Source organism: Neomoorella stamsii (assembly GCF_002995805.1).
GTDB classification, from domain to species: domain Bacteria; phylum Bacillota; class DSM-521; order Neomoorellales; family Neomoorellaceae; genus Neomoorella; species Neomoorella stamsii.
Window position 1 is genome coordinate 1 of the sequence record NZ_PVXL01000026.1, and the last position, 87,536, is coordinate 87,536.

Consider the following 87,536-nt stretch of genomic DNA (forward strand, 5'->3'; position numbering starts at 1 on the left):
TCCACAACAACTACGTCTACTGATGATGAAGATGAAGGCTTAGTCTGCCTTCTTGGACTTCATCATAAAAATGAAAATCTAAGAGAGCAAGAGATTTAACGAGCTAGAAGCAAATTATTGAGATAGGAGGCGCAAGATGGATATGGTGCTGGCTCTGAGTTGGCAACACCTCAGCCTGTCGGTGATGGGAGTAGCGATGGCCGCGGCAGGCGGCATTCCGTTGGGAATACTGTTGATCCGATACCGGTGGTTGGCCAAACCTGTAATGGCAGCCACCGAAGTGATCCAAACTATTCCCAGCCTGGCCATGTTGGCTCTGTTGATGATGCTGTTCGGGCTGGGGGATACTACCCTCGTTGTATCGTTATTCCTTTATTCCCTCCTGCCCATCGTCCGCAATACCTATACCGGGCTATTAGGGGTAGAACCCGGCCTGCTGGAGGCAGGTAAAGGCATGGGGATGACCAGGAGCCAATTAATATGGCGGGTGCAGGTACCGATTGCCCTACCGGTGATCCTGGCCGGCCTGCGTGTGGCTCTTGTCACGGCCATTGGCATTGCAACCATCGGCGTGCTCATTGGGGCAGGCGGCTTGGGGACGCTAATCTGGCGCGGGATTCAAACGAGGAACAACACTATGGTACTGATGGGGGCCGTACCTGCGGCGCTGCTGGCTATTTTGACCGACGCCGGTCTGGCCCTGCTGGAACAAATATTGGTCCCGCGGGGGCTCAAAAAAAAGGCTGTCTCAGCATTATAAATTTAAAGAAAGGATGGGATATCTTGCATCAGAAATCCAAACGAGTGGGGAAGCTGATCGCGCTAGCTACAGGCATCGCTATGTTGCTATTTGTAGCTGCCGGCTGCGGTGGAACCAGGGCTAAAGGCACAGTGGTTGTAGGGTCCAAGGACTTTACCGAAAACATTCTCCTTGGCGAGATAATGGCCCAGCTCATAGAAGCCCATACGGACCTGAAGGTGGAACGCAAATTGAACTTGGGCGGTACCTTGGTTAACTTTAACGCCCTTAAAAAAGGCGATCTGGATCTTTACGCTGACTACACCGGCACCGGCCTGGTGGCAATCTTGAAAAAGGAAGTTATTAATGACCCCCAGAAGGCCTACGATACCGTCCAAAAGGAATATAACGAGCAGTTCAAGCTGAAGTGGCTGAAACCCTTTGGCTTTAATAACACCTACGCCCTTGCGGTACCGGAGGAGATTGCTCAACAGCGTAACTTACAAAAAATTTCCGACCTGAAAAGCGTGGCCGGTGAGATGGTATTTGGGGCCGAGCAGGAATTTTTTAACCGCCCAGACGGCTATGACGGCTTAATTGCCACTTACGGGCTAAATTTCAAAAGCACCAAGCAGATGGAAACCGGCTTAAAATACGAAGCCATTCACAACAAGATGGTAGATGTAATCGATGCCTTCTCCACCGACGGCCAGTTGATTACCTATAAGCTAAAGATCCTGGAAGATGATAAACACTTCTTCCCGCCCTACTTTGCTGCACCGTTGGTACGTATGGACACCCTCGAGAAGTATCCCCAGCTAGAAGAAGTCCTGAACAAGCTGGCGGGCCAGCTCAATGATGATGAGATGCGTCAGCTGAATTATCAGGTCGACGAGGAAAAAAAGGAAGTAGCCCAGGTAGCAAGAGATTTCCTGCTGAAAAAAGGCCTGATCGAGTAACATGCGGTATAAAGCTTACAAAGAGTTTATCTGTACCATGAACGGGATACTATAGTCGAACTATTAAGGACCCACCAGTGCGACGGAGCCCGCCGGTCTTCTACCGGCGGGCAAAATATTTTCTTATGGTATTGATAACCGGGCGCTTGGGGAACTGGTAGCCATGCCTGCCCGCAATCCGAACACCATCGCCGCGCCTACCAGGAGATGGAGCGGCCGGGCCTGGCGCCGGGCAGCATGGCTAACTTCAAAAAGGGCATGCTAAACGTAAAAAACCTGCAGGTGAATTATACCATGGATATCCCTTTGGCTATTCCTTTCCTGGGCGGTTTAACCTTTACCCTGGCCCTGGCGGCAGGGATGGTCCGGCCCTGGCGGGGGTTATTACTCCTTTGGGCTGTAGGGGTAATTTTTGGCGCCACCGGCCTGGTCCCGGGGTTGTCGGCCCCTTATGTCGCCCTGGCTACGGTCGGGGGAGCCGTTACTCTGATGGCAGCCGAAGAAATTGCCCGGCGCTGGTACCGGGGGCATAAAGAAGCAGTCCTAGCCGGGAAACAGTTGTTAACAGGGAGTCTAGCGGCCCTGCTCCTGGCCGGGATTTTTCTAGGTCCCCTGTGGGGAATGATTCTGGCCGGGGGCACCGGCGGCCTGGGAGCGGCTTATTTAGCGCGCCGGCATTTACTACACGAATTAGCTGCGGGATTGTTTTTACTCTGCTTACGGCTGGGAGCTTTATTTTTAACGGCCGTGCTGCTGGGCGGGCGCCTGCTTGGACTTTTTTAGGGCGGGTAGCTTGCGGAAGACAAACTAACGTTGTACAATGAGTAAAAGGCCTGGTGTCAGGGCCGGTACCGGCGCAGCAAAAGGACGTAGCAGCAAATTTGAGGTAGAACGTCAGTACTGGCAGGGGACTTCATCGCTCCCGGATGAAGTCCAATTTTTTACTTTTATAAGGATGCAGGAGGCCTTAAGAATGGATATACGGACCAGAGCCGCCAGGGTATCTGTCTTTTCCAACATAATTCTGGTGCTGGGTAAACTGGGGATCGGTTACTGGATGCACTCGGTCAGTGTCATGTCGGAAGCCATCCACTCCGGCCTGGACCTGGTGGCGGCAGCCATAGCTTATTTTTCCGTCCGGGAAGCCAGCAAGCCGGCTGATGCCGAGCACCGCTACGGCCATGGCAAAATTGAAAATATTTCGGGTACCATTGAAGCCCTGCTGATTTTCCTGGCAGCCCTCTGGATTATCTATGAAGCTATCAAAAGGCTTATCAGCGGCAGCCATGCCATTAACGAACCTCTGACCGGCGTGGCCGTCATGGGCGGGGCCGCCCTGGTCAACTACCTGGTTTCCCGTTATCTCTTCCGGGTAGCGAAAGATACGGACTCCATCGCCCTGGAGGCTGACGCCTGGCACCTGCGTACCGATGTTTATACTTCCGCCGGGGTAATGCTGGGCCTGGTAGCCCTTTATTTTACCGGTTTCCAATGGCTGGATCCCCTGGTGGCCCTGGTGGTGGCCGTCATGATCATCAAGGCGGCCTACCATTTAACCCGGGAGGCCATGCTGCCCCTGATGGATGTCAGCCTGCCGGCTGAAGAAGAACAGGTAATTAAAGAAATCATCGCTCGGCATGCCGATGAATATGTTGAATTTCATAAATTACGCACCCGCAAGGCTGGCCGGGACCGCCAGGTAGACCTGCACCTGGTGGTACCGCGTTACAAGCATATCGATTATGTCCATGACCTCTGTGAGCATATTGGCGATGAGATAAGAGCAGCTCTGCCTTACACCGATGTTTTAATCCATGCCGAACCCTGCTCTTCAGCGGTGGATTGCCGGGTGTGTACCACCTGCCCGGAGAAGGAAAATCGTTCCTCGAAGGCGAATTGAAATAGATGCGAACATCGTCTATTTTTCGGGGGTGGACCGTGATGCAGATTTTTTCCCTCCTGGCCATTTTTTTTGCCCTACTGGTGGCTATCTTTGCCGTCCAGAATGCAGGCCCGGTAGAAATTAATTTTTTAGCCTGGCAATTTAGTAATATTTCCCTGGTCCTGGTTATCCTGGGGTCAGCAGCCTTCGGTGCCCTGGTGGTATTTTTGCTGGGCGCCGTCAGGCAGGTACGCCAGGCCCGGGAAATAAGAGAATTAAAAAGCCAGCATAAAAGACTGCAGGAAACCATAGCCCGCCTCGAGCAAGTGGCAGCGGGAACGGGGGCAGGCCGGCAAGAAAGGGAGCAGGAAGCTTGACAGGAACCCAGTGGGCCATACCTCCAGTTAACCTGCCGGAGAGGCTGGCCCTGGCCCGGGAGTTACATATCTCACCTGTGACGGCGCAAATTCTTCTCAACCGGGGCATAACTACGGCGGCAGCGGCCAGGGCCTTTTTCCAGCCGGATCCGGCCAATCTTATCCCGCCGGAGAAAATTCCCGGCCTGCCGGCAGCCCGGGAACGCCTGGTCCAGGCCATAGAAAAACGGGAAAAAATCATGGTCCATGGGGACTATGATGTCGACGGCCTGGCAGCCACGGCCATTATGCTGGAAACCCTGGCGCGCCTGGGGGTTGAGGCTGAAGTTTATATTCCCGACCGCCTGGAGGAGGGTTACGGTTTAAAAAAGAAGGCCCTCATTAAAGCGTTAGAGTTAGATTACCGCCTGGTGGTAACGGTGGACTGCGGCATTACTTCCCTGGAGGAGGCTATCTTTGCCCGGCAGCAAGGGCTGGACCTGATTATTACCGACCACCACCGGCCCGGGGCGGAATTGCCGCAGGCCAGGGCCGTAGTTAACCCCCTGCTGGCACCGGACCTGCCTCCCCTCTGCGGCGCCGGGGTAGCCTTTAAACTGGCCCAGTCCCTCGCGAATTACTTTGGACTCGCGCCGCAAGGGGAAGTGGCCGCCGGCTGGGCCCTGGACCTGGTAGCCCTGGCAACCATCGCCGACGCCGTACCCCTCCTGGGAGAAAACCGCCTCCTGGTCCAGCTGGGTTTAAAAGCCCTGGCCGGAGGCGCGCGGCCCGGCCTGAAGGCCCTGGGAGAGGTGGCAGGCCTGCCGGCCAGGGAGTGGACGGCCAGGGAAGTGGCCTTCGGCCTTGTTCCCCGCTTGAATGCCTGCGGCCGCCTGGGAAGTGCCTTGCCGGCCCTGGAAATTTTACTTACTTCTTCTCCCCAGCGAGCCCTGGAGCTGGCCCAGCACCTGCAGAGGGAAAACCAGGCCCGCAGGCTCCTGGAGGAGAGCATTGCCGTCGAGGCCGAAACCATGGCCGCGCAAGCTTACGCGGCAGGCGACCAGGGCCTGGTCCTGGCGGCTGAGGGCTGGCACCCGGGGGTAACCGGCATTGTTGCTGCCCGCCTGGTGGAAAAATTCAACTGCCCGGTTGTTTTAATCGCCCTGGCGGGGGATAGAGGGCGGGGTTCGGGGCGCAGCCTCCCGGGTATCAATCTCCATGAAATCCTCACCAGGTGCCGTTCTCACCTCCTGGCCTTTGGCGGCCATGCCCAGGCAGCGGGACTGGAGATCGCTGCTAAAGAAATCCCGGCCTTCCAGGCCGTTTTTAATGAAGCTGTAAGGTCACTAATGACTGAGGTTCAACTGGCTCCTGCAATAGCACCTGAGGCGGAAGTCCTTTTCAGCCAGCTGGACTGGGAGCTACTGGCGGAGCTGGAGGGCCTGGCTCCATATGGCGAGGGCAATCCCCGTCCCCTCCTGGTCTACAGCAACGCCCGTTTAAAGGCGGCCCGCCAGGTGGGCAGCAATGGTGCCCATTTAAAGTTGACGGTAGGCGGGGAAGGCAGGCAACTGGAGGCTATCGGCTTTAACCTGCAATTACCGCCGGGCCTGTCTCCCGGTGACCTGGTGGACCTGGCCTTTTACCTGGAGCGGGACAACTACCAGGGACGGGAGGAGCTCCAGCTCGCGCTGGCAGCCCTCCGGCCGGCAGGCAGGATACCGGCACTGCCGGTTGTAAGCAAGGAACTGGTGGCGGCAACCAGCCAGGCAGGGGCCAATCCCACCTGGTGCCGGCAATTGCAGGCAGTCTTAAACGGCAACCGGCCTGTCGCGGGGCTTTTATTCGCCACCAGCCTGGCTATTCGCCAGTGCTATTACGGTTTAAAGCGATGTTTAAAGAATCCAGTATCCTTACGCCCCCTGGGCCCCTGGCTAGGACAGGCGGGTTTTAACAGTATTTTAAGCCAGGGAAGAGGGATCATCACCTGTCACCCCTTCTGGCCGGCAGAAGCAGGGGCCGGGGAAGATTCCTTCCTGGTATCTGCCCTGGTCACCGGGGAACAGGCGGCAGGGTACCTGTTACGTCCTGCCGGCAGCCCGGCAATCTGGCAGGTATTCCCGGAACTGTTGCCCCTCTTAACAGAGCTGCTGGCCAGGGGACAAAACGTCCTCCTATATGAAAGGGACGCTGCGCAGATGCTGCAACTGGCAGCCCGGTTGCAGCAGGAGCTGCCCGGGGTGCGGCTGGCCGTAGATACTTTTCTTGATGCCCGGCACCTCTGGCTGGCCCGGGAAACGGCTTTGAGCGGCCGCCTGCCGCTGCTGGTAGCCAGCCGGGAGATGCCGGCATGGTTTTACCCCGCCGATGCTGTAATCTTTAATTACCCTCCCGGCAGCCAGGAGGAAATAGAGCTGGCCCTGCCGGCGGCTGAACAGGTGCCGGAAGTATATATCAACCTCCGGGAAGGGGACAGGCAGCCGGAAAACCTGCGCCGGGAACTGGTAGTATTTTACCGCCAGCTGCAAAAAGGGACTAACAACGGCAGCAGGCTTTACATAATTAATAATAAAGGTTATCATCAACGATGGTACCTGGCGATTTTTGAAGAACTTGGTCTCATCCGGGTCGAAAGCCGGGGGCGGGAGCTGGCCATTCATCTCCAGGAGGTAGCTGCCAGGTGCAATTTAATGGCTTCCCGGCGTTACCGCCAGCTTTTGGCGGAAACGGAAATGGCCCGGCAATTTTACCGGCAAATTGCAGGCGGGAGGTGATGCCCTGTGGACCTGAAGGAACTGGAGCAACAGGTTAAAAGCTACCAGCCGGGAGCGGACCTGAAACTCCTGGATGACGCCTATCAGTTTGCTGCTGCCGCCCACCAGGGACAGAAACGGCGCTCGGGGGAAGATTATATTACTCACCCCTTAAATGTGGCTGCTATCCTGGCGGAATTGCAGCTGGACGTGGTGACCATAGCAGCGGCCCTCCTCCATGATGTGGTGGAAGATACGCCCATCAGCCTGGATACTATCAGGGAAATTTTTGGCGATGAAGTGGCCCTTCTGGTCGACGGCGTCACCAAGCTCAGCCGCCTGGAATACAAGACCAAGGAAGAACAGCAGGCGGAGACTTTACGCAAGATGCTTCTGGCCATGGCCCAGGATATCCGGGTCATCCTGATCAAACTGGCCGACCGCCTGCATAACATGCGCACCTTGAAGCACCACCCGCCGGAAAAGCAGCAGGAGATAGCCCGGGAGACCCTGGAAATCTTCGCGCCCCTGGCCCACCGCCTGGGTATTTTCCGCCTGAAGTGGGAGCTTGAGGACCAGTCCCTGCGCTATCTCGAACCCGAACGCTATTATGAGCTGGTCAACAGCATTAACATGAAGCGCCGGGAACGGGAAGAATATATCCAGCAAGTGGTTAAGATCCTGGGGGAGAAATTAGCCGAAAGTGGGATTAAAGCCGACATCCAGGGGCGGCCCAAGCATTTTTACAGCATTTATAATAAAATGGTCAAGCAGGGCAAGGAGTTAAGCGAGATATATGACCTCATCGCCGTGCGAGTGATTGTTGATACCGTAAAGGATTGTTATGCCGTCCTGGGGCTGGTCCACGCCCTGTGGAAGCCTATTCCAGGGCGCTTTAAGGATTACATCGCCATGCCCAAACCCAATATGTACCAGTCCCTGCATACCACCGTTATCGGCCCTAACGGTGATCCCTTTGAGATCCAGATCCGTACCTGGGAAATGCATCGCACGGCCGAATACGGCATTGCCGCCCACTGGCGCTATAAAGAAGACGGCGGTAACTCGGACCCGGACTTTGAGCAAAAATTGACCTGGCTGCGGCAGCTCCTGGACTGGCAGCGAGAGATGCGCGATCCCCGGGAGTTCATGGAATCGCTGAAGATCGATCTCTTTTCCGATCGCGTCTATGTCTTTACCCCCAAGGGGGATGTAGTGGAACTGCCGGCCGGTTCGGTGCCCATAGACTTCGCCTACCGGGTGCATACCGATGTGGGTCACCGCTGTACCGGGGCCCGGGTTAACGGCCGCATTGTACCCCTTGATTATAAGTTAAAAACAGGGGATATTGTTGAAGTTTTAACCACCAAGGGCAGCCGCCCCAGCCGGGACTGGCTGCACATCGTCAAGACTTCCCAGGCCAAAAACCGCATCCGCCAGTGGTTTAGAAAGGAAGAGCGGGAGAAAAACCTGGCCAGGGGCCGGGAACTGCTGGAAAAGGAATGCCAGAAGCAGGGCTTTGACCCGGAAGAGATTCTAAAACCCGCTTTGCTCCAGGAAGCGGCCCGGAAATTCAATGTAGCCACTAGCGAAGACCTGTATGTAATGGTGGGTGATGGTGTCCTTACTCCCTATCAAGTACTCGGCCGCCTGAAGGGAGAAGAAGAAGTACCGCCACCTGCCGAGGCTGCTAAAACAACAGTTAAGCCCTGGAGCGGCTACGGCAAACCTTCCCATGGCATCCGGGTCAAGGGGATGGATAACCTGGATATCCGCCTGGCCCACTGCTGCAATCCCCTGCCCGGGGATGTCATCCTGGGTTATATAACCCGGGGGAGGGGGGTCAGCGTCCACCGGGCCGACTGCCCCAATATCAACCACCACCGGGAAACGGAAAGGGAGCGGATTATTGAGGTGGCCTGGGACGGTACCGCTGACGCCACCTACCAGGTGCATATTGAGGCCCTGGCCCTGGACCGGCCCAATCTGGCCATGGATATTATGGCCGCAGTGGCGGATACCAAAACCATTATTAACTCTGTCCACGCCCGGGCCACCAGGAATGACCAGGCCCTGGTGGATTTAAAGATTGAAATCAGGAGCCTGGAGCACCTGAACTATATTATGGATAAAATCCGCCGTATCCGTGATGTGATGGAGGTCAAAAGGGTGGTTCCCAGTTAGTGACCACGGGCTTTGTTTTCGTGGATTTTTGTGTTAAACTGGAAGGCAGGTGACAGGTATAAGAGCGGTCGTGCAAAGGGTCAAAAGGGCCCGGGTGACGGTCGAAGGGCAGGAAGTGGGCGCCATTGGCCCAGGACTCCTGGTTTTCCTCGGCGTAGGTCAGGGGGATGATGGCGATGACGTCGCCTACCTGGCCGACAAGGTAGCCAACTTACGGATTTTTGCTGATAATGAAGGTAAAATGAACTTATCGGTCCGGGATGTAGGCGGCGAGGTCCTGGCCGTTTCCCAGTTTACCCTCTATGGCGACTGCCGCAAAGGGCGGCGGCCCAGTTTTACTGCCGCGGCGCCACCGGAATTAGCCAGGGAGCTGTACCGGCAATTTGTTGCCGCCCTGGCAGCGTATGGGATCAGGGTGGCGACGGGCCAGTTCCAGGCCGACATGCTGGTAGCCCTGGAAAACGACGGCCCGGTGACCATGCTCCTGGATAGCGAGAGGTTATTTTAGTTTGTCTTTGAACAGGTATCACAAAGGTTATTAGGGAGAAGGTGGGCTAATGTTTCTCAAAACCCTGGTTGTGGGTCCCATTGGCACCAACTGCTACCTGGTGGGTTGTCAGGAAACTAAAGAAGGGGCCGTCATTGATCCCGGTGCCGAAGGAGAGCGGATTCTAGCAGCAGCCCGGGAAGCGGGTTTAAAAATCCGCTATATCATCAATACCCACGGCCATATCGACCATATAGGGGCCAACGGGACTATAAAGAACGCCACTGGCGCCGCCATCCTCATCCACAGGGACGATGCCCCCTTCCTTACGGAGCCCGGGCGCAATCTATCCGCGCTAATGGGCACCAGGGTAAGCAGCCCCGGGGCCGACCGCCTCTTGCAGGAGGGCGACACCATCACCATTGGCCGGACCATTACCCTGACGGTTATCCATACCCCCGGCCATACCCCGGGCGGGATTTGTTTGCAGGGCGAGGGTTTAATCTTTACCGGCGATACCCTCTTCGCCGGTTCCATTGGCCGTACCGATTTTCCCGGCGGTTCTTTTAATCAGTTGCTTAATTCCATTAAAGAAAAGCTCTTTGTCCTGGATGATGAGCTGGAAATTTATCCCGGCCACGGCCCGGCCTCTACCATTGGTACCGAGCGGGCCGATAATCCCTTTTTTACTTAATGGAGGCCTGAGATGCTAACCAATCGACCACGGGGTACGGAAGACATCCTCCCTGAGGAGGTAGGCCGCTGGTACTTACTGGAGGCGACCGCCAGGAAAGTCAGCCGGCTGTACGGCTACCGGGAAATCCGTACGCCTGTTTTTGAGCATACCGAGCTTTTTAACCGCGGCGTCGGGGATAACACCGATATTGTGGAGAAGGAAATGTATACCTTTACCGATCGAGGCGGGCGCAGCGTGACTTTGCGGCCGGAAGGGACGGCCCCGGTAGTGCGGGCCTTTCTGGAGCACCACCTGGAGGCCGGGGGACTGCCGGTAAAGCTTTTTTACCTGGGTCCCATGTTCCGTTACGGCCGCCCCCAGGCCGGCCGGTTGCGCCAGTTCCACCAGTTTGGGGTGGAAGCCTTTGGCTCCCGTGACCCGGCCCTGGATGCCGAGGTTATCGCCCTGGCCATGGATTTTTATAACCGCCTGGCGCTGAAGGACCTGGAACTGCATTTAAACAGCGTCGGCTGCCCGGCCTGCCGGCCCCGGCACCGGGAGAAACTGCAGGATTACCTGCGGCCGCGCTTACAGGAGCTGTGCCCCACCTGCCAGGGCCGTTTTGAGCGCAACCCTTTACGCATCTTTGACTGCAAGAGCCCGGTGTGCCAGGAGATAGTCGCCGGGGCGCCGACGATAGCCGCTTCCCTCTGCCCGGACTGCGGTGAGCATTTCGAGCGCGTCCAGGAGTACCTGCAAGAACTGGGGATTGACTTTATCCTGGACGAGCACCTGGTGCGCGGCCTGGATTACTACACTAACACGGCCTTTGAAATAATGGTCAAAGGCATCGGTGCCCAGAGTTCCATTGGCGGCGGCGGCCGCTATGACGGCCTGGTGGAGGCCCTGGGGGGTAAACCGGTGCCGGGCATTGGCTTTGGCCTGGGCCTGGAACGGGTCTTACTCGCCCTGGAAGCCCAGGGCCGGGATTTAAGGCCGGATGGAGGGATAGATGTCCTGGCAGTCACGGCCGGCGCCGGGGTAGAAAGGGCGGCTGTCCGCCTGCTCGCCAATTTAAGGAAGGCTGGATTAAAGGCCGATAAAGACTACCTGGGCCGCAGCCTCAAAGCCCAGATGAAGTATGCTAACCGCTACCCGGCCAAACTGGCCGTAATCCTCGGGGAGGAAGAACTCTCCCGGGGGCAGGTCCTGGTCCGCCGCCTGGATACCGGGACCCAGGAAGAAGTACCTTTAGAGGCAGCAGTGGAGTATTGCCGCCGGGTGAAGGGAACCTGTGGTGGCTAAGTTGATGTGGGAAGTTAGGGTAAGAGTCCCGTATGGGGACAGTGGCCCGTGGCTTTTGTATGGCGAGAGCGACCTGGCTCTGGCGGCAGAGCGGCCGAAGTTGCGGCGAAGAGCGAGGGCGGCCGGGAACGGGAGGACCGAGGCCGGATTCTCAAGGCAAGGATGCCGAATAGGCGGGGAGCCCGATCTTTCCGCCTCACGGCTGAGCCTTAGGACGCTCCGTGAGGGCCAGGGAGCGAGCGAAAACAAAGCCAGGTGAAATACCGGCATTTTAGAGGAGAGTGGATATTAGTGATCGAGTCTATGGCCGGGCTGCACCGCAGCCATGGCTGCGGGGAGCTCAGGGCAGAAGATACAGGCAAAGAAGTAACCCTCATGGGCTGGGTGCACCGCCGCCGCGACCACGGCGGCCTCATCTTTATCGACTTGCGCGACCGTTCCGGCCTGGTACAGGTTGTCTGCGACCCGGAGGCAGGACCGGCCTTTAAGAAAGCCGAAGAGGTACGCAATGAATATGTGGTGGCGGTGACGGGCAGGGTGCGGCCGCGGCCGGAAGGCACAGCCAATCCCAAACTCGCTACCGGCACCATTGAAGTCGAGGCCCGGGAACTGCGCATTCTTAACCGGGCTAAAACGCCGCCCTTTTACATTGAGGATAACATTGTTGTCGACGAAGCCTTACGCCTGCGTTACCGCTACCTGGACCTGCGCCGCCCGGAAATGCAGGGCATTATGTACCTGCGTTACCGGACGACCCGGGCCATCCGCGATTTCCTGGACAGCCGGGGCTTCTGGGAAATTGAAACACCCATGCTGACCCGCAGCACCCCGGAAGGGGCGCGGGATTTCCTGGTGCCCAGCCGGCTGCGGCCGGGGGAATTCTTTGCCCTGCCCCAGTCACCCCAGCTCTTTAAACAGATTCTCATGGTGGCCGGTATAGAGCGTTATTTCCAGATCGTCCGCTGTTTCCGGGATGAAGACTTAAGGGCCGACCGCCAGCCGGAGTTTACCCAGCTGGATATGGAGATGTCCTTTATCCAGCGGGAAGATATTTTAAACCTAGTGGAAGAATTAATGGCCCATGTTTTCCGGGAAACCCTGGGGATTGAACTTACCCTTCCCCTGCCGCGGCTGACCTATCAAGAAGCCATGGCCCGCTTTGGCTCTGACAAGCCTGATCTCCGCTTCGGCCTGGAGATTACCGATGTATCCGACCTGGTTAGAGGGTGCGGCTTTAAAGTTTTTGCCGACGCGGCAGCCCGGGGCGGGGTGATACGGGGCCTGTGCGTTCCCGGTGGGGCCAGTTTCTCCCGCCGGGAACTGGATGAATTGACGCGAGCTGCGGCCGTCTTTGGTGCCAAAGGGCTGGCCTGGATGGCCGTTACTGCCGAGGGTATCCGTTCTCCCATTGCCAAGTTCTTTACGGGTCAAGAACTCCAGGACCTGGTGGCCCGCATGGGGGGCAAGGAAGGAGATCTTCTCCTGTTTGTTGCCGATAGCGAGACGGTTGCGGCTACCGCCCTGGGATCCTTACGCCTGGAACTGGGCCAGCGGTTGCACCTCTATGAGCCGGAGCAACTGGCCTTTACCTGGGTAACGGATTTCCCCTTACTGGAATACAGCCCGGAAGAAAAGCGTTATGTGGCCGTGCACCACCCCTTTACCATGCCCATGGAAGAGGACTGGCCCCTGCTGGATACTGAACCTTTAAAAGTGCGCGCCCTGGCTTACGACCTGGTTTTAAACGGCGTCGAGCTGGGCGGGGGCAGCATCCGGATTCACCGCCGCGATATTCAGGAAAAAATGTTTAGCCTCTTAGGCTTTTGCCCGGAGGAGGCCCGGGAGAAATTTGGCTTCCTGCTGGAGGCCTTTGAATACGGCACTCCGCCCCACGGTGGCATTGCTTTTGGCCTGGACCGGATGATCATGCTCATGGCCCGGCGGGATACCATCCGCGACTGCATCGCCTTCCCCAAGACCCAGAGCGGGACCTGCCTGATGACGGCGGCACCTTCGACAGTCGCACCGGAGCAGCTCCTGGAGCTGCACCTGAAGACTACCGCCCGTCCGGCGGGTAAACTAAGCAGTGCTGGCAAAGCATAGTACTTGCAAATCCTTTAAGTTTGTGTTAACATCATACATGCAACAGGAGGAGTAAAGAATTTTACCCTGCGATGTTCGTGTTGCACCGTGGAGTTTTGAGCCAACACCTATACAAAGGGAGCCCAACCTCTGGGCGTGGCTTGCAGGCCCCCATGGAGGGGAAGCAAAAAGCGTCCAGGGAGGCACCCACCTGCGGAGAGCGGGTTCATTAAACACACGGTGAGCACGGCATTTGTGGGGTTTTATTTTTTGGTGGGCAAGGTGGAGAGTTTCTGGTCCCGCACGGAAATGCTCATTGGGCCCGAAGGGCGGGCCCGCCTGGCGGCAGCCAGGGTAGCGGTAATTGGTACCGGCGGAGTCGGCTCCTTTGCTGTGGAGGCCCTGGCCCGCGCGGGTATAGGTTACCTGGAACTGGTAGACCCGGATGTAGTTCGACCCAGCAACATCAACCGCCAGGTACCTGCTCTGCATTCAACCCTGGGCCAGCCCAAGGTAGAAGTCCTGGCTCGGCGCTGCTGGGAGATCAACCCGGAGGCAGTAATAGTTACCCGGCAGGAAGTCTACAGTCCGGGAAAAGGCCCGCAATTTGTCCGGCGCGACCTGGATTACCTGGTGGATGCCATTGACAGTGTGGGAGCGAAGATAGACCTCCTGGCTACGGCCCTGCAGGCGGGAGTACCTGTGGTCAGCAGTATGGGAGCGGGCAATCGCCTGGACCCCACCCGTTTAAGGGTGGCCGACATCAGCGCTACCAGGGGGTGTCCCCTGGCCCGGGCCGTCCGGCGGGGACTAAAAGCCCGGGGCATCACTACGGGCCTGACAGTAGTCTACTCGGAAGAACCGCCCCTGCCGGCCCGGCCCAACCCGGAACTAGCGCCAGGCGAGAGACAACCCCCCGGCAGTATGGTTTTTGTCCCAGCCGTGGCCGGCCTGCTCCTGGCCAGCCTGGTGGTAAGGAACATCCTGAACCAGACCGATTGCTAGTTGCCGTTGCTGCAATTATGCTGTATACTGGATAAGGGTATCCCCGGGGAAGGAGGTTTAGCGAAGTGAGTAGGAGGCCTGGCGAGGAGAGTTCCTATGCACCCCAGCGGGATGATTTACTGCTCCGCCTGCGGAAGATCGAGGGTCAGGTCAAGGGTATCCACCGCATGATTGAAGAGGACAAGTATTGTGTCGATATTCTCATTCAAATTGCCGCCGCGCGGGCAGCCTTGAAAAAGGTCGGCACTATGATTTTTGAAGCCCATGTCCGTGGCTGTGTCCGGACGGCTATAGTCAATCAGGAAGATGGAGAAATAATTGATGAGCTTATTGATGTTTTAAACCGCTTCACCAGCTAAAGGGAAAAAGCGAAGGGAGAGGATAGGTTTGGCAGCGAACAATATCGTTACCCTCACGGATGCCAATTTTAAAGAAGAAGTGCTCTCCGCGAAGCCCCCGGTCCTGGTTGACTTCTGGGCCGCCTGGTGTGGCCCCTGCCGGATGATTGCTCCCCTTGTGGAGCAACTGGCCGGGGAATACGAAGGTAAAATCAAGGTGGCCAAGCTCAACGTGGACGAGTATCCCTCGATAGCGTCTGATTATGGCATTATGAGTATTCCCACCCTTTTACTGTTTAAAAACGGCGAAGTTGTCTCCCGGCTAGTAGGGTACCAGACTAAAGACAAACTGGTCCAGGTGCTGGAGAAGAATTTATAAACTAGCCCATTATTTCCGCCGCCTGGTGCGCTGCTGCCAGGCGGTTTTCATTTGCCCTTCCCGGCCGTAGTCGCTGGGGTGGTAAAAAACTTTCCCCTGGAGGTTGTCAGGCAGGTACTGCTGTTCCACCCAGCCGCCGGGGTAGTCGTGGGGGTATTTATACCCCTTCCCGTGGCCGAAGGCAGCCGCGCCCCGGTAGTTGGCATCCCGCAGGTGGATTGGTACCGGGCAGGCGGTTTCTTTTTCCACTGCCGCCAGAGCGGCGTCGATGGCTTTGATAACCGAGTTGCTCTTGGGGGCCAGGGCAATATAGAGGGTGGCTTCGGCCAGGATAATGCGGCCCTCTGGCAGGCCCACCCGTTCCACAGCCTGGGCGGCGGCGCTGGCCACTACCAGGGCCTGGGGATCAGCCAGGCCCACATCTTCGGCGGCATGGATAAGGAGCCGGCGGGCCAGGAAGGCCGGGTCTTCGCCGGCGTAGATCATCCGGGCCAGCCAGTAGAGGGCAGCGTCGGGATCGGAGCCGCGCATGCTTTTTATCCAGGCCGAAACGCAGTCGTAATGCTGGTCGCCGTCCCGGTCGTAAAGGACGGCCCGCTGCTGGATGGCCTCTTCGGCGACTTTCAGGGTGAGGATACGCCGGCCCTTTTCGTCCGGTGGGGTGGTGAGGACGGCAAACTCCAGGGCGTTTAAAGCTACCCGGGCATCACCGTTGGCCACCCGGGCCAGGTGCTCCAGGGCCTCCGGCTCGACTGCGACGCTAAACTTACCCAGGCCCCGCTCGGGGTCCGCCAGGGCGCGGCGGAGGAGGGCCAGGATGGCTTCACTGGACAGGGCCTCCAGGCGGAAGATCCGGGAACGGGAACGAATGGCGGCATTGACGGTGAACATGGGGTTTTCCACCGTGGCACCGATGAGGGTGAGTAACCCTTCCTCAACGCAGGGGAGGAGGGCGTCCTGGATATTTTTGGCCCAGCGGTGAATCTCGTCTACAAAGATAACCGTCTTTTGCTGGTAGTATTTTTCCCGCTCCCGGGCGGCGGCAATTACCCGGCGAATATCGTTAACGCCGTCCAAAACGGCATTTAAAGCCTCAAAGTGGGCCCTGGTCATGCGGGCGATAATCCGGGCCAGGGTCGTTTTGCCGCTCCCCGGCGGCCCCCAGAGGATAATGGAGGTCAGGCTGTCATTCTCTATGGCCCGGCGCAGCAGGGTACCGGGCCCAACGATCTTTTCCTGGCCGATAAATTCATCTAGAGTACGCGGCCGCATCCTTACTGCCAGGGGCGCTCGCGCCTCCCGGCTTTCCTCGCTGGCTTGCTCGAACAGGTCCATCAATTACACCTCAAACAGGGGTAGGGTTCTTTGCTTCCATTGTAACACGCAAAAAGGAATTGGAAAATAGAACACCAGATCTGGCCTTTGCTGGTATTGAGCTCCCAACTTATGATGTCCACCCTGGCCGACCTACGACATGCCAATCCTTTGATAGTCAAGCAACTCTGTTGCAGCCTGGTGGAAACAAAATATTGACATATGACCACATAGGGGTATAATTATTACGAGGTGAAAAACATTGGCTACAGAAGCTTGCGAAACCTGCAACCCGTCAACCTGCAATTCTACGACCTGCGAGGCCAAAAAGCCGGGCCACATCCCGCCCCATGAACTGAGCAACATCAAGCACGTTATCGGCATCATGAGCGGCAAGGGCGGCGTCGGCAAGTCTTCGGTAACGGCTTTGCTGGCGGTGGCCCTGCAACAGGCCGGTTACCAGGTGGGCATCCTGGATGCCGACATTACCGGTCCCAGCATCCCTAGGATGTTCGGCGTCCGCCGGCAGCCGGAGGGCACCGGTCACGGCATGATTCCGCCCCAAAGTCCCGGGGGTACCCGGATCATGTCCCTTAACCTTTTGCTGCCCCATGAAGATGACCCGGTCATCTGGCGCGGTCCCCTGATCGGCGGGGCCGTCAAGCAATTCTGGACCGATGTGATCTGGGGCGACCTGGATTACCTGCTGGTAGACCTGCCGCCGGGGACCGGGGACGCCCCCCTGACGGTGCTCCAGTCTTTACCCCTGGACGGCCTGGTAATTGTCAGTTCACCCCAGGAACTGGCCCAGATGGTGGTCCGCAAAGCTGTTAAGATGGCGGCCATGATGAACGTTAAAATCCTGGGCCTGGTGGAAAATATGAGCTATGCTCTCTGCCCGGACTGCGGCAAGGAAATTTATCTCTTTGGTCCCAGCCGCGCCGAAGCAGCGGCAGCAGAAGCCGGTATCCCCCTGCTGGGCACCCTGCCCCTGGATCCGGACCTGACGGCCCTGTGCGACCACGGCAAGGTGGAAGATTACCGCGGGCCCTTGCTGGAACGGGCCAGGGAGTTTGTCAGGAAGATAGCCGGGTAGGATTGACTTTCCTGCCACGGTAAATGGTTTTAAAGCCAGGGCCGCCCTTTACCGGACCCCCTGGAAGGACTTCTTATGGCTTTTCTGGCCCCGGGAAAGATCCCGGGGCCAATCATACTTTTATTTAACGTATAACCCTTACCACCTCTTCCAGGGAACGGCGCGGCCGCGGTGCTGGCGTCTGGTCGGGGTAACCCACCGGTATGATGGCTACCGGCCGCAGGTTGGGTGGTAAAGAAAGGACGCGGCTTACCTCAGCTTCACTGAAAGCCCCTACCCAGCAGGTCCCCAGGCCGTAGCCGGTGGCGGCCAGCATGAGGTTAGTGACGGCAGCAGCCGTGTCTTGCAGGCAATAAAGATTGCGGCCCCGTTCACCGTAAGCGGTGGCAGCCCTTTCCGGGTCGGCGCATACCACAATGACGACCGGCGCCCAGGCAACGAACTTCTGGCCCAGGGCTGCCCGGGCCAGGGCCTCTTTTAGATCATCCTTATAGATGCAATAGAAAAACCACGGCTCCACGTTACCGGCCGAAGGCGCGGCGCAGGCTGCTTCCAGCAGGCGGCCGATGGTAGCTTCGGGAATGGGGTCGGGCTTGAAACGGCGGATGCTCCGCCGTTCTTTAATGGCAGCAATTACATCTTTAGTCAAGGTCCAGGCCTCCTCTGGGCTGTATTTCCAGCAAGAATAAAAGTAGCATACCTTGCCAGGAAATGCAAGTCTTGGGCAGGAAGATGCAATTCCTGCTATAAGCTTTCCGGGGTATTATTACTGCAACAGGCCAGCTGATAAAATGGGGGCTGAATAAAGATTACCTTGTATTTCGCTAAATAATATTGACGGCGAATAACAAAGACCGTATTATAGTAATTGGAATTATAAAGGGGAGAGTGAGAACCATACATGAACAGGCGTGAATTTCTAAAACGCACCGCTGTTGCCGGTATTGCCGGCGGGATAGCCCTCACCGGATTGAACAAGCTTGAAACCGCCTGGGCAGCTACAACACCGGTAGGTACGCTGATTGATTTGACCAGATGTGATGGCTGCGCTGATAAAAAATTGCCTGCCTGTGTGGTAGCCTGCCGGGAAACTAACCGCGACCGTTTTCCTCAACCGCGACCCGAAGACATCCGGCCTTACTGGCCCCAGAAAAAATTTGAAGACTGGTCCCAAAAGCAGGATGTAACCAACCGCCTGACCCCTTATAACTGGACTTTCGTCCAAAAAGTTGAAGTAGAACACCAAGGTAAAAAGGCAACTGTGTTTATCCCCAGGCGGTGTATGCATTGCGATAATCCCCCCTGTGCCAACCTGTGCCCTTTCAGCGCCCAGGAAAAAACGCCCGAAGGGCCAGTGCTGATAGATCCCAATATCTGCTTTGGCGGGGCCAAGTGCCGTGAAGTCTGCCCCTGGCATATTCCCCAGCGCCAGGCGGGCGTAGGTTTATACTTAAAAGTAGCCCCCAAGTTCGCGGGCGGGGGAGTAATGTATAAATGCGATCTCTGTTACAGCAGGATTACCAGGGGAGCCCTGCCGGCCTGCGTAGAGGCTTGTCCCCGGGGGGCCATAGCCTTTGGGCCTAAGGAAGAAATGCGTAAAAAAGCCCGCGCCAGGGCAGCCGCCATTAACGGCTATATATATGGGGAAAAAGAAAATGGCGGTACTTCTACCTTTTATGTTTCGGCAGTACCCTTTACAGTCCTGCACCGGGCTTTAATGGAGCAAAAACAGAGCCCCGGCTTACCTGTGGAAGTAGAAAACTATCTTGAAACTGCCAATGGGCTGGCCCAGGGGTTGCTGCTGGCGCCGGTAGCCGGTGTCCTGGCAGCTGGCCTGGCAGTATATAAAGGCATGAAAGGTGATGGGAATAATGAATAAAAGCGGGCGCATTAAAAGGCATAGCCTCGCGGTACGGTTCGTGCACTGGTCAGTAGCCATTTCTACCTTTCTCCTGATCTTCAGCGGCCTGGGGCAATTACCCCTTTACCAGCGCTATATGGTTGATAAGATTCCGGGCTTAACCTGGTCCTCTAATTTCCACATTACCCTTACCCTGCATTATGTGGCGGCTATCTGGCTGGTATTTGCGGCTGCTTTTCATATTGTTTATCACAGCTTGCGCCGCGAGTTTACTATCCTGCCCCGTCGCGGCGATGTCAGAGAGTCTTTAATCGTTATCAAAGCCATGCTGGGGTTTGGTGAAGAACCTCCTGCTGATAAGTACCTGGCTGAGCAACGTGTGGCCTATGCTTTTATTGCCTTTAACCTGCTCTTGCTTATTGTTACCGGATTCATTAAAGCGATTAAAAATTTCCCGGGCATAACTTTTTCTGATACTCTTCTTGACTGGGCTACCAACCTGCATAACCTGGGAATGGTAATGATTATAGTCGGCATTATTGCCCATCTGGCGGCCTTTATCTTTAAAGCTAACCAGCCCCTTTTGCCCGGTATGTTTACCGGATACGTGGATGAGGAGTATGTCCGTAAGAGGCATTCTTTATGGTATGAAAAATTACAAAAGAAGTTAAGCAGTTAAACATTAAATACCTTTGGCGAGTAGTTAATACCGCCCTGGCCCCGGAAGTAACCTCCGGGGCTATTTTTTATGCGGCCTGCTATGGTAAAATGAGGAAGGAATCTAAAATCAGTATATTTTCTTTCCACCCGGGATAATTTAAAAAAGCAGAGTAAAAAAGTCAACTTTAGCATTGACAATACCCGAGTTAGTTGCTAAGATATTATTACCGAGGAAACCAGTAGGGATTGGAGGTGGTGGGGTGAAACTCTCAACGCGGGGTGAATATGGCCTGCGGGCCATGTTTGACCTGGCCCAGCATTACGGCGAAGGCCCCATCCCCATTAAAAGTGTGGCCGAAAGGCAGGATATATCCGAGCACTACCTGGAACAGCTCATTGCCGTTTTGCGCAAGGCCGGCCTGGTAAAAAGCGTCCGTGGCGCCCAGGGAGGATATATCCTCAGCCGCGACCCGGAAGAAATTACCGTAGGAGATATTATCCGCGTCCTGGAAGGCCCCATTGCCCCGGTAGATTGCTTGAATGCCGGCGAAGGCGAGGGTTGCGAGCGGGCGGAAACCTGTGTCACCAGGGACATCTGGGAAAAGGTGCGGGACAGCATCAGCGACGTCCTGGACAGCTTTACCCTGGCCGACATGGTAGCCAAAGCCAGTAAAATGCAGCAGAATGACAAATACTACATGTATTATATCTGAGGAAAGAAAAGGGTGGAATTAATGCGCAGGGTATATCTTGATCACAGTGCCACCACACCAGTCCGGCCCGAAGTACTGGAAGCCATGCTACCCTTTCTCAAGGACGAGGCCTTTGGCAATCCCTCCACCATTTACAGTTACGGCCGGGAGGCGAAAAAGGCCCTGGACGAGGCCCGGGAAAAGGTAGCCAGCCTTATTGGCGCCCGGCCGGAGGAGATTTTCTTTACCAGCGGTGGTACTGAGGCCGATAACCTGGCCCTTATCGGTACGGCTGCGGCCAATGAGAAAAAGGGCCGCCATATTATAACCTCCAGTATCGAGCACCATGCCGTCCTGCATACGGCTCAGTATTTGATGCGCCATGGCTTTAAAATAACCTTCCTGCCGGTAACACCGGAAGGCCTGGTGCGGGTAGAGGATGTCGAAGAGGCTATTACCGATGAAACCATCCTCATCAGCGTCATGCACGTCAACAATGAAGTGGGTACCATCCAGCCCATTAAAGAGATAGGACACCTGGCCCGGGAGCGGGGAATTATCTTCCATACCGACGCCGTCCAGAGCGTGGGCAAAATCCCCGTTAATGTCGATGAACTGAATGTTGACCTGCTCTCGGCTTCCAGCCATAAGATTTACGGTCCCAAGGGCGTTGGTTGTCTTTATATCCGTAAAGGCACCAGAATTAACCCCATCCTCCACGGTGGGGCCCAGGAGCGCAAACGCCGGCCGGGTACGGAAAACATGCCGGGTATTGTCGGCTTTGGCCGGGCGGCGGAACTGGCCGGCCAGGAATTGGATAGCGAAATGGAGCGCCTGAAGGGCCTGCGGGATAAGCTGATTGACGGTATTCTGAACCGGATTGAGGATGTGCAGTTAAACGGCGACAGGGAAAAACGGGTGGCTACCAATGCCAACTTCAGCTTCCGCTATGTGGAAGGCGAATCCCTGCTTCTGAGCCTGGACATGAAGGGCATCTGCGCTTCCAGCGGTTCGGCCTGTACTTCCGGTTCCCTGGACCCGTCCCATGTCCTCCTGGCCATGGGGATTCCCCACGAAGTGGCCCACGGCTCGGTACGCATGACCCTGGGCCGTGACAATACGGAAGCAGATATTGACTACGTCCTGGAAGTAATGCCGGAGATAGTGGCCCGGCTGCGTTCCATGTCGCCTTTATATAATCAACGGTGAAGAAACATCTCATCTGCGAAGGAGTGAGCAGGGTGTATTCGGAAAAGGTCATGGACCATTTTACCAATCCCCGTAATGTGGGCGAGATTGAAAATCCCAGCGGTGTCGGTGAAGTGGGTAACCCCGTTTGCGGCGATATCATGCGCCTGTACATCCAGGTAGAAGACGGTATTATCAAGGATGTCAAGTTCAAAACCTTTGGCTGTGGTGCCGCCATTGCCACCAGCAGCATGGTGACGGAAATGGTCAAAGGTAAAACCATAGAAGAAGCCTTGCAAATAAGCAATAAGGCGGTGGCCGAGGCCCTGGACGGCCTGCCGGCCCAGAAGATGCACTGTTCCAATCTGGCTGCCGACGCCCTGCATAAAGCTATCGAAGATTACCAGAATAAGAGTAAGAAAGCATCCTGAGATTCTTTTCACGATGATGAGCTAATGTGACCTTCTGACTTCTAAATTCAGGGGGTGGCCAAAGCGGCCCGCAAGGAAAAAGTTATGGTAGCCATGAGCGGCGGCGTGGACAGTTCTACGGCCGCCGCTTTATTGAAGGAAGCCGGCTATGAAGTAATCGGCGTCACCCTGGACCAGTGGCCTGAGGGTACGCCGCCACCAGCGGGGGAAACCGGCTGTTGCAGTCTTGCTGCCGTCGACGATGCCCGCCGGGTGGCCGGCATCCTGGATATACCTTATTATGTCTTAAATTTTCGCGAGCTTTTTAAACGGGAAGTCATTGATTATTTTATCGCCTCTTACTTAAAAGGGGAAACTCCCAATCCCTGCATAGCTTGCAACCGCAAGGTAAGGTTTGATGCCCTTTTAAAAAAGGCCAGGGCCTTAGGTATGGATTATCTGGCCACCGGCCATTATGCCCGGCGTCTTTACGATGCCGGGCGGGACCGGTATCTTTTGGCCAGAGGACGGGATGCCGACAAGGACCAGAGCTATGTCCTTTATTCCTTCACCCAGGAACAGCTGGCCCATATCTTATTACCCCTGGGAGAGTATACTAAAACTGAAGTGCGCCAAATTGCTAAAAGCTATGGCCTGCCGGTAGCCGAAAAAGCCGAGTCCCAGGATATTTGTTTTATCACTGAGGGTGATTACCGCGCTTACCTCCGCAGCAAGGTAGCGCAGGCTATAAAACCCGGCCCTATCCTGGATGTCAAGGGCCGGGTGTTGGGCCAGCACCGGGGATTACCTTATTATACCATCGGCCAGCGTAAAGGTTTGGGCCTGGCCCTGGGTAAGCCATATTTTGTGGTAGCCCTGGATCCAGAACGCAATGCTGTTATTGTCGGTAGCAAAAAAGACCTGGAGCGACGTGTTCTCTATGCCCGGGACAACAACTACATCCTCTGGGGGGAACTGCCGTCCCACGCCCGGGTAACGGCTAAAATACGTTACCGGGCCCCGGAGGCGGCGGCCACCTGGTACCCCCTGGAAGACGGCCGGGCCAGGCTGGAGTTTGACGAGCCCCAGCGGGCCATCACCCCGGGCCAGGCGGTCGTCTACTACCAGGGTGACCTGGTGGTAGGCGGCGGGACCATCGAGCCTACCCAAGTTCCTGATTTCCGATGAATAGGAGAAATGCTAAGCGCATGCCGTTAACCTTCCCTGGTTATACTAGAGGAAGGTTATCTTTTTTGGCGGAGGTTTGGCTATGCCCAAGGGGAGGGAACTGGTTGGTTTACCGGTCATCAGCCAGGACCAGGGGGAAGAATTGGGCCGGGTCCAGGACCTCCTCTATGACGATAAAACCGGCATTTTAAAGGCCCTGGTCCTGGCCGACGGCAACTGGCTGCGGCAGCCCCGGGTGGTATCCTTTGAGGAATTGCGGGCCCGGGGACCAAAAACCTTTACTGTTGCCGGTGCAGAGGCCATCGGCCATGAACTGCCGGCAGGGTTCAGGCGCTGGCAGGATATTAAAGGCCTGCGCCTTTTAAGCCGGGACGGCCAGGAAGTGGGCCTGGTAGAGGACCTGGTAGTTGATCTTCCTTCCGGCCAGGTGAAGGCCCTGGAGATATCTACGGGCCTGGTCAACGACCTCCTGGAGGGGCGCCAGGAAATTCCCCTCACCGGGGAGGTTAAGTGGGGTACGGATGCAGTAATCATGGATTAAGATCATTTTTTACCTATAGGGAGTGAGTTAAATGTTAAACTGCCCCCATTGCGGGAGTAAGTCCATCGGTAAAATCGGGACCGATCAATATTACTGCTGGGATTGTTTCGTAGAATTTAACGATCACCGGGAAATCTTTAATGTCGCTGAGGACGGGACTTTAATAGCTCTGGAAGGGTAGGGGAGCAAGGTGGGCTTGAGCTTCTGGCGTGGTTTTATCGCTGGCAGTATCATGGGTGCCATAATCGGCAGTACCTTAAACTGGCCCCGGGAAACACCCCCATTCCAACAGAAACCAGTACCCCCTGCTCCGCTAGAGGAGCAGTTGCCGGCGCGATCCAGGGGAGTTGTCCACCGCCGTCCCCAGGGTAGACCTTAGGTTGGGAAAAGCATGACGGTCAAGCGGACTTTAAAAATGTGGCGCCTGGCCGGGGCCGGGCTTTTCCTGGCCGCGGCCTTGTTTTTTCTTTACCTTGTGCGCGAGATTTTGACACCTTTCCTCCTGGCGGCCTTCCTGGCCTACCTTTTAAAGCCGGCCATGGTAAAGCTGGAGAAGAAGGGTTTAAGGCGACCCCTGGCCATTTTACTCCTCTACCTGCTTATCCTGGCCCTTTCCCTGCCGTTATTTTTCTTTATTTTACCCCAGCTAATCCGGGAATTAAATGAATTTCTTACCCAGTTACCGGCCTTTACGGCCGAGGTGGAGGGGCTGGTCCAGGGTTTCTACCAGCGGTACCATCAGGTAGCCATACCTGCCGGCTTGCGCCGGCTTTTAGATGAATCTATCACCAATATCAGCGCCACATTCCAGCAGAGCGCCCGTCAGGCCCTCCAGGCCTTGCTCGATCTCCTGGCCGGGGCTGCCAGTTTCCTCCTGGCGCCAATTTTAGCCTATTACCTCTTGCGCGATAGTGAACAAATCGGCCGGGCGGCCAGCCACCTGCTACCCATCCAGGTGAAAGAAGATGCCTTAGGCCTGTGGCTGGAGATTGACCGGGTTTTGACCAGTTTCATCCGCGGCCACCTACTGGTTTCCCTGATTGTAGGTTTCCTAACCGGCCTGGGCCTGGCCCTGGTTGGTTCCCGGTATGCAGTCATCTTAGGCGTAGTAGTGGGCCTGGCCGATTTAATTCCCTATTTTGGACCGGTAATCGGTGCTGTTCCCGTCCTGGCCCTGACCTTGCTAGAATCGAAAAAAACGGCCCTCTACGCCCTGGCAGTCATGGTCATTGTCCAGCAGATAGAAAGTAGTTTACTGGCTCCCCGTATTTTAAGTGAAAGTGTCGGCCTGCACCCCCTGGTAATTATCTTTGCCCTCCTGGCCGGCGGCGAACTCTGGGGGGTGACCGGCCTGCTCCTGGCCGTACCCCTGACGGCTATTGGCTGCATTGTGGTGAAATTTATCTGGGCGCGCCTGGTTAGCAGTTAATTTGACAGTTAAATTTTTACTAACCGGCAGGAATTTTGCTTTCAACGTGGAAATAAATTAACTATAAATTAAAAATGGCGGCCCAATTAAAGTCAAGTTAAGCAGCACTAAGAGGGGGAAAACCAGATGCACGAGGAAACTATTAAAAAGATTAAGGCTGAAGTAGAGAGGCACCGGGAGGACATAATCCAGTTTTTGCGGGATATAGTGGCCATCCCCAGCCCCAACGGGGACATCAAAGCGGTGGCCGAGCGCATTGGCCAGGAAATGAAAAAGCTGGGTTTTGACGATGTCTTCCTGGACAGCATGGGCAATATCGTCGGCCGTATCGGTAACGGCCCCAGGGTACTCCTGTATGACAGTCATATTGATACAGTCGACATTGCCGATTCCGGCCAGTGGCAGTGGGACCCCTATAAAGGCAAGATAGAGAACGACATCTTCTACGGCCTGGGAGCCGGGGATGAGAAGAATTCTACCCCGGGGATGGTGTACGGCCTCAAAATTATGAAGGATCTGGGCCTCACCCGTGACTTCACCCTTTATTATTTCGGCAACATCGAAGAGATCTGCGACGGCGTGGCCCCCAACTCCCTGGTGGTCACGGACGAGATCAAGCCCGACTTTGTTGTCATCGGCGAGCCGACGAAAATGAATATCTACCGCGGCCATCGCGGCCGGGTGGAGCTGAAGGTTACCACCAAGGGCCGGACCTGCCACGCCAGCGCCCCGGAGCGCGGGGTCAATGCTGTTTATAAGATGGCAGAAATTATCAAGGGTATCAGCCAGATGGGGGACGAATTTATTGATGACCCCTTCCTGGGGAAAGGCTCTATTGCCGTCACTGACATTCACTGCAAGACGCCTTCCATCAATGCCCTGCCCGATGAGTGCTTTATCTACATCGACCGCCGCCTGACCTTTGGGGAAACCCAGGAAATGGCCGTGGAGCAGGTGCGCAAAGTGGCCGCGCCCCACGGCGGTATGGTGGAAGTGCTGGAATTTGATGAACCCAGCTACACCGGCTTTGTCTTTAAAGTAGATAAATACTTCCCGGCCTGGGCCTTACCGGAGGATCACCTCCTGGTGCAGGCCGGCCTCAAAACCTATGAGCAGCTTTTTGGCCGGCCCACAGGCGTAGGCAAGTTGGTTTTCAGCACCAACGGCACCTACTGGATGGGTAAAGCCGGTATCCCGGCCATCGGCTTCGGCCCTGGAGATGAGGTATATGCCCATACCGTCCTGGACCAGGTTCCCATCGAAGACGTCGTCCGTTCCACCGAGTTCTACGCCTTCTTCCCTACCGTTTTATGGGAGATGCTGGCCAGATAAATAAAGAGCATGGCCCCTCAATTGGGAGGGGCCTAAGTTTTTTTAACCCTGCTTATTTTAACCCGCCACTTATAGACCGTCCCGCCAGACGGCAACCTGCTTTTGCCCTTGGGGCCTAAGGCAAAAGCAGGGATTATTTTACACCCGTCATGCTCCTGGCGAGTCTATTAGTATGTATGTTAGAATAATTCTACTGGTATGTTGGAGTGGCAACTACTTTTCCTCGGAAGATTAAGATTAAAAAGGGAGAGGTAAGTAGTGAAACGTTGTATTCTTTGTTTACAGGAGCTACCGCTATTTCAGGGATTGGACAGGACCGAATTTACCAGCGTGTGTTTGAGCGCCACGAAAAAACGGCTGGCTAAGAACACTTTTTTATTTCACCAGGGAGACAATGCCGGTACCTTATTTCTGGTGAAAACAGGCAAGCTAAAGCTGGTCCGGGTTACCGACGGGGGGAAAGAGATAATCCTGGATATTATTGGCCCCGGCGAAGTACTGGGCGAAACAGCATTGTTCCAGGAGCAGGAGTACCTCTTTAGCGCTATAACCTTGGAAGAAACGGGATTATGCTGTTTCAACAGGCATCAATTTGAAGCCCTGATTCAGAAAAACTCGGGTCTGGCCGTAAAAATTATCAGTTATTTGGGTCAAAAGCTTTATAAAACCCTGGAGCACGTCGCCGAAACCTCAGGTACCTCTACCAAAGAAAAACTGTTACGTTTATTAATACGCCTGGCGGCCGAATACGGCCGGAAGGTTCCCAACGGAACGCTCATCGAACTGGAAATAACCCAGCAGGAGTTGGCCGACATGGTGGGCGCTTCTCGGGTGATGACAGTTCAGGTACTGCAACAATTAACAGAAGCAGGCATTATCGATCGCCAGGGTAAACACTATGTAATAAAAAGCGATCCCTGTATTGACAGGTTCTTTGCTTAGCAGTTATCCATGAATATGCAATCGCCCGGTGGCTATGTTAAAAAATTGACAGATCTTTTTATACAGGGGTGGTAGGATAATTGACAAATCACCAAAAGGAGGTTTTTTAAAATGAGTTGCAGCAGTTGCGCAACGGGAATATTGACGCCGGAAATTAAAGAGGTGATTTCCCAGTCGGCTTTTATCCCTATCACTACTCTGTCAGCCAACGGTCAACCCCATCTCATAGTCGTAGGCAAAGTTAAGGAGGTGCGGGGAGACGACACCCTGGTTTTCGGGGTTTATAAAATGGAAAAAACCCGCCAGAATCTGGCTGCAACCGGGGTCATGCAGGTGGCCGTTGTTGCCGGTAAAAAAGGGTACCGTTTAAGCGGTAAAGCCCGGTCCGAGGGTAATGAGGTACTCCTGACCGTGGAAAGCGTTGACGTCTTACTATGATCGCAGGCGCAGGTAACGTATCCGGTAAGTTAGTAGTGATCTGAATAAGCAAGGACAGGAGAGCAGCTGAGAAAATGATGTTTATGTATACGCTTAATTCTAGAGTCAGGGAGTGGTGGCAGGAGGTCAATTTAAATTGTCTGGGGCCCTTCCACCAGACTTCTATCTAAATAAATTGCTTCTAGCGTGTAAACGATGCTGATTTATAGGATTACCTGAAAAGGCATCAGGAAGCAGAAGCCTGCATTGATAGGTACGGTAATTCGGCGTCCCTTGCAAGCCCAGGCATAGAGTAAAGTACATGGGAGAACCATTCACCAATTATTTGAAGGGTGATTATTAAGTTATTACAATTTAAACTGTAAGTTAAGCTCATTCAAAATTAAATGTACCAAGGAAAAGGGATAGACCTGCGATATTCTGTCGACAGGTCTATCCCTCTTTTTATTACCTGAAATAGGTAAAGTGCCTGAACTTGAAAAGATTATTGATACTGTATCAGCTTCTGAATTAAATTGGTGATATGATTTAAACCCACCGGGCGAATTTCAATTGGTACGCCCGTGTAATCAAAAAACTCAAGTAATTTTTCCTCGTCGACTGAACTTATACCGTTATCCAGGAATAAAATTCTTTCGTACCTGCCAAAATTGAGATGTGCTTCGGTTTTATCCCATCCCAGGTTTTCCTCGAAAATTTCTTTCCAGTGCTGCAACCAACCCGGGGTCAGGTAAAAAGTCCTGGCTTCCTGGCTGAACTGTTCTCTTCGTTCCTGTCCAAGTAAAATGCCGATACAGTCGGGTTCCTCTGGCTGGCGGAAATTGTATTTCCGCTGCCAGGTTTTCATCTCAGGGTGACATTGGCTGCCATAAATTAAAACAAGATTTTTGCCGCAGCAATCTTCCAAAGCGGGCACAAGCTTCTGCTCTAACTTCCTGTTGTCGACATGGAGTCCGGGAGTTAAACAGGAAAGTTCGGCTTTTAAATATAGGTCGTTTAAAACCTTCTTGAGTTCTCCGGCCAGAACGCTGCAACAGATAAATTTAAGGTCTGCCGTTGTTGCGCCTCCTCAAGCTTTAATTTTTTTAGGATAGCTTGATTATATAGCAGCAAAACATCGGAGTATGTAAAATAATTTACCCGATCTCAATTGGACTGAAATGAAATATACTTTTCTCTAGCAAAATGCTGCTAAAAGGGTAAAATAGAGGCTGAGGTGATGTTTTATGGAAAGTATGGAATTACCCTTGTTTGAACGGGCCGATTTCTGGGAAGAGGCCTGGCAGGAGGAGCGCCGGCAGTCCCTCTACGGCCGGCGCCGGCCGGATCGCGATGGTACCGGCTACTGGAACCGGCGCGCCAGTCATTTTGCCCACCAGACCGGTGGGGAAGAGGGGAAGCAGAGGGTGGCCCAGGTCCTCCACTGGCTGGGCCACCACGGCGGTTTGGACCGGGACCTGGAGATCCTGGATATCGGCTGCGGTACGGGTAACTATGCCCTGCCCCTGGCCCGCCGGGCGCGGCGGGTGGTGGCCCTGGACCCGGCAGAGGAGATGCTGACCATTTTAAAGGAGCGGGCCGGAGAAGAGGGCATAACCAATATTGAGCCGGTCCAGATGACCTGGGAGGAGGTGGACCTAGATAAACAGGGTTGGCGGGGAAGCTTTGACCTGGTCCTGGCCCTCATGAGCCCGGGGATTAAGGATGCGGCCACTTTAAGAAAAATGATTGCCGCTTCCCGGGGGGCCTGTTTCCTGGCTGGTCACGTGCGCCAGGAAATCAGTGGCCGTAAGGAGTTGTGGCAGCAGCTCATTGGCGGGGAAATGCCGGGGATAGCGGCGGATGTCCTCTATATTTTCCATCTCCTCTATGCCTGGGGATATAATCCTTCCCTAGAGCTGGAGCAACGGGTAAGCACCAGGGAACTGGAGCCTGACCAGGCCATTGAGGAAATGGAGATTTTCCTTTATCCCCACCTGGAACTGACGCCAGCAGTACGCCGGGCCATTGTCGATTATGTCCAGGGGCACCTGGTGAACGGCCGCTACCTTTCCCGCCGGGAAATGACGGCCGGGTACCTTTTCTGGAGCGTGAACCTTCATTGACAACCTTCGCCGCTTCAGGTATAATGTAGAAAAATTTAGCCGGGAGAACCTCGTTCACCGCCCCGGGGCGGGGGCGAGGTTTAGTTTTGACGAGGAGTTGACGTTTTTTGACGGGGAATGAGCTCCGGGAGAGATTCTTAAACTTTTTTGCCGGCAAGGGTCATACCATCGTCCCCAGTTCCTCCCTGGTACCGGCCAACGACCCGACCCTGCTCTTTACCAATGCCGGCATGGTGCAGTTTAAAGATGTCTTCCTGGGCCTGGACCGGCGCCCTTTCAAACGGGCGACGACGGCCCAGAAGTGTGTTCGCGCCGGGGGCAAACATAACGATCTGGATACCGTCGGGCGTACCGCCCGTCACCATACCTTTTTTGAAATGCTGGGCAATTTCTCTTTCGGCGATTACTTCAAGGGCGAGGCTATTGCCTATGCGTGGGAGTTTTTAACCAGGGTCCTGGAATTGCCGCCAGAACGCCTCTGGATTACCGTCTACCAGGATGACGATGAGGCCTACCGACTGTGGCAGGAAGTAGCTGGCGTGCCGGCGGAACGGATTATACGCATGGGAGAAAAAGACAACTTCTGGGCCATGGGCGATACCGGACCCTGCGGTCCCTGCAGCGAGATTATCTACGACCGCGGGCCAGAGCATGCCTGCCGCTCCAACCCCTGCGCCCTGGGGGCCTGCGACTGTGACCGCTGGCTGGAGATCTGGAACCTTGTTTTTATGCAGTATGAACGGGATGCCGACGGTAATTTAACGCCTTTACCCCGGCCCAGTATTGACACCGGCATGGGGCTGGAACGGGTGGCCTCGGTTTTACAAGGTGTGGACAGCAATTTTGACACTGACCTCTTGCAGCCGTTAATTAAAGCCATGGAAGAAATCAGCGGCCAGGGCTACGACCGGGGGGAAGCCGGTTTCCCCTTCCGGGTCATTGCCGATCATGTCCGGGCCTGTACCTTCCTCATTGCCGACGGTGTTTTACCGGGGAATGAGGGCCGCAGCTATGTCCTGCGCCGAATTTTACGCCGGGCGGCCCGATTTGGCAAGGCCCTGGGGGTGGAGGAGCCCTTCCTGTACCGCCTGGTGGCTACGGTGGTCAATATTATGGGGCAGGCCTACCCGGAAGTAGCAGAGCAGCAGGAGTATATCGCGCGGGTAATACGCCAGGAAGAAGAGCGTTTCCATGAAACTTTAAATGATGGCATGCGGGTCTTAAGCGGCATCATGGAGCGCGCCGGGCGGGAAGGCCGGCAAACCATCACCGGCCAGGAAGCCTTTACTTTATATGACACCTATGGTTTCCCCCTTGATTTGACGGAAGAAATTGCTGGCGAGCAGGGCTTAAAGGTCGACAGGGCCGGCTTTGAAGATGCCATGGCAGCCCAGCGGGAACGGGCACGGGCGGCCCGGGAAGATGTTAAGGCCTATGAATTTGCCCTGGCCTTTGCCGGCAATCTGGGGGACATCGGCGGCACGGAGTTCACTGGCTACGGGCGGCTGGAAGACACAGGTAAAGTCCTAGCTCTGGTCCGGGAAGGCGAGCGAGTTCCTTCCCTGGCCGGGGGGGAAACCGGCTATGCCGTCTTGGAACGGACACCATGCTACCCGGAGGGTGGCGGCCAGGTGGGGGACCAGGGTAGTTTGGCCTGGCCCGGCGGTGCGGCCAGGGTGCAGGATACCCGGCGCCTGCCCGACGGGAAGATTGTCCACCAGGTGACTGTAACGGCAGGTAATTTGACTGCCGGGCAGGAAGTAAAAATTATGGTTGACAGGGAGCGCCGCCTGGCCGCGGCCAGGAATCACACGGCGACCCACCTGTTGCACCGGGCTTTAAAGAACGTCCTGGGTGAACATGCCAGCCAGGCCGGTTCCCTGGTAACGCCGGAAAGGCTGCGCTTTGACTTTACCCACTTTGCTCCCCTAACGGAAGAAGAACTCAGGGCTATTGAAAAAGAGGTCAACCAAAAAGTTTTAGCTAACTTACCGGTAACGACCCTGGAGACTTCCCTCCAGGAAGCCAGGGCCATGGGGGCCACGGCCCTTTTTGGCGAGAAATATGGCGAACGGGTGCGGGTAGTAAAGATTGATGCCTATAGCCTGGAACTTTGCGGCGGTACCCACCTGCGTTCCACCAGTGAGGTTGGTCTTTTCCGGCTGACGGGCGAGAGTAGCATTGGTGCCGGCGTGCGCCGGGTAGAAGCGGTAACGGGAGCGGCCGCCCTGGACCTGGTTAGCCAGGAATACCAGGAACTGGCCACCGTCGCCGGTTTGCTCAAAGTACCGCCCTTCCAGGTAGCCGGGCGGGTGCAGCAACTCCTGGATAAAGGCAAGGAAATGGAGCGGGAAATCACCCGGTTACGTAACCAGCTGGCTGGTTATACAGTAAGAGAGTTGCTGGGCCATGTACGGGAAGTAGACGGGGTACCGGTATTGCAGGCCCGGGTTGATATAGCCGATGCTGAAGCCTTACGGGAGCTAGCCGATAAAGTACGGGATAAGCTGGGTTCAGGCGTGGTGGTACTGGGTTCCCAGCATGACGGTCGCGTTAATTTTGTCGCCATGGTGAGCAAAGACCTGGTAAAGCGGGGCGTCCATGCCGGGAACTTATTGCGCGAAGTGGCCCGGATTGCTGCCGGCGGCGGTGGCGGTCGGGCGGATATGGCCCAGGCCGGCGGCAAGGATCCCAGCAAGCTGGACCAGGCGCTGGCCTACAGCCTTAAGGTAGTGGCCCAACAGGTTCGTTAAGAGAGAACCGGGAAACCGCAAGGAGTGTGAAGGTAATGTCCGGGGACATGCAGGAAACAATGATGTTTAAAGTGGATAAAGAGGAGAAGGTTAAGGTCCGGGATGTGCTGGTAGAAGTGCAGGCAGCTTTAAAGGAAAAGGGGTACGATCCCATAAACCAGTTAATCGGCTACCTCCTCTCAGGGGACCCGGCTTACATTACCAGCCATAAGGGGGCCCGCAATTTGATTCGTCGGGTGGAGCGCGACGAAATTATCGCTGAGTTACTGAAGAGTTATTTAACTTAAATGGGAGGCTGATACCCATGGCCCTGTCTGATGTGGAGTTGACGGTCAACCTCTATACAGAAGGCGATAAGTTTTTTGACCTCCTGAAGGCCGCAGTACGTGACTGGCAGGGGGGCTGGGGGCATGAACGAGAACGGGCGGCCTATGCCCTGGAGCTTTACCAGCGCAGCCTCCAAACCATGCGCGCCCACCTGGAGGAAGCCCGGGTGAAGGCCGAAGGAGGTTTCTTTACTGACCAGGATCAACGGATTTTGAACCGTACCGAAGAAAAGCTGGCTTACTGGGAGAAGAAGCTAGCCGAAATCAAGAAATAGATAATCAGGAAGTTAGCGCCATGTTCTATACCACCCTGGGAGCCAGCGGGATCAGGGTATCCCGCCTGTGCTTTGGCTCCTTGACCATAGGCCCGCTCCAGGCGGGCCTGAGTATTGCTACCGGGGCCAGCCTCATTCGCCGCGCCCTGGAACTGGGCGTCAACTTTATCGACACAGCTCAGTGTTACGCCAATTATCCTTATATCAAGGCCGCCCTGCAGGGCTGGCAGGAACCGGTGGTCGTGGCCACCAAGTCCTACGACTACACGGCAGCAGGTATGGCCCGGAGCTTAGAAGAGGCCCGGCGGGAGTTGGACCGGGATGTTATTGATATCTTTTTACTCCACGAGCAGGAAACGGCTCTGACCCTGGCCGGCCACCGGCTGGCCCTGGAGTACCTCCTGGAAGCCAAAGAACGCGGTCTGGTGCGGGCCGTGGGTATCTCTTCCCATGCTGTAGCAGCGGTACGGGCGGCAGCCATGATGCCGGAGATCGACATTATCCATCCCCTGTACAACCAGGCGGGGCTGGGGATACTGGACGGCAGCAGGGAGGAGATGCTGGCTGCCATTACCCTGGCCCATACTAACGGCAAGGGGATCTATGCCATGAAGGCCCTGGGTGGCGGCCACCTGGTATCTAGCGCGCGGCAGGCCCTGGAGTTTGTCCTGGCCACCCCGGTCATTGATGCCGTAGCCGTGGGCATGCAGTCCCTGGCCGAGGTAGAGGTAAATGTCGCCTGGTTTAGCGGCCGGGAACCGGCGGCGGAATTGCTGGCGGAGGTCCAGGGGCGGAAGCGCCGGCTCCTGGTGGAAGACTGGTGCCGGGGTTGCGGGTCCTGCGTCAAGCGCTGTCCCCAGGGAGCCCTGGAACTGGCAGGCGGGCGGGCGGTAGTTGATCCGGATAAGTGCATCCTCTGCGGTTATTGCGCCGGCGCCTGCCGCGATTTTTGCCTTAAGGTGATTTGAATTGCGCATTATGGGACTGGATGTCGGCAGTAAAACCATTGGCGTGGCCGTTAGCGACCCTCTAGGCTGGACGGCCCAGGGCGTGACCACCATTCGCCGGAAAAGTAAGGCTGCCGATGTGGACGCCCTGAAGCAATTAGTTGCCAGGTACGGCGTTGAAGAGGTGGTGGTCGGGCTCCCCCGCAATATGAACGGTACCTTCGGGCCCCGTGCTGAAGAAGCCCGCGCCTTTGCCGCCAGGCTAGAGGCGGAACTGGGGCTGCCGGTGCACCTTTATGACGAGCGCCTCACTACCGTAGCGGCTGATAAAATCCTCCTGGAGGCCGATCTTTCCCGCCGCCGCCGGCGGGCCGTTGTCGACCAGGTAGCGGCAAGTATAATTTTGCAGGGGTACCTTGACCGGCGGGGGCAAAATGGGGTATGATAGGCCTATCCTGGAAAAAGGAGTGAGGACATGGCCGACCAGGAAAACACCATCGTCCTGACAGATGATGAAGGGCAGGAGCATGAGTTTGTTGTCGTGGATATCCTCAATGTCGAAGATGACGAGTATGCCATCCTGTTACCAGTGGCAAACGGCGATACCGGCGCAGGTGAAGCCATTGTTTTAAAGATCGGCCTGGATGACGATGGCAACGAGGTCCTCTATGAGATTGAGGATGAAGACGAATGGCAAAGGGTGGCCCAGGCCTGGGAAGACGCCCTCGGTGAAGAAGAGGAAGAAGAGGAAGAGTGAAGACGAAAAAGCCCGCCAGGTAAACTGGCGGGCTTTGCCTTAAATTTACTTTGTATCTCCAGTTCGGAGGGGGCATATTATGTTTTAAAAGAGTTGTGCGGGAAGTGGGCCCATGGTCAGGTGGAAACTGGCAGTATTTTTAATTTTTATGCTGGGAGTGGCCGGCCTGGCCGTAATGGGAATTTATTTTTCCGGCCGCATTTTCCCGGGAGTAACCATTGCCGGCTGGCCGGTCGGAGGGCTGCCGCCGGCTGCTGCCAGGTTAAAGATAATGGAACTGGCTACGAAAATCCTGGACCGGGAAATCAAATTGCGCCTGGGTGACAGATTAATGACAACCACTCCCCGGGCCCTGGGTATGAAAATTGATATTGAGGCTACCCTGTCCCGGGCCTGGGCCCTGGGCCGGGCCGGGAATTTGCAGCAACGCCTGTCTGTTTTCGCATCTCAAAGGCGCCGGCTAGATCTGGTCTATCAGTGGGAACAAGACCGCCTCCAGGCAGAATTAAAACACCTGGGCGATGATATCTTGAAAGAGCCAGTGGATGCTCGCCTGGAAATAGATAATAACGGTAAACCGTACTTAATCCCCGCGCAGGCCGGCTGGCAGGTGGATACTGAGACCTTGCTGGCCCGCCTGGCAGATTCATCCCAGGGGCAGGTAATCGACATCCCCTTGAACCGCCTTGAACCCCGTTTGACTTCCGCCGCCCTGGCAGCCCGGAAAATTGAAAAACCAGCCGGGAGCTTTACCACCTTTTTTAATCCGGCTGATACCGACCGTACCCACAACATCCGGCTGGCGACCCGCACCCTGGATGGCACCTGGTTATCGCCGGGGGGCGAGTTCTCCTTTAACCAGGTGGTAGGGCCGCGGACCATAGAGCGTGGCTACCGGGAAGCAATGGTTATCGAAGATCGTAACTTTGTACCCGGTATTGGCGGCGGTGTTTGCCAGGTGTCATCAACCCTCTATAATGCCGCCCTGGCTGCCGGATTAACTATTCTCGAGCGCCAGCCCCATGGCCTGGCCATAGATTATGTACCGCCGGGCCGGGATGCTACCGTAGCCTATGGCCTGATTGATCTTAAAATCCGCAATGATACTCCCTTCTGGTACTGGTTAAAGGCCTGGGTGGATAGTGATAAGCTGGCAATGACCTTTTATGCCGCCGGGGAAGCCCCCGCCGCTGAGGTGGTGAGCCAGGTAATTGAAAAGATCCCCCCGCCGGAAGAAGTGGAAGTGGTACCCCACTGGCCTCCCGAAAAAGAGGAAGTTAAACAGGAGGGAAAACCTGGTTTCCGGACCAGAGTCATCAGGATTATCCACCGGCAGGGGAAAGAAGGACGGCAAGAGGTTGTCTCCCAGGATTTATACCCACCTCTACCCCGGGTCGTCCGCCGGGGGCAACCTGCGGAAAAGGTTGTACCTTTCCCCGCACCCTGATATAATGAAAAAAAATAATCTGGGAGAGAAAACATGGGATTATGGGGGAAGAGCTGGAAACAAGCTATAATCTAGCTTCCGGGCGGCCCTGGCACCGCCGGTTAATATTGTTCCTGGCAATAATTATTCTGACCCTGGGCGGGAGCGGGTATTTTTTCCTGACCCTGCTGGCCCCGGCGAAGCCCGGTGCCCCGGCCGTAGAGGTAAACATTGCGCCGGGATCAAGTTCGGCCGTCATCGCCAGTAATCTTACCAGCCAGGGGATAATCAAGAGCCCCCTGGCCTTCCGACTGGTGACCATGGTTACAGGCCTGGACAGGCAACTAAAGCCTGGCCGCTATTTAATCTCCCCCAGCCTTTCCCTGCCGGAGATCATCCGCCTGCTAGCTGCGGGCAAGGTCCAGGAGATTGAATTTACCATTCCCGAAGGCTATACTGTGCGCCAAATAGCCGCCCTGCTCCAGCAGAAGGGCGTGATCCAGGAGGAGGATTTCCTGCAGGCGGCAGCCCGGGATTACCCCTTTGATTTTTTGCAGGGCCTGCCTTCCGGTCCGGAACACGTCCAGGGTTTTTTGTTTCCCGACACTTACCGGGTGGCCAGGGGGACGCCGGCGGAGGAGATTATCCTGATGATGCTCAAGCGCTTCGACCAGGTTTACCAGGAAATCAGCCGGGAGAAAGAGCCGGGCCTAGAGTTAAATACCCGCCAAATCGTTACCCTGGCTTCCATAGTCGAACGGGAAGCAAAGATTGATGCAGAGCGGCCCCTGATTGCCGGCGTCTTTGTCAACCGCCTGAAAAAGGGCATGCGCCTGGAATCCTGCGCCACGGTGGAATATTTATTGCCCGCGCCCAAGCCCGTTTTATCCTACCAGGACCTGCAGATTGATTCCCCATATAATACTTACCGGGTCAACGGCCTGCCACCTGGTCCCATTGCCAGTCCGGGCCGGGCCTCGCTCCTCGCGGCCTTAAAGCCGGCTGCAACTGACTACCTCTATTTTGTCGCTAAACCCGACGGTTCCCATTATTTTAGCCGTACCCTGGCCGAACACAACCGGGCGCTGGCCCGCTACCAGGCCGGGAATGGTAATTAAATTTAACGAATGATTTTTCCTTTAGTTTTTGTTATAATTAAAACCAGAATAACTAAAAGCGAGGGAGAGCATTAATGCCATTTCGGATTAAAATACCCCGTTCAACTATTGACCGCTTACCTCTTTATTACCGTTGCCTCAATTTAATAGAAGAACACGGGATAGAAGAAATTTCCTCTCAGGTCCTCGGGGTCAGGGTAGGGGTCGACCCTTCGGTAATCCGGAAAGACCTGGCCTGGTTCGGTGAGCTGGGTAAACGCGGTGTGGGTTATAATGTAACTTACCTTAAAGAGGCCATTGGCCGTATCCTGGGCCTGGACAAGGAGTGGCCCTTTATCCTGGTGGGGGCCGGTAAACTGGGTATGGCCCTGGCTGAGCACAACCGGAAATATGGCCGGCATTTTCACCTGGTGGGCGTCTTTGACCGGGACCCGGAAAAATTCGGACTCATGGTTGGGGGGCAACAAGTAAGCCCCATGGAGGAAATGCCCGCTTTTGTGAAAGAGAAAGATATTAAAATCGCCATGCTGGCCGTGCCGGCGGAAGAAGCGCAGAAGGTGGCCCATGAACTGGTTAAATGCGGCATTAAAGGTATCTTGAGCTACGCACCCATTACCTTAAGCGTGCCGGAAGATGTCCTGGTCTATAACGCCGATTACAACCTCGACCTCCAGCGCCTGGCCTATTACCTCAGTAACGACGGTAATATCTCCTGGGGGGAATAGCAGCGGCCGTTCGCTATTGTTGAGGCACCCGGATTTCGTGGGTGCCGTTTTTTATTTTTACCTAAAAATTTCTTCCTGGCAGCAGGAAAATGCTTAATGATGACGAAATATATTTAGTGGTAGCTAACATTATGGGAATGTTAGCACAAGGATAATTAACATAATAAAACTGTTGTGAGTGTTAGGTTAAGCATATTACCCAGGAGCACATAAATATATTTTATTAACGTGATAACGTTATTCTTTTCTCTCTTTAAATGATGCTCTGCTAACATGGGAAGAGGGGGTGAAAGCGAGGACAAAGTGAACGTGAGAATGAGCGCCAGAAAGGGAGGTGATACAGTTAAGGAGCTAAGGGAAAGCAAGGGGAGGATTATTGCTAACAAATTAAAGTAAACAATTTTTTAGGGGGGAACAAAATGGCCCAGGAAGCCAAAGGAGCCCGCTCTCCACTGCTTAAGAGTGAAGACTGGTGGGCATTATGGATCGGATTATTTATCTTTTTCCTCGGTTTTCTGAAGATAACCGGTGCCGACCTTATCGGCTGGGTAGTAAAAACCAATATGTGGCTGGATCTTTCCAAGGCCCTCTCGCCGGTGTCGGATGTCTACAAGGGCCTTCCCGGTATTGTTTCGCTAATTCTTACGTATATTTTCCTGACGGTGATCCTGAGTATTGGCGTAGCTTCCATGGGTGGCAATGTCCGCCGTTTCATCAGCGGGTTTACCATTATCTTCTTCATTACGTATATCTGCTGGATGATCGGTAACTATGCTTATATTGCGGCTACACCGGACCAGCTGGCGAAATTAAAGCTTCCCTGGTCATTACGTATGACTGGTGAATCGGGCTTTATTATTGCTTTGATCGTAGGTTTAATTATTGGTAATTTTTTCCCGGGACTTACCCGTTATCTTCAAGAAGCAACAAAACCCGAGTGGTTTGTGAAGACAGCTATAGTTATCCTCGGTGGCCAGATTGGCCTTAATGCCCTCCATTCTACCGGTTTAACTGCCCAGGTAGTTTTCCGGGGACTCTGCGCCATTATCGAAGCCTATTTGATCTACTGGCCCCTGGTCTACTTTATTGCCCGCAAGTACTTTAAATTCACCCCCGAATGGGCCGCACCCCTGGCCTCGGGTATTTCCATCTGCGGTGTTTCCGCGGCCATTGCCACCGGTGGCGCCATCAAGGCCCGCCCGGTAATCCCCATTATTGTTTCATCCCTGGTCGTTATCTTTGCCGTCGTTGAACTGATTATTCTGCCCTTTGCCGCCCAAGCCTGGCTCTACAAGGAGCCCATGGTGGCCGGTGCCTGGATGGGACTGGCCGTCAAGACCGACGGCGCCGCGGCTGCGAGTGGTGCTATGGTCGATGCCCTGATCAGGAGCAAAGCCATCAGTGCCCTGGGTGTAAAGTGGCAGGAAGGCTGGATGCTCATGGCAACCACGACCGTCAAGGTTTTCATTGACATCTTTATTGCCATCTGGGCCTTTATCCTGGCCATTATCTGGTCCTGGAAGATCGACCGGCGGGAAGGTGAAAAAGCAAACGCCGGGGAAATCTGGCTGCGGTTCCCGAAATTCGTTCTCGGTTACGCCGCCCTGTTTATTCTCGTCCTCCTCATTGGTACCAGTGTAGGCAAAGATACGTTGAAGCTGTTAAACGCGGGTATCGGGCAGGCAGGTGCCTTCCGCGGCATCTTCTTTGCCCTGACCTTCTTCACCATCGGCTTAATGTCCAATTTTAAAAAGCTCTGGGAAGAAGGTATGGGCAAATTGACCGTGGTCTATGTGGTCTGCCTGTTCGGCTTCATTATCTGGATCGGCCTGATTATTTCCTGGCTCTTCTTCCACGGTATAACTCCACCGACGGTAGCCTGAAAAGGAGGTAACTAAAAATGGCCGAACAAGAACGCCTGCCGCAAGAGGAAGAATGGTTTGATTTAATGCCTGCCGAAAAAAAGCTAATCAGCATTAGCCTGGGACTGGGGATTGTCCTGTTGGTGGTGCTCCTGCTGGTAACTCATACAATTTAGTTAAAGAGCTTATTCTCCTCTATAAGCTCAAGGTTCCGGATTGCCGGGGCCTTGAGCTCTTTTTATAAATACCAAAAAAAATTTTGCCGGCAGCAGGAAAACTGCCCTCGATAGCGAAATAAAAAGAATGATAACTAACGGGATTTTATAAATATCATAGTCGCACTTGCGTGAACGTAAACATGCAGGGTAAGACAAGCTTTTGAGGAGGGCAGTTTATGAATTTCTGGCAATCATTCATCGGTGGCATTTTGCCGTATGTATCTATCGCCATCCTGGTTTTGGGGCTGGGTTATAAAGTAGCATACTGGTATAATGCGCCGGCAAACCTGCACTGGGAACTTTTTCCCTACCCGCGTACCCTGGGAGGCCAGCTGGGCGAACTCGTGACAGAGGTTTTCACTCTCCGCAGCCTTTTTCACCATAACCGTAAATTATGGTTTCCGTCCCTGGTTATGCATTGGGGTATTTACTTAGTCGTCTTCTGGCTGTTTTTCTTGCTGTTGGGGGCACCCTTCGCCATTTATCTGGGTGTAGCCGGCGGTGTTTTAGCCCTGACAGGTTCCTGCCTGTTGCTTTTGTTCCGCTTATTTGCTGCCGAACTACGCCAGATTTCGGCGCCGGTGGAATATTTGAACCTGCTCTTTATCTTTCTGGTGGCCCTTGCTGCCCTCGCCAGTGGGGCTCTAAGTGATTTTGCTTTCAGGAGTTATTTTATCAGTTTGTTAACCTTGAAACCCCACTTACCACTGCCGGGAAGCTACCTGATCTTTCTGTTGTTGTTGTGGCTTTTTATGATCTACATCCCTTTTACCCGTATGGCACACTTTGCCGTCAAGTATTTTACCTATCATAAGGTTAAGTGGGGTGAAATGGAATAATGCGTAAAGTTTTTGACGACTACCGGGTACTTTCCGATGAAACTCTAAAACCAGACGAGCCACGGGTAGAGAAATTCCTGCTGGCCATGAAGAAATCCCTCCAGCAAAGGGATAACTGGACCTTTTGGTTACCCTATACTTTATCCCTGGATACCTGCATGAAGTGTGGTACCTGCGCTGAGGTCTGCCCGGTTTACCTGGCCAGTGGGAAGAAAGATATCTACCATCCAGTTTACCGTTCCGATATGTTGCGTAAAGTCTACAAGCGCTACTTCACCTTGCCCGGGAGAATCTTTCCGGGCCTGGTAGGGGCGGAGGACCTGACGGAAGAGAAACTCAACGCCATGGCAGAGAACATTTACCGCTGCACCATCTGCCGGCGCTGCGCCTACGTCTGCCCGGTAGCCATCGATAACGGCGTCATTGCCCGGGAGGCCAGGAAGATTTTCGATGCTATTGATATTGCCCCTGACGAACTCAAGAAAAACGGTACCCAGAAACAAGCAAAATTCGGTAACGCTACCGGCACGCCAGCCAACGCCTTTTTTGATATGATTGAATTTCTCGAGGAAGAGATTGAGGATACAAAGGGTTATAAAGTTAAAATACCGGTTGATAAAGAGGGCGCCGAATACCTGCTCATGCATAATGCCGGTGACTACCTGGCCTTTGCCGAGACGGTCATGGGTGCGGCTGAGGTCATGGATGCCGCGGGCGTTGACTGGACCTTAAATTCCCCAGCGACCGGCATCAACGATGCCGTTAATTACGGCGTATTCTATAGCGATGTCGAATTTACTACCATTATTAAGGCCCATGTTGAAACAGCCAGGAAACTGGGGATTAAGACCCTGGTGGTGGGCGAGTGCGGCCATGCCTTTGAAGCGCTAAAGTATTTAATGTTAAGGCTCATTCCCCCCGAGGAGAGACCCTTTGAGGTGAAGAGCATCCTGGAGCTGGAAGATGAATGGATCCGGGAAGGACGGATTAAGGTTGACCCGGAAAAGAACCCGGAACCCGTTACCTACCACGATTCCTGTAAACTGGGCCGCCTGGGCGGTATGTATGAAGAGCCCCGTCGCATCCTCAAGGCATGCTGCCTTGATTTTCGTGAACTGACGCCCAACCGGGAAATGAGTATCTGCTGCGGCGGCGGTAGCGGTTTTGCTATCATGGAAAAGGGCGATTTCCGTAAATTCCGTATGGAGACCTACGGCAAGCTCAAAGCCGAGCAGCTGAAAGCCTCCGGGGCCAGTATCATCGCCCTGGCCTGTTCCAACTGCAAGGGCCAGTTTCGCGAGATCATCAATTACTATCAACTGCCGGTACGCTTCGCCGGCGTTAGCGAATTGGTAGCCAACGCCCTGGTGCGTTAAAAGCTGCTGCCACGTATTAGAAAGTAAGAACAAGGAATGTTTAACAATCATGGTGTTATTAGCCTGTAGCCTAAATACAAAGGTACAGGTATAATAAAATCTAGCAGGAGGTGTTGGCCATGCCAGCAATTAATGTTGGTGGCATCGAAATTGAAGTTGATGAGGACGGTTTCATCGCCGACCCCAGCAAGTGGAATGAGGCCGTAGCCAAAGCCCTGGCCGAAACCGAAGGGGTAACCGAACTGACCGAGGATCACTGGAAGGTAGTTAACTACCTGCGCCAGTATTACCAGCAGTTCGGTATTGCCCCCATGATCCGCAAACTCTGCAAGGAGACAGGCTATAGCCTGAAGCAGATCTACGATCTCTTTCCCAGCGGCCCGGCCAAAGGGGCCTGCAAGATCGCCGGTTTGCCCAAGCCAACCGGTTGCGTGTAAAGTAAAATATAAAAGGAGGCCAGCGCGCCAGTGCTGGCCTTTAAATCAATTCGGGGGAGGATGGCAGAAGGTGCTGCCACCAGATGATAAAAAAAGAGAAATTACTGCCCGGGCCAGGCAGAGGGGCATTATCTTAAACGAAGACCACTGGAAATTAATAGCCATTAGCTATGAGTACTATGACCAGCACCGGACCATCTGTACCTTGCGTAACCTGATTAAACTGAGCGGCCTGGAAAAAAAGCAGATTTATAAACTTTTCCCGGGTAATCCCATTGGCGAAATCAGCCAGATTACTGGCCTGCCCATGCCAAAGGAGTGTTAAGTTTTGCCCGGAGACAGCAAGGAGTTCCCCCTTTGCCACGAGCTTATGAAAGGACGTTCCCCCAGCCATGTCCGGGAATTAAGCAATAGTCGTTATCCCCTGGCCATGTATGAACAGGGCCTGGCCACAGGGGAAACTGCTTACGGCCATGGGGGGTATATTAGTATACCGGAATTACCTTCCGGCGTAGCGGTACGCAACAGCTGCCGGCCAGAGATAATTGAGGAATCGGCCTACTTGCGCATCCTGCCCCCGGCAGGGGGGTGGCTATCGGCAGTAACCCTGGAAAAATTGGCTTCTTGTGCCGAAACCTATGGTAAAGGCCTCATCCACCTCACCAGTGGTGGTACCATTGAAATCTATACTACAAGGGAGCAAATGGTCCCCATGGTCAGGGAATTAAACGCCGCGGGCCTGGATATCGGTTCTACCGGCAATGACCTGCGCTGCTTAACAGCCTGCTGCGGCCCGGCCAGGTGTGATATGGCCCTGATCGATGCCCCGGCCCTGGCTACCTACCTGGGACAGCGCTTTATTGATGAACAGCAATATCCCGGTTACCCTCAGAAGGTGAAAAGTGGGGTTGCCGGTTGCCCCAATGATTGCATCAGGGCCATGATGCAAAAGGACCACTCCTTTATTGGCGTTTACCGTGATTTGCCGCAAATAAATAATGAAGTCCTGGCTGCCTGGCAGGAGGCCGGCGGTGACCTGGCCGGGCTGATTGCGGCCTGCCCGGCCGGAGCTTTAACCTGGACAGGTACCACCCTGGCCATAGCGTCGAACAAATGCTGGCACTGTATGGCCTGCATCAACCTCTGCCCGGCCATCCGTCCCGGACGGGAGCGGGGCGTGGCCTGGGTGGCAGGGGGTAAGTATGGCCACCGCGGCCCCCAGGGTCCTATGGTGGGTTATGTCCTGGTGCCCTTTATCCCCGTCAAGGATGATGATTATACGGCCATCGGCGATCTCTTTGGTGCCTTTCTGGAACTCTGGGCCGATAATGCCAGGAAGAAAGAACGGGTGGGGGACTTTATCGCCCGGGTGGGTCCCCTCTGGGTGCTCAAGGAACTGGGCCTGAAGGTCGAGCCCCAGATCCTTTTAAGTCCCAAAAGAAATGGATTTTAAAGGAGGTGGCCGGGGTGAGCGCACCTGACCTGCCGGCCGGCATTATGCCCGACTACCGCCGGGAAATACCTGCTGAGTTGCTGGCCCGCCAGGGCAGCTGGGTATGGCATGAAATGGTACAACCTGGCGTCCTTCGCCACCTGGCAGCGGATGGCAGCGAACTTTTAACGGTACGCATCCTGTTGCCCCCCAACGGGCTCTTGAGCGCCAGCACCTTACGGGATCTCGCTCGCTGGATCCGGGAGTATGCTTTAACCGGCCGCCGGACGAGCCGCCAGGGTTTCGAATTTGTCGGTGTCAGGCCCGAAAAACTGGAAAAATTTCTAGCCGAATTGCAAGCCGCCGGTTTCCCGGCCGGTGGTACAGGCAAGTCCCTGCACCAGATAAAATGCTGCACCTCCTTTATCCACTGCCAGAATGCCGCTGTTGATGCACCCAGTATTGCCCAGGCGATAACTGATTACTTTTACCGGGACTTTTTACAACAAGAACTGCCGGCTCCTTTAAAGATTTCTATCGGTGGTTGTCCCAACCAGTGCGGCGGCGGTGTGGAAGCCGATATTGGTATTTTGGGTCTATATGAATCCGTACCAGAGGTGGACGAGGCCCGCTTCCTGGCCGCCAATATCGACATTGGCCTCCTGGTATCCTGGTGTCCCACGGGAGCCATCCGGCCCCGGCAAACTGAGAAGGGAACTATGGTAACCATTGATGTCGATCGTTGCGTGCGTTGCACTTCCTGCGTCCAGGTGGCCCCTGAAGGTATTAGCCTGAAGAAAAAGAGCTACGTGGCCATTGCCGTAGGCGGTCATGGCGGCAATAGCTGCAAGGGGCCCGAAATGGCGGCCATCGTCTTTCCCCGGGTACCGGCCCGGCCCCTGGACTATAGCGCCATCATTGACCGCATTGAGGTCATTATCAACTACTGGAGCAGGGCAGGAAAACCGGGTGAAAGGCTGGCCGGGTTTATCGAACGTACTGGCTGGAGCGTTTTTTTAGAAACCATCGGTGCCGGCCCGGTGGAGGAACTGGTGGATAAACGGCCGCCCCAAACAAACATTCGCCACGACCTGCATTTTCGCTATTAGGGGGAGGTGGAGGGAAGCGTGCGCCTGGTAATTGCCGCGCCCCACGGGCGCTCTGGTAAAACAACCATTACCCTGGGCTTAATTGTTGCCTTGCGGCAAAGGGGCCTGGTAATCCAGCCCTTTAAGAAAGGGCCGGATTTCATCGACCCCAGCTGGTTGACCCTGGCCGCTGGCCGTCCCTGCCGCAACCTGGATTTATATTTTCTCCCACCGGAAAAATTGGAGCAACATTTCAGCGTTAGCTGCCGGGGTGCTGACCTGGGGCTAATAGAAGGGGCCATGGGGCTCTTTGACGGCCTGGACCTGGAAGGGAGCAACAGCACGGCGGCCATTGCCTATACCCTTAAATGCCCGGTGGTTTTAGTTATTGATGCCGTCCGCATGACCAGGAGCGCGGCAGCCATGGTCCAGGGCTTTCAAAATTTTGATCCCCGGGTAAGGATAGCCGGCGTCATTTTAAACCAGGTGGCCCGTCCCCGGCATGAAGATATGTTGCGGCGCTCCATTGAACACTATACCGGTTTACCAGTCCTGGGAGCCCTGCCTAAAAAGAGGGATTTTGTTATTCCCGACCGTCACCTGGGCCTGATCCCGGCTGCAGAAAACGAAAGCATCCATGCCGCCATGGTAGCCACCGGGGCAGCTATAGCAGCGAACGTTGACTTGGACGCCATGCTGGCCATTGCCAGCCAGGTTCCGGCTCTGCCTCCCGGGCCGGATTGGCAGCAACCGCCTTTACCAGAGGTACGCCTGGGTATCTTTCAAGATCGCGCTTTTACCTTTTATTACCCGGAAAACCTGGAGGCCCTGAAGCAGGCCGGCGCACAAGTGATTACCATAGATAGCCTGCAGGATGAAAAGCTACCGGCCATCGACGGCCTTTATATAGGGGGCGGGTTTCCCGAAGTTTTTGCCGGACAGCTGGAGGCCAATGTATCTCTCCGCCAGGCAGTCAAAGGGGCTGTAGCTGAAGGCATGCCCGTTTATGCCGAGTGCGGTGGGCTGATGTACCTGGCCAGGCGCCTTAATTATCAGGGACGCTGGTATGAGATGAGCGGCGCTTTGCCCTTAGATGTCACCATGTCCTCCCGGCCCCAGGGCCATGGCTATACAACCATGCTAGTAGAAGGGGAGAGCCCCTTTTTAGCCCGGGGCAGCATCATTAAAGGCCATGAGTTTCATCATTCCCGGGTAATTAATTTGGACCGCCAGGCCGTGCGTTTTCTTTACCGGGTCCAGCGGGGCTTTGGTATCGACGGCCGGGTGGACGGCATCCTTTATAACAGGGTCCTGGCCGGGTACAATCATCTCTATGCTCCCACCCATCCCGAATGGGCCGCGAACCTGGTGGGCCTGGCAGCCGGTAAAAGAAAAATAAAAACGGCAATATTGTAAGGTAAATAAGGAGGAGCTTTGCTATGGGGATAGGAGAAAGGTTAAAGAAGTTACGGGAAGAGCGGGGCATATCCCTGGATGAACTGGCCGACCGCCTGGATATTGCCCCGGACTGTATGGCCGAGGTAGAAAAGGGTATCAGGCGCCTTTCGACAGCTACCCTGGCGGAGGTGGCCGGTATTTTAAATGTAGATATTAGTTACTTTACAGAGGAAAATGGTAACAAGGACCAAAATACTGTGGGAGCCAGGCTGCGGCGCTTGCGGGAACAAAAGGGGATAACCTTGAGCGAATTGAGCCGCCGTTCCGGCGTCTCCCTGGCCCATATCAGCGAGATCGAGCGCTCACGGTCGACGGCCTCGTTAAAAACTCTCGAGAAACTGGCTGCCGTCCTGGAGGTGTCCCCCAGTTCCCTCCTGCGTTCCAGCCAGGAGGATACCCTGGGCAATAAATTAAAACGCTTGCGGGAAAAGATGGGCCTTACTCAGAAGGAGCTGGCCCAGCAGGTAGGTATTTCCCACAGCCTTATCGGCCAGATCGAAACGGACCGCATCCAGCCCTCCCTGGCAACATTAAGCAGCCTGGCCGAAGCCCTGGGGGTATCAACCTGCTACTTCCTCATGGAGGAAGAGGAGGAAGATTTATACCTGGATTATCGCCTGGCGGCCGACATCCGGGAGGCCCTGCGACGCCCGGTTCTTCAGCAAATTGTTCGCGCCCTGGCCGATTGGGGGGAAATGGAGATTAGGAGGTTGCTGGATTTCTTGCATTCATTGAATGAAAACCGGCGCCCTTTAAGTGCAGGTGCCGAAGACCAGTATCAAGAAATACGGAGTTTTGTGAGCCATGCTAAAGAGGAAGAGCGCAACCTGGTACTGAACTTAATCAGGTTACTGCAAGGTAATTCACGGGAGGAAGAAGTTTAGTGACAGGTAAAGTACTTGATTGCCGGGGTATGAACTGTACCGGGCCGTTAATGGCCACGGCAAAACAAATACAAAAACTTAAACCCGGAGACTTGCTGGAAGTATGGGTTGATGACCTGGCCTCGGAATTTGATTTACCGGCCTGGTGCCAGCAGGCCGGACATACCCTTGTCAGTAAAGAGATAAGGGACGATTATTACTCCTACCTGATCCGGAAGAAAGGTTCCAGCGTATAGGTGTATACTTTGCTTTCCCTGTATCCTTGAATACTATCACGATACTACCCGCTCAGAAGGCGCCCTTAAGGGCCTTTTTATTATGCCTTTTTGTCATACATGGCATGGCTAAAAGCTGGTAAAATAAGAGGAGAAAGGGGGGCAGAAATAATGGCACAATTTGATAACGCTTGCGGGTTTAGCCCTAAGATAGAAAATCCAAAGTTAACCTGGCTTTCCTGCAGTTCCGGGTGAGCGGCCAAGATGGGTCCGGGGACCCTAAATCAAGTACTGCAGTACCTGCCGGTGATGCAGGATCCCAACCTCCTGGTGGGTATGAATAGCGTCGACGACGCCGGGGTTTATCGCTTAACGGACGACCTGGCCCTTATCCAGACCATTGACTTTTTTACGCCCATTGTCGACGACCCTTACCTCTACGGCCAGATTGCCGCGGCCAATGCCCTGAGTGACGTCTATGCCATGGGCGGTAAACCCTTGACAGCCATGAATATCGTGGCCTTCCCCAGCAAGAAGGTAGATGTTGCCGTCCTGGGGGAGATCCTGCGGGGGGGGGCCGACAAGGTGCTGGAGGCCGGGGCCGTCCTGGTAGGCGGCCATAGCATAGACGATGAGGAACCCAAGTATGGCCTGGCGGTAACTGGCATTGTCCACCCGGACAGGATAGTTACCAACTGTGGTGCCCGGCCGGGGGACAAACTCATCCTGACCAAGCCCCTTGGTACGGGGATTATTACTACCGCCATTAAAGCAGAAATGGCCACGCCGGAGCTAGAGCAAGAGGTAAGCCGCTGGATGGCCACCTTGAACCGGGAGGCGGCGGCCGCTATGGTAGCTGTTGGGGTCCACGCCTGTACCGATATCACCGGTTTTGGCCTTTTGGGACATGGCCTGGAAATGGCCCGGGGCAGCAGCGTTAACCTGGTGATCTATGCCCGTGCTGTCCCAGTCCTGCCCCGGGCTCTGGAATTTGCGGCTCTGGGCTTGATCCCCGGCGGTGCTTATAATAACCGCCGTTATGTTGCCAAGGATGTCAGTATGGATGCTGGCGTACCGGAGGCACTCCAGGACGTCCTCTACGATCCCCAGACCTCCGGCGGCTTGTTGATTGCTGTAGCCGGGGAGAAGGCAGGGGAACTGATGGCAGCTCTGAAGGAGCGCGGCGTGACGGCGGCCAGGATTATCGGGGAGGTGGAAGCCGGCCCGGGACAGATAACAGTCTTGACTGCAGCAGGTTAATACCAGGCGGCAGGCTTCCAGCCTGCCGCTTTTGCTTCTGGTAGAAATGAAGAAAAAAATTCGGCCGGCAGCAGGAATTTAAAGAGAAATAGCGAACTAAATTTATAAATAGCAAAAGTAGTTCCTTCAGCAACAAAGGGGTATGGTATCACTTGTGAAAAAGGGGGAAAACCAAAGCCATAGGAAGGAGGAGTATCCCTCCAGATGTTATAAAAATACCATAAACTCCAAGAAGGGAGATGTTAAGTTTCGGAAAGCGTTTTAAAAAGAGGTTTGGGATTGCGCTAACTATTCCTTGCAGTTCCGGCCGGGAAACGCTAACGATAGTACTTTCAAATTGATTACCGGGAAGGAGGCGAAGTTAGATCATCCCTGCGGATTGGTATTGGGCGTCGCTGCACCAGGCTTTCACGCCGGGCGAGGATTGAAAAAATAAACAAACACCAACAAAGGGGGTATTGCTGATGGATTTTAAACCAAAGCGGCCACAAAAGGAACTGAAGTATGAAGAGTTACGCATCTACACGGACGAAGAACTGCATAACTACACGGAAGAAGAGCTTAAAGATTTTAAGATCAAGCATGATATTCCTGATTTAGAGGAGCTGGAGAAGGGGCCGTGGCCCAGCTTTGTCGCCGACGCCAAACGGGAAGCCCTGCACCGCAAGAAACTCCCTAAAGACCGGATGATGATAGACCAGGACGTAGTGGACGACTTGCTTGGCCAGCTGCAATTATCCTTTGATGACGGGGAAACCCACTGGAAGCACGGCGGCATTGTCGGCGTCTTTGGTTATGGCGGCGGCGTTATCGGGCGCTACTCCGATGTTCCCGAAAAATATCCTTCTGTTGCCCATTTCCATACCCTGCGCGTCAATCAACCGGCCAGTAAGTTTTACAAAACTGACTTCTTGCGGGCCCTGTGTGATCTCTGGGAGTTCCGGGGCAGCGGCATGTTCAATATGCACGGCTCCACCGGTGATATCATCCTGCTGGGGACCACCACCGAACAGTTAGAGCCCCTTTTTTATGACCTGACCCATGAACTGGACCAGGATCTTGGCGGTTCGGGCTCGAACCTGCGCACGCCTTCTTGCTGTGTCGGCAAGGCCCGCTGCGAATTCGCCTGCATCGATACCCAGGATTTGTGCTACGAGCTGACTACCCATTACCAGGATGAGCTGCACCGCCCGGCCTTTCCCTATAAATTCAAGATCAAGATTGATGGCTGTCCCAACGGCTGTGTGGCTTCCCTTGCCCGTTCTGACATGGCTTTAATCGGTACCTGGCGGGACGACATCCGCATCGACCAGGAAGCAGTCCAGGCCTATATCAGGGGTGAAATTCAACCCGATGGCGGTGCCCATAGCGGTCGCGACTGGGGTAAGTTCGATATCCAGAAGGAAGTCATTGATCTATGTCCTACCGGGTGTATGGCCATGGAGGACGGCGAGCTGGTGATTAATAACCAGGAATGCAACCGTTGCATGCACTGTATCAATACCATGCCCAGGGCTTTAAGGCCTGGCACCGACACGGGCGTCAGCATCCTCTTTGGAGCCAAAGCGCCGATCCTGGAGGGCGCCCAGCTGGCGGTATTGACCGTTCCCTTTATGAAAGCCGAAGCACCCTACGACAACATAAAAGAGCTGCTCGAGAAGGTCTGGGACTGGTGGATTGAAGAAGGCAAGAACCGCGAGCGCCTGGGCGAACTGATCCAGCGTAAAGGGTTGCCCAGGTTCCTGGAGGTTATCGGTGTCCCGGCTGCTCCCCAGATGGTTAAAATGCCGCGCACCAACCCATATATCTTCTGGAAAGAAGAAGACGTACCCGGCGGCTGGAAGCGCGATATCAAAGATTACCGTCTGCGGCATAGACGATAGGAGGAGGTTGCGATCATGGCCTTATCGCAAGAGCGCCTTGGTAAATACAACCCGGAGAAACCGACAGAAAAAAGGATTACTGATATTGGGCCCAGGCACTTCTGGGAGTTTTTCCCACCGGTTATTCAAAAGAATTACGGCAAATGGCTTTATCATGACATCTTAGAGCCGGGCATTATGGTTCATGTTTCCGAAACTGGAGACAAGGTTTTTACCGTAAGATGTGGCGGCTCCCGGTTCATGACGGCCGAAAACGTCCGCGAGATCTGCGATATCGCCGATAAATATTGTGACGGCTACGTCCGTTTCACTACCCGCAATAACATCGAATTCATGGTCACCAGCTATGAAAAGGTAGAGGCTTTGAAAAAGGACCTCCTAAGCAGGAAATATATCTCCGGGAGCTACAAGTTCCCTATCGGCGGTACGGGTGCAGGGGTAACTAACATTGTCCATACCCAGGGCTATATCCATTGCCATACCCCGGCTACCGACGCTTCTTCCATGGTCAAGGCCATCATGGATGAGCTGATGGACTACTTTACAGGCATGACCCTGCCAGCCCATGTCAGGATTTCCGTGGCCTGCTGTTTAAATATGTGCGGGGCCGTACACTGCTCTGATATCGCCCTGCTGGGCATCCACCGCAAACCCCCCATTGTGGACGATAATATCGACTCGATCTGTGAAATACCCCTGGCCATTGCCGCCTGCCCGGTGGGAGCCCTGTCGCCTGGAAAAACGGAAGACGGGAGGAAAACGATTAAGATTAAAGAAGAACGCTGCATGTTCTGCGGCAACTGTTATACCATGTGCCCGGCTTTGCCTATTGCCGATAAGCTTGGTGATGGGGTAGCCGTCCTGGCCGGCGGCAAGATATCCAATCGCATCAGCGAACCCAAGTTCTCTAAGGTAGTCGTACCCTGGCTGCCCAATAACTTCCCCCGCTTCCCGGAAGTGGTGGCCACCGTCAAGAAGATCATTGAAGTTTATGCCGCTGATGCAAGGAAGTATGAGCGTATCGGCGACTGGGCGGAAAGGATCGGCTGGGAGAAGTTCTTTGAGAAGTGTGAGTTGCCCTTTACCGAGCACCTGATTGATGATTATCGCCTGGCCTACGATACCTACCGTACCAGCACCCAGTTTAAATATACTGGGGCGGCCTGGGAAGTCTCCAGGGCGGCAGGAGGTATTGACGACTAGGCCTGCCTGAAGATAAGGGGGTATGAGCGATGATGGAGGAGATTAAAAAGGCCATCCTCGAGTTTGCCGAGACCAGTAAAAAGAGCAAGTTCTACTTCAAGGACCTGGAAAAGGCCGTCCAGGCCAAGATCCCGGAAGCCAAAATGAGGGACATTAAAAAGGCTGCTACGGAACTGGTTAACGAAGAAAAATTAATCTATTTCTCCACCGGTAGCACCACCATGTACGGTTTAAAGGGAAGGGGTGTAACTGAAGACCAGTAGTTAGGCAGGTATGAGCAAAAAAATAGTATAAAAGCTGGCTTTTGTTTGAAGCGAGCGGCCAGCACTCAACTCGCAAAGGTTTTGTTCACAAAGATTCACCTGCGTTAAACGAGTTGAGTGCTGGGCGCTCCGCAAAGGCCAGGAAGCGAGGGAAAATAAAGCCCAGCAAATACGTTTTTTAGGAAAAGAGGCTGCCAAACTTATATGATAGCAGCCTCTCCTTATATTAGGCCGTTACAGGAAGGACGAAGGTGATGCAAGAACCACAGGACTTTGAATCATTTATTGCCGGGCAAAAGCGCATCCTGGCGGAAAACCCCGGGTGCGCCACGGCGCTCTACAACCTGGGTGTTTCCTATATGCAGCAGGGGAAATGGGACGAGGCTATTGTGGCCTTTGAAGAGGCGATTGCCAGCAGCGGCCGCATGTTTGAGGCTTATGTAAACCTGGGCTATATCTACTGGCAAAAGGGAGACCTGGAAAAGGTAGTGGAAGCCAACGAAAAAGCCATCACCATCGAGCCGCGGTATGCCAGGGGTTATGCCAACCTGGGGTTTGCTTATTCCCAGATGGGCAGGACTGAGGAGGCCATTGCCGCCCTGGAGAAGGCCATCGAGATGAACCCCAGGATCGTCCAGGCGTGGAATAACCTGGCCAACTGTTATCTCCAGCAGGGCGACATCGCCAAGGCCATCGCCACCGGTCAGAAGTTACTGGAGATGGCACCTGATTTTGCCCTGGGGCATAATAATCTCGCCTATGCCTATTATTTAAACGGCAATTTTACCATGGCAATTGAACACGTTGACCGGGCCATTAAACTTGGATTTAAAGTCCACCCGGATTTTCTCAAAGAACTGGAACCATATCGTAACAGTTAAGGTAGGTCAGAGCCTGGCCAGGGCTTCAGACGCCAGTTGCGCCACTGTCTTTTTTTGTAAATTGCCGCTGTCGTAGAAGGTTACTGGCTGCCCGTCATCCTGAAGACCCTGTAGCATATCCCTGGCCGTTGCCGCGCTTAAGTTGCCAAGGAGCCAGGCCGTATAGCCCCTCGTTGCAGGGTCCGGGTCCTGAAGAAAGGGTAGAAAGCGTAAGCAGGCCGGGCGGATAAGCCCGGGTTTTACCCTGGCAATACTGCCGATGGCCCGCAGGGCCTGGGGCCGGAGGGTTGTGTCTACCAGCAACTGGTACAGCGTTGGGATATACCCGGCAAAGGTTTCCGGGAGGTTGGCGATAATTGCACCGGCGGCATCGATGGCCCCCCAGCCTGAAGAACCAGGGTCCGTAACGGAGGTTAATAATCCCTGCAGCAGCCGGGCAATAGTTTCCGGGTCCTTTTGCGCAATGACGGCGGCTACTTTACCTAAAATATCAGCGGCCCGGAGGCGGAGTAGTTCGTCACCAGCATAGAGAAGCCGCTGCAGCTCCCTGATCAGGCGCCGTTCAAACCTGGCTATATTTAAAATGGTTTCGACCTGATATTCATTTACCAGGGCCTCTATTTCTTTTTTAGTGAACTTCTTTTCACAAGGAGGCGCTGTAGATGTTTGGGAGGAAATGGCTGCAGCCCGCTCCAATTTGTTTTGCATCCCCTGGCGGGTGACCTCCAGAATGTCCGGGTGCAGTTTAACGAAATAAAGGGCGCCGGTTATTCTCCTGCCCTCATAAAACCCGCCGGGAACAATTAAATGGGTTTCATAGTCGTAGTTCTCAACCAGCTTTTCCAGGTAATCCTCCTCTGGTAGCAGACCCCAGGCCAGGTCCCAGTCCAGGTTACAGCCAAAGACCAGGGCTTCAATGAAGGCCGCTCCCAGGTTATGACCGGTTATATCGCAGGCATAGACGGCACCACAGGAACAGGCACCCACCGGCATTTCGTTTGGCCGGCGAGTAACCTGCTCTTTTGGCCTAGCAACGGGCAACCCGCAAAAGGGGCAGGTGGGCTTGAGGGTAATCAACCTTTATTCCTCCGGTCCCGGGATATCCAGGGTCATGCAGTTGCTGCCGGGGCTGCAGGATTTGGTCGTGAGCTTTGGTTTTTGCTCACCCTTTCCCGAACGGGTGAGAAAATTAACCCGGCTGATTACCCGTTCCAGGGACCGGGACTGGCACCCCGGACACTGGAGTTCGACCTTTTCGTGCATACTGGCAAAACGCTTTTCAAAAAGTTTCCCGCACTCCAGGCAGCGAAATTCGTATATAGGCATTATTATTCTCCCTTTTTTAAGTCTTTGTCTCAGCATTATTGTAACAACCCTGGGGTTTTACGTCAACAACCGGCGCATTCCAGTTAAACTATCCCCGGTTGCTGGTGATTATGGTATAATGAGGTGCAGGTGCTTAATAAGGAAGGGAAACAGGTATGGATATCAGTACCCTGGCGCCGCTGGTAGCAGCCTGGGCCAAAATGCAGGCGACTGCGGCAGGTAATACTGGCGGCATTAAAGATAGCTTCAATAATCTTTTTTACCTGGTACTCCTGGCGGAACTGGAAGAGGGACAATCTCCGGCAGTAGAGGCAACAGGGACGGGCAGAAAGCCGGCAACTGCCGCCCATAACCCTCGTTCTGGGGCCCGCAGCCTGCCCGAGCCTGGTTTTAAGGACCTCATCAGCCGGGTGGCGGCCAGGTACAACCTGCCGGCAGCCCTGCTCCAGGGTGTAGTCGAGGCGGAGTCCGGCTTTAATCCCCGGGCGGTATCACCGGCCGGGGCCATGGGGCTCATGCAGCTCATGCCGGCGACGGCCAGGGCCCTGGGGGTGACAGATCCCTTCAACCCGGAAGCCAACCTGGACGGCGGCGCCAGGTACTTAAGGCAGCTTCTGGACCGCTTCCAGGGTGATCTGGCCCTTGCCCTGGCAGCCTACAACGCCGGCCCCGGCGCCGTTAAACGTTACGGCCACATTCCTCCTTACCGGGAAACGCGGGCCTATATCCAGAAGGTCCTGGCCGCCGCTCGCAGGTTTGAAGGCCTGGCCTAAACATATACATAGCTGTGGGCGCCAGGAAGGAGTAGTGAGACGCCAAACAAGGTAAAGAGCACCGCCAGGAAGCCCACGATGGCCATAATGGCGGCCCTTTTCCCCCGCCAGCCGTAAGTTTTCCGGGCGTGGAGATAAGCGGCGTAAATCAGCCAGGTAATTAAAGCCCAGGTTTCCTTGGGGTCCCAGCCCCACCACCTGCCCCAGACCTCTTCGGCCCAGACGGCCCCGGTAATTAGAACCAGGGTCATAAAGGGAAATCCTACCGCTACCGACCAGTGGAGCAGGTTATCGATCTTAGCCAGGGGCGGCAGGATACTTTCGCCGATGCTGTCGTATCCCTTTTCTTTGAGCAGATAAATAATGCCTAAACAAAAGGACAGGCCGAAGGCGCCGTAAGCGATGATGGCTGTAAGAACATGAAACTGCAGCCAGATGCTCTGGAGGGCCGGCATCAGGGGCCTGGTGCCAGAAGATAAGGTATTGCTATAGGAGAGGATAATTACTTCCAGGAGAGCTACCAGAACCATTAACAGGTCCGATTTGATCATCTTGCGGGAAATAAGATAAAACAGGAGAATGCCCCAGGCAAAAAGCAGGGCAAATTCGTATAAAGTAGCCAAGGGCAGCCTGCCGCCAGTAATACTGCGCAGCACCAGGGCCAGGGTCAGGGAAGCAAAGGACAGGACCAGGGCCCCTAGGGCCAGGGGACCGGTATATTTGTTGGGTCTCCATAGGGAGATTAGGCTTAAAGTAACGGCTGCCAGCAACAAAATATAGGCTACAAGGTTAAAACTGGATTCCATATCTTGGCGCCACCTCTCTTTTTACTTCTTCGCTTTTACTTGTTCGCTGGTGACGATGCTAACTGTCATGCGGAGCTCTTCCCGGAACATGTTTATCAGGCATCAGGTAGCGAAGAACAAAACCCAGCAATAACAAGATAAACCCGGTGTAAATTATTCCAACCCCCGGGTCTTTTTTGATCTCCAGTCCGGTGTAATAACGGTAGCCGGAAAAGGTAACGGGATAGCCGTCCACGACTTTCGTTTCCTTCTCGGCCAGGACTTGCCTCGCCGTTACTTGATGATCCTGGAAAAGGACGACAGCCAGTCTGGGGTTATTGGGCAAGGGGGAACGTGAATGTAACCTGCCCCCTTGTTCATCAAAATCAGGAATAAAGAAAAACATCAGCCTTAAGTTTTTGCCCAGGTCGATGTCAAGGCCCCGGCCACTGGCCAGGTCAAAGGGTACCACTTTACCGTCAATAACGGCCTGTCCCCGGGCCAGCCAGCCGTAACTGGTCTGGTAAATTTTTAAGCCCTTAAATTTTAAGGGACGGTTTACCCAGATATCTTGCTCAATTTCCTGGCCATCAGCTGTTTTAAGGGATACGCTGCTAATATACTGCCTGGGCTGGAGGTTTTCGTAATATTCGATTTTAAACTCCTTAACCGTTAAAACCTGGCCCGGAAAACCCCTGCCGGCCAGGTCGAGGCTGTCGCCGACACCGATTTCAACATAGGTATGCCGGCCCATAACCCCGGATATGACCGCCCCGGTCAGGATCACCAGGATACTTAAGTGCAGGATAATGGAACCCCACCCACGCCGGCCAGGGGCTTTTTTTACCCGCCGTAGCGAGCAGGTCAGGATATTGACGGCTAAAATTGCCCCCACGGTAATAAACCACCAGCTGCGGTATAAGTGGTCCAGGGACAGGAGGACAATCAATCTTCCAGGCAGTTCTCCGTAATAAGCACGGTAGAACCCTGCGGGCTGGCCCTGGGGAAGGAAGCTCCCCAGGGAAGCCAGGACTCCCAGGAGCAATAAAAGCAAAAGCCCCAGTTTCATGGAAGATAAAAGTCCTAAACTCGGACGTTCCTGGTTGTTGTTGCCGGCCAATGCCATCACCTTTTAGTAGGATTCTGTCAGTTAAGGATGAGTATACACTAGCGGTTGTCCGGTGGTCAATGGAGATAGTATAAATACATTTTGACGTACAAAAAAATATTACTGCCCGCGGCAGGAATTTTAAGAGAAATAGCGAACTAAATTTATAAATACCAAAAGTAGTGCTCCGGTGAACGAAGGGACTGGGGGGAGTTTGTGAAAGACGGCAGAAATAATATCTTACCAGGTACACACGAAATTTTAACCCAAAGGAAAAGTGCCATTTTACAAAAATGGTATCAGAGAATCCTGGACTCTTATCCTGCGGAAGCGGCCCGGTTTTTCAAGGAAGAACAGGACCGGTTCGCCAATCCGGTGGGCACGACCATCTACCAGGGATTAGAGGGCCTTTATGAGGAGATCCTCCAGGGGATGGAAGCTGGCAGGGTCAGGGCCTGTCTCGATAGTATTATCAGAATTAGGGCGGTCCAGGATTTCTCTCCTTCCCAGGCCATCGCCTTTATCTTCCAGTTAAAGCATGTGCTCAAGGAGGAATTGGCCGGTGAAATCCGGGAAAAAGGTCTTTCCCTGGAGGCAGTGGAAGCCCGGCTGGAAGACCTGGCCCTCCTGGCCTTCGATATTTATATGCAGTGCCGGGAGCAGCTCTGGGAACTTAAGGTAATGGAGATCAAAAATAGAACCGCCAGGATCCTGGAAAGGGCCAACCTGACCATAAATTTTCCTTATTGAGAAGGTGGGAAAATGGCATCGCTACCGAAACCTGATGAACTGCTGGCGATTAATTATAAACCGCCGCGGACGGGGTGGATGGATACCCCGGTAAAATTCAGGCGCGGCACCTACCTTTATGGTGCCAAGCCCAAAAACCTGGAAGCTGTCGGCCTCCCCAACCCCAGGGAATGGTCACCGGAGGAGGAAGACTGGAAACTCCCGGAAAACTGGCAGGAAATTATCCTGGAAGGCCTGAGGGAACGGCTGGGCCGGTTCCGTTCTCTACAGATCTTCATGGACGCCTGCGTGCGCTGCGGCGCCTGTGCCGACAAGTGCCATTTCTTCATCGGCACCGGGGATCCCAAGAATATGCCGGTCTTGAGGGCCGAACTGCTCCGCTCGGTGTATCGCAAGGATTTTACGACGGCGGGCAAGCTCCTGGGGAAACTCTTCGGGGCCAGGGAACTTACCCTGGACGTCCTGAAAGAATGGTACTACTACTTCTTCCAGTGCACTGAATGCCGCCGTTGTTCAGTTTTCTGCCCCTTCGGCATCGACACGGCGGAAATCACCATGATCGCCAGGGAACTCCTCAACCTGGTCGGGTGTAATATCGACTGGATCGCCGCCCCGGTAGCCAACTGTTACCGGACGGGAAATCACGTCGGCATTGAACCCCATGCCTTTAAAGATATGGTTGAGTTCTGTGTCGACGAAATTGAAAATATCACCGGTATCAGGGTGGAACCGACCTTCAACCGCAAAGGTGCCGAAATCCTCTTCATCGCACCTTCCGGTGACGTTTTTGCCGATCCCGGTACTTACACCCTCATGGGTTACCTGATGCTTTTCCATGAAATCGGCCTTGACTACACCTTCAGCACCTACGCTTCCGAGGGCGGTAATTTCGGCATGTTCACCTCTCATGAGATGATGAAAAGGCTCAATGCCAAGATGTATGCCGAGGCAAAAAGGCTAGGGGTGAAATGGATCCTGGGTGGTGAATGCGGCCATATGTGGCGGGTCATCAACCAGTACATGGATACCATGAACGGCCCGGCCGATTTCTTGGAGGAACCGGTTTCTCCCATAACCGGCACAAAATTTGAAAATGCCAGGTCCACCAAAATGGTCCATATCGTAGAATTTACGGCCGACCTGATCAGGCATAACAAAATTAAACTGGATCCCAGCCGCAATGACCACCTGAAAATAACCTTCCATGACTCCTGTAACCCGGCCCGGGCCATGGGGCTCTTTGAAGAACCGCGCTATATCCTTAAAAATGTCTGCCGGAATTTCTATGAGATGCCGGAGAATACCATCAGGGAGCAGACCTTCTGCTGCGGCAGCGGGTCGGGACTTAATTCCGATGAATATATGGAAATGAGGATGCGCGGCGGCTTCCCCCGGGCCAACGCGGTGAAGTACGTTCGGGATAAATACGGCGTCAATATGCTGGCCTGCATCTGCGCCGTTGACCGGGCCGTCTTCCCGGCCCTCATGGATTACTGGGTACCAGGCGTGGCGGTTGCCGGCGTCCACGAGCTGGTCGGCAATGCCCTGGTAATGACCGGGGAAACCGAAAGGGAGACAAATCTGCGGGGGGAACCTTTGCCTATAAAGGGAAAGGAGGAGAACGGCGGTGAATGATTCCCGTTACATTTTTACCGGCCTGATTGTGTTTATCGTTCTGGTGACCTTCCCTTTCTGGGCCAATGCAGGTAAAGCCGCCCCGGCACCAGCACCCAGCCTCGACACGCCGGCCATCCAGCAGTTACCCGAGAAACAGTGTGTTGAAGCCACAGCGTACATGCGCACCGACCATATGAAGTTGCTGGATGAGTGGCGCACTCAGGTTGTCCGGGAGGGTAAAAGGATTTATGTAGCCAGCAACGGCAAAGAGTACGAGATGAGCCTGGAGAAGACCTGCCTGGAATGCCACTCCAGCAAGGCCCAGTTTTGTGACCAGTGCCATAATTACTTAGATGTCCAACCTGACTGCTGGACTTGCCATATTGAGCCAAAGGAGAATAAGTGATGGAAACGAGCAGGAGAAATTTCTTAAAAGCCGGTGGCGCATGTCTCTTGGGGCTCACCATCTGGCCGGCAGTTAAGGGCTTCGCAGGTAATAGCACGGAGTATATTACGAGCTCGAAAGCCCTTAGCGGTGAGAAATGGGGCCTGGTCATTGATATGAAAAAGTGCTGGCCCAAATATCAAGAAGGTTGCCGGAAGTGTTTCCTGGCCTGCCAGAGGGCTCACAACATACCTGATATTGCCAATAAAGAAGAAGAAATAAAGTGGATCTGGACGGAGCCCTATGAAAACGCTTTTCCGGAGCAGGAGCATGAGTACATTGCCGCCAGTATCAAAGGCAAACCCTTTATCGTGCTCTGCAATCACTGTGAGAACCCGCCCTGTGTGAGGGTTTGCCCCACGAAGGCAACCTTTAAACGCCGGGACGGCATCGTCATGATGGATTATCACCGCTGTATAGGATGCCGCTACTGTATGGCTGCCTGCCCTTATGGCGCCAGGAGCTTTAACTTTAGCGACCCGCGGCCTTTTATCAAAGAAGTAAACCCAGAGTTTCCCACCCGGGAAAAGGGTGTCGTGGAAAAGTGCAATTTCTGTGCCGAAAGGATCGACACCGGCCTGCCACCGGCGTGTGTTGAAGCCTGCCCGGCCGGGGCCCTGGTCTTTGGTGACCTGGATGACCCCAACTCAGAAGTAAGAAAGATACTGGCCAGCCGTTATACCATTCAACGTAAACCCGAACTTGGGACCCACCCCTGTATTTATTACCTCGTTTAAGGTCCATACAGGATGGCGCAAGAGCTACCATGGGACATAAGAAGTGAATTTATGGAGGATGGATAGATATGCTGGTTAAGGCTTTAACTGGGAGTAAAAAATACTGGGGGTGGACAATCTTTTTACTCGTCCTGATCACGACAGGTTTTGCCTGCTACCTCTGGCAGTTGCAAAAGGGCCTGACCATCACCGGCATGAGCCGGGACGTTTCCTGGGGGCTGTACATCAGCCAGTTTACCTTCCTGGTGGGAGTGGCGGCCTCAGCAGTGATGGTCGTCCTGCCCTATTACCTGCATAATGTCAAAGCCTTCGGCAGGATTACCATCCTGGGAGAGTTCCTGGCCATTGCCGCCCTGATCATGTGCCTGTTATTCGTAATAGTAGATGTCGGTAAACCCATGCGAATTCTTAATATGATCTTCTATCCCACCCCTAACTCGATGTTCTTCTGGGATATGATCGCGCTGAACGGGTATCTCCTGTTAAATATCATTGCCGGCTGGCATGCGCTGGAGGCAGAATATAAAGCCGTTCCGCCCCCGGCCTGGACAAAGATATTAGTTTATATCTCCATCCCCTGGGCCGTCAGCATTCATACTGTTACGGCCTTCCTCTACGCCGGCCTGCCAGGCAGACACTACTGGCTGACGGCCATTATGGCGGCCCGCTTCCTGGCGTCGGCCTTTGCTTCCGGCCCGGCTCTGTTGATCATCCTAAGCTATATTATAAAAAGGGTCAGCAAATTTGATCCCGGCAGGGAAGCCATCCAAAAGCTGGCGGCAATAGTCACCTACGCCACCATCATCAGCGTCTTTTTTGTCGGCTTGGAGATTTTCACCGCCTTTTACAGCCAGGTACCGGCCCATGGTATGGATACCCTCAAGTACCTCTTTGCCGGCCTGGATGGTCATGGCAAGCTCGTACCTTGGATGTGGACCTTTGCCATCCTGGCGGTACTGGCCCTGGTCCTTTTAATTAACCCCCGGACGCGCGCCAGGGATACTTACCTCCAGGCAGCCTGCGTAGCAGTTTTTGTCTCTATGTGGATCGAAAAGGGAATAGGCCTGGTCATCGGCGGCTTTATACCCAATCCCTTTGAAAGGGTTACCGAGTATGTGCCTACTTTGCCGGAAACCTTAATTGCCCTGGGAGTGTGGGCAACTGGCTTCCTGATACTTACCTTCTTATATAAAATAGCCATTGCTGTCAAAGAAGAAACAGTTTAGCGGAAACGAGGGGTAAAGATATGGGAATGGCCTTTTCCTTCTTTATCGTTATCGCCTTAATTATGGTTGTCGCTCTTGGCGTGGGAGTGGCAGGGTTGCAATATCTGTTTGGGGTTATCATACCCTATGCCGCCATCGCCATCTTTTTGGCAGGGATGGCCTACCGGGTCATTAAGTGGGCACGGGCGCCGGTCCCTTTCCGTATACCCACCACTGCCGGGCAACAGAAATCCCTGCCCTGGATCAAAGCGAGCACCTTTGATAACCCTTCCAGCACTGCCGGCGTGATCGGCAGGATGGCCCTGGAGGTATTGCTCTTTCGCTCCCTGTTGAGAAATACCAGGATGGAATTACACCAGGGCCCCAGGCTGGCCTATCACTGGGAAAAGTGGCTGTGGCTGGGGGGACTGCTGTTTCACTGGTCCTTCCTGATTATCTTCCTCCGTCACCTGCGCTTTTTTACCGAGCCGGTGCCGCCCTTTGTGTCCCGGCTGGAAGGTATTGATGGATTTTTCCGCTTCGGCCTGCAGGGGCTCTATATAACTGATATAATTATTTTAGTTGCTGTGACTTATCTCTTTCTCAGGCGGGTGGTTATTCCCCAGGTGCGCTATATCTCCCTTCCTGCCGACTACTTCCCCCTCTTTTTGATCCTGGGAATAGCCAGCACGGGTATCCTCATGCGCTATTTTTTCAGGGTAGACATTACGGCAGTTAAGGAATTGACTATCGGGCTGGTGACCTTCAGTCCCAGGGTCCCGGAAGGAGTTGGCATTCTTTTCTACATCCACTTATTTCTCGTATGCATACTGGGGGCTTACTTCCCCTTCAGCAAACTCGTGCACATGGGCGGGATCTTTTTGAGCCCTACCCGCAACCTGCCCAACGATAGCCGCGCCAGGAGGCACATCAACCCCTGGAATTACCCGGTCAAGGTTCACACCTATGAGGAGTACGAGGAAGAATTCAGGGAAAAAATGAAAATGGCCGGCCTGCCGGTAGAAAAGGGGTAGAAAGATTGAACGCGCAATCTTCCCCGTTAAAAGCGGGGAAAGGCGCGTTTTACTTTTACTTGCCCCCTTGTTTTTTGGTAAAATATGTGCTAATTTTGAGTTAAGGTATCCCATATACCATATGCGGCCAGGGAACGGCTTGTGTTTAAGAAAAAGACGCAGGAGGGGATATGATGGAAAGCTTGCTTGAACCAATCGACCTGCAGAACTACCAGCCTGTGCGCCAGGAAGCCTACAATGCTTTACGGGAAGCCATCCTCACCGGCCGCCTGGAGCCGGGAACCCGCCTGGTGGAACGGAAAATAGCCAAACAGCTGGGCGTCAGCCGCACACCGGTACGAGAGGCCATCCGCAAACTGGAGCTGGAAGGCCTGGTCGAGCACCTGCCCCGGCGGGGAGTGGTGGTTGCCCGCATGTCCACCCGGGAAGCCTGGGAAGTCTACAGCATCCGGGCCGTTCTGGAAGGACTGGCCGCCCGGCTGGCTGCTGAACATATTAATCCCATGCAGCTAAAAAGATTAAACGAACTTGTAAATGCCATGGAAAAGGCCTGTGACGAAGAAGATCACAACAGGTTGCAGGAGTTGCACCTGGAGTTTAATGAAATCATCTGTAGGGCTGCCGAGAGTCCACGCCTGCACCAGATGATTGATAACCTGGTGGATTATATAGTAGGCTTTACCAGGGTTGGGTACAGTGTCCCTGGCCGGACAAGGACTGCAACCAGGGAGCACCGGGAGCTGCTGGAAGCCCTCATGAAAGGTGATGGCGAAAGGGCGGAAAGAATTGCCCGGCAGCATATAGAAAATTCCCGCCAGGCCTACTTCCTCCAGCTGGCTTTAAGGGATCAAAAAAATACCAGCTTTTAACGAAAAAGTTTTGATTAACCAGCAGGAATCTTCGGCGAGGTGTCGAATAATTTTAAACGGAAACACAAGGTATACCAATCGTGATATTTAATACCTGGTCTGTTGGTGGTCTAAAATAGCTAACAAAAGTAGCATAAATTCGACAGGCTATATAGTTCAAGGGCGTACAGGTACAGAAAAAAGCGGCAGTTTTAAAAACTATATTTAAAGGTATACCGTATACCAGTCATATTAAATGGACGGCGAGGGGACGCTTTTTATGCCCGCAGCTGGTGTTAAACTCCGTGTTTGTGAAGGTATGGTCGAAGATGCCCGCAAGGGTATTGTAAGAGTACTTTCCGACGTGATGGAAGAATTGGGCTTAAAGCCCAATGATGTGGTAGCCATTACCGGCAAGCGGACGACGGTGGCCAGGGTTATGCCTGCCTTTCAGGAGGGGTGCCCGCCCGGGAACATCCAGATGGATGGTATTTTAAGACAAAATGCCCAGGTCGGTATTGGTGAAGGCATTACCCTTACAAGTCAGGAGTGGCAGCCGGCCCGGACTGTCATCCTGGCACCGATACTCCCGGGCTGGACCCTGGCCGGTGAACATGAGATTGTTCATTTGAAAAAACATTTAATTGGCCGCGCCCTAGTGCCCGGGGACCAGGTAACTATCCCCCAGTTTACCGGTGGCGATGAGGCCTTTACTGTCGAAGGGGTAGCGCCTCGCGGAGCGGTAGTTATTACCCGCGACACGGCGGTACGCTTTAAAGGCGGCGAGGACACGGAAGGCCGGAGCCAGCGGGTGACATATGAAGATATTGGTGGCCTGGCCAAAGAAGTCCAGCGGGTCCGGGAAATTATCGAACTACCTTTGAAATACCCGCAATTGTTTCACCGGCTGGGTGTGGAAGCGCCGAAGGGCATTCTTATGTACGGCTCTCCCGGTACGGGCAAAACCCTCATTGCCCGGGCCGTAGCTTCCGAAACGGATGCCCACTTCATTCATGTCAACGGCCCGGAGATAATGCATAAATACTACGGTGAAAGCGAAGCCCGCCTGCGCCAGGTTTTTGACGAGGCCAGGAAAAAGGCACCGAGCATCATTTTCCTGGATGAGATTGATGCCATCGCGCCCCGCCGGGCCGACGTTCACGGCGATGTCGAAAAGCGCGTGGTAGCCCAGTTGCTGGCCTTGATGGACGGACTGGAATCCCGCGGCAATGTCATTGTGATCGCAGCCACCAATATCCCCGACCTGGTGGACCCGGCCCTGCGGCGCCCGGGCCGCTTTGACCGGGAGATAGCCATTAACGTCCCCGACCAGCGGGGCCGGCGGGAGATTTTGCAGATTCACACCCGGGGCATGTCCCTGGCAGGAGATGTCTCCTTAGATCGACTGGCAGCCATTACCCACGGCTTTGTCGGTGCCGATCTGGCCGCCCTCTGCCGGGAGGCGGGCATGTACGCCCTGCGCCGCGGCCTGGCCCGGTTCCAGCTGGGTAAGGGCTCCCTGGATGACCTGCAACTCCAGGTAACCATGCGTGACTTCCTGGATGCCCTGGCAGAGGTAGAACCCTCGGCAACGCGGGAGTTTGCCATGGAGATTCCCTCGGCCGGGTGGCAGGATGTAGGGGGCCTCGCCGAGATTAAAGAGCGCCTCCAGGTCATGGTCCAGTGGCCCCTGCGGTATCCCGAGCTTTTCCAGCAATTTGACCTGCCGGCACCGAAAGGTATCTTGCTTTCTGGGCCGCCGGGCACAGGCAAGACCCTGGTAGCCAGGGCCCTCGCCCGGGAAAGCGGGATAAACTTTATCCCTGTCAACAGTTCCCTCCTCTTTTCCCACTGGTGGGGGGAGGCGGAAAAGACCCTGCACGAGATTTTTCGCAAGGCGCGCCAGGCCTCTCCCTGCCTCTTGTTTTTTGATGAAATCGATGCCCTGCTGCCCGCCCGTAAAAGCGGCGAAGGGAGCAACATTGGCAGCCGCCTGGTATCCCAATTTTTGATGGAACTGGACGGTCTAGAGGAACTGCGGGAAGTTATCGTCCTGGGGGCAACCAACCGGATTGACATCCTCGACCCGGCCGTCCTCCGGCCCGGACGCTTTGACCAGATCCTGGAGTTTCCTTACCCGGACCAGGCGGCCCGGCGAGAAATATTCGAGATCTATTTACGCTCCCGGCCGGTGGAGCGTGGCCTGAATTTAGACAACCTGGCCCAGGCAGCCGAAGGCCTGGTAGGCTCAGAAATAGAAGCCGTGTGCAAGCGGGCAGCCTTGCTGGCTGTAGCCGAAATAGTCAAGGGAGATACGGCTAACGAACCAGGGAGGGGTGTTATCAAAACTCGCCACCTGGAGCAGGCCCTGGCTGAAGTCCAGGGGGAAAAACACCAGGCGCGGACCGGGGTGGATAACCGCAGTGTCCGCCCCGTCTGGAATAATGTTATTCCTGGAGCAGTGACCAGACTGGGGAGGTGAGGCTGGAAGACAAAACAGGAACTTTTAACGGCAGCGGCCGGGACCGGCTCCCACTGCAGCTTTTGGAAGGCCCGGGCACCGGCTGCCAGAAAGACTCCCGGCTGTGGGAGAGCACTCCCTTTGCTGACATTGAGAGGCAAGAAAGGAGGAACGTCAATTGTCCACTCAAGAACTTTTTGCCGAACCCAACCTGAAGCAGATTACCGTCTGGGCCCGCGGCGTGGTCATGAATAAAGACGCCCGCGACATCGTGGTGGCCTTAACGGAAGCTGCTGCTAAAGAAGGCAAGTATGTTCAGGCCTGGGAGAACTATGTTGACCTCCCCGACCGCATCTATGTCCCGGTACGGGCCTACGCCCGCATCAGCAGCGATCCCATTGAAAGCAAATACGTTTACGAAAATGAGAACCCGGATATTGTCGTCGTTGTCGAGGAAACCCTGGTCAAGGGTGTCCCCATCCTGAAGGGCATCAAGCCGGGCAGTACCCTGGTGGTCAATACCAGGCGTAGCATCGATACCATCCTGGAATTCCTGGGCGATACCGGTAACCTGGCCCGGGTTGTCACCGTTGATGCCAACAGCATGGCCCAGGCCGTCATGACCCTATCCGGGGCTGAAGGCGCGACTGACGCTACCGGTATTGGCGCCGGTATAGCCGCCCCCATTGCCGGAGCCGTTGTCAAGGCAACCGGTATTGTGGATATTGATAACCTGGCAGCAGTAGTCAAAAATCCTGCCGCCATGCGCCGGGGCTACGAAGAAGCGCAAATAAGGCAGCTGCCGGCCCATGAAGTGGTAGAAGAAGTAGCCGTAACGGCCAGGGAACTCTTGAAGCAAATGCCCTTTGCCGGTACTGTCCCCTCACCGCAGACCGAAAATGAAGGCATGATTACCGGGAACTGGCGCATCCAGCGACCCGTCCTTAACCAGGAAGCCTGCACCCAGTGCTGGACCTGCTGGATCTCCTGCCCGGATTCCTGCATTACCATGATTGACGATGGGCCTGCCTTTAACCTCAAATACTGCAAAGGTTGCGGTTTGTGCACCGCCGTCTGCCCGAGCGGTGCCATAGCCCGGGTTCCAGAATTAGATTTTAAAAATTAATCTTTTCAGGAGGTGAAAAAGATGGGTAAAGTAAAAAATATTTCTGGTTGTGTGGCGGTAGCCCATGGCGTCCGCCTGGCAGATGTTGACGTGATCTGTTCCTATCCCATCCGCCCCTATACCGGCATTATGTCGGAACTGGCCCGTATGGTGGCTGACGGTGAACTGGATGCCGAGTTCATCCATGGTGAAGGCGAGCACGCCCAGCTGAGTGTCGTCTATGGGGCTTCGGCTGCCGGGGCGCGGGTCTTTACCGGTAGTTCCGGCGTGGGGGTAACCTATGCTTTCGAAGTCTATTCCCCCATTTCCGGTGAGCGCCTGCCGGTGCAGATGGCCATTGCCGACCGGACCCTGGACCCACCCGGGGACTTTGGTGAAGAACATACCGATGCCGAGTGCTGTCGCGACCAGGGCTGGATCCAGGGCTGGGCCTCCACGCCCCAGGAAGCCCTGGATAATACCCTGATTTACTACCGGGTAGGTGAAGACCCGAGGGTATTACTGCCCCAGTACGCCTGCCTGGATGGTTATTTCGTCAGCCATATCCTGGGCCGGGTGGATATTCCCGATGAGGCCCAGGTCAAGGAATTCCTGCCGCCTTATAAGAACCACCATGTCCTGGATCCCAGGAACCCGCAGATTATCGGTCCCCAGATTGAGCCAGCCATGGGACCGCCCCTGCAGTACCAGCGCTACCAGGCCGTTAAGAATGTGCACAAGGTTTTAGAAGAGGCCTGCGATGAATTCGCCCGCATCTTTGGTCGTAAATATGATCCCTACCTGGATGAATACCTGACTGATGACGCTGAGATCATCATGTTTGGCCAGGGTGCCCACATGGAAACGGCCAAAGCAGTGGCCCGGCGCCTGCGCAACCTGGGTGAAAAAGTTGGCGTGGCAAGGCTCAGGACTTTCCGGCCCTTCCCGACAGAACAGATCAAAGAACGATTGTCTAAATTCAAGGCCATAGGCGTCCTGGATGTATCGGCCAACTTCGGTATTTCCTGCAGCGGCGGTGTCCTCCTGTCGGAACTCAGGGCAGCCCTCTATGATTACGGCGATAAGGTCAAAACCGTAGGCTTTGTGGCCGGCCTGGGCGGCGAGGTAGTCACCCACGACGAATTCTACCGCATGTACCAGAAGTTAAAGGAAATCGCCAGGACCGGCAAAGTTGAGCAGACTGCTTACTGGATCCCCTTTGAATTATAACGTTTACCCGGAAGGAGGGAAAAGTAATAATGCTGGAACGGATTACTTCCCTGAAAAAGGCTCCTGTGGAAGAGTACTATGTCCCCGGGCACCGTACCTGTGCCGGTTGCGGCCCGGCCCTGACTTATCGCCTGGTGGCCAAAGCTGCCGGTCCCAATACCATCTTTATCGGTCCTACCGGCTGCATGTATGTGGCCAATACCAGTTACGGCTGCGGTCCCTGGCGGGTTCCATGGATCCATGCCCAGATTACCAATGGCGGTGCCGTAGCTTCTGGTATTGAAGCTGCCTTTAAAGCCATGATCCGCAAGAAAAAGACTGACGCCGAATTCCCCAACATCATCGTTATGGCCGGCGACGGCGGCGCCGTGGACATCGGCCTCCAGGCCCTATCGGCCATGCTCTACCGCGGCCATGACGTCCTCTTTATCTGTTACGATAATGAATCCTACGCTAACACCGGTATTCAAACCTCCCCGACCACGCCCTACGGTGCCCATACGACCTTTACCCCACCAGGCCCGGTGGTGCCGGAAGGGAAGAAGCTCTTTCCCAAAGATAACCCCAAGGTCATCGCCCATGGCCACCCGGAATTGAAGTATGTAGCTACGGCCTCCATCGGCTGGCCGGTGGATTTAATGAACAAGGTGCGTAAGGGCCTGAACCAGGAGGGCCCGGCTTATATCCACATCCATGCCCCCTGCCCCAAGGGCTGGCAGTTCCCGGCCGACAAGACCATCGAAATGGCCAAACTGGCCGTCCAGACGGGCATGTTCCAACTCTACGAATATGAGAACGGTGAATACAAGCTCTCGGTAAAGATCGACAAGCGGAAGCCCGTCGGCGAATACATGAAGCTCCAGGGCCGCTTTACTCACCTGCACCCCGAGCATATCGCCAAAATGCAAGCCTTCATCGACGCCAGGTGCGCCGAAGTGGGCATCACGGTACCGGCGGTGGCTACTTCAGTTTAATACTCAACTATAAGTTCAGTAACGCTTTGCTCCAGGTAACCTGGAATGGTTACCTGGAGCAAACCCTATCTGTTTTGCCGGGAATACATGGTGAAATTTACAACGACTTTTCTATGCCAGTAACTGAAATTTATAACACCGTTTGCAGTACCAGCTACTTTTTTCAAAATAACATAAGCCATAAAAATAGCTATTCCACATCCAAACGCGGCCTGATAAGTCAGTTAATTCGACAAATTAGGATGAAATTTAGACAAATCTATTATATAAAGGAGGTTCAGTTAAGTATGCAGGGTCTGCCGCAAATGAGCGTTTGGTTGTGGTTTTTGTGTTTGGTACCCATTCTAGCCGTATTAATTCTAATGATGGTTTTTAGATGGAGCGGTGGGCGTTCGGGAGTAGTAGGATGGGTTTTAACTTTAATTGTAGCCTATATCTGGTTCGGTGGCCACCTTCATATTTTATCTGCAGGCACTTTAAAAGGCTTGTGGGCTACTGTATGGGTGCTGTACATTATCTGGGGTGCCATGACAGTTTACAATGTTGTCGATTTAGTGGGTGGCTTTAAAGTTATTTCTGATACTTTTACCCGCTTAACTGGAGGCAATAAGATTTTACAATTGCTTGTTTTGGGCTGGGCTTTCCCAGGTTTTGTGCAAGGGGTATGTGGTTATGGGGCGCCGGTGGCCGTTGCGGCACCATTACTGGTGGGCCTGGGGTTTGATCCTATATTTGCTGCAGCTACGGCGCTCATTGGCCATTCCTGGGCGGTGACTTTCGGTTCCCTTGGTTCCTCCTATTCAATTTTAGAAAGATTAACTACTCTGGATCCAGGTCGATTGGCCCTGTTTGCCGCCTTTTTCCTGGGCATAGCCTGTGTTTTATGCGGTTATAGTATTGCTCATATGTACGGTGGCTGGAAATGTATGCGTGAAGGCACCCCGGCTATCTTGCTAATTGGGGTGACCATGGGCGCCGTATTGAACCTGGTAGCCAATTTTGTTGCTCCTTATGTGGCTTCCTTTGTAGCCGGAGCGGCGGGTCTAATAGTTGGCGGCCTGGTTGTTCCCAAATTGCCTATGTATCGTCCGAAAGTTGCTGATTATACCACCGTAGAGGTAGCTGCCACAAATGAACCTTACAGTTTTAACGTAGCCTTTTTTGCTTATTATGCATTAATAATAATAGTATTTACTGTATATTTAATCCAACCACTGAAGGCATATTTAGCAGGTTTGATAAATATAGGATTTCCTTTTCCGGAAACAACTACTTTGCTTGGCTTTACCAATAAAGCAGTCAAGAAATACCAGTCTATTGCTGTGTTTACTGCTCCCGGCACATTGATTTTTACAGCAGCCTTTTTATCCTATTTGTTTTATAAAGCGCGTGGCCTGTGGCCGGAAAAAGGAGGCCAAAAGTTGCTTAACCGCATTATTAAGCAGGCCATGGGCGCTACCATGACGGTTACGACCATGACCATGATGGGCGTAGTCATGATGGAAGTGGGCATTACCCGTTATTTAGCCGAGGGTCTGGCCAACACGGGGAGACTTTATCCTATCTTTTCCCCCTGGATTGGTGTTCTAGGTGCTTTCATGACTGGCAGTAACACCAATTCCAATGTACTTTTTACCGGCCTTCAGTGGGACGTGGCTAAACTGCTGATGATAAGTCCCTTTGTAATTTTAGGCCTGCAGACTTCTGGCGGTGCAATTGGAAATATGTTTTGTCCCATGAATGTGGCTTTGGGTACCGGCGTAACCGGCCAGGGCGGGCGTGAAGGCGAGTGCCTGCGCCGCACGGCCCTGTACAATGCTATTCTTACTTTTGTAGTAGGAATCCTGGGCTGGTTAATCCTCTATGTATTTTTCCCGGGAATCGAATAGGAGGTCGATAGCATATGGTAGCGGCTGAAAAACAATCTTTGCGGAAAAGGTACAAGTTTGAAGGCATGCTGAGCGCTTTTATCTTGATGTGGCTGGATTTTCCGCTGTTATATCAAGGTGTTGTATCCCATAATTCTGCAGCATTGGGAGCAGGTTTTCTTATTATGCTGGTGGCTGGCGGTATAGCGTATTATTTTAGTTAAATTAAGATAGGCTGGCGGGGCGGGTGGTAGGCGAGGTTCTACCGGCCCGCCCCGTGTTTAATTTAATATCCTTGTAAAGGAGGTGCTTCCTGATGCAGGTTCTGGTAACCGGCGGTGCGGGCGATGTTGGCCGTTACCTGGTCCAGGATTTATGTTATCACGGCCACCAGGTGCGGGTCCTGGACCGGGCCCTAAGTTTTCTTGATAGCCCCGGGAGCAGCCAGGTCAATCTATGCGGGGGCAATCTGGAGGATAAGGAACTGGTAGCCCGGGCCGTAGACGGCGTGGAGGCAGTGATCCACCTGGCCTGGAGCTTCAGCAATGAACCCCTGGATATTTTTGGTGGCGACCTGGTCGGGCATATAAATCTACTGGCAGCATCTGTCAGGGCTGGCGTCAAGCATTTTATCTATACCAGCACGGCTACAGTTTATGGCCGGGCTACAGCCCAGCCCGTTCTCGAGGACCACCCCTGCCTGGTAGGTGAAGCCCGTAAGCCCATTTATGCTCTGGGTAAATTTGCGGCTGAGGAATTATGCCGCCACTATTATCGCGAGCAGGGTTTACCGGTTACCATTTTCCGTTTCTGGTGGGCCTTCGGCGATGAAATCGGCGGCCGGCATTTGCGGAATCTGGTACGGGCGGCACTCCATGATGACCCCATCCAGGTGCCGGCTGTTGCCGGGGGCACATTTGTCAGTATGGCTGACCTGGCCCTGGCCTGCCGGCTGGCCCTCAGCAGGTCGGGGGCCGCCGGGCAAACCTATAACCTGGGGAGCCTTTATTTGAGCTGGGAAGAAATCGCCAGCCTGCTTATTGAACTAACCGGCTCCGGCTCGGAGTTACAAGTAATTCCTCCAGGAGAATGGACGGGACCGGTCTTTTTAAACGAAGTGTGGGATCTCAGCTGGGAAAAAGCAGCCCGGGAACTGGACTATCAACCCGTTTTCACCGGTAGCCAGGGCCTGGCGGCCTTTGTCAAAGCCCTGGTGAAATGTGTCAACAAAGTCCGGGCAACGGAGAAAAATCATTAACAAATAGGAATGGGCTTAACAAGAAAGCCAAGGGGTGGTACAATGGAAAAGTGACATCAGGAAGTGCCTGTCCGGGGGCAGGAAAAGAAGTGCGGGACGAAGCTCTTTTACTTAAAAAACATTCTATTCATGATAGCCTGCTGCTAAGGCGATATGATTATTTTTTACGTTTTCTGCTTAAAGGAGCCTTAGCGGGCACCAGCGCCGGGGTAGTTGGGGTAGCCTTTCGCTTAGTCCTGACGGAAGGGGACTTATGGCGCAATGAGCTTTTAAGGTGGGCGCATACTATACCCGGCTGGGGCTGGCTGGTGTTACCCTGCCTGGGGGCCCTGGCCGGTGCCCTGGCCGGCTGGTTGACCAGTTTTGCTCCGGAAACTGCCGGCAGCGGCATTCCCCACGTGGAAGCCGTTCTGATTAGCCAGCGCGAGCTCCTCTGGTGGCGGGTTATCCCGGTAAAATTTATTGCCGGGGCCCTGGCTATTGGGGCCGGTCTGTCCCTGGGCCGGGAGGGGCCGACGGTACAAATGGGCGCTGCAGCCGGCCAGGCAGTAAGTAAAAGCTTTAGCCGGTCCAAAACGGAAGAACTTCACTTAATTGCCTGTGGTGCAGGAGCAGGGCTGGCGGCAGCCTTTAACGCCCCCCTGGCAGGAGTAGTTTTTGTCCTGGAAGAACTGCGCCGTAATTTTTCACCCTATGTACTGGGAGGAGCCCTGGCAGCCAGTGTTACTGCCGATCTGATATCCCAGAGGATTTTAGGGCCACTTCCTACCTTTCGCATTAAGGAATTATTACCTCTACCCCTGTCCACCTTACCAGCATTTTTAGTCCTGGGAATATTAACCGGTGTTTTAGGCGTGGCTTTTAATCGTACCTTGCAAGGAAGCCTTGATGTGGCAGACAGGTTAAAAGGCCTGCCCCGCTGGTTGCGGGCGTCGCTGGCAGTCTCGCTGGCAGGGGTTTTGGGCTATTTCTTACCTCAGGTTTTAGGCGGCGGGCACCAGCTGGCAGAAGATGTTCTCTGGGGCCGGGTTAACGTGGGTATTATCCCCCTTCTCTTTGCTGTCAAGTTTCTTTTAACTATGTTAAGTTACAGTGTTGGGGTTCCCGGGGGTATCTTTCTACCGCTCCTGGTTCTGGGGGCTTTACTGGGCTCCTTTGTTGGCGAGATCAGCGGCCTGCTTATTCCTGGCTTTCAGGGCCTGGGGCCATCTTTTGCGGTAATTGGAATGGCTGCCTATTTCGTGGCTATTGTGCGTTCCCCCCTTACCGGGATTGTGCTCATAATCGAAATGACAGGTAACTACCAGCATATTTTACCGCTTCTTTTTACCTGTATGATCGCTTATATAGTGGCGGAGGCTCTGGGATGTTTACCCGTTTATGAGATGCTGCTGGAACGGGATTTAGCCAGGGCGAAGGATGATGCTATCTCCAAACCCTCTATTGATAATAATAAAGACAAAATGTTGGTTGTTGAAACTGTAGTTGAGAGCGGGGCGAGCGCCTGCGATTGCCGGGTCAAAGACCTGGCTTTACCCGTAGATTGTTTGCTGGTTACCATTCGCAGGGGAGCCAGGGAAATCATTCCCCGAGGTAATACCAGGCTTCTGGAAGGTGATCACTTAACAGTAATTGTACCCGAGAATAGAGCGGCGGCGATAAACGAGGCACTGGCTAAAGTAACCCGATGTAATCTTAAGGTGTAAATTGCAAATTATAAAAAGCCGGCCCCTTACCCGGAGCCGGCTTTTTTTATCGCCCCAGCAGGCGACGAATTTGCGGAAGATTGCGCTGGGCTTCTTCCGCACCGGCGGCCACCAGGTTGCTGAACTCACTGACGTCCCAGGAACTGACGGGTTTTTTAATGGGTTTGAGGACTAGGTCGGCGTAAAGCCTTAAAGTAAGGGAGGTATTGCGCCGGCTGATGATATCCAGGCTTTGGAGGAGGACTTCGCCGGCATGGTGAAAGACCCGGTTTGGGACACCGCAGTCCAGGTCGATGGCAATGACAATATCAGCCCCCAGGTAACGGGCAATATCGGCCGGGACGTTGTCCGTCAGGCCGCCGTCTACCAGGAGGCGGGAGCTGATTTTATAGGGAGCGAAGAGAGCCGGGATAGAAATGCTGGCCCGGATGGCCTGCCAGGCAGGGACATCGCCGCCCAGGACCATATCCGGCGGTAAGGGTTTGACCGGTCGGGCGGGAGTAAACACGACTGTTTCGCCGCTGATTAAATCGCAGGCCACGGCTGCCGTCAGGGGCTGGAGTTCTGACAGATGGCGATTGCCCAGGGTCTTTTTCAGCACGCCTTCAATGGTGCCGCCATGAATTAGCCCTAGGGGTAAACCGGTAAAACGGTAATTTTCCAATCTAAAGATGTTAGCAAAAGGGAGGCTGCCCATGGAGCTAATGGCCGGCAGGAGGCCGGCCCCATACAGGGCGGCGGCAATGGAACCGGCGCTGGTCCCGACGACGAGATCGGGTTTAATACCGTTTTCCTCAAGGACACGTAAGACACCTAAGTGGGCCGCTCCTTTTAACCCCCCACCTCCCAGGGCGAGGCCAAAACGCATAAAAAAACCTCCTCGCAAAAGCTTGCAAAGTATTGTATGCCTTGAGCCTGGATTCGGTGCCGGGGAAAAAGATTTAAGCGGGGGAAGCAGGATTTCGACCTGACATGGCGAATATTTTATTATAATAAACCGGCGTTTCATTATATAAACCGGAGGCGGGTTAATATGCAAAAGTTAAAGGTTATGCAGCGGATTATCGACTGCGGGATTGTGGCAGTAGTCCGGGCGGAGAATCCGGACCAGGCGCTCAAAATTGCTGAAGCCGTTAAAGCGGGCGGGGTGGAGGCCATTGAGATCACCCTTACCGTACCGGGGGCGCTGGAAGTTATCAGGGAATTGGCGGCTACTTATCGCCAGGGGGAGATTCTCATTGGCGCCGGTACGGTCCTGGATGCTACCACGGCCCGGCTGGCCATCCTGGCCGGGGCCGAGTTCCTGGTTAGCCCTTGCCTGGACCTGGAGATGGTTAAAACCTGTAACCGCTACCAGAAAGTCTGTATGGCCGGGGCTATGTCCATAAGAGAAATAGTTGAAGTTATGGAGGCCGGCAGTGATTTCGTCAAGTTTTTCCCGGGCAGCGCTTTCGGGCCGGAAATGGTTAAAGCCATCAAAGGACCCCTACCCCAGGCGCCAATTATACCTACCGGCGGCGTCAGTCTGGAGAACGTCGGCCAGTGGATCAAGGCCGGCTGCGAAGCCGTGGGAGTCGGCGGTGAATTGACTAAAGGGGCGAAAACAGGCGACTATGGCCTGGTGGAAGAAACGGCGCGGCATTTTGTGGCGGCCATCAAAGCGGCTCGGGGGAAATAACCTGGCTGAATAACACCATACACCTTCAATGTTAGGCAATTAGCCCCGGCCAGGAAGTGTAAATTTTAGCGGGTGGCTTTGCCAATCAACCATGCTCCGGGGCGGCACCGGGTAGCACTCAAGCCTCCTGTTAGAATGTCAAACCCCATATTACCGGACCAACTGAGAAAACACATATACAGGAGCGGTCAGCCTGCCAGGTACCAGGCAGGAGGTACCCCAACTGGTAGACAGCCTGTTGGGTGCCTGGTTCATCTGTGCGGGTGCCGCCGGGATGGGGAAGCTCTTGCATATGGCATTAATTTTGCAAGAAGGGAGTTTTTCCTGTGGCTAAAGTCATTACTTTCGGCGAGATCATGTTGCGTCTGTCCACGCCCGGCTACCAGCGTTTTGTCCAGGCAGGGTCTTTTGAAGTTACTTACGGCGGCGGCGAGGCCAACGTGGCCTGCTCCCTGGCCAACTACGGTGCCAGTGCCGCCTTCGTCACCAAAGTACCGGCCAATCCCCTGGGCCAGGCGGCCATTAACCACCTGCGCCGTTACGGCGTGGATACCAGCTTCATCCTGAAAGGCGGTGAGCGCCTGGGGATTTATTTCCTGGAAACAGGGGCCTCCCAGCGGCCTTCCAAAGTAGTCTATGACCGCAAGTACGCCAGCATTGCCGGGGTCCAGCCGGGTGAATTCGACTGGGCCAGGATCTTTGCCGGCGCCTCATGGTTCCACTTCACCGGCATAACCCCCGCCCTGGGCGAAAATGTGGCCGCCGTTACCCTGGAAGCCGCCCGGGCGGCTAAGGAAATGGGCCTGACGGTAAGCTGTGACCTGAACTACCGCAAGAACCTGTGGACCCCGGAGCAGGCGCGGGCCACCATGACCCAGTTGATGGGCTACGTTGATATAGCCATCGGCAACGAAGAAGACGCAGAAAAGGTCTTCGGCATTAAAGCGGCGGCTTCCGATGTTACCAGAGGGGAGATTAACGAAGAGGGTTACCGCCAGGTGGCCCGGGAGCTGTTGACCCGCTTTAACCTGCAAAAGGTAGCCATAACCTTAAGGGAGAGCTTTTCCGCTTTTGACAACGGCTGGTCGGCCCTCCTCTATGACGGCCGGGAGTTTTACCGCTCGCGCCGTTACCAGATCCACATTGTGGACCGGGTCGGCGGCGGTGACGCCTTCGCCGGCGGTTTAATCTATGCCGTCACGGAAGGGTTTGCCCCGGCTGAGGCCCTGGAATTTGCCGTGGCCGCTTCCTGCCTGAAGCACACCATCCCCGGCGACTTCAATCATGTCACCAGGGAGGAAGTAATGACCCTCATGCGCGGCGACGCCTCCGGGAGAGTGCAGAGGTGAACCAGTAAGCCCTGAAGCCAGCTTCAGGGCTTTTAATTTCTTCATTTCTTGCCGGGCTTTTAAAGGTGTCTCCTAAATGGTAAAATGTATATATAAATTAAGTAAAATTAAGAGGTGGTGCTTGTGAGTTTCCAACGTATAACCATAGAACCGGAAAAGATGGGGGGGGTACCCTGTATCCGGGGTCTACGCATTCCTGTTGCTACGGTGGTTGATCTTTTTGCCAGCGGGCTAAGCCGGGAGGAAATCTTAAAGTATTACCCCGACCTTGAAGCCGAAGATATTACCGAGGCCTTACGTTTTGCTGCTGAAGCTGTACGCGAACGTGAGTTACCTCTTATCAGCGAACTATGAAGTTTTTAGTGGATAACGCCTTGTCACCTTATTTAGCTCAGGAACTATGTAAAGCTGGCTATGATGCAATACACGTGAGAGATTTAGGAATGGCCGAGGCTCCCGATCAGCTTATCTTTGATCTGGCATCGAGAGATAATCGTATTATTTTAACGGCAGATACTGATTTCGGTACCCTGTTAGCAACTCGCCAGGCCTCAAGCCCATCGGTGATAATCTTTCGCCAGCCTGATAAAAGACCGGCAACTATATTGGCTTTATGCCGGGCTAACCTACCAGGGCTATCTGAAGTTCTCCAACGAGGTGCGGTAGTAGTATTTCAAAGCCGGAGGATCCGGGTGCGACGGTTACCTTTTTTGCCTCGGAATAATGGAACGCAAGGAACAGGATGAAGCCCCTGATGGCAGGGGCTTCATCCTGTTTAGGCCGCAAAATTTTTTCTTACCCCGGCAGGAATTTGACGGGCCGCAGCAAATATGTTTTACAAACGATTGCACAATGGATTGCACAAAGGTTTGCAGCAAAGGAAGCTCGAGCATGGTCAATATCAAAGAAGTTGCCGAGAGGGCCGGGGTTTCGCCCAGCACCGTTTCCCGGGCCTTAAGCGGCCGGGTGGCAGTCAGCCCGGAAACGAAAGAAAAAGTCATACGCGCCGTACGTGAGCTTAACTACCAGCCTAATGCCCTGGCCAAGGGTTTGAAAGAAGGCCGCTCCAGGACCATCGGCCTGATCATTCCCAATGTGCGTAACCTGGTTTTCCCGGCGGCCATCAAAGGGATAACCGATGTGGCCAAAAAGTATGGCTATACCGTTATCCTATGCAATACCGACGAAGATATAGAAACAGAGAAAGCCTATGTCGACAACCTGCGCAAGAGGCTGGTCGACGGCCTGATTTTTTCCACGGCCACGGCCGCCAGTACCCACATTTTGGAACTCAAAGAGCAGGGTTTCCCGGTAGTACTCATGATCCGCCACCTGGAAGACAAAGTGGATGCTGTAATCGTCGATAACTACCGCGGTGGTTACGAAGCCACCCAATTCCTTATCCAGCGCGGCTACCGGCGTATAGCCTTTGTTAACGGCACTTTAGAGCTGGACCTCTACCGCCAGCGTTTTGCCGGATACCAGGCGGCCCTTGCGGAGGCCGGTATAGCCTATAACGAGGACCTTGTTGTTCACGGTACCCGGGACTGGGAGGACGGCTACAGGGCCATCCTTACCATCCTGGAGAGGGGCCAGGAACCGGACGCTGTCTTTGCCGCCAGCGATCCCAAGGCCCTGGGGGTTATCAAGGCTTTAAAGGCAAAGGGTCTGCGGGTACCGGACGATATTGCTGTCATGGGTTATGACAACCTGGACATGTCAGAACTAATGGACCCTCCTCTGACCACGATGGCCCAGCCCTTTTACGAAGTTGGCCAGAGGGCGGCGGAGCGGTTGATCAAGTTGATTAACAGCAAGCGGAAAAATAAACCTATGGTTGAAAGACTACCAGCCCAATTACTGGTGCGATCTTCGGTAGATTATGGACTGGCCGGCCAGGTTATTGCTACTGGCAAATAAAACAGCCGCCATCATCTGCTGGTTACCAATGGTGCCCAGCTGGCCATCGACAAGATCAATAAAAAGAGGGCGGTATCAATGGTAAGAAACTGAAGCTGGTTACCTATGATACCAAAAATGACGTCCAGGAAGCTATCAACGCCTACAACCGCCTGGCTACCCAGGATAAAGCCGTGGCCATAATCGGCCCGCAGGGCAACAATATCGGCATCGCCCTCGCACCAGTTGCCGAAAACACTAAAGTAGCTATCCTGGGAGCTTTATTGACGAAAGGGCGACGACGAAAAACGACGGCAAGCCGTAGGCCTATAACTTCCTGGTCCAGCCCAGCAGCGTGCAACAGGCCGAGATCGTCGCCAGCTACACACTGGAAAAATTGAATTTAAAAAAGGTCGGCGTTCTGTACAACCAGGCCAATGCCTACTCTGTTTCCCTGGCCAAGCCCTTTATCGATTATATGAAGAGCCACGGCGGGCAGGTAGTATCCGAGCAGATGTACAAGACAGGGGATAAAGATTTCAAAACCCAGCTGGGCATTTCCCTTGGTGCGGTATATGCTTTGATCGCCGTGGGGTTTGCCATCATCGGTTATACCCTCTATCCCCAACTCGGCCAATTGGTGGTCAAAGGTTTTATCGCATCCGTGATTGATGGCCTGGGCAGCTTGCCCGGGGCGGTTATCGGCGCCTTTCTTTTAGGAATAATTTTATTGGGCCCAACGGGGCCGGCAAGACGACGATTTTTAATATTATCTCCGGCGCTTATAAGGCCGATAGCGGCCAGGTGCTGCTGGCGGGCCGGGATAGGGTTAATTGCCGCCTTAAAGGCCGCCGGGGCCGCCAGCGTCGGTTTAATTAGCGGTGGCAACACTAACCCCATTGTCGACTGGTTGGTGCAGACAGGTTCCTCCATTCTCATGGCCGACTACGGCACCGACCTGGAGGCTTATAAAGCAAAGTCCTGGACAGCAGGGATCGTCCTGCGGGGCAGCATCCAGGCACGGGTATGGAGACCGGTCCCAAAGAGCTGATTGCTGTTCAGGCCAGGGAAGTCCTGGCCAAAGGAGCACCTGGCGGCGGGTTTATCCTGGGATGCGACGTTGTTCCCTACGGCGCCCCGCCGGAAAAAGTGCTCTACTTGAAACAAGTACTGGCAGCATACATGGCAGAACACGGGGGAATAGCATGAAAGCTCAAGCCTATGTTTTAGAAGTGTTTAATGAACCTCTGGCAGCACGGGAAATAAACATTCCCAACCTGGAGCCGGGGCAGGTGCTGGTAAAAATAAAAGCCGCCGGTATCTGCGGCTCTGACCTGCACATCTGGCAGGGAGAGGACCCGCGCGTCAAGTTACCTATGATTTTGGGCCACGAAGGCGTTGGCGAGGTGGCCGCCATTAAAGGAAAAAAGCTAACGGTAGAAGGTGAAGAACTGAAGGAGGGCGACCTTATTTTCTGGAACCGGGGTGTTTCCTGCGGCCACTGCTACTACTGCGCCGTGCTGCGGGAACCGTCTTTATGCCCCAACCGGGTCGTCCAGGGGATTAATATTTCCACTACCGAACCGCCGTATTTAAACGGATGTTATGCCGAATATATCATTCTGCAGCCCGGTGCGGACATATTCCGGGTGCCGGCGGGAGTTGACCCCGCGGTGCTGGTGGCGGCCTCCTGTTCAGGGGCTACAGCGGCCCACGGCTTCGACCTGGTGCGTCCCGAACCTGGCGACACGGTGGTTGTTATCGGACCCGGGCCTTTAGGCCTGTTTGCCGTAGCCTTTGCCCGGGCCTATGGAGCAACTACAGTCATCGTGAGCGGTGGCTCTAAAACACGCCTGGAAATGGGGCGGCAATTCGGGGCGACTGTTACCCTGGACCGCCATGCAGTCCAGGATGAGGAGCGGCGGCAGATAATTCTGGACCTGACCCACGGTCGCGGCGCCGATCTGGTCGTCGAGGCTGCGGGTAATGCTGCAGCTTTGCAGGAAGCCATTACCCTGGTGCGGCCCGGGGGGACGGTCCTCAGCGTGGGTTTTGGCCAGCCGGGAGGGACCTTCGCCTTTGACGGTTACCAGCACCTGGCCCGGCGCAATATCCGTTTACAAGGGGTGTGGGTCAGCGACACCCGCCATGTTTACCGGGCCATGGCCATGATCCTGGCACGGCCTGAGCTTTTTGCCCGCATGATTACCCACCGTTTCCCTCTGGCCCGGGTTAATGAGGCTTTAAGAGTTATGGCCAGCAGGGAAGCCGTTAAGGCAGTGCTTATCCCGTAGAAAACTGTCTTTGATTACTGGCAAAAGGAACGGGAAGGCAAACTAAAGATGGGGTAGATTTAAATATGGAGCAATATACTTGCGATGTTTTGGTAGTCGGCGGTGGCGGGGCGGCCCTGCGGGCAGCCATTGCCGCCCAGGAGTATACCCCGGCTTTAAAAGTGATCCTGGCCACCAAGGGAATGCTGGGCAAGAGCGGGGTGACGGCCACGGCCTGCTCCGACCGCATGGCCTTCCACGCGACCTTACCCCATACCCCTCCGGGAGGGCCGGACGCCTGGCGCTACCATACCGAAGATATTTACCGCCTCGGCGGCCTGGTTTCTGACTGGGACCTGGCCGTAACGTTAGCCCGGGAAGCTGAAACTGCTTTTAACTACCTGGATGCCCTGGGTGTTCCTTTCGTGAAGGAGGGGGGAAAGGCACGCCAGTTTGTAACCGATGGCTCCGACTTCCCCCGGGCCTGCTATACCGGCCCCAGGACGGCTATTCATATTGAGGCAGCCCTGGTAGAACGTTTGCGCCAGTTGCCGGTGCAGGTCCTGAATTTTACCATGGTCGCCCGGTTAATTACCAGCCAGGGAAGGGTAATCGGCGCCCTGGCCCTGGATACCCGCCGGCGCCACGACCCGGCTGCCGCGCTGAAAGTTATCTCCGCCAGGACAGTCATCCTGGCGACCGGCGGTGCGGGCCAGGTTTACCGGACCAATGTTTTTCCCGGCGGCATGACCGGTGACGGCTACGCCCTGGCTTATGCCGCCGGCGCGGAGCTGGTCAATATGGAGTTTATCCAGATCGGCCTGGCCTCCCTGAAGACTAAATTAAATTGTTCCGGGAGCATGCTGCGCGCCCTGCCGCGGTTAGTTAACGACCGGGGCGAAGAATTCCTGGGACGCTATTTCCCGCCGGGTACCCCGGCCAGGGTGGTAATGAACCTGCTGTTCCGCAAGGGAGCAAGCTGGCCGGTTACCTACGAGCATCCCACGCATATTGTTGACGTGGCAGTCTACCAGGAAATCGCTGCCGGGCGTAAAGTCTACCTGGACTACAGCCGGAACCCTGCCGGCTTCCAATGGGACGAACTGGTGGAAGAAAATCGCCAGCGTTATTTTAGTGAAGTTACTGTTGACCTGGGGATGGAAAGGCGCTTGGCCAGTCCTTTACATCGCCTGAGGGAAATTAATCCCGAAAGTATCGCCTGGCTAAAAGAGAGGGGGCTGGACCTGGAGGCCGGAGCAAAGGTTCAAGTAGCACCCTGCATCCAGCACTTCCAGGGTGGTGTCAAGATCAGGCAGGCCGGCAGGACGGCTGTTGCCGGCCTTTATGCTGCCGGAGAGGTGGCCGGCGGCCAGCACGGGGCCAACAGACCGGGGGGCAACGCACTGCTGGACGGCCAGGTCTTTGGCCGCCTGGCCGGGGAAGAGGCGGCCAGAGAAGCCGTCAGCGTACCCCCTGTAGAAGTGCCGGCGGTCGAGATTGAGGGATTTCTTGCCCGGACGCAGAATATGCTTGATAAAGGCGACATACCGGCCGGGGAGTTGCGGCAGAGGTTGCAGGATCTGATGAACCGGGTGGCCAGCGTAGTGAGGACAGAGGAGGGGCTGCGGCTGGGCCTAGAAAAGCTATCCGGGCTGCAGAAACTGGCGCAGCAGGTCGACGAGCACGGCCTGGTCTACGCCCTGGAGAACGAAAACATGCTCCTGGTGGCAGAAATGATCCTGCGGGCGGCCCTGCAGCGGGATGAGAGCCGCGGCCCCCACCTGCGTTTTCTTAAAGCAACCGATGTTACCCCGGTATCCCGCCGGGACCCGGAATGGCAGCGCTACCTGGTCATTAGCCGTAAGGATGGGCGGATGAAGATAACGGCACAAGAACCGGTACGGCCACTGCTTTCGTCTGCCGATAGGCATCCACAATAGGCCTGCCGTGAGTACCGGAACACCGGCTTATAAGTGTATATGTCGGAATTATCGCCAGAAATGGTTACCAGGATATGCCATTAAATTATCCTTTATTAGACTATAGTACCCGGCATGACCTCTCCGAACCCATCAAGCTGGTGCGCCTACTCAAGGAAAAGGTTAGCGCTGGTCAGCATTTCGGCCGGCAATCCTTATTATACCAACCCGGAAGTGACCCACCCCTTTGATATACCACCCAAGGGGGCCGACCTGCCAGCGGAGCATCCCCTGGAGAGCGTCGCCCGGATGTTTAAGATTACCCGGGAAATACAGGAGGCCGAACCTGGACTGGCCGTGGTCGGCAGCGGCTACAGCTGGCTGCGGCAGTTTTTCGGCCACGCGGCGGCCGCAAATATCGCCCGCGGCGCAGCAACCCTGGCTGGTGCCGGGAGGCTGGCCTTCGCCTATCCCGATTTCGCTCGGGACCTGCTTATCAATGGCCAGCTGGATGAGCGCCAGGTCTGCATAGCCTGCAGCCGCTGCACCCAGATCATGCGCGACGGTGGCAGGACCGGCTACGTCGTCAGGGACGTGGAGATATATTTGCCTATTTATAAAGAGATTTCCCTCGCTCCTTAGAGTATGCCCCTGGTTAGCACGGAAATAGCCTTTAACCAATTCATTGGTGGTTGTGCCGGGTAGATAGATATGAGCAGTTAAATAAGCACCTCCCGTTATAATAACGAGAGGGGCTTATTATTTTGCCCTCAAAAAATTTTATAAAACCTTTGCAACCCCAGCAGGAATATCATAATGGACGTCGAATAAATAAACAGAGTTAAAAAAGAAGGGTATTAAACTTACAAATGATACCCTCCGTAGAGCTAAAAGTACCCTGGAAAAATAAAATAAAATAAATTAAATTAAATAAGACGCTTGCCTGATTAGTTAGGTAGTGTATGTTGAGGGGAAGAACAATAAATATATGGGCAATGATGTAAGCAACCTGCAGTTAGTAAAAAAGCTAAACAGGATCAGCATCCTCAATATTATCAGGGAGCATAATACTATATCTCGACAGCAATTGGCTAAGTTAACTGGTCTTACACCGGCAGCAATAACAGGTATTGTACGGGATCTAGTAGCATTAGGTTACGTTATTGAAAAAGGATTAGGAAAATCGAGCGGTGGAAGGCGTCCTGTCAAATTACAATTTAATCCGGCTTCCGGTTATATACTTGGAGCTGAAATAACAAGAAACAATACCACTTTGGGGATGGTGAACCTCGGTGCTGAACCCTTGATAATTAAGCAATACAGCATCGACATGACAGATCCCCAGCGGGGACTAGCTCTGCTTGCCGATGAAACAAAAAAAATGATTATTGAAAGCGGCGTTGATAAGAAAAAAATCTTCGGTATGGGAGTGGCCTACCCCGGATTAGTGGACATTAGTACAAGGGTAGTGAAACGTTCGCCCAATCTGGGTAAGAAATGGCGTAATATTCCAATAGAAAAATGGTTACAGGAAATGATTGGGATAAGGGTCTTTGTTGAAAATAATTCCAATGCGGCAGCATTGGCTGAATATAGTTTTGGCCTTGGCAAAGACACTAAAAATATGGCCTACATTAACTTGGGCGAGGGTATCAGTGCGGGTATTATTCTTAATGGTATGCTAGCTTATGGATTTAAAGGTTATACCGGCGAAATCGGTCACCTTGTGATAGCTGAAAACGGCCCTCTTTGCAACTGCGGTAATAATGGCTGCCTCGAGAGTTTGTATGCGGTACCGGCATTGGTACACAAGGCCAATAATGAACTTGCATTATATAACCCAAAAGATACCTTAAAAGCAGTATGGAAGGAAAAGGGTTACGTTACAATCGAGGATATTATTGCCCATGCTAATGAAGCTAATTCATATGCCTGGAAGCTAATACAGCAGGCAGGTTGGTATATTGGCAAAGGTGTAGCAGCCATTATCAATGTTTTTAATCCAGAAGCAATTTTTATTGGCGGTATACTGGCTGAAGCGGGCAACATTTTGCTAGAACCATTGAGAGAAAGTGTGGAAAAACATGCTTTTCCAGAGCTAGTGCGGGAGGTGAAAATTGAACTATCAACTATGCGAAGGGATACCGGTTTTTACGGTGCGTGTGCTGTTACCATCAGGGCTCTTTTTGAGGGAGGGGTTGATGCATTGTTAGATGTTTATTAGTATAGGCTGCTATGGGCACAAAAGTGCCAAGCGAGAGGGAAGAGGTAAAAACAAAAGGCTGTATAGCATAACAGAGAGAAGATATTTACTTAAAACTGGTACCCCCTGGTACCCATAGAAGACGTACGGTTGGGGCCGTTACCGACCTGGAAACGCGGACTTGCCACCTTTTAATGTATAGCAAGCGGAAAGAACGTATCCGGATAGCGAGGGCCAGGAACCTGGCCCGAACGTTAAAGCAAAGCAGTGAATACCGCCGTACCTATCGTTACCGGATCCGTATCGAGCACACCTTTGCGGAAGCCAAAGAACATCATGGCCTGGGCCGGGCCAGGAGCTATGCCCTGGCTGCGGTAGATGAACAGGTAAAGATGACGGCGGTGGCTCAGAATATAAAACGTCAACTTTTATTTTACACTGTGTTTTTGCCTACGGTTAACTGTAGTTTGCTGGGTTTCTCACAGCACTTTTAGAGTGTTAAATAATATAGAAGCATTCCTGTAATGATGTAACGTAGGTGTTGCCAATAAAAAGCCTCCTGGTAAAAAGAAAATAGACCAAAACAAACAAACCAACCAGGAGGCGAGAAACCGAATGAATGAGGTGCAAAAGAAATTACTGGTCCATGGCGATGTGATAATTGTCGGTATCGACGTAGCCAAACATAACCACTGGGCTCGGATCTATAACCAAATCGAACTGGATGTGGTCAAACCCTTCAAGTTTCATAATAGCAAAGAAGGCTATTATCGTCTAGTGGCAAAAATGGAAGAAGCCAAAGAAAAAGCCAGGGCAACAAAGGTAGTAATCGGCATGGAACCCACAGGCCACTACTGGAAACCCTTAGCATGGTTTCTCCAGGAGCAGGGTTATACGGTAGTGATAGTCAACCCCTATCACGTCAAAAGGCGGAAAGAGGAAGTAGGTAACTCCCCCACCAAGAACGACCGCAAAGACGCCGGGATAATAGCCAAAATAGTCAAGGACGGGAACTTCC

At 54.2% G+C, this 87,536-nt stretch carries 90 protein-coding genes, 1 other RNA gene and 1 pseudogene; 84 read left to right on the forward strand and 8 right to left on the reverse strand.

Annotated elements, in window-relative coordinates:
* The first annotated feature begins 136 nt into the window (after positions 1-136).
* The 15 genes from MOST_RS04220 to trxA all read left to right on the forward strand — a co-directional run bounded on the left by MOST_RS04220 (position 137) and on the right by trxA (position 15,145).
* A complete protein-coding gene (locus tag MOST_RS04220) occupies positions 137-760 on the forward strand; it encodes an ABC transporter permease (protein ID WP_054936440.1) in 624 nt (207 codons plus the stop codon).
* 23 nt (positions 761-783) lie between these two features.
* Entirely contained in the window at positions 784-1,698 is a 915-nt protein-coding gene (locus MOST_RS04225; RefSeq protein ID WP_106007037.1) for a glycine betaine ABC transporter substrate-binding protein, read from the forward strand.
* Between the two features lie 237 nt (positions 1,699-1,935).
* Positions 1,936-2,481 (forward strand): hypothetical protein, encoded by a 546-nt coding sequence (locus MOST_RS04230; RefSeq protein ID WP_161952796.1) that lies wholly within the window; start codon positions 1,936-1,938, stop codon positions 2,479-2,481.
* A gap of 190 nt (positions 2,482-2,671) precedes the next feature.
* Positions 2,672-3,598, forward strand: coding sequence for a cation diffusion facilitator family transporter (locus MOST_RS04235; protein WP_054936443.1), 927 nt, complete (start codon positions 2,672-2,674; stop codon positions 3,596-3,598).
* Between the two features lie 41 nt (positions 3,599-3,639).
* The gene (locus MOST_RS04240) at positions 3,640-3,957 is read left to right on the forward strand and encodes a LapA family protein (RefSeq protein WP_054936444.1); all 318 of its coding nucleotides are present in this window, start codon (positions 3,640-3,642) and stop codon (positions 3,955-3,957) included.
* Positions 3,954-6,710 carry a single-stranded-DNA-specific exonuclease RecJ gene (gene recJ, locus MOST_RS04245; protein ID WP_054936445.1) on the forward strand — a complete coding sequence of 919 codons (2,757 nt, stop codon included), beginning with the start codon at positions 3,954-3,956 and terminating at the stop codon, positions 6,708-6,710. Before MOST_RS04240 ends, recJ begins: the two co-directional genes overlap by 4 nt.
* A gap of 6 nt (positions 6,711-6,716) precedes the next feature.
* Positions 6,717-8,873 (forward strand): RelA/SpoT family protein, encoded by a 2,157-nt coding sequence (locus MOST_RS04250; RefSeq protein ID WP_054936446.1) that lies wholly within the window; start codon positions 6,717-6,719, stop codon positions 8,871-8,873.
* Between the two features lie 58 nt (positions 8,874-8,931).
* Complete coding sequence (gene dtd, locus MOST_RS04255) at positions 8,932-9,381, forward strand: D-aminoacyl-tRNA deacylase (protein ID WP_054936518.1); 450 nt, start codon at positions 8,932-8,934, stop codon at positions 9,379-9,381.
* 49 nt (positions 9,382-9,430) lie between these two features.
* A complete protein-coding gene (locus MOST_RS04260; RefSeq protein ID WP_054936447.1) occupies positions 9,431-10,054 on the forward strand; it encodes an MBL fold metallo-hydrolase in 624 nt (207 codons plus the stop codon).
* A gap of 12 nt (positions 10,055-10,066) precedes the next feature.
* The gene (gene hisS / locus MOST_RS04265) at positions 10,067-11,341 is read left to right on the forward strand and encodes a histidine--tRNA ligase (RefSeq protein WP_054936448.1); all 1,275 of its coding nucleotides are present in this window, start codon (positions 10,067-10,069) and stop codon (positions 11,339-11,341) included.
* 303 nt (positions 11,342-11,644) lie between these two features.
* Positions 11,645-13,444 (forward strand): aspartate--tRNA ligase, encoded by a 1,800-nt coding sequence (aspS, locus tag MOST_RS04275; protein ID WP_054936519.1) that lies wholly within the window; start codon positions 11,645-11,647, stop codon positions 13,442-13,444.
* A gap of 60 nt (positions 13,445-13,504) precedes the next feature.
* Positions 13,505-13,689, forward strand: a non-coding RNA gene (ssrS, locus tag MOST_RS04280) — 6S RNA.
* Between the two features lie 7 nt (positions 13,690-13,696).
* Complete coding sequence (locus MOST_RS04285; protein ID WP_244267005.1) at positions 13,697-14,428, forward strand: tRNA threonylcarbamoyladenosine dehydratase; 732 nt, start codon at positions 13,697-13,699, stop codon at positions 14,426-14,428.
* Positions 14,429-14,493: 65 nt separating this feature from the next.
* Entirely contained in the window at positions 14,494-14,787 is a 294-nt protein-coding gene (locus MOST_RS04290) for a metal-sensitive transcriptional regulator (protein ID WP_054936450.1), read from the forward strand.
* A 22-nt stretch (positions 14,788-14,809) separates the two neighbouring features.
* Positions 14,810-15,145: a thioredoxin gene (trxA, locus tag MOST_RS04295; RefSeq protein WP_277995696.1), complete on the forward strand. Its 336-nt coding sequence runs from the start codon at positions 14,810-14,812 to the stop codon at positions 15,143-15,145.
* A gap of 9 nt (positions 15,146-15,154) precedes the next feature.
* Here trxA and MOST_RS04300 read toward each other — a convergent pair whose 3' ends face one another.
* The gene (locus tag MOST_RS04300; RefSeq protein WP_054936452.1) at positions 15,155-16,480 is read right to left on the reverse strand and encodes an AAA family ATPase; all 1,326 of its coding nucleotides are present in this window, start codon (positions 16,478-16,480) and stop codon (positions 15,155-15,157) included.
* A gap of 241 nt (positions 16,481-16,721) precedes the next feature.
* Here MOST_RS04300 and MOST_RS04305 point away from each other — a divergent pair, with 241 nt between their 5' ends.
* Entirely contained in the window at positions 16,722-17,555 is an 834-nt protein-coding gene (locus MOST_RS04305; RefSeq protein ID WP_054936453.1) for an Mrp/NBP35 family ATP-binding protein, read from the forward strand.
* 124 nt (positions 17,556-17,679) lie between these two features.
* On the opposite strand, the gene MOST_RS04310 is transcribed toward MOST_RS04305, so the two are convergent.
* The gene (locus tag MOST_RS04310) at positions 17,680-18,204 is read right to left on the reverse strand and encodes a nitroreductase family protein (RefSeq protein WP_054936454.1); all 525 of its coding nucleotides are present in this window, start codon (positions 18,202-18,204) and stop codon (positions 17,680-17,682) included.
* Positions 18,205-18,456: 252 nt separating this feature from the next.
* Between MOST_RS04310 and MOST_RS04315 the strand changes: the two genes are divergently transcribed.
* The 12 genes from MOST_RS04315 (at position 18,457) to MOST_RS04370 (ending at position 28,236) form a co-directional block, all read left to right on the forward strand.
* Positions 18,457-19,434, forward strand: coding sequence for a 4Fe-4S dicluster domain-containing protein (locus tag MOST_RS04315; protein ID WP_054936455.1), 978 nt, complete (start codon positions 18,457-18,459; stop codon positions 19,432-19,434).
* A complete protein-coding gene (locus MOST_RS04320; protein WP_208974829.1) occupies positions 19,427-20,095 on the forward strand; it encodes a formate dehydrogenase subunit gamma in 669 nt (222 codons plus the stop codon). Before MOST_RS04315 ends, MOST_RS04320 begins: the two co-directional genes overlap by 8 nt.
* Positions 20,096-20,336: 241 nt before the next feature.
* Positions 20,337-20,789 carry an RrF2 family transcriptional regulator gene (locus tag MOST_RS04325; RefSeq protein ID WP_054936457.1) on the forward strand — a complete coding sequence of 151 codons (453 nt, stop codon included), beginning with the start codon at positions 20,337-20,339 and terminating at the stop codon, positions 20,787-20,789.
* 21 nt (positions 20,790-20,810) lie between these two features.
* Complete coding sequence (gene nifS / locus MOST_RS04330) at positions 20,811-21,977, forward strand: cysteine desulfurase NifS (protein WP_054936521.1); 1,167 nt, start codon at positions 20,811-20,813, stop codon at positions 21,975-21,977.
* Between the two features lie 32 nt (positions 21,978-22,009).
* On the forward strand, positions 22,010-22,387 hold the full coding sequence (gene nifU / locus MOST_RS04335; RefSeq protein ID WP_054936458.1) for a Fe-S cluster assembly scaffold protein NifU: 378 nt from the start codon (positions 22,010-22,012) through the stop codon (positions 22,385-22,387).
* Positions 22,388-22,471: 84 nt separating this feature from the next.
* The gene (gene mnmA, locus MOST_RS04340; RefSeq protein ID WP_054936522.1) at positions 22,472-23,554 is read left to right on the forward strand and encodes a tRNA 2-thiouridine(34) synthase MnmA; all 1,083 of its coding nucleotides are present in this window, start codon (positions 22,472-22,474) and stop codon (positions 23,552-23,554) included.
* An 82-nt stretch (positions 23,555-23,636) separates the two neighbouring features.
* A complete protein-coding gene (locus MOST_RS04345) occupies positions 23,637-24,095 on the forward strand; it encodes a PRC-barrel domain-containing protein (RefSeq protein WP_054936459.1) in 459 nt (152 codons plus the stop codon).
* A gap of 31 nt (positions 24,096-24,126) precedes the next feature.
* Positions 24,127-24,276, forward strand: coding sequence for a YrzR-like zinc ribbon domain (locus MOST_RS17475; protein ID WP_106007038.1), 150 nt, complete (start codon positions 24,127-24,129; stop codon positions 24,274-24,276).
* A 210-nt stretch (positions 24,277-24,486) separates the two neighbouring features.
* A complete protein-coding gene (locus MOST_RS04355; RefSeq protein ID WP_054936460.1) occupies positions 24,487-25,524 on the forward strand; it encodes an AI-2E family transporter in 1,038 nt (345 codons plus the stop codon).
* Between the two features lie 126 nt (positions 25,525-25,650).
* Positions 25,651-26,856: a YgeY family selenium metabolism-linked hydrolase gene (locus tag MOST_RS04360; protein ID WP_054936461.1), complete on the forward strand. Its 1,206-nt coding sequence runs from the start codon at positions 25,651-25,653 to the stop codon at positions 26,854-26,856.
* A 258-nt stretch (positions 26,857-27,114) separates the two neighbouring features.
* Complete coding sequence (locus tag MOST_RS04365) at positions 27,115-27,798, forward strand: Crp/Fnr family transcriptional regulator (RefSeq protein WP_054936462.1); 684 nt, start codon at positions 27,115-27,117, stop codon at positions 27,796-27,798.
* 111 nt (positions 27,799-27,909) lie between these two features.
* Entirely contained in the window at positions 27,910-28,236 is a 327-nt protein-coding gene (locus tag MOST_RS04370; protein ID WP_054936463.1) for a pyridoxamine 5'-phosphate oxidase family protein, read from the forward strand.
* A 484-nt stretch (positions 28,237-28,720) separates the two neighbouring features.
* Here the strand turns inward: MOST_RS04370 and MOST_RS04375 are convergent, their stop codons facing one another.
* On the reverse strand, positions 28,721-29,275 hold the full coding sequence (locus MOST_RS04375; RefSeq protein ID WP_083476572.1) for a DUF1638 domain-containing protein: 555 nt from the start codon (positions 29,273-29,275) through the stop codon (positions 28,721-28,723).
* Between the two features lie 187 nt (positions 29,276-29,462).
* On the opposite strand from MOST_RS04375, the gene MOST_RS04380 reads away from it, so the two are divergent.
* The 26 genes from MOST_RS04380 (at position 29,463) to MOST_RS04500 (ending at position 53,967) form a co-directional block, all read left to right on the forward strand.
* Positions 29,463-30,341, forward strand: a complete 879-nt coding sequence (locus tag MOST_RS04380; RefSeq protein ID WP_054936465.1) for a class I SAM-dependent methyltransferase — start codon at positions 29,463-29,465, stop codon at positions 30,339-30,341.
* A 107-nt stretch (positions 30,342-30,448) separates the two neighbouring features.
* The gene (alaS, locus tag MOST_RS04385; protein ID WP_054936466.1) at positions 30,449-33,094 is read left to right on the forward strand and encodes an alanine--tRNA ligase; all 2,646 of its coding nucleotides are present in this window, start codon (positions 30,449-30,451) and stop codon (positions 33,092-33,094) included.
* A 35-nt stretch (positions 33,095-33,129) separates the two neighbouring features.
* Entirely contained in the window at positions 33,130-33,381 is a 252-nt protein-coding gene (locus MOST_RS04390; RefSeq protein ID WP_054936467.1) for an IreB family regulatory phosphoprotein, read from the forward strand.
* 17 nt (positions 33,382-33,398) lie between these two features.
* Positions 33,399-33,695: a hypothetical protein gene (locus MOST_RS04395; RefSeq protein WP_054936468.1), complete on the forward strand. Its 297-nt coding sequence runs from the start codon at positions 33,399-33,401 to the stop codon at positions 33,693-33,695.
* Between the two features lie 20 nt (positions 33,696-33,715).
* Positions 33,716-34,663 carry an aldo/keto reductase gene (locus MOST_RS04400; RefSeq protein ID WP_054936469.1) on the forward strand — a complete coding sequence of 316 codons (948 nt, stop codon included), beginning with the start codon at positions 33,716-33,718 and terminating at the stop codon, positions 34,661-34,663.
* A gap of 1 nt (position 34,664) precedes the next feature.
* Complete coding sequence (gene ruvX, locus MOST_RS04405) at positions 34,665-35,087, forward strand: Holliday junction resolvase RuvX (RefSeq protein ID WP_106007039.1); 423 nt, start codon at positions 34,665-34,667, stop codon at positions 35,085-35,087.
* 30 nt (positions 35,088-35,117) lie between these two features.
* Complete coding sequence (locus MOST_RS04410) at positions 35,118-35,399, forward strand: DUF1292 domain-containing protein (RefSeq protein ID WP_054936470.1); 282 nt, start codon at positions 35,118-35,120, stop codon at positions 35,397-35,399.
* A 112-nt stretch (positions 35,400-35,511) separates the two neighbouring features.
* On the forward strand, positions 35,512-36,846 hold the full coding sequence (locus MOST_RS04415) for a VanW family protein (RefSeq protein WP_054936471.1): 1,335 nt from the start codon (positions 35,512-35,514) through the stop codon (positions 36,844-36,846).
* A 41-nt stretch (positions 36,847-36,887) separates the two neighbouring features.
* Entirely contained in the window at positions 36,888-37,943 is a 1,056-nt protein-coding gene (gene mltG / locus MOST_RS04420) for an endolytic transglycosylase MltG (RefSeq protein WP_054936472.1), read from the forward strand.
* Positions 37,944-38,017: 74 nt separating this feature from the next.
* Positions 38,018-38,668: a redox-sensing transcriptional repressor Rex gene (locus MOST_RS04425; RefSeq protein WP_054936473.1), complete on the forward strand. Its 651-nt coding sequence runs from the start codon at positions 38,018-38,020 to the stop codon at positions 38,666-38,668.
* A 419-nt stretch (positions 38,669-39,087) separates the two neighbouring features.
* Entirely contained in the window at positions 39,088-40,551 is a 1,464-nt protein-coding gene (locus MOST_RS04430; RefSeq protein WP_054936474.1) for a YeiH family protein, read from the forward strand.
* A gap of 17 nt (positions 40,552-40,568) precedes the next feature.
* Positions 40,569-40,706 (forward strand): hypothetical protein, encoded by a 138-nt coding sequence (locus MOST_RS17480; protein ID WP_170067047.1) that lies wholly within the window; start codon positions 40,569-40,571, stop codon positions 40,704-40,706.
* 218 nt (positions 40,707-40,924) lie between these two features.
* Positions 40,925-41,587, forward strand: coding sequence for a respiratory nitrate reductase subunit gamma (locus MOST_RS04435; RefSeq protein ID WP_054936475.1), 663 nt, complete (start codon positions 40,925-40,927; stop codon positions 41,585-41,587).
* Positions 41,587-42,963, forward strand: coding sequence for a (Fe-S)-binding protein (locus MOST_RS04440; protein ID WP_054936476.1), 1,377 nt, complete (start codon positions 41,587-41,589; stop codon positions 42,961-42,963). The genes MOST_RS04435 and MOST_RS04440 overlap by 1 nt, the downstream gene beginning before the upstream one ends.
* Before the next feature lie 119 nt (positions 42,964-43,082).
* Positions 43,083-43,400 carry a TusE/DsrC/DsvC family sulfur relay protein gene (locus MOST_RS04445; RefSeq protein ID WP_054936477.1) on the forward strand — a complete coding sequence of 106 codons (318 nt, stop codon included), beginning with the start codon at positions 43,083-43,085 and terminating at the stop codon, positions 43,398-43,400.
* 70 nt (positions 43,401-43,470) lie between these two features.
* Positions 43,471-43,725, forward strand: a complete 255-nt coding sequence (locus MOST_RS04450; protein ID WP_054936478.1) for a TusE/DsrC/DsvC family sulfur relay protein — start codon at positions 43,471-43,473, stop codon at positions 43,723-43,725.
* A 3-nt stretch (positions 43,726-43,728) separates the two neighbouring features.
* On the forward strand, positions 43,729-44,853 hold the full coding sequence (locus MOST_RS04455) for a ferredoxin-like domain-containing protein (RefSeq protein ID WP_054936479.1): 1,125 nt from the start codon (positions 43,729-43,731) through the stop codon (positions 44,851-44,853).
* A 14-nt stretch (positions 44,854-44,867) separates the two neighbouring features.
* A complete protein-coding gene (locus tag MOST_RS04460) occupies positions 44,868-45,941 on the forward strand; it encodes a ferredoxin-like domain-containing protein (protein ID WP_054936480.1) in 1,074 nt (357 codons plus the stop codon).
* Positions 45,942-45,959: 18 nt separating this feature from the next.
* Entirely contained in the window at positions 45,960-47,336 is a 1,377-nt protein-coding gene (locus MOST_RS04465) for a cobyrinic acid a,c-diamide synthase CobB (protein ID WP_083476574.1), read from the forward strand.
* Between the two features lie 23 nt (positions 47,337-47,359).
* Positions 47,360-48,262 carry a helix-turn-helix domain-containing protein gene (locus MOST_RS04470; protein WP_054936482.1) on the forward strand — a complete coding sequence of 301 codons (903 nt, stop codon included), beginning with the start codon at positions 47,360-47,362 and terminating at the stop codon, positions 48,260-48,262.
* On the forward strand, positions 48,262-48,498 hold the full coding sequence (locus MOST_RS04475) for a sulfurtransferase TusA family protein (RefSeq protein WP_054936483.1): 237 nt from the start codon (positions 48,262-48,264) through the stop codon (positions 48,496-48,498). Before MOST_RS04470 ends, MOST_RS04475 begins: the two co-directional genes overlap by 1 nt.
* A gap of 189 nt (positions 48,499-48,687) precedes the next feature.
* The gene (gene selD / locus MOST_RS04480) at positions 48,688-49,737 is read left to right on the forward strand and encodes a selenide, water dikinase SelD (protein WP_208974832.1); all 1,050 of its coding nucleotides are present in this window, start codon (positions 48,688-48,690) and stop codon (positions 49,735-49,737) included.
* Positions 49,738-50,201: 464 nt separating this feature from the next.
* Positions 50,202-51,620: a dissimilatory-type sulfite reductase subunit alpha gene (dsrA, locus tag MOST_RS04485; protein ID WP_054936485.1), complete on the forward strand. Its 1,419-nt coding sequence runs from the start codon at positions 50,202-50,204 to the stop codon at positions 51,618-51,620.
* A gap of 15 nt (positions 51,621-51,635) precedes the next feature.
* Positions 51,636-52,823, forward strand: coding sequence for a dissimilatory-type sulfite reductase subunit beta (gene dsrB, locus MOST_RS04490; protein ID WP_054936486.1), 1,188 nt, complete (start codon positions 51,636-51,638; stop codon positions 52,821-52,823).
* 32 nt (positions 52,824-52,855) lie between these two features.
* Positions 52,856-53,086, forward strand: a complete 231-nt coding sequence (locus MOST_RS04495) for a dissimilatory sulfite reductase D family protein (protein WP_054936524.1) — start codon at positions 52,856-52,858, stop codon at positions 53,084-53,086.
* A gap of 254 nt (positions 53,087-53,340) precedes the next feature.
* Complete coding sequence (locus MOST_RS04500; RefSeq protein WP_054936487.1) at positions 53,341-53,967, forward strand: tetratricopeptide repeat protein; 627 nt, start codon at positions 53,341-53,343, stop codon at positions 53,965-53,967.
* 6 nt (positions 53,968-53,973) lie between these two features.
* On the opposite strand, the gene MOST_RS04505 is transcribed toward MOST_RS04500, so the two are convergent.
* On the reverse strand, positions 53,974-55,044 hold the full coding sequence (locus tag MOST_RS04505) for a DVU0298 family protein (RefSeq protein WP_054936488.1): 1,071 nt from the start codon (positions 55,042-55,044) through the stop codon (positions 53,974-53,976).
* 3 nt (positions 55,045-55,047) lie between these two features.
* On the reverse strand, positions 55,048-55,293 hold the full coding sequence (locus tag MOST_RS04510; RefSeq protein WP_054936489.1) for an FmdB family zinc ribbon protein: 246 nt from the start codon (positions 55,291-55,293) through the stop codon (positions 55,048-55,050).
* A gap of 155 nt (positions 55,294-55,448) precedes the next feature.
* On the opposite strand from MOST_RS04510, the gene MOST_RS04515 reads away from it, so the two are divergent.
* Complete coding sequence (locus tag MOST_RS04515) at positions 55,449-56,066, forward strand: lytic transglycosylase domain-containing protein (RefSeq protein ID WP_054936490.1); 618 nt, start codon at positions 55,449-55,451, stop codon at positions 56,064-56,066.
* Here the strand turns inward: MOST_RS04515 and ccsB are convergent.
* Both ccsB and MOST_RS04525 read right to left on the reverse strand, forming a co-directional pair.
* Complete coding sequence (gene ccsB / locus MOST_RS04520) at positions 56,063-56,872, reverse strand: c-type cytochrome biogenesis protein CcsB (protein WP_054936491.1); 810 nt, start codon at positions 56,870-56,872, stop codon at positions 56,063-56,065. The two genes, MOST_RS04515 and ccsB, sit on opposite strands and share 4 nt — an antisense overlap.
* A gap of 58 nt (positions 56,873-56,930) precedes the next feature.
* On the reverse strand, positions 56,931-57,971 hold the full coding sequence (locus tag MOST_RS04525) for a cytochrome c biogenesis ResB family protein (protein ID WP_054936492.1): 1,041 nt from the start codon (positions 57,969-57,971) through the stop codon (positions 56,931-56,933).
* Positions 57,972-58,175: 204 nt separating this feature from the next.
* On the opposite strand from MOST_RS04525, the gene MOST_RS04530 reads away from it, so the two are divergent.
* The 15 genes from MOST_RS04530 to clcA all read left to right on the forward strand — a co-directional run bounded on the left by MOST_RS04530 (position 58,176) and on the right by clcA (position 75,197).
* Entirely contained in the window at positions 58,176-58,709 is a 534-nt protein-coding gene (locus MOST_RS04530; protein ID WP_244267004.1) for an RsbRD N-terminal domain-containing protein, read from the forward strand.
* Between the two features lie 12 nt (positions 58,710-58,721).
* On the forward strand, positions 58,722-60,344 hold the full coding sequence (gene dsrK / locus MOST_RS04535) for a sulfate reduction electron transfer complex DsrMKJOP subunit DsrK (protein WP_054936493.1): 1,623 nt from the start codon (positions 58,722-58,724) through the stop codon (positions 60,342-60,344).
* The gene (gene dsrJ, locus MOST_RS04540; RefSeq protein ID WP_054936494.1) at positions 60,337-60,732 is read left to right on the forward strand and encodes a sulfate reduction electron transfer complex DsrMKJOP subunit DsrJ; all 396 of its coding nucleotides are present in this window, start codon (positions 60,337-60,339) and stop codon (positions 60,730-60,732) included. Before dsrK ends, dsrJ begins: the two co-directional genes overlap by 8 nt.
* A complete protein-coding gene (gene dsrO / locus MOST_RS18160; protein WP_054936495.1) occupies positions 60,732-61,508 on the forward strand; it encodes a sulfate reduction electron transfer complex DsrMKJOP subunit DsrO in 777 nt (258 codons plus the stop codon). The genes dsrJ and dsrO overlap by 1 nt, the downstream gene beginning before the upstream one ends.
* A 68-nt stretch (positions 61,509-61,576) precedes the next feature.
* Entirely contained in the window at positions 61,577-62,734 is a 1,158-nt protein-coding gene (gene dsrP, locus MOST_RS04550; protein ID WP_054936496.1) for a sulfate reduction electron transfer complex DsrMKJOP subunit DsrP, read from the forward strand.
* 20 nt (positions 62,735-62,754) lie between these two features.
* Positions 62,755-63,747, forward strand: coding sequence for a sulfate reduction electron transfer complex DsrMKJOP subunit DsrM (gene dsrM, locus MOST_RS04555; RefSeq protein ID WP_054936497.1), 993 nt, complete (start codon positions 62,755-62,757; stop codon positions 63,745-63,747).
* A gap of 173 nt (positions 63,748-63,920) precedes the next feature.
* Positions 63,921-64,616 (forward strand): GntR family transcriptional regulator, encoded by a 696-nt coding sequence (locus tag MOST_RS04560; RefSeq protein WP_106007041.1) that lies wholly within the window; start codon positions 63,921-63,923, stop codon positions 64,614-64,616.
* 259 nt (positions 64,617-64,875) lie between these two features.
* On the forward strand, positions 64,876-67,077 hold the full coding sequence (locus MOST_RS04565; RefSeq protein ID WP_054936499.1) for a CDC48 family AAA ATPase: 2,202 nt from the start codon (positions 64,876-64,878) through the stop codon (positions 67,075-67,077).
* A gap of 157 nt (positions 67,078-67,234) precedes the next feature.
* Positions 67,235-68,182 (forward strand): oxalate oxidoreductase subunit delta, encoded by a 948-nt coding sequence (locus MOST_RS04570; protein ID WP_054936500.1) that lies wholly within the window; start codon positions 67,235-67,237, stop codon positions 68,180-68,182.
* Positions 68,183-68,203: 21 nt separating this feature from the next.
* Complete coding sequence (locus tag MOST_RS04575) at positions 68,204-69,391, forward strand: oxalate oxidoreductase subunit alpha (protein WP_054936501.1); 1,188 nt, start codon at positions 68,204-68,206, stop codon at positions 69,389-69,391.
* Positions 69,392-69,420: 29 nt separating this feature from the next.
* On the forward strand, positions 69,421-70,365 hold the full coding sequence (locus MOST_RS04580; protein ID WP_054936502.1) for an oxalate oxidoreductase subunit beta: 945 nt from the start codon (positions 69,421-69,423) through the stop codon (positions 70,363-70,365).
* A 287-nt stretch (positions 70,366-70,652) separates the two neighbouring features.
* On the forward strand, positions 70,653-72,254 hold the full coding sequence (locus MOST_RS04585; protein ID WP_054936503.1) for an L-lactate permease: 1,602 nt from the start codon (positions 70,653-70,655) through the stop codon (positions 72,252-72,254).
* Between the two features lie 14 nt (positions 72,255-72,268).
* Positions 72,269-72,457 carry a hypothetical protein gene (locus MOST_RS04590; RefSeq protein WP_054936504.1) on the forward strand — a complete coding sequence of 63 codons (189 nt, stop codon included), beginning with the start codon at positions 72,269-72,271 and terminating at the stop codon, positions 72,455-72,457.
* Positions 72,458-72,549: 92 nt separating this feature from the next.
* Positions 72,550-73,491 carry an NAD-dependent epimerase/dehydratase family protein gene (locus MOST_RS04595; RefSeq protein ID WP_054936505.1) on the forward strand — a complete coding sequence of 314 codons (942 nt, stop codon included), beginning with the start codon at positions 72,550-72,552 and terminating at the stop codon, positions 73,489-73,491.
* 50 nt (positions 73,492-73,541) lie between these two features.
* Entirely contained in the window at positions 73,542-75,197 is a 1,656-nt protein-coding gene (gene clcA / locus MOST_RS04600) for a H(+)/Cl(-) exchange transporter ClcA (RefSeq protein ID WP_161952797.1), read from the forward strand.
* Between the two features lie 46 nt (positions 75,198-75,243).
* Here the strand turns inward: clcA and MOST_RS04605 are convergent, their stop codons facing one another.
* A complete protein-coding gene (locus MOST_RS04605; RefSeq protein WP_054936507.1) occupies positions 75,244-76,065 on the reverse strand; it encodes a patatin-like phospholipase family protein in 822 nt (273 codons plus the stop codon).
* A 165-nt stretch (positions 76,066-76,230) separates the two neighbouring features.
* Here MOST_RS04605 and MOST_RS04610 point away from each other — a divergent pair, with 165 nt between their 5' ends.
* The 14 genes and pseudogenes from MOST_RS04610 to MOST_RS04685 all read left to right on the forward strand — a co-directional run.
* Positions 76,231-76,875: a bifunctional 4-hydroxy-2-oxoglutarate aldolase/2-dehydro-3-deoxy-phosphogluconate aldolase gene (locus MOST_RS04610; protein WP_054936508.1), complete on the forward strand. Its 645-nt coding sequence runs from the start codon at positions 76,231-76,233 to the stop codon at positions 76,873-76,875.
* Between the two features lie 326 nt (positions 76,876-77,201).
* Positions 77,202-78,224: a sugar kinase gene (locus MOST_RS04615; protein ID WP_083476579.1), complete on the forward strand. Its 1,023-nt coding sequence runs from the start codon at positions 77,202-77,204 to the stop codon at positions 78,222-78,224.
* A 123-nt stretch (positions 78,225-78,347) separates the two neighbouring features.
* Positions 78,348-78,578 (forward strand): DUF433 domain-containing protein, encoded by a 231-nt coding sequence (locus tag MOST_RS04620; protein WP_054936509.1) that lies wholly within the window; start codon positions 78,348-78,350, stop codon positions 78,576-78,578.
* On the forward strand, positions 78,575-78,970 hold the full coding sequence (locus MOST_RS18430; protein WP_083476580.1) for a DUF5615 family PIN-like protein: 396 nt from the start codon (positions 78,575-78,577) through the stop codon (positions 78,968-78,970). The genes MOST_RS04620 and MOST_RS18430 overlap by 4 nt, the downstream gene beginning before the upstream one ends.
* 145 nt (positions 78,971-79,115) lie before the next feature.
* Entirely contained in the window at positions 79,116-80,144 is a 1,029-nt protein-coding gene (locus MOST_RS04630; RefSeq protein ID WP_054936510.1) for a LacI family DNA-binding transcriptional regulator, read from the forward strand.
* Between the two features lie 74 nt (positions 80,145-80,218).
* Entirely contained in the window at positions 80,219-80,524 is a 306-nt protein-coding gene (locus MOST_RS18435) for an ABC transporter substrate-binding protein (RefSeq protein WP_083476581.1), read from the forward strand.
* 328 nt (positions 80,525-80,852) lie between these two features.
* A pseudogene (locus tag MOST_RS18440) lies at positions 80,853-80,948 on the forward strand (ATP-binding cassette domain-containing protein); the annotation flags it as partial.
* A 201-nt stretch (positions 80,949-81,149) separates the two neighbouring features.
* Positions 81,150-81,332, forward strand: coding sequence for a hypothetical protein (locus MOST_RS04655; RefSeq protein WP_054936512.1), 183 nt, complete (start codon positions 81,150-81,152; stop codon positions 81,330-81,332).
* The gene (locus tag MOST_RS04660; protein WP_054936513.1) at positions 81,329-82,417 is read left to right on the forward strand and encodes a zinc-binding dehydrogenase; all 1,089 of its coding nucleotides are present in this window, start codon (positions 81,329-81,331) and stop codon (positions 82,415-82,417) included. The genes MOST_RS04655 and MOST_RS04660 overlap by 4 nt, the downstream gene beginning before the upstream one ends.
* Before the next feature lie 65 nt (positions 82,418-82,482).
* Positions 82,483-84,336 (forward strand): FAD-binding protein, encoded by a 1,854-nt coding sequence (locus tag MOST_RS04665; protein WP_054936514.1) that lies wholly within the window; start codon positions 82,483-82,485, stop codon positions 84,334-84,336.
* Positions 84,337-84,450: 114 nt separating this feature from the next.
* The gene (locus MOST_RS04670) at positions 84,451-84,957 is read left to right on the forward strand and encodes a hypothetical protein (RefSeq protein ID WP_153060774.1); all 507 of its coding nucleotides are present in this window, start codon (positions 84,451-84,453) and stop codon (positions 84,955-84,957) included.
* 346 nt (positions 84,958-85,303) lie between these two features.
* The gene (locus tag MOST_RS04675) at positions 85,304-86,539 is read left to right on the forward strand and encodes an ROK family transcriptional regulator (protein WP_054936516.1); all 1,236 of its coding nucleotides are present in this window, start codon (positions 85,304-85,306) and stop codon (positions 86,537-86,539) included.
* A gap of 173 nt (positions 86,540-86,712) precedes the next feature.
* On the forward strand, positions 86,713-87,012 hold the full coding sequence (locus tag MOST_RS04680; protein WP_054936517.1) for a transposase: 300 nt from the start codon (positions 86,713-86,715) through the stop codon (positions 87,010-87,012).
* Between the two features lie 121 nt (positions 87,013-87,133).
* Positions 87,134-87,536: IS110 family transposase (locus MOST_RS04685; protein ID WP_129588656.1), on the forward strand; the 403-nt coding region annotated here is incomplete at its 3' end.

Excerpts from the sequence above, each read along its gene's own strand:
- MOST_RS04220 (WP_054936440.1), top strand. The coding sequence starts at position 137 with ATGGATATGGTGCTGGCTCTGAGTTGGCAACACCTCAGCCTGTCGGTG.
- MOST_RS04230 (WP_161952796.1), top strand. The coding sequence starts at position 1,936 with ATGGCTAACTTCAAAAAGGGCATGCTAAACGTAAAAAACCTGCAGGTG.
- MOST_RS04235 (WP_054936443.1), top strand. The coding sequence starts at position 2,672 with ATGGATATACGGACCAGAGCCGCCAGGGTATCTGTCTTTTCCAACATA.
- MOST_RS04240 (WP_054936444.1), top strand. The coding sequence starts at position 3,640 with ATGCAGATTTTTTCCCTCCTGGCCATTTTTTTTGCCCTACTGGTGGCT.
- MOST_RS04260 (WP_054936447.1), top strand. The coding sequence starts at position 9,431 with ATGTTTCTCAAAACCCTGGTTGTGGGTCCCATTGGCACCAACTGCTAC.
- hisS (WP_054936448.1), top strand. The coding sequence starts at position 10,067 with ATGCTAACCAATCGACCACGGGGTACGGAAGACATCCTCCCTGAGGAG.
- aspS (WP_054936519.1), top strand. The coding sequence starts at position 11,645 with ATGGCCGGGCTGCACCGCAGCCATGGCTGCGGGGAGCTCAGGGCAGAA.
- MOST_RS04300 (WP_054936452.1), bottom strand. The coding sequence starts at position 16,480 with ATGGACCTGTTCGAGCAAGCCAGCGAGGAAAGCCGGGAGGCGCGAGCG.
- MOST_RS04315 (WP_054936455.1), top strand. The coding sequence starts at position 18,457 with ATGAACAGGCGTGAATTTCTAAAACGCACCGCTGTTGCCGGTATTGCC.
- MOST_RS04320 (WP_208974829.1), top strand. The coding sequence starts at position 19,427 with ATGAATAAAAGCGGGCGCATTAAAAGGCATAGCCTCGCGGTACGGTTC.
- nifS (WP_054936521.1), top strand. The coding sequence starts at position 20,811 with ATGCGCAGGGTATATCTTGATCACAGTGCCACCACACCAGTCCGGCCC.
- mnmA (WP_054936522.1), top strand. The coding sequence starts at position 22,472 with ATGGTAGCCATGAGCGGCGGCGTGGACAGTTCTACGGCCGCCGCTTTA.
- MOST_RS04345 (WP_054936459.1), top strand. The coding sequence starts at position 23,637 with ATGCCCAAGGGGAGGGAACTGGTTGGTTTACCGGTCATCAGCCAGGAC.
- MOST_RS17475 (WP_106007038.1), top strand. The coding sequence starts at position 24,127 with ATGTTAAACTGCCCCCATTGCGGGAGTAAGTCCATCGGTAAAATCGGG.
- MOST_RS04355 (WP_054936460.1), top strand. The coding sequence starts at position 24,487 with ATGACGGTCAAGCGGACTTTAAAAATGTGGCGCCTGGCCGGGGCCGGG.
- MOST_RS04360 (WP_054936461.1), top strand. The coding sequence starts at position 25,651 with ATGCACGAGGAAACTATTAAAAAGATTAAGGCTGAAGTAGAGAGGCAC.
- MOST_RS04370 (WP_054936463.1), top strand. The coding sequence starts at position 27,910 with ATGAGTTGCAGCAGTTGCGCAACGGGAATATTGACGCCGGAAATTAAA.
- MOST_RS04380 (WP_054936465.1), top strand. The coding sequence starts at position 29,463 with ATGGAAAGTATGGAATTACCCTTGTTTGAACGGGCCGATTTCTGGGAA.
- MOST_RS04390 (WP_054936467.1), top strand. The coding sequence starts at position 33,130 with ATGTCCGGGGACATGCAGGAAACAATGATGTTTAAAGTGGATAAAGAG.
- MOST_RS04395 (WP_054936468.1), top strand. The coding sequence starts at position 33,399 with ATGGCCCTGTCTGATGTGGAGTTGACGGTCAACCTCTATACAGAAGGC.
- MOST_RS04400 (WP_054936469.1), top strand. The coding sequence starts at position 33,716 with ATGTTCTATACCACCCTGGGAGCCAGCGGGATCAGGGTATCCCGCCTG.
- MOST_RS04410 (WP_054936470.1), top strand. The coding sequence starts at position 35,118 with ATGGCCGACCAGGAAAACACCATCGTCCTGACAGATGATGAAGGGCAG.
- MOST_RS04415 (WP_054936471.1), top strand. The coding sequence starts at position 35,512 with ATGGTCAGGTGGAAACTGGCAGTATTTTTAATTTTTATGCTGGGAGTG.
- mltG (WP_054936472.1), top strand. The coding sequence starts at position 36,888 with ATGGGGGAAGAGCTGGAAACAAGCTATAATCTAGCTTCCGGGCGGCCC.
- MOST_RS04425 (WP_054936473.1), top strand. The coding sequence starts at position 38,018 with ATGCCATTTCGGATTAAAATACCCCGTTCAACTATTGACCGCTTACCT.
- MOST_RS04430 (WP_054936474.1), top strand. The coding sequence starts at position 39,088 with ATGGCCCAGGAAGCCAAAGGAGCCCGCTCTCCACTGCTTAAGAGTGAA.
- MOST_RS17480 (WP_170067047.1), top strand. The coding sequence starts at position 40,569 with ATGGCCGAACAAGAACGCCTGCCGCAAGAGGAAGAATGGTTTGATTTA.
- MOST_RS04435 (WP_054936475.1), top strand. The coding sequence starts at position 40,925 with ATGAATTTCTGGCAATCATTCATCGGTGGCATTTTGCCGTATGTATCT.
- MOST_RS04440 (WP_054936476.1), top strand. The coding sequence starts at position 41,587 with ATGCGTAAAGTTTTTGACGACTACCGGGTACTTTCCGATGAAACTCTA.
- MOST_RS04445 (WP_054936477.1), top strand. The coding sequence starts at position 43,083 with ATGCCAGCAATTAATGTTGGTGGCATCGAAATTGAAGTTGATGAGGAC.
- MOST_RS04470 (WP_054936482.1), top strand. The coding sequence starts at position 47,360 with ATGGGGATAGGAGAAAGGTTAAAGAAGTTACGGGAAGAGCGGGGCATA.
- dsrA (WP_054936485.1), top strand. The coding sequence starts at position 50,202 with ATGGATTTTAAACCAAAGCGGCCACAAAAGGAACTGAAGTATGAAGAG.
- dsrB (WP_054936486.1), top strand. The coding sequence starts at position 51,636 with ATGGCCTTATCGCAAGAGCGCCTTGGTAAATACAACCCGGAGAAACCG.
- MOST_RS04495 (WP_054936524.1), top strand. The coding sequence starts at position 52,856 with ATGGAGGAGATTAAAAAGGCCATCCTCGAGTTTGCCGAGACCAGTAAA.
- MOST_RS04500 (WP_054936487.1), top strand. The coding sequence starts at position 53,341 with ATGCAAGAACCACAGGACTTTGAATCATTTATTGCCGGGCAAAAGCGC.
- MOST_RS04510 (WP_054936489.1), bottom strand. The coding sequence starts at position 55,293 with ATGCCTATATACGAATTTCGCTGCCTGGAGTGCGGGAAACTTTTTGAA.
- MOST_RS04515 (WP_054936490.1), top strand. The coding sequence starts at position 55,449 with ATGGATATCAGTACCCTGGCGCCGCTGGTAGCAGCCTGGGCCAAAATG.
- ccsB (WP_054936491.1), bottom strand. The coding sequence starts at position 56,872 with ATGGAATCCAGTTTTAACCTTGTAGCCTATATTTTGTTGCTGGCAGCC.
- dsrK (WP_054936493.1), top strand. The coding sequence starts at position 58,722 with ATGGCATCGCTACCGAAACCTGATGAACTGCTGGCGATTAATTATAAA.
- dsrO (WP_054936495.1), top strand. The coding sequence starts at position 60,732 with ATGGAAACGAGCAGGAGAAATTTCTTAAAAGCCGGTGGCGCATGTCTC.
- dsrP (WP_054936496.1), top strand. The coding sequence starts at position 61,577 with ATGCTGGTTAAGGCTTTAACTGGGAGTAAAAAATACTGGGGGTGGACA.
- dsrM (WP_054936497.1), top strand. The coding sequence starts at position 62,755 with ATGGGAATGGCCTTTTCCTTCTTTATCGTTATCGCCTTAATTATGGTT.
- MOST_RS04560 (WP_106007041.1), top strand. The coding sequence starts at position 63,921 with ATGGAAAGCTTGCTTGAACCAATCGACCTGCAGAACTACCAGCCTGTG.
- MOST_RS04565 (WP_054936499.1), top strand. The coding sequence starts at position 64,876 with ATGCCCGCAGCTGGTGTTAAACTCCGTGTTTGTGAAGGTATGGTCGAA.
- MOST_RS04575 (WP_054936501.1), top strand. The coding sequence starts at position 68,204 with ATGGGTAAAGTAAAAAATATTTCTGGTTGTGTGGCGGTAGCCCATGGC.
- MOST_RS04580 (WP_054936502.1), top strand. The coding sequence starts at position 69,421 with ATGCTGGAACGGATTACTTCCCTGAAAAAGGCTCCTGTGGAAGAGTAC.
- MOST_RS04585 (WP_054936503.1), top strand. The coding sequence starts at position 70,653 with ATGCAGGGTCTGCCGCAAATGAGCGTTTGGTTGTGGTTTTTGTGTTTG.
- MOST_RS04590 (WP_054936504.1), top strand. The coding sequence starts at position 72,269 with ATGGTAGCGGCTGAAAAACAATCTTTGCGGAAAAGGTACAAGTTTGAA.
- MOST_RS04595 (WP_054936505.1), top strand. The coding sequence starts at position 72,550 with ATGCAGGTTCTGGTAACCGGCGGTGCGGGCGATGTTGGCCGTTACCTG.
- MOST_RS04605 (WP_054936507.1), bottom strand. The coding sequence starts at position 76,065 with ATGCGTTTTGGCCTCGCCCTGGGAGGTGGGGGGTTAAAAGGAGCGGCC.
- MOST_RS04610 (WP_054936508.1), top strand. The coding sequence starts at position 76,231 with ATGCAAAAGTTAAAGGTTATGCAGCGGATTATCGACTGCGGGATTGTG.
- MOST_RS18430 (WP_083476580.1), top strand. The coding sequence starts at position 78,575 with ATGAAGTTTTTAGTGGATAACGCCTTGTCACCTTATTTAGCTCAGGAA.
- MOST_RS04630 (WP_054936510.1), top strand. The coding sequence starts at position 79,116 with ATGGTCAATATCAAAGAAGTTGCCGAGAGGGCCGGGGTTTCGCCCAGC.
- MOST_RS04655 (WP_054936512.1), top strand. The coding sequence starts at position 81,150 with ATGGAGACCGGTCCCAAAGAGCTGATTGCTGTTCAGGCCAGGGAAGTC.
- MOST_RS04660 (WP_054936513.1), top strand. The coding sequence starts at position 81,329 with ATGAAAGCTCAAGCCTATGTTTTAGAAGTGTTTAATGAACCTCTGGCA.
- MOST_RS04665 (WP_054936514.1), top strand. The coding sequence starts at position 82,483 with ATGGAGCAATATACTTGCGATGTTTTGGTAGTCGGCGGTGGCGGGGCG.
- MOST_RS04670 (WP_153060774.1), top strand. The coding sequence starts at position 84,451 with ATGACCTCTCCGAACCCATCAAGCTGGTGCGCCTACTCAAGGAAAAGG.
- MOST_RS04675 (WP_054936516.1), top strand. The coding sequence starts at position 85,304 with ATGGGCAATGATGTAAGCAACCTGCAGTTAGTAAAAAAGCTAAACAGG.
- MOST_RS04680 (WP_054936517.1), top strand. The coding sequence starts at position 86,713 with ATGTATAGCAAGCGGAAAGAACGTATCCGGATAGCGAGGGCCAGGAAC.